General features: G+C 69.1%; 99 protein-coding genes, 1 tRNA gene, 2 other RNA genes and 1 pseudogene (2 of these 103 running past the window's edge). 52 read left to right on the top strand and 51 right to left on the bottom strand.

Going from position 1 to position 112,015, the window contains the following annotated elements; translation table 11 throughout:
- A protein-coding gene (locus tag DDE10_RS04750; protein ID WP_114951509.1) for a YciC family protein crosses the window boundary here: on the top strand, window positions 1–186 show its 3' portion. Its footprint begins 573 nt before the window's first position; 186 of the gene's 759 nt are visible here — the last part of the coding sequence; its start codon lies off the left edge, out of view; the stop codon is at window positions 184–186.
- Between the two features lie 140 nt (window positions 187–326).
- Window positions 327–3,422 carry a TonB-dependent receptor plug domain-containing protein gene (locus DDE10_RS04745; protein WP_284734441.1) on the top strand — a complete coding sequence of 1,032 codons (3,096 nt, stop codon included), beginning with the start codon at window positions 327–329 and terminating at the stop codon, window positions 3,420–3,422.
- 95 nt (window positions 3,423–3,517) lie between these two features.
- Here DDE10_RS04745 and DDE10_RS04740 read toward each other — a convergent pair whose 3' ends face one another.
- The 4 genes from DDE10_RS04740 to DDE10_RS04725 all read right to left on the bottom strand — a co-directional run bounded on the left by DDE10_RS04740 (window position 3,518) and on the right by DDE10_RS04725 (window position 9,125).
- On the bottom strand, window positions 3,518–5,758 hold the full coding sequence (locus DDE10_RS04740; protein ID WP_114951507.1) for a hypothetical protein: 2,241 nt from the start codon (window positions 5,756–5,758) through the stop codon (window positions 3,518–3,520).
- Between the two features lie 187 nt (window positions 5,759–5,945).
- Window positions 5,946–7,403, bottom strand: a complete 1,458-nt coding sequence (locus tag DDE10_RS04735; protein WP_114951506.1) for a Gfo/Idh/MocA family protein — start codon at window positions 7,401–7,403, stop codon at window positions 5,946–5,948.
- Window positions 7,404–7,524: 121 nt separating this feature from the next.
- Complete coding sequence (lra1, locus tag DDE10_RS04730) at window positions 7,525–8,289, bottom strand: L-rhamnose 1-dehydrogenase Lra1 (protein ID WP_114951505.1); 765 nt, start codon at window positions 8,287–8,289, stop codon at window positions 7,525–7,527.
- Entirely contained in the window at window positions 8,286–9,125 is an 840-nt protein-coding gene (locus tag DDE10_RS04725; RefSeq protein ID WP_114951504.1) for an IclR family transcriptional regulator, read from the bottom strand. The genes lra1 and DDE10_RS04725 overlap by 4 nt, the downstream gene beginning before the upstream one ends.
- 381 nt (window positions 9,126–9,506) lie before the next feature.
- Here DDE10_RS04725 and rhmD point away from each other — a divergent pair, with 381 nt between their 5' ends.
- The 6 genes from rhmD to DDE10_RS04690 all read left to right on the top strand — a co-directional run bounded on the left by rhmD (window position 9,507) and on the right by DDE10_RS04690 (window position 17,264).
- Window positions 9,507–10,691, top strand: a complete 1,185-nt coding sequence (gene rhmD, locus DDE10_RS04720; protein WP_114951744.1) for an L-rhamnonate dehydratase — start codon at window positions 9,507–9,509, stop codon at window positions 10,689–10,691.
- Window positions 10,692–10,705: 14 nt separating this feature from the next.
- Window positions 10,706–11,557, top strand: a complete 852-nt coding sequence (locus DDE10_RS04715; RefSeq protein ID WP_114951503.1) for a fumarylacetoacetate hydrolase family protein — start codon at window positions 10,706–10,708, stop codon at window positions 11,555–11,557.
- Window positions 11,554–12,303 carry an SDR family NAD(P)-dependent oxidoreductase gene (locus DDE10_RS04710; RefSeq protein ID WP_114951502.1) on the top strand — a complete coding sequence of 250 codons (750 nt, stop codon included), beginning with the start codon at window positions 11,554–11,556 and terminating at the stop codon, window positions 12,301–12,303. Before DDE10_RS04715 ends, DDE10_RS04710 begins: the two co-directional genes overlap by 4 nt.
- Window positions 12,304–12,439: 136 nt before the next feature.
- Window positions 12,440–13,387 (top strand): amidohydrolase family protein, encoded by a 948-nt coding sequence (locus DDE10_RS04705; RefSeq protein ID WP_114951501.1) that lies wholly within the window; start codon window positions 12,440–12,442, stop codon window positions 13,385–13,387.
- A gap of 436 nt (window positions 13,388–13,823) precedes the next feature.
- Window positions 13,824–14,927 carry an L-rhamnose/proton symporter RhaT gene (rhaT, locus tag DDE10_RS04700; RefSeq protein ID WP_114951500.1) on the top strand — a complete coding sequence of 368 codons (1,104 nt, stop codon included), beginning with the start codon at window positions 13,824–13,826 and terminating at the stop codon, window positions 14,925–14,927.
- A 492-nt stretch (window positions 14,928–15,419) separates the two neighbouring features.
- The gene (locus tag DDE10_RS04690; protein WP_114951498.1) at window positions 15,420–17,264 is read left to right on the top strand and encodes a glycoside hydrolase family 43 protein; all 1,845 of its coding nucleotides are present in this window, start codon (window positions 15,420–15,422) and stop codon (window positions 17,262–17,264) included.
- Window positions 17,265–18,039: 775 nt separating this feature from the next.
- Here DDE10_RS04690 and DDE10_RS04685 read toward each other — a convergent pair.
- The 6 genes and pseudogenes from DDE10_RS04685 to DDE10_RS23715 form a co-directional block, all read right to left on the bottom strand.
- Window positions 18,040–19,056: a rod shape-determining protein gene (locus tag DDE10_RS04685; RefSeq protein WP_114951497.1), complete on the bottom strand. Its 1,017-nt coding sequence runs from the start codon at window positions 19,054–19,056 to the stop codon at window positions 18,040–18,042.
- 208 nt (window positions 19,057–19,264) lie between these two features.
- Entirely contained in the window at window positions 19,265–20,662 is a 1,398-nt protein-coding gene (locus DDE10_RS04680; protein ID WP_114951496.1) for an amidohydrolase family protein, read from the bottom strand.
- A 600-nt stretch (window positions 20,663–21,262) separates the two neighbouring features.
- On the bottom strand, window positions 21,263–22,438 hold the full coding sequence (gene mcrC / locus DDE10_RS04675) for a 5-methylcytosine-specific restriction endonuclease system specificity protein McrC (protein ID WP_284734440.1): 1,176 nt from the start codon (window positions 22,436–22,438) through the stop codon (window positions 21,263–21,265).
- Window positions 22,435–22,692 (bottom strand): hypothetical protein, encoded by a 258-nt coding sequence (locus tag DDE10_RS24125; RefSeq protein ID WP_490156900.1) that lies wholly within the window; start codon window positions 22,690–22,692, stop codon window positions 22,435–22,437. Before DDE10_RS24125 ends, mcrC begins: the two co-directional genes overlap by 4 nt.
- A 90-nt stretch (window positions 22,693–22,782) precedes the next feature.
- Window positions 22,783–23,211: pseudogene (locus DDE10_RS24120) on the bottom strand (McrB family protein); the annotation flags it as partial.
- 12 nt (window positions 23,212–23,223) lie between these two features.
- Window positions 23,224–24,645: a hypothetical protein gene (locus tag DDE10_RS23715; protein WP_284734439.1), complete on the bottom strand. Its 1,422-nt coding sequence runs from the start codon at window positions 24,643–24,645 to the stop codon at window positions 23,224–23,226.
- Between the two features lie 356 nt (window positions 24,646–25,001).
- Between DDE10_RS23715 and DDE10_RS23335 the strand changes: the two genes are divergently transcribed.
- Both DDE10_RS23335 and DDE10_RS04665 read left to right on the top strand, forming a co-directional pair.
- Window positions 25,002–25,529 (top strand): hypothetical protein, encoded by a 528-nt coding sequence (locus DDE10_RS23335; RefSeq protein WP_162806288.1) that lies wholly within the window; start codon window positions 25,002–25,004, stop codon window positions 25,527–25,529.
- Between the two features lie 41 nt (window positions 25,530–25,570).
- Entirely contained in the window at window positions 25,571–25,819 is a 249-nt protein-coding gene (locus DDE10_RS04665; protein WP_284734438.1) for an SOS response-associated peptidase family protein, read from the top strand.
- Window positions 25,820–25,857: 38 nt separating this feature from the next.
- Here the strand turns inward: DDE10_RS04665 and DDE10_RS04660 are convergent, their stop codons facing one another.
- Entirely contained in the window at window positions 25,858–26,733 is an 876-nt protein-coding gene (locus tag DDE10_RS04660) for a DUF4253 domain-containing protein (protein WP_114951494.1), read from the bottom strand.
- Window positions 26,734–26,928: 195 nt separating this feature from the next.
- Here DDE10_RS04660 and DDE10_RS04655 point away from each other — a divergent pair, with 195 nt between their 5' ends.
- Window positions 26,929–27,135, top strand: coding sequence for a cold-shock protein (locus tag DDE10_RS04655; protein ID WP_114951493.1), 207 nt, complete (start codon window positions 26,929–26,931; stop codon window positions 27,133–27,135).
- Between the two features lie 331 nt (window positions 27,136–27,466).
- Here DDE10_RS04655 and DDE10_RS04650 read toward each other — a convergent pair whose 3' ends face one another.
- On the bottom strand, window positions 27,467–28,021 hold the full coding sequence (locus tag DDE10_RS04650; RefSeq protein WP_114951492.1) for a hypothetical protein: 555 nt from the start codon (window positions 28,019–28,021) through the stop codon (window positions 27,467–27,469).
- A gap of 998 nt (window positions 28,022–29,019) precedes the next feature.
- Between DDE10_RS04650 and DDE10_RS04645 the strand changes: the two genes are divergently transcribed.
- A complete protein-coding gene (locus tag DDE10_RS04645) occupies window positions 29,020–30,264 on the top strand; it encodes a sensor histidine kinase (protein WP_114951491.1) in 1,245 nt (414 codons plus the stop codon).
- Between the two features lie 202 nt (window positions 30,265–30,466).
- Window positions 30,467–30,673: a cold-shock protein gene (locus DDE10_RS04640; RefSeq protein ID WP_114951490.1), complete on the top strand. Its 207-nt coding sequence runs from the start codon at window positions 30,467–30,469 to the stop codon at window positions 30,671–30,673.
- Between the two features lie 278 nt (window positions 30,674–30,951).
- On the opposite strand, the gene DDE10_RS04635 is transcribed toward DDE10_RS04640, so the two are convergent.
- From DDE10_RS04635 to infA, 3 genes are read right to left on the bottom strand one after another with little or no spacing between them, the layout of a single operon-like run.
- On the bottom strand, window positions 30,952–31,179 hold the full coding sequence (locus tag DDE10_RS04635; protein WP_114951489.1) for a hypothetical protein: 228 nt from the start codon (window positions 31,177–31,179) through the stop codon (window positions 30,952–30,954).
- Window positions 31,176–31,385: a hypothetical protein gene (locus DDE10_RS04630; protein WP_114951488.1), complete on the bottom strand. Its 210-nt coding sequence runs from the start codon at window positions 31,383–31,385 to the stop codon at window positions 31,176–31,178. The genes DDE10_RS04635 and DDE10_RS04630 overlap by 4 nt, the downstream gene beginning before the upstream one ends.
- A gap of 54 nt (window positions 31,386–31,439) precedes the next feature.
- On the bottom strand, window positions 31,440–31,685 hold the full coding sequence (infA, locus tag DDE10_RS04625; RefSeq protein WP_284734437.1) for a translation initiation factor IF-1: 246 nt from the start codon (window positions 31,683–31,685) through the stop codon (window positions 31,440–31,442).
- Window positions 31,686–32,032: 347 nt separating this feature from the next.
- Here infA and DDE10_RS04620 point away from each other — a divergent pair, with 347 nt between their 5' ends.
- Together DDE10_RS04620 and DDE10_RS04615 are read left to right on the top strand one after the other, a co-directional pair.
- The gene (locus tag DDE10_RS04620; protein ID WP_114951486.1) at window positions 32,033–32,302 is read left to right on the top strand and encodes a hypothetical protein; all 270 of its coding nucleotides are present in this window, start codon (window positions 32,033–32,035) and stop codon (window positions 32,300–32,302) included.
- Window positions 32,299–32,565 (top strand): hypothetical protein, encoded by a 267-nt coding sequence (locus DDE10_RS04615; protein WP_114951485.1) that lies wholly within the window; start codon window positions 32,299–32,301, stop codon window positions 32,563–32,565. The genes DDE10_RS04620 and DDE10_RS04615 overlap by 4 nt, the downstream gene beginning before the upstream one ends.
- A gap of 153 nt (window positions 32,566–32,718) precedes the next feature.
- Here the strand turns inward: DDE10_RS04615 and DDE10_RS04610 are convergent, their stop codons facing one another.
- From DDE10_RS04610 to DDE10_RS23330, 4 genes are all read right to left on the bottom strand, one after another.
- Window positions 32,719–33,474 carry a Crp/Fnr family transcriptional regulator gene (locus DDE10_RS04610; RefSeq protein ID WP_114951484.1) on the bottom strand — a complete coding sequence of 252 codons (756 nt, stop codon included), beginning with the start codon at window positions 33,472–33,474 and terminating at the stop codon, window positions 32,719–32,721.
- A gap of 120 nt (window positions 33,475–33,594) precedes the next feature.
- A complete protein-coding gene (locus DDE10_RS04605) occupies window positions 33,595–34,314 on the bottom strand; it encodes a Crp/Fnr family transcriptional regulator (RefSeq protein ID WP_114951483.1) in 720 nt (239 codons plus the stop codon).
- Window positions 34,311–34,589, bottom strand: coding sequence for a DUF6894 family protein (locus tag DDE10_RS04600; RefSeq protein WP_114951482.1), 279 nt, complete (start codon window positions 34,587–34,589; stop codon window positions 34,311–34,313). The genes DDE10_RS04605 and DDE10_RS04600 overlap by 4 nt, the downstream gene beginning before the upstream one ends.
- 83 nt (window positions 34,590–34,672) lie before the next feature.
- Complete coding sequence (locus DDE10_RS23330; RefSeq protein WP_162806287.1) at window positions 34,673–34,840, bottom strand: hypothetical protein; 168 nt, start codon at window positions 34,838–34,840, stop codon at window positions 34,673–34,675.
- 176 nt (window positions 34,841–35,016) lie between these two features.
- Here DDE10_RS23330 and DDE10_RS04595 point away from each other — a divergent pair, with 176 nt between their 5' ends.
- Window positions 35,017–35,433 (top strand): GFA family protein, encoded by a 417-nt coding sequence (locus DDE10_RS04595; protein WP_114951481.1) that lies wholly within the window; start codon window positions 35,017–35,019, stop codon window positions 35,431–35,433.
- Between the two features lie 62 nt (window positions 35,434–35,495).
- On the opposite strand, the gene DDE10_RS04590 is transcribed toward DDE10_RS04595, so the two are convergent.
- Window positions 35,496–35,571 (bottom strand) — tRNA-Lys (locus DDE10_RS04590).
- 132 nt (window positions 35,572–35,703) lie between these two features.
- On the opposite strand from DDE10_RS04590, the gene DDE10_RS04585 reads away from it, so the two are divergent.
- Window positions 35,704–36,441, top strand: coding sequence for an energy transducer TonB (locus DDE10_RS04585; protein WP_114951480.1), 738 nt, complete (start codon window positions 35,704–35,706; stop codon window positions 36,439–36,441).
- 21 nt (window positions 36,442–36,462) lie between these two features.
- On the opposite strand, the gene DDE10_RS04580 is transcribed toward DDE10_RS04585, so the two are convergent.
- The 6 genes from DDE10_RS04580 to DDE10_RS04555 all read right to left on the bottom strand — a co-directional run bounded on the left by DDE10_RS04580 (window position 36,463) and on the right by DDE10_RS04555 (window position 44,507).
- Complete coding sequence (locus DDE10_RS04580) at window positions 36,463–38,130, bottom strand: MFS transporter (protein ID WP_114951742.1); 1,668 nt, start codon at window positions 38,128–38,130, stop codon at window positions 36,463–36,465.
- A gap of 102 nt (window positions 38,131–38,232) precedes the next feature.
- Window positions 38,233–39,351, bottom strand: coding sequence for a rod shape-determining protein RodA (gene rodA, locus DDE10_RS04575; protein WP_114951479.1), 1,119 nt, complete (start codon window positions 39,349–39,351; stop codon window positions 38,233–38,235).
- 196 nt (window positions 39,352–39,547) lie between these two features.
- Window positions 39,548–41,494, bottom strand: coding sequence for a penicillin-binding protein 2 (gene mrdA, locus DDE10_RS04570; protein ID WP_114951478.1), 1,947 nt, complete (start codon window positions 41,492–41,494; stop codon window positions 39,548–39,550).
- A 73-nt stretch (window positions 41,495–41,567) separates the two neighbouring features.
- Window positions 41,568–42,101 carry a rod shape-determining protein MreD gene (locus DDE10_RS04565; RefSeq protein ID WP_284734436.1) on the bottom strand — a complete coding sequence of 178 codons (534 nt, stop codon included), beginning with the start codon at window positions 42,099–42,101 and terminating at the stop codon, window positions 41,568–41,570.
- A gap of 151 nt (window positions 42,102–42,252) precedes the next feature.
- On the bottom strand, window positions 42,253–43,329 hold the full coding sequence (mreC, locus tag DDE10_RS04560; protein ID WP_114951476.1) for a rod shape-determining protein MreC: 1,077 nt from the start codon (window positions 43,327–43,329) through the stop codon (window positions 42,253–42,255).
- A 134-nt stretch (window positions 43,330–43,463) separates the two neighbouring features.
- Entirely contained in the window at window positions 43,464–44,507 is a 1,044-nt protein-coding gene (locus DDE10_RS04555) for a rod shape-determining protein (protein ID WP_114951475.1), read from the bottom strand.
- Between the two features lie 152 nt (window positions 44,508–44,659).
- Here DDE10_RS04555 and mutL point away from each other — a divergent pair, with 152 nt between their 5' ends.
- Together mutL and DDE10_RS04545 are read left to right on the top strand one after the other, a co-directional pair.
- On the top strand, window positions 44,660–46,459 hold the full coding sequence (mutL, locus tag DDE10_RS04550; protein WP_114951474.1) for a DNA mismatch repair endonuclease MutL: 1,800 nt from the start codon (window positions 44,660–44,662) through the stop codon (window positions 46,457–46,459).
- Between the two features lie 286 nt (window positions 46,460–46,745).
- The gene (locus DDE10_RS04545) at window positions 46,746–48,815 is read left to right on the top strand and encodes an amidohydrolase family protein (protein ID WP_284734435.1); all 2,070 of its coding nucleotides are present in this window, start codon (window positions 46,746–46,748) and stop codon (window positions 48,813–48,815) included.
- A gap of 236 nt (window positions 48,816–49,051) precedes the next feature.
- Here DDE10_RS04545 and DDE10_RS04540 read toward each other — a convergent pair whose 3' ends face one another.
- Window positions 49,052–49,309 (bottom strand): hypothetical protein, encoded by a 258-nt coding sequence (locus DDE10_RS04540; protein ID WP_114951473.1) that lies wholly within the window; start codon window positions 49,307–49,309, stop codon window positions 49,052–49,054.
- A 300-nt stretch (window positions 49,310–49,609) separates the two neighbouring features.
- Window positions 49,610–49,955, bottom strand: a transfer-messenger RNA (tmRNA) gene (gene ssrA, locus DDE10_RS04535).
- A 161-nt stretch (window positions 49,956–50,116) separates the two neighbouring features.
- On the opposite strand from ssrA, the gene DDE10_RS04530 reads away from it, so the two are divergent.
- Complete coding sequence (locus DDE10_RS04530) at window positions 50,117–50,440, top strand: hypothetical protein (RefSeq protein WP_114951472.1); 324 nt, start codon at window positions 50,117–50,119, stop codon at window positions 50,438–50,440.
- Between the two features lie 160 nt (window positions 50,441–50,600).
- Here DDE10_RS04530 and DDE10_RS04525 read toward each other — a convergent pair whose 3' ends face one another.
- A complete protein-coding gene (locus tag DDE10_RS04525; RefSeq protein ID WP_114951471.1) occupies window positions 50,601–52,295 on the bottom strand; it encodes a ShlB/FhaC/HecB family hemolysin secretion/activation protein in 1,695 nt (564 codons plus the stop codon).
- 165 nt (window positions 52,296–52,460) lie between these two features.
- On the opposite strand from DDE10_RS04525, the gene DDE10_RS04520 reads away from it, so the two are divergent.
- The 3 genes from DDE10_RS04520 (at window position 52,461) to DDE10_RS04510 (ending at window position 57,254) form a co-directional block, all read left to right on the top strand.
- Complete coding sequence (locus DDE10_RS04520; protein WP_162806285.1) at window positions 52,461–54,554, top strand: FecR domain-containing protein; 2,094 nt, start codon at window positions 52,461–52,463, stop codon at window positions 54,552–54,554.
- Window positions 54,555–54,600: 46 nt separating this feature from the next.
- Complete coding sequence (locus DDE10_RS04515) at window positions 54,601–56,910, top strand: EAL domain-containing protein (RefSeq protein ID WP_114951469.1); 2,310 nt, start codon at window positions 54,601–54,603, stop codon at window positions 56,908–56,910.
- Between the two features lie 74 nt (window positions 56,911–56,984).
- Window positions 56,985–57,254, top strand: a complete 270-nt coding sequence (locus DDE10_RS04510) for a type II toxin-antitoxin system HicB family antitoxin (protein WP_162806283.1) — start codon at window positions 56,985–56,987, stop codon at window positions 57,252–57,254.
- Between the two features lie 37 nt (window positions 57,255–57,291).
- Here the strand turns inward: DDE10_RS04510 and ilvC are convergent, their stop codons facing one another.
- Window positions 57,292–58,377: a ketol-acid reductoisomerase gene (gene ilvC, locus DDE10_RS04505; RefSeq protein WP_114951467.1), complete on the bottom strand. Its 1,086-nt coding sequence runs from the start codon at window positions 58,375–58,377 to the stop codon at window positions 57,292–57,294.
- Between the two features lie 9 nt (window positions 58,378–58,386).
- Entirely contained in the window at window positions 58,387–59,355 is a 969-nt protein-coding gene (miaA, locus tag DDE10_RS04500; RefSeq protein ID WP_114951466.1) for a tRNA (adenosine(37)-N6)-dimethylallyltransferase MiaA, read from the bottom strand.
- Between miaA and serB the strand changes: the two genes are divergently transcribed.
- Window positions 59,348–60,226, top strand: a complete 879-nt coding sequence (gene serB / locus DDE10_RS04495) for a phosphoserine phosphatase SerB (RefSeq protein WP_114951465.1) — start codon at window positions 59,348–59,350, stop codon at window positions 60,224–60,226. The two genes, miaA and serB, sit on opposite strands and share 8 nt — an antisense overlap.
- Before the next feature lie 24 nt (window positions 60,227–60,250).
- Here the strand turns inward: serB and DDE10_RS04490 are convergent, their stop codons facing one another.
- Window positions 60,251–60,571, bottom strand: a complete 321-nt coding sequence (locus DDE10_RS04490) for a hypothetical protein (protein WP_284734434.1) — start codon at window positions 60,569–60,571, stop codon at window positions 60,251–60,253.
- Between the two features lie 162 nt (window positions 60,572–60,733).
- Window positions 60,734–61,729, bottom strand: coding sequence for an SPOR domain-containing protein (locus DDE10_RS04485; protein ID WP_162806281.1), 996 nt, complete (start codon window positions 61,727–61,729; stop codon window positions 60,734–60,736).
- A 216-nt stretch (window positions 61,730–61,945) separates the two neighbouring features.
- On the opposite strand from DDE10_RS04485, the gene DDE10_RS04480 reads away from it, so the two are divergent.
- Genes DDE10_RS04480 through DDE10_RS04470 form a run of 3 tightly spaced genes read left to right on the top strand, consistent with a single transcriptional unit; the run spans window position 61,946 to window position 64,755 of the window.
- Window positions 61,946–62,668, top strand: a complete 723-nt coding sequence (locus tag DDE10_RS04480) for a ParA family protein (protein WP_114951463.1) — start codon at window positions 61,946–61,948, stop codon at window positions 62,666–62,668.
- A 13-nt stretch (window positions 62,669–62,681) separates the two neighbouring features.
- Complete coding sequence (locus DDE10_RS04475) at window positions 62,682–63,371, top strand: hypothetical protein (protein ID WP_114951462.1); 690 nt, start codon at window positions 62,682–62,684, stop codon at window positions 63,369–63,371.
- A gap of 13 nt (window positions 63,372–63,384) precedes the next feature.
- Window positions 63,385–64,755, top strand: a complete 1,371-nt coding sequence (locus tag DDE10_RS04470) for an SPOR domain-containing protein (RefSeq protein ID WP_162806279.1) — start codon at window positions 63,385–63,387, stop codon at window positions 64,753–64,755.
- 126 nt (window positions 64,756–64,881) lie between these two features.
- Here DDE10_RS04470 and DDE10_RS04465 read toward each other — a convergent pair whose 3' ends face one another.
- From DDE10_RS04465 to DDE10_RS04435, 7 genes are all read right to left on the bottom strand, one after another.
- On the bottom strand, window positions 64,882–65,826 hold the full coding sequence (locus tag DDE10_RS04465) for an aspartate carbamoyltransferase catalytic subunit (RefSeq protein ID WP_114951460.1): 945 nt from the start codon (window positions 65,824–65,826) through the stop codon (window positions 64,882–64,884).
- A 72-nt stretch (window positions 65,827–65,898) separates the two neighbouring features.
- On the bottom strand, window positions 65,899–66,849 hold the full coding sequence (locus DDE10_RS04460; protein ID WP_114951459.1) for a homocysteine S-methyltransferase family protein: 951 nt from the start codon (window positions 66,847–66,849) through the stop codon (window positions 65,899–65,901).
- Between the two features lie 255 nt (window positions 66,850–67,104).
- On the bottom strand, window positions 67,105–67,401 hold the full coding sequence (locus tag DDE10_RS04455; protein ID WP_114951458.1) for a hypothetical protein: 297 nt from the start codon (window positions 67,399–67,401) through the stop codon (window positions 67,105–67,107).
- A gap of 123 nt (window positions 67,402–67,524) precedes the next feature.
- Window positions 67,525–72,975 carry a peroxidase family protein gene (locus DDE10_RS04450; protein ID WP_114951457.1) on the bottom strand — a complete coding sequence of 1,817 codons (5,451 nt, stop codon included), beginning with the start codon at window positions 72,973–72,975 and terminating at the stop codon, window positions 67,525–67,527.
- Between the two features lie 402 nt (window positions 72,976–73,377).
- Window positions 73,378–74,067 carry a LuxR C-terminal-related transcriptional regulator gene (locus tag DDE10_RS04445; protein ID WP_162806277.1) on the bottom strand — a complete coding sequence of 230 codons (690 nt, stop codon included), beginning with the start codon at window positions 74,065–74,067 and terminating at the stop codon, window positions 73,378–73,380.
- Window positions 74,068–74,253: 186 nt separating this feature from the next.
- The gene (gene ruvX, locus DDE10_RS04440; RefSeq protein ID WP_114951455.1) at window positions 74,254–74,718 is read right to left on the bottom strand and encodes a Holliday junction resolvase RuvX; all 465 of its coding nucleotides are present in this window, start codon (window positions 74,716–74,718) and stop codon (window positions 74,254–74,256) included.
- Between the two features lie 115 nt (window positions 74,719–74,833).
- The gene (locus DDE10_RS04435; protein ID WP_284734433.1) at window positions 74,834–75,982 is read right to left on the bottom strand and encodes a DUF3089 domain-containing protein; all 1,149 of its coding nucleotides are present in this window, start codon (window positions 75,980–75,982) and stop codon (window positions 74,834–74,836) included.
- A gap of 147 nt (window positions 75,983–76,129) precedes the next feature.
- On the opposite strand from DDE10_RS04435, the gene gatC reads away from it, so the two are divergent.
- Genes gatC through gatB form a run of 3 tightly spaced genes read left to right on the top strand, consistent with a single transcriptional unit; the run spans window position 76,130 to window position 79,407 of the window.
- A complete protein-coding gene (gatC, locus tag DDE10_RS04430) occupies window positions 76,130–76,417 on the top strand; it encodes an Asp-tRNA(Asn)/Glu-tRNA(Gln) amidotransferase subunit GatC (RefSeq protein ID WP_114951454.1) in 288 nt (95 codons plus the stop codon).
- On the top strand, window positions 76,414–77,895 hold the full coding sequence (gatA, locus tag DDE10_RS04425) for an Asp-tRNA(Asn)/Glu-tRNA(Gln) amidotransferase subunit GatA (RefSeq protein ID WP_114951453.1): 1,482 nt from the start codon (window positions 76,414–76,416) through the stop codon (window positions 77,893–77,895). The genes gatC and gatA overlap by 4 nt, the downstream gene beginning before the upstream one ends.
- 33 nt (window positions 77,896–77,928) lie before the next feature.
- Window positions 77,929–79,407 (top strand): Asp-tRNA(Asn)/Glu-tRNA(Gln) amidotransferase subunit GatB, encoded by a 1,479-nt coding sequence (gene gatB, locus DDE10_RS04420; RefSeq protein ID WP_114951452.1) that lies wholly within the window; start codon window positions 77,929–77,931, stop codon window positions 79,405–79,407.
- Window positions 79,408–79,413: 6 nt separating this feature from the next.
- Here gatB and DDE10_RS04415 read toward each other — a convergent pair whose 3' ends face one another.
- On the bottom strand, window positions 79,414–79,854 hold the full coding sequence (locus tag DDE10_RS04415) for a DUF1772 domain-containing protein (protein WP_114951451.1): 441 nt from the start codon (window positions 79,852–79,854) through the stop codon (window positions 79,414–79,416).
- A gap of 153 nt (window positions 79,855–80,007) precedes the next feature.
- Here DDE10_RS04415 and DDE10_RS04410 point away from each other — a divergent pair, with 153 nt between their 5' ends.
- From DDE10_RS04410 to DDE10_RS04400, 3 genes are all read left to right on the top strand, one after another.
- Window positions 80,008–81,072 (top strand): SGNH/GDSL hydrolase family protein, encoded by a 1,065-nt coding sequence (locus tag DDE10_RS04410; protein ID WP_284734432.1) that lies wholly within the window; start codon window positions 80,008–80,010, stop codon window positions 81,070–81,072.
- A 161-nt stretch (window positions 81,073–81,233) separates the two neighbouring features.
- Entirely contained in the window at window positions 81,234–85,532 is a 4,299-nt protein-coding gene (locus DDE10_RS04405) for a DUF8508 domain-containing protein (RefSeq protein ID WP_114951450.1), read from the top strand.
- A gap of 101 nt (window positions 85,533–85,633) precedes the next feature.
- Entirely contained in the window at window positions 85,634–86,035 is a 402-nt protein-coding gene (locus tag DDE10_RS04400) for a VOC family protein (protein WP_114951449.1), read from the top strand.
- 109 nt (window positions 86,036–86,144) lie between these two features.
- On the opposite strand, the gene DDE10_RS04395 is transcribed toward DDE10_RS04400, so the two are convergent.
- On the bottom strand, window positions 86,145–86,450 hold the full coding sequence (locus DDE10_RS04395) for a hypothetical protein (protein WP_114951448.1): 306 nt from the start codon (window positions 86,448–86,450) through the stop codon (window positions 86,145–86,147).
- A gap of 154 nt (window positions 86,451–86,604) precedes the next feature.
- On the opposite strand from DDE10_RS04395, the gene DDE10_RS04390 reads away from it, so the two are divergent.
- A complete protein-coding gene (locus DDE10_RS04390; RefSeq protein WP_114951447.1) occupies window positions 86,605–87,093 on the top strand; it encodes a pyridoxamine 5'-phosphate oxidase family protein in 489 nt (162 codons plus the stop codon).
- 15 nt (window positions 87,094–87,108) lie between these two features.
- On the opposite strand, the gene DDE10_RS04385 is transcribed toward DDE10_RS04390, so the two are convergent.
- Complete coding sequence (locus tag DDE10_RS04385; RefSeq protein WP_114951446.1) at window positions 87,109–88,188, bottom strand: PA0069 family radical SAM protein; 1,080 nt, start codon at window positions 88,186–88,188, stop codon at window positions 87,109–87,111.
- A gap of 159 nt (window positions 88,189–88,347) precedes the next feature.
- Here DDE10_RS04385 and DDE10_RS04380 point away from each other — a divergent pair, with 159 nt between their 5' ends.
- Window positions 88,348–88,671, top strand: a complete 324-nt coding sequence (locus DDE10_RS04380; protein WP_114951445.1) for a hypothetical protein — start codon at window positions 88,348–88,350, stop codon at window positions 88,669–88,671.
- A 94-nt stretch (window positions 88,672–88,765) separates the two neighbouring features.
- On the opposite strand, the gene DDE10_RS04375 is transcribed toward DDE10_RS04380, so the two are convergent.
- Together DDE10_RS04375 and DDE10_RS04370 are read right to left on the bottom strand one after the other, a co-directional pair.
- Window positions 88,766–90,538, bottom strand: a complete 1,773-nt coding sequence (locus tag DDE10_RS04375) for a lytic transglycosylase domain-containing protein (RefSeq protein WP_284734431.1) — start codon at window positions 90,536–90,538, stop codon at window positions 88,766–88,768.
- Entirely contained in the window at window positions 90,535–91,254 is a 720-nt protein-coding gene (locus DDE10_RS04370; RefSeq protein ID WP_114951444.1) for a uracil-DNA glycosylase family protein, read from the bottom strand. Before DDE10_RS04370 ends, DDE10_RS04375 begins: the two co-directional genes overlap by 4 nt.
- Before the next feature lie 118 nt (window positions 91,255–91,372).
- On the opposite strand from DDE10_RS04370, the gene DDE10_RS04365 reads away from it, so the two are divergent.
- The 8 genes from DDE10_RS04365 (at window position 91,373) to DDE10_RS04330 (ending at window position 100,699) form a co-directional block, all read left to right on the top strand.
- On the top strand, window positions 91,373–93,019 hold the full coding sequence (locus DDE10_RS04365; protein WP_114951443.1) for an electron transfer flavoprotein-ubiquinone oxidoreductase: 1,647 nt from the start codon (window positions 91,373–91,375) through the stop codon (window positions 93,017–93,019).
- 55 nt (window positions 93,020–93,074) lie between these two features.
- Window positions 93,075–94,715, top strand: a complete 1,641-nt coding sequence (locus DDE10_RS04360) for a tetratricopeptide repeat protein (protein ID WP_114951442.1) — start codon at window positions 93,075–93,077, stop codon at window positions 94,713–94,715.
- Between the two features lie 139 nt (window positions 94,716–94,854).
- Complete coding sequence (locus DDE10_RS04355) at window positions 94,855–95,670, top strand: 4-(cytidine 5'-diphospho)-2-C-methyl-D-erythritol kinase (protein ID WP_114951441.1); 816 nt, start codon at window positions 94,855–94,857, stop codon at window positions 95,668–95,670.
- A 255-nt stretch (window positions 95,671–95,925) separates the two neighbouring features.
- Window positions 95,926–96,654 (top strand): enoyl-CoA hydratase/isomerase family protein, encoded by a 729-nt coding sequence (locus DDE10_RS04350; protein ID WP_114951440.1) that lies wholly within the window; start codon window positions 95,926–95,928, stop codon window positions 96,652–96,654.
- A complete protein-coding gene (locus tag DDE10_RS04345) occupies window positions 96,654–97,154 on the top strand; it encodes a hypothetical protein (protein ID WP_114951439.1) in 501 nt (166 codons plus the stop codon). Before DDE10_RS04350 ends, DDE10_RS04345 begins: the two co-directional genes overlap by 1 nt.
- Complete coding sequence (locus DDE10_RS04340; RefSeq protein WP_114951438.1) at window positions 97,151–98,539, top strand: NAD(P)H-hydrate dehydratase; 1,389 nt, start codon at window positions 97,151–97,153, stop codon at window positions 98,537–98,539. Before DDE10_RS04345 ends, DDE10_RS04340 begins: the two co-directional genes overlap by 4 nt.
- A gap of 139 nt (window positions 98,540–98,678) precedes the next feature.
- Entirely contained in the window at window positions 98,679–99,875 is a 1,197-nt protein-coding gene (locus DDE10_RS04335) for a class I SAM-dependent RNA methyltransferase (RefSeq protein WP_114951736.1), read from the top strand.
- 2 nt (window positions 99,876–99,877) lie between these two features.
- Window positions 99,878–100,699 carry a trypsin-like peptidase domain-containing protein gene (locus DDE10_RS04330; RefSeq protein WP_284734430.1) on the top strand — a complete coding sequence of 274 codons (822 nt, stop codon included), beginning with the start codon at window positions 99,878–99,880 and terminating at the stop codon, window positions 100,697–100,699.
- A 68-nt stretch (window positions 100,700–100,767) separates the two neighbouring features.
- Here the strand turns inward: DDE10_RS04330 and DDE10_RS04325 are convergent, their stop codons facing one another.
- The 4 genes from DDE10_RS04325 to DDE10_RS04310 form a co-directional block, all read right to left on the bottom strand.
- Window positions 100,768–101,373, bottom strand: a complete 606-nt coding sequence (locus DDE10_RS04325; protein WP_114951437.1) for a L,D-transpeptidase family protein — start codon at window positions 101,371–101,373, stop codon at window positions 100,768–100,770.
- A 364-nt stretch (window positions 101,374–101,737) separates the two neighbouring features.
- Entirely contained in the window at window positions 101,738–102,181 is a 444-nt protein-coding gene (locus DDE10_RS04320; protein WP_114951436.1) for an MAPEG family protein, read from the bottom strand.
- Between the two features lie 221 nt (window positions 102,182–102,402).
- Window positions 102,403–103,455 (bottom strand): 1,9-bis(guanidino)-5-aza-nonane synthase, encoded by a 1,053-nt coding sequence (locus DDE10_RS04315; RefSeq protein WP_114951435.1) that lies wholly within the window; start codon window positions 103,453–103,455, stop codon window positions 102,403–102,405.
- A 111-nt stretch (window positions 103,456–103,566) separates the two neighbouring features.
- Complete coding sequence (locus DDE10_RS04310; protein ID WP_284734429.1) at window positions 103,567–104,790, bottom strand: type III PLP-dependent enzyme; 1,224 nt, start codon at window positions 104,788–104,790, stop codon at window positions 103,567–103,569.
- 139 nt (window positions 104,791–104,929) lie between these two features.
- On the opposite strand from DDE10_RS04310, the gene DDE10_RS04305 reads away from it, so the two are divergent.
- The gene (locus tag DDE10_RS04305; RefSeq protein ID WP_114951433.1) at window positions 104,930–105,892 is read left to right on the top strand and encodes a threonine ammonia-lyase; all 963 of its coding nucleotides are present in this window, start codon (window positions 104,930–104,932) and stop codon (window positions 105,890–105,892) included.
- On the opposite strand, the gene DDE10_RS04300 is transcribed toward DDE10_RS04305, so the two are convergent.
- Window positions 105,856–106,104, bottom strand: a complete 249-nt coding sequence (locus DDE10_RS04300; RefSeq protein ID WP_114951432.1) for a hypothetical protein — start codon at window positions 106,102–106,104, stop codon at window positions 105,856–105,858. The genes DDE10_RS04305 and DDE10_RS04300 overlap by 37 nt on opposite strands.
- 65 nt (window positions 106,105–106,169) lie before the next feature.
- On the opposite strand from DDE10_RS04300, the gene DDE10_RS23710 reads away from it, so the two are divergent.
- The gene (locus tag DDE10_RS23710; RefSeq protein ID WP_284734428.1) at window positions 106,170–106,337 is read left to right on the top strand and encodes a hypothetical protein; all 168 of its coding nucleotides are present in this window, start codon (window positions 106,170–106,172) and stop codon (window positions 106,335–106,337) included.
- A 5-nt stretch (window positions 106,338–106,342) separates the two neighbouring features.
- Window positions 106,343–107,116: a dimethylarginine dimethylaminohydrolase family protein gene (locus DDE10_RS04295; protein WP_284734427.1), complete on the top strand. Its 774-nt coding sequence runs from the start codon at window positions 106,343–106,345 to the stop codon at window positions 107,114–107,116.
- Between the two features lie 37 nt (window positions 107,117–107,153).
- On the opposite strand, the gene DDE10_RS04290 is transcribed toward DDE10_RS04295, so the two are convergent.
- Complete coding sequence (locus DDE10_RS04290) at window positions 107,154–107,810, bottom strand: alpha/beta hydrolase (RefSeq protein WP_114951430.1); 657 nt, start codon at window positions 107,808–107,810, stop codon at window positions 107,154–107,156.
- A gap of 104 nt (window positions 107,811–107,914) precedes the next feature.
- On the opposite strand from DDE10_RS04290, the gene DDE10_RS04285 reads away from it, so the two are divergent.
- From DDE10_RS04285 to DDE10_RS04260, 6 genes are all read left to right on the top strand, one after another.
- A complete protein-coding gene (locus tag DDE10_RS04285) occupies window positions 107,915–109,003 on the top strand; it encodes a cysteine desulfurase family protein (RefSeq protein WP_114951429.1) in 1,089 nt (362 codons plus the stop codon).
- Complete coding sequence (locus tag DDE10_RS04280) at window positions 109,000–110,133, top strand: cysteine desulfurase family protein (RefSeq protein WP_114951428.1); 1,134 nt, start codon at window positions 109,000–109,002, stop codon at window positions 110,131–110,133. The genes DDE10_RS04285 and DDE10_RS04280 overlap by 4 nt, the downstream gene beginning before the upstream one ends.
- Complete coding sequence (locus DDE10_RS04275; RefSeq protein WP_114951427.1) at window positions 110,130–110,465, top strand: 2Fe-2S iron-sulfur cluster-binding protein; 336 nt, start codon at window positions 110,130–110,132, stop codon at window positions 110,463–110,465. Before DDE10_RS04280 ends, DDE10_RS04275 begins: the two co-directional genes overlap by 4 nt.
- Entirely contained in the window at window positions 110,466–111,365 is a 900-nt protein-coding gene (gene bla / locus DDE10_RS04270; RefSeq protein ID WP_114951426.1) for a class A beta-lactamase, read from the top strand.
- Between the two features lie 37 nt (window positions 111,366–111,402).
- An RNA gene (gene ffs / locus DDE10_RS04265) (signal recognition particle sRNA small type) lies at window positions 111,403–111,500 on the top strand.
- Between the two features lie 173 nt (window positions 111,501–111,673).
- Window positions 111,674–112,015: the 5' portion of a DNA polymerase III subunit gamma/tau gene (locus DDE10_RS04260; protein ID WP_114951425.1), read on the top strand. Its footprint extends 1,251 nt past the window's final position; only the first 342 of its 1,593 coding nucleotides appear in the window; it begins with the start codon at window positions 111,674–111,676; the stop codon falls past the right edge of the window.

Here is a 112,015-nt window from a genome sequence, read left to right as displayed (position 1 = left end):
CTGCTCGGCCGAATCCTCCTTCTCGTCCTTCCATCCTCGCCCGTGGCCGCCACCGCCGCCACGGAAGCCGTGACCGCCGCGGTCGCCTCGATGGTCGGCGCACCGCTCGTCGCCGCGGCGTTCGTCGAGCTCAGGACGGCGAAGGAAGGCCGACGCTCCGACCGACTCCAGCGGGTCTTCGAGTAAGCCTTCGCACCACCCGACACGGTTGCCCCGCCGGCTTCGGTTCGTCGCCGAACCGATTTCCCATTGACGCAATTCCTCTCATTCTATAATACTACGTACCACATTGTGGGATAACCACAAGAGAGGAGGGGGGTCGGATAATGGGTAAGCCTGCTCGAGACGAATTTCGTGCGCAGCTCATGGCGGGGACGCGCCTCGCCGTCGCCTCCGGCTTGGCGCTGGGCTGGGGAAGCGTGGCCTGGGCTCAAGTCGAGCCTGCAGCGAGCGCGGCGGTGGCCGAAGAGGAGACCAACATCCTCGTCACCGGTTCGCGCATTGCCCGCGAGGGCTTTGACGCGTCGACGCCGGTGGCGGTGCTCGATTCCGAGGACATCACCCTCTCGGGCACGGTCAATGTCGAGAACCTGCTCAGCGAGTCCCCGCAATTCGTCGCTTCGACCAATGGCGGGGCCAGCGCCAACACCGTCCCGGGCGGCACCGCCGACGTGAACCTGCGCGGCTTCGGGCCCAACCGCAATCTCGTCCTGGTCAATGGCCGCCGCTTCGCCATTTACGGGCCGGAGCAGGTCACCGATCTCAACACCATTCCCGCGGCGCTGATCGAGCGGACCGAAATCGTCACCGGCGGCTCGTCGGCCGTCTACGGCTCGGACGCGATCACCGGCGTCGTCAACTTCATCATGCGCAGCGACTTCGAAGGTGTGGAGGGCCGCGCCCAGCTCAATATCGACAGCTCGACCTGGACTCCGGTCTACAGCTTCGACGTGACCGTCGGCGGCAATTTCGCCGACGGCCGCGGCAACACCGTCGTCTCCGCCAACTATCTGAAGCGCGGCGGCATCACCCGCGGCGAGCGCGGCGAATGGGCGTTCGATTCCTTTGCCGACGGCTGCATCGTTCCCGGCAGCGGCGGCCGTTCGCGCACCGGCACCCCGTTCCCGGTCCCCGGCGGCCAGACCTGCACCGGCGCCGGCGGCGAGCTGGGATTCATCAACAGCGGCAGCGGCGACATTCCCAACGGCCGCTTCTCGGGCATCCCGGTCCCCGGCTCGGCCCAGTCCAATCCGGCGCTCGACGCGGCTTATGCCGCGGCCGGCCTCGGCGGGTTCGGTGCGTTCGGCTTCACCTTCGACGATGCCGGCACCACCGCGCGGCCGGCGATTGATCCCGACGACCGCTTCAATCTCGGCCCCGACAATTATCTGATCGTCCCGCAGGAAAGGTGGATGATCAACAGCTTCAGCCATTATGATTTCACCGACTGGCTGACCGGCTATCTCGAGCTCCATTATAGCAACAACGTCGTCAGCGCCCGGCTCGCGCCGAGCAATGTCGGCGTCAACACGCTGTTCGACGTCGACAATCCCTATCTCGACCCGGCGCTGCAGGAGGTGCTTCGCCAGCTCGACCTGCGCGAGACCGCGGTCACCACGGTCAGCGCCGGCTCCGCCACCTACACCAACGCGCCGGCCGACGGCCGTGCCGTCCTCACCGCCGGTCGCCGCTATTCGGAGGTCGGGCCGCGCGAGGCGGACGCCCGCCGCAACGTCTATCGCGGCGCGATCGGATTCCGCGGCGACATCGGCGACGCCTCCGCCGGCTTCCTCACCGACCTCTCCTACGACATCTATTACAGCTATGCCCGGACCGAGGAGACGACGCTCCTGCGCAACGCCATCTCGCGCAGCCGGCTGCAGGCCTCGCTCCTGCGTCAGGGTGGCGCGGCGCCGGTCTGCAACATCTTCGGCCAGAATATCGACGAGAGCTGCGCCTCGGCGATCGGAATCAGCGCGACCAACTCGACCCAGGCCGAGCTCCAGGTCGCCGCCGCCAACCTCGCCGGCAATCTGTTCAGTCTCCCCGCCGGTCCCGTCGGCTTCTCCTTCGGCGTCGAATGGCGTCGGTCGGAGGCGCGCTACACGCCGGATTCCTTCCTGTCCTCGGGCGACGTCGCCGGCTTCAATCCCGGCCTGCCGACCTCCGGCAGCGTCACCGCCAAGGAGATTTACGGCGAGGTGCGGGTGCCGCTGCTGCGCGACACTGCCTTCTTCCACAGCCTCACCCTCAACGGCGCCTTCCGCTATTCCGACTACAGCCTGGACGGCGTCGGCGGAGTCTGGACCTATCTCGGCGGCGCCGAATGGCAGCCGACGCCCGACTTCACCCTGCGCGGCCAGTATCAGCGGGCGATCCGCGCGCCCAACGTCGCCGAGCTCTATGGCGGCTCGAGGCGCAGCGTCGAGCCGGCCACCGATCCCTGCTCGAGCCGTCAGCCGGCGGCGCAGCAGACGGAGGCGGTACGCCAGATCTGCATCGCCAACGGGGTCCCGGCCGGCCTGGTCTTCACTGCCGGCGTCCAGCCCAACAACATCATCCCGGCCGATTTCGGCGGCAATCCCGACGTCGGCGAGGAGACGTCGGACACCTGGACCGTGGGCGTGGTCTTCCAGCCCCGCTTTCTGCCGCGCCTCAGGATGAGCATCGACTATTTCGACATCACCCTCGAAGGCGCCATCTCGCAGCTGGGCGGCGGCCTCAACAACACGCTCAACCTCTGTTTCAACGTCATCCAGGACAATGCGAGCGAGTTCTGCCAGGCGATCAACCGCGATCCGATCACCGGCGCGATCAACGATCCCTTCGTCGCCCAGATCCGGAACGCCAATACCGGCTCGCTGAAGACGAGCGGCGTCGACGTCGCGCTTCGCTACCGCTTCGACCTCGGCTTCGGCCTCCTCGGCGAGACCAGCACGCTCGATTTGTCGACCGACTGGACCTGGACCGACGAGTTCACGATCACGCCGGTCGCGGCGCTGCCGCAGATCAAGAATTTCTGCATCGGCTCGTTCGGCACGACCTGCGGCGAGCCGATCCCGGAATGGCGCGGCGTCACCCGGCTCACCTGGAACACGGGCGCCTTGTCGTTGAGCGTGCGCCATCGCTTCATCGACAGCGTCACCAACGATCGTTTCCTGCTGCCCCGCCGGGCCGACGCGGCCAATGCGCCGAGCCTCGACTCGCTGGTCTATCCGGTGCTGCCGGCGCAGCATTATCTCGACCTCTCCTTCAGCTTCGACCTGATCGAGGACCGTCTCAACCTGTTCGGCGGCGCCAACAACCTGCTCGACAACGATCCGCCGATCGTCGGCAGCCCGCAGATCCGGTCCAATACCTATCCGGCCACCTACGACGTGCTCGGCACCGAGTTCTTCATCGGCGCCATCGTCCGGTTCTAGGCGGATGCCATAGCCTCTCCCCTGAGGCATTCCTGCGGGGAGGCGTCGCCAGGCGCCTCCCCGTTTTTCCTCCCGCTCCCGGAAGGAAAGGCGCTTCAAGGCAGCGGCCGGATGCCCTCGACCCGCACCCGCCAGCCTTCGCGCGGGAATCCGGGCGCCTCGCCCTGCGAGCCGTCCCAGCCCGCCGCCATCATGCCGACCGCGAGCAGGAGCGATCCGTTGGACGGGAAATAGGTTTCCGCGGCGCGCCTATAGCCGGGCCCGTCGGGTCCGGCCGGCCGCGTGCCCGGTGCGAACAGGTCGGCGGCATGGGCCTCGAGATGTATTCGCGGCGTCATTCCGCTCGTTCCCCAGCGATTGTTGGGCAGGTCGCGGAAGAGCCAATCGACCGCGCCCTCCGGCTCGCCGAGCCGCGCCGCGGTCATCGCGACGATGGGGAAGTCCCAGCCCCAGGTCTGCCTGAGGTCCCAATGCGCCTCCGTCGCGCGCAAGGTTCGGCGCATCGTCTCGGAATCGATGCGTCCGCCGGCGATCCAGCCATAGGCCATCAGGAAGGAGGGATGGTCGCGGTTGAGGCAAGGCGGCTCGATCGCATTCTGGCTGCACGCCGGCGAAGCGGCGGCGCGCCAGAAATCCGGCGCGCTCTCGACCGGCAGGTAGAGGCCGTCCCGCTGCGCCGGCGGCGCCAGCGCGGCGATCGCCGCGTCCCAGTCGGCGCGGCGCGGCTGGCCCAGCCGCTCGCGCCAGGCCTGGGCGGTCGCCAGCCCCCAGCGGAAATATTCCGTCTCGAAAGCGGGATTGACCGTGGTCAGCGGCGGGTGGTTCTCCTGGACCGGGATGATCGGCGGCCCGAGCACCAGCCGGACGCCGTCGCGTCGGGGCCAGCTCGCCAGCAACGCCGCGGTCGCCTCGACCAGTTCCGCGTAGCGCTCGAGCGTCGCCCGGTCGCGCCGCGTCCGCCAGACCAGTTCCGCCATGTAGATCGGGTGGGGCTGCTGCCACATGATGAAGGGGTTGATCGTGCTCGGGCTGTTGCGCCCTTCCGGCCCCGACATCTTGGTCCACCACGCGCCCTCGACGCCGTGGCGCTGCGCTACGGCGCGCGCCCGATCGAGCGTCTCCAGATACCAAGCGAGGCTGCGCTCGAGCCGCTCGGGCCGCCCCCAGGCGGCGAAATGGGCGGCGTGCAGCGGATGGACCTCGAGGTGGAACTTGCCGTTCCAGCTGTTCGAGAACAGACCCTCCTCCTGCGGCGGAAGGCTCCCCGACCCGTTCACCGCCGAGAGATATTGCGACAGCACGACCCGCCGCTCGAGCTCGGCGGCGCGGGCATCGGTGCTGCCGGAAAAGTCGATCGCGCCGCCGCTCGTCCAGTAGGACCGCCAATGGTCCGCCGCCGCCGCCGCCGCCGGCTCGAACGCGACCGCCGGGGCAGGCGCCGCGCCGTTCCGCTCGAATCCGATCATCAGGACGAGCGTGTCTCCCCCGGCCGGGCGTATCCGGAAGGCGTGCGCACCGGCCGCCGCGATCGTCGCGCCGGGCGCCGCGATCGTCGAATGGAAGCTCGTAGCGTCCAGTTGCCGCCGCAGCCGTATTCGTCCGGGCTCGCCGGCGACGATCTCGGTTCGATGGGCCTCGTCCACGCTCCAGTCCGACGGATCCGGATTGAGCGTCCGCGACACGCCGGGATAGACGATGTCGACGCCGATCCGCCCCGCCGCCACGAGCGGCGATCGGATCCGCACCAGGATCAGGTCCTGCTGGGGATGGACCCGCGTCTCCACCGTGACCGGCACGCCGTCGAAGCGGAAGGCGCTGTGCAGCGTGCCTGTCCACAGGTCGAGCCGCTGGCGGGTATGGGTGAGCTGCTCGACCCGCGCCGGCCGGCCGGCGCGGTCGGTCATCGCAAGCCCGATGCGCGCCAGCGAGAAACGGTGCGGATTCTCGCGCAGCCAGGCGAGGGCCGGCCGCGCCTCGATCTCCGACCAGTCGCGGATCCACGGATAAGGCTGCTCGCCGCGGCCGGGCACCGGCACCATCGCCAGCCCATCCGCTTCCGTGAAGCCGCCGGGATTGGGAAAGCTGTGCCACGCCCACTGCGCCATGGTGAGCAGGGGCGCGAGCGGGGAATAGGCCTCCGGGAAGGTCTGCAGGCCGGTCATGTCGGCGGTGAAGCCGATCTCGCCATTGCCGACCATCAGCGGCGCATGCGCATCGATCGCGGTGAGGACCGGGCTGTGCCGGGAGACGAGGGCGTGGCGGTCGATCGGCTGCGCGAAAGCGGGGGCGGGGAGGAGGGCTGCGCCGAGGAGCAACGTCGTGAGCAACGAACGCATGCGTCCATCGATGAGCCTCGGCCGCCTCACCCTCGCCACTGCAAAGCCCTCGCCTTGATGGGGAGGGTTGGGTGGGGTGGCGGTTCCGCCCGCGCGGCGCCCTTCATTGGCGCCACCCCACCCCCTACCCCTCCCCATCGAGGGGAGGGGTAGGGGTGGGAAGACGGACAAGGAGAGGCGCGGAAGTTCAAACCTGGTCCGTCCGCAGCGGCATCGGGATCCGGTCCTGCCGCGTCGGCATCGCCGGATAATCGGGCCGCTCGAGCCCGGTCACCAGATCGGCGATCCGCACCGGCTGGCCGGTCCGGAAGCACTGGTTCGCCGCCACCCCGACCAGGATCGAGGCGGCGCCGGCGCGCTCGTCGGCGGCGCGCAGCAGCGGATCGGCCGGCGCATCGGGATCGAACAGGTCGGCGAGCATCACCGCGTCGCCGCCGCCATGGGCGCCCTCGCCCATGCGGGGTTCGATCTCGCGCGCCGCACCGCGCAGCGGGATGATGCGGGTGTGGACGATCTCCCGGTCCTGCTCGCGGCTCGCCCCGGCGACCAGGGCCGGCTCGACCGCGCCATGCTCGAGCCGCCCCTTGGTGCCGTTGAACGCGATTCGATAGCCCTCCCAGGCGTTGAAGGCATTGAGGCTGTAGGAAAGGGTGGCACCGCCTTGATAGCCGACGACGACGTTCATCGTGTCCTCGATGTCGATCGACTCGCGCCACACGCACTGGTCGCGATGATAGCCGTCATAGCGCTCGTTCTCGAGATAGAGCGCGCGCAGCGCCGCATCCTCCTCGAGGTCGAAGAAGAAGCTGCACGCCGCTTTCTCCGGACAGGTGCGGCAGCGCTGGTGCGGACCCGACAGGCCCATCCGCCGCGCCATCGCAGGAATATAATATTCCTTTTTACCCGTGGCGATGACGCTTTCCGGCACGTCCGACAGCCACCAGTTGACGAGGTCGAAATGATGGGTCGCCTTGTGCACCATGAGGCCGCCGGAGATGCTCTTGTCGCTATGCCAGCGGCGGAAATAGTCGGCGCCGTGGACGGTGTTGAGCAGCCACTGGAAATCGACCGACAGCACGTCGCCGATCTCGCCCGCCATCAGCAATTCCTTCACCTGGGTGCGGAACGGCGAGTAGCGATAGTTGAATGTGACCCTGATGTGCCGGCCGGAGCGCCGCACCGCGTCGAGGATGCGCTGCGCCTTGCCCGCCTCGGTCGTCATCGGCTTCTCGGTGATGACGTCGAGCCCGGCGTCGAGCGCGCGCACGACATAATCGTCATGCACATTGTCGGGCGGGCAGACGATGAGTGCGTCCGGACGCCGATCGCGCAGCATCGTGTCGAACTCGGCGGCGAGATAGGGCCGGGGGGAGGGTGCCCCCGCCTCGGCCGCGCGCCTTTGCGCCAGCGCCAGGCGCCCGGGATTGGTGTCGCAGATCGCGACCAGCTCCGCCTCACCCCGGTGCGGACCCCAGATTGCGGTCTCGAACATGCGCGAGCGGCTACCGCAGCCGACCAGCGCGTATCGCCTGCGCCGCGTGGCGCGGGCCTGCGCCGCCACCCGCGGCGCCGCCAGTGCCGCTGCGCCGGCGCCCAGCCCCGTCATCACCGCGCGCCGCCCGAATGTCGGTGAATCGCCGTCCATCAGCTTCCTCCCTCGCCCGATCTTCGCCGGTGGAGACAAGCCTAGCAACAATACCGATATGTGCAACTGTCAATCAGGATGTGGAACCTTCTCGTGCCTCCCGTTCCCGGGAGAGCGCACTTCATTGCAAGTTCACGAACGCCCCGCCGTCGACGAGAAGGGCCGCGCCGGTCACGTAGCGTGCCAGATCCGAGGCGAGGAAGACGATCGGCCCCGCCACGTCCTCGGGCTCTCCCAGCCGCCCCAGCGGCACCCGGCCGGCCATGACCGCGCGCTTCGCCGGATCGGCGAGATCGTCGCGGTTGATGTCGGTCTCGATCGTGCCGGGCAGCACCGAATTGCACCTTATGCCATGGCGGCCGAGGGCGATCGCGGCCGACTGCATCAGCGAATGAACCCCCGCTTTGGTCGGCGTGTAGTGGGTCTGATATTCGCCGCCGACCAAGGCGGAGATGGACGAGACGGCAACGATCGCGCCGCCTTGCCCCTGCTCGACCATCTGCCGCGCCGCCGCCTGCACCATGAAATAGGCGCCGTGGAGATTGACCCGCATCGTCCGCTCCAGCGTCTCGGCGGGCATGTCGAGGAAGGCGTGGAAAGGGCAGATGCCGGCATTGCTGACGAAAACGTCGATCCGGCCGAGCCCCTCGACCGCCGCGCCGATGAAGGCCCGGGCCGTTCGCGCCTCGGCGACGTCGCCCTCGAGGACGGCCGCGCGCCGGCCGAGCGCCTCGATCTCGGCGACGCAGCTTTCCGCCCGCTCGGAATCGCCGAGATGGAGGAGGGCGACGTCGGCCCCGTGCCGGGCAGCGGCGATCGCCGTCGCCCGGCCGATCCCGGTCGAGCCGCCGGTGATCGCCAGGATCTTGCCCTCCAGCAGCCTCACGATCGGCGGGTCCGGGCGCGCGGCGTCGGCGCCGTCTCGGACCAGCCGAGGTCGCGGCCGATCGCCTCGGCGGTCTCGCGCACGTCGCCGGTGAGCGCCTGCATGCGATCGTCGGCCATATATTGGGCGGCGCTGGAGACGCTGATCGCCGCGACGATCCGCCCGGAGGCATCGCGCACCGGCGCGGCGACGCAGCGGATCAAATCCTCATTCTCCTCGAGGTCGAAGCTGCGCTCCGCCTCGACATAGCCCTTCATCCGCTCGAGCCAGGCCGCATAATCCGCCTTGGGCGATCCGCTCGCCTGGTCGCGCTCGAACAATTGGCGCCAGCGCGCCTCGGCCTCGTCGAGCAGCAGCGCCTTGCCGAGCCCGGTCGAGGTCAAGGGCTGGCGCTCGCCGACCCGGCTGCTGATCTCGACCCGGCGCCGCCCGGGGATCTTGTCGAGATAGAGCGCGAGGTCGCCTTCGATCACGCCGAGATGGACCGTGTCCTCGGTCTGCGCCGCCAGCGCCTCGAGGTGCGGCCGCGCCACCTGGACGACGTCGGTGCGCTGCTGGGCGAGGAAGCCCAGAGCGAGCAGCTTCGGCCCGAACTGATAGCCGATCCGCGGCATGAAGGTGACGTAGCGCCGCTCGATCAGCGCATTGGCGAGCCGGTGGGTGGTCGACCGGTTGAGCCCGAGCTTGGCGGCGAGATCGGCCAGGGTGATCGGCCCGTCCATCACCGCATCGATGATGTCGAGCCCGCGCATCAGCGTCTGGCTCCCGGCGGGACCTTTCGCTTCCGCTTTTTCCGCGACGCTCGCCATATCCGTATTTGACCTGGTTTGTTTCATCTCGTAATACTCATGTCCATAATATGGAATTCAGCGGCCGGCAATCGCCGCTCGGAGGGGGAGCATGAATCGCTGCGCACCGGCGTATCAAATAGCGGTACGCCCCGGCTATGGCGGATTGCGGGGCGTTCCTGTCCGCGGGCGTCGTGCCGGTGCCGGCCGCCACAATGGGTTCACGCAAAGACGCAAAGACGCAAAGAGCCTCGCGTCATCCCAGCATAAGCCGGGATCTCATTTGCCTTCTGGAGAAGAAAAGGGAGATCCTGGCTTCCGCCAGGATGACGGATGGAGGGCCGCGGCACCCCTTCGCGCCTTCGCGGCTTCGCGTGGGATAACTTCCGGATTTCCCGCCTCCGCCGCCACTCCCGGACACGCGCCCTTATGACCCTGCCGAAGATCACTCACGTCCGCGCTTACACCGTCCGCGGCGGCGGGGCGGACTATCACGACCAGTCCGGCGACCACTGGATCGACGATCATATCGCGACGCCGATGAGCGACTGGCCCGAATATCGCCGCTCGCGCCGCAGCTTCGGAATCGACGTGCTCGGCACCCTCATCGTCGAGCTGGAGGCGGAGGACGGCACGATCGGCTTCGCCGTCACCACCGGCGGCGAGCCCGCCGCTTTTGTCGTCGAGAAGCATTTCGCCCGCTTCATCGAGGGCCGCTCGCCCGACGACCGCGAGGAGATGTGGGAGCAGATGTACCGCGCCTCGCTCTTCTACGGGCGCAAGGGGCTGGTCGTGAACGCGCTTTCCGGGGTGGATCTTGCGCTGTGGGACCTGGCCGGGCGCCTCCGCGGCGAACCGGTCCACCACATGCTCGGCGGCGCGGTACGCGACGAGATCGCCTTCTACGCCACCGGCTCCCGGCCGGACCTGGCGAAGGCGATGGGCTTCGTCGGCGGCAAGATCCCGCTCCATCACGGGCCGGCGGAAGGGGAGGAGGGCCTGGCGAGCAACCTCGCCGATCTGGCCGCGATGCGCGATCGGGTCGGCCCCGATTTCCCGCTCATGCTCGATTGCTGGATGGCGCTCGATCTGGACTATGCCGTCCGTCTCGCGACCGGGGCGCACGCGCTCGGCCTGCACTGGATCGAGGAGGCGCTGCCCCCCGACGACTATTGGGGCTATGCCGAGCTGAAGCGGCGCGTTCCCGAAGGCCTGCTCGTCACCACCGGCGAGCATGAGGCGACCCGCTGGGGGTTCAGGATGCTGGTCGAGATGGATTGCTGCGACATTGTCCAGCCCGACGTCGGCTGGTGCGGCGGCCTCAGCGAACTGGTCCGCATCGCCGACCATGCCGAGGGCCATGGCAAGGCGGTCGTTCCGCACGGCTCCTCCGTCTATTCCTATCATTTCATCGTCACCCGGCAGGCGAGCCCCTTCGCCGAATATCTGATGATGGCGCCGGCCGCCGATCGGGTGGTGCCGATGTTCGCGCCGCAGCTGCTCGGCGAGCCGGTGCCTGAACAGGGGCGCCTGCGCCTCTCCGCGCTCGACCGGCCCGGCTTCGGCGTCGAGCTGAACCGCGACCTTCCCCTCCATCGACCCTATTCGCACTGAGGAACAGCCCAGGCATGAAGCTGCTTCGTTACGGACCCAGAGGCCAGGAGAAGCCCGGTTTGCTCGACCGGGATGGGCGGATCCGCGACCTGTCCGGCAATATCCCCGACGTCACCGTCGACCGTATCGGGATGGTTCGCGGCCTCGATCCGCAGCGCCTGCCGATCGTCGAGGGCGAGCCGCGCCTCGGCGTCCCCGTCGCGGGGATCGGCAAGTTCCTCGCCATCGGCCTCAATTATGCCGACCACGCCCGCGAGGCCGGCCTGGCGCCGCCGCCCGAGCCGATCTTCTTCACCAAGGCGATCTCCTGCCTCAATGGCCCGAACGATCCGGTGATGCTGCCCAGGGGCGCGACGAAGATGGACTGGGAGGTCGAGCTCGGCCTCGTTATCGGCCGGCGCTGCCGCCACGTCGACGAAGCCGATGCGCTGGATCACGTCGCCGGTTTCGTCCTCGCCAACGACGTCTCCGAGCGCCATTTCCAGAAGGCGCTCGGCGGCCAGTGGGACAAGGGCAAGGGCTGCGACACGTTCGGCCCCGTCGGCCCCTGGCTGGTCACCCCCGACGAGGTGCCGGACTGCCAGGCGCTGGACCTCTGGCTCGACGTCAATGGCAAGCGGATGCAGGCCGGCAGCACCGCGACGATGATCTTCCCGGTCGCGCACTGCCTTTCCTATGTCAGCCGCTTCGTCACGCTCGAGCCGGGCGACCTCCTCATCACCGGCACGCCGCCGGGCGTCGGCGAGGGCAGGAAGCCCGATCCCGTCTTCCTCGAGGCGGGCGACGAGATGCGGCTCGGCATCGCCGGCCTCGGCGAGCAGCGCCAGACGGTGATCCCCTTCGCCCTCGAGGTCGCCGCCGGATGAGCGTCTTTGCCGGCCGTTTCGCCGGGCGCGCCGCGATCGTCACCGGCGGCGCCTCCGGGCTGGGGCGCGAGGTCGCCCGCCGGATCGTCGCCGAGGGCGGCCGCGTCGCCTTGTGGGACATCGATCCCGAAGGACTGGCCGAGGCGGTGGCCGAGGTCGGCGCCGACCACCAGGCCTGCTTCGACGTCGCCGATGGCGAGGCGGTCGCGCGCGCCGCGGCCGAGAGCCGCGCGGCGCTCGGCCGGGTCGACATCCTCGTCACCTCGGCCGGGATCACCGGCGCCACCAGCCCCGTCGAGGCCTTCCCGATCGACAGCTGGCGGCGGGTGGTCGACGTCAACCTCCATGGCGTCTTCCATTGCTGCCGCGCCATCGTGCCGCTGATGCGCGACGGCGGCTATGGCCGCATCGTCAACGTCGCCTCGGTCGCCGGCAAGGAGGGCAATCCCAACGCCTCGGCTTACTCGGCGTCCAAGGCGGCGGTGATCGCCTTCACCAAGTCCCTCGGCAAGGAGCTCGCCACCAGCGGCATCCTCGCCAATTCAGTGACGCCGGCGACCTTCGAAAGCCCGATCCTCGCCCAGATGCCGAAGAGCCAGGTCGACTATATGCTCTCGCGCATCCCGATGGGCCGCCTCGGCGAGGCCCGCGAGACCGCCGCGATGATCTGCTTCATGGCGTCGGAGGAATGCAGCTTCACCACCGCCGCCACCTTCGACACCTCGGGAGGAAGGACGACCTACTGAATGGCTCCCTCTCCCCTTCAGGGGAGAGGGTCGGGGAGAGGGGAAGGTCAGAGACGGGTGTTCGGCGCCGGGCGTGAATCGCCGGCCTTATCACCCCCTCTCCCTGGCCCTCTCCCCTGAAGGGGAGAGGGAAAAGATGCCCGAATATCCGTTCGTCGACGCCCACATGCATCTGTGGGACCTCGGCCGCCTTTCCTATCCCTGGTTGGCCCCGCCCTTCGCCGACGGCGGCCCCAACGGCAATGTCGCGGCCATCGCCGCCACCTACACGCTTGGCGACTATCTCGACGAGGCGAAGGCGTGGAACGTCGCCGGCTTGGTCCATGTCGAGGCCGGCGCCGCGCCGGACCAGGCGCTCGCCGAGACCGACTGGATCGGCGAGGTCGCCGCCGCTTCGCCGGTGCCGATCGTCGCCGTCGCCCACGTGCCGCTCGACGCCCCCGACGTGGAGGCGCGGCTCGCCGCCCAGGCGGCGCGGCCCCACGTCCGCGGCATCCGCCACATCGTCTGCTGGCACGCCGATCCCGACCGCACCTATACGCCCCGCGACGTCACCGGCGACGCGGCCTGGCAGGCGGGATTCGGCCTGCTCGCCCGCTTCGGCCTCTCCTTCGATCTCCAGGCCTATCCGGGCCAGTTCCCCGGCCTCGCCCGGCTGATCGCCCGCCATCCCGACACCCGGGTGATCGTCGACCATGCCGGCATGGGCGTCGAGGGCGAAGCCGACTGGCGCGCCGGCCTGGCCGCGCTCGCCGCTTTGCCCAACGTCGCGCTCAAACTCTCCGGCCTCGGCTTCGCCTTCCGCCCCTGGGACGGCGCCGCCGCCCGCGACCGCGCCCGCGCCGCCATCGACCTCCTCGGCCCCGACCGCTGCCTCTTCGCCAGCGACTTCCCCACCGACCGCCTCTTCGCCCCCTATGACGAGACGATGGCGGCGCTCGCCGATGCGTCGGAAGACCTCACGGACGATGAGCAGCGCGCTTTGTGGGGCGGCAATGCCGCCCGGATCTACCGGCTCGACTTGTCCGCTCGGTCTCGAATCCCCCCTCCCGGGAGGCAAGAGGGCAGGGAGCTCGGCGCATGACGGCCATCGCCGCCGCCCGCCACCCGCGCCCTCTCTTGCCCACGAGACGCCGCGCCCTTCTTCGCGCGGGAGGCGCGTGCCGCCAACGCCCGATCGATTTCACGCAAAACCGCAAAGACGCAAAGAATTCCCGCGCCACCTCCACGTCATCCCAGCGAAAGCTGGGATCTCATTTCCTTCTGGAAGAAAAGGGAGATCCCGGCCGTCGCCGGGATGACGGAAAGCAGATTTCCAGGGCGCCCTTTGCGCCTTTGCGTCTTCGCGTGGACCACGAACGGCCTCTCCGCCCGCGCCGCCGCCACCAGCAAAAGGTCGACCCGAGAAGCCGCGCCCTCCTTCGCGTCTTCGCGGCTTCGCGTGCAATCCAGCCCCACGCCGCCGCCCGCGCGGCCGCATCCGGAAACGCCCCTCGCCCCGACAGCCAGAGGACCCGCTCATGACCCCCAATCCCCTGCTCGGACTCCTCTTCCACTGGCTCGGCGGCCTCGCCTCGGCGAGCTTCTACGTGCCGTTCCGCTGGGTGCGGCATTGGTCCTGGGAGATTTACTGGCTGACCGCCGGCCTCTTCTCCTGGCTGTTCGTGCCCTGGATCGTCGCCGCCTTGCGCACCGAGGACCTTCTCGGCGTCCTCGCCGCCGCGGACGCGCCGGCCCTCGTCTGGCCGGTGGTCTTCGGCATGCTGTGGGGCTTTGGCGGGCTCACCTACGGGCTCACCATGCGCTATCTCGGCCTGTCGCTCGGCATGGCGGTGGTGCTGGGATTGTGCACCGTCTTCGGCACCCTGATCCCGCCGCTCTTCCAGGGCGACTTCGCCGACAAGTTGCTGGCGACGACGAGCGGCAACATCGTCCTTGCCGGCATCCTCGTCACCCTGGCCGGCATCGTCGTCGTCGCCTTGGCGGGATCGGCCAAGGATTCCGCCCTCAGCCCCGACCAGAAGGCCGAGGCGGTCGCCGAGTTCGATTTCCGCAAGGGCATCTGGGTCGCCATCTTCTCCGGCATCATGTCCTCCTGCTTCGCCTTCGGCCTCGCCGCCGGCGAGCCGGTCGGGGCGCTGTCGGCGGCGGCCGGGACGGGGCCGCTCTGGGCCGGCCTGCCGGTCCTGTGCCTGGTCATGTTCGGCGGCCTCGTCACCAATTCGGTCTGGTGCGCGATCCTGATCGGGCGCAATCGCAGCTTCGGCCAGTGGCTCGGCCGCGCCGCGCCGCTCGGTCCGCCCGCCGCCGCCCTCTCCGCCGCGCCGGCCGCGCCGGCCCGCCCGCCGCTCGGGCTCAACTTCCTGCTCTGCGCGATCGCCGGCAGCGCCTGGTATTTCCAGTTCTTCTTCTACACGATGGGGGAGAGCCAGATGGGCCGCTACGGCTTCTCCTCCTGGACGCTGCACATGGCCTCGATCATCATCTTCGGCACCTTGTGGGGCTTCGCCTTCCGCGAATGGAAGGACGCGGCGCCGCGGGTGAAGGCGACGGTCTGGTCGGGCGTCGGCCTCCTCGTCCTGGCCACCATCGTCATCGGCTACGGCAACAGCCTCGCCACCTGAAGCGAAGACCCTCCCCCTGGAGGGGAGGGAAGGGTGGGGGTGCTCGGCGTTCGAGATTCATCCGCCGGCCCCGAACACCCTCACCCCGACCCTCTCCCTCGAGGGAGAGGGAGAAGAAGGATCGGAAGATGCGCGAACACCTCACCACCGTCGCCCCTGCGAAGCCTGTCCTGAGCGACGCCGCAGGCGGCGTCGAAGGGCCTGTCCTGAGCGACGCCGCAGGCGGCGTCGAAGGGCCTGTCCTGAGCGACACCGCAGGCGGCGTCGAAGGGGCACGGGCCCAAGCCGACTCCCCACCCCGCCGGCGCCTGCGGCTACTGCTCCGCCTTAACCGCCCCTGGCGACGTAGCGCCCTGACAAGACCCCCTCTCCCTTGAGGGAGAGGGTTGGGGTGAGGGTGCTCGGCGGCCCGGGATTTTCCGCCAACGCCCGACACCCCCACCCCAACCCTCCCCCTCCAGGGGGAGGGGCAAGAAGCGAAGGATCCGGAAGATGCGCGAACACCTCACCACCGTCGCCCCTGCGAAGCCTGCCCTGAGCGACGCCGCAGGCGGCGTCGAAGGGCCTGTCCTGAGCGACACCGCAGGCGGCGTCGAAGGGGCACGGGCCCAAGCCGACTCCCCACCCCGCCGGCGCCTGCGGCCACCCGCTCCGCCGCACCGCCGCCTGGCGCCCGCGCTCGCCGCCTCGCTCCTGCTCGCCTTGTCCGCCTGCGCCGCCACCAGCGCCACCGCTCCCGCCACCTATACCAACCCGATCATCCACGCCGATTATTCCGACCCCGACGTCATCCGCGTCGGCGAGGACTATTTCATGATCGCCTCGAGCTTCCATTTCTCGCCCGGGATCCCGGTCCTCAGGTCCCGCGATCTCGTCCACTGGACGATCATCGGCCACGTTCTCCCGCGCCTCCCGTTCGCGCCCGAATATGACATGGTGCCGCCCTTCACCCTGACCGACGCCACCCAGCGCCCGGTCGGCCCGGGCCTGCGCTACGCCGCCGGCGTGTGGGCGCCGGCCATTCGCCACCACAATGGCCGTTTCCACGTCTATTGGGCGACGCCGACCGAGGGCATCTTCATGTCCAGCGCCGAGCGCGCGGAGGGGCCGTGGACCGCGCCCGTCACCCTCGTCGCCGAGGCCGGGCTCGAGGATCCCGCGCCTTTCTGGGACGAGGACGGCAGCGCCTGGCTGATCCACTCGCGCGTCGGCGCCGGCCCGCTCATCCTGCGCCGGATGAGCCCCGACGGCACGCGCGTGCTCGACGAGGGCAGGGTGGTCGCCGAGGATCCGGTCAACCTGCCGATCCTCGAAGGCCCCAAGCTCCACAGGAGGGACGGCTATTACTACATCTTCGCCCCGATCGGCGGCGTCGAGACCGGCCCGCAGGCGGTCGGCCGCGCCCGCGACATCCAGGGCCCCTACGAATGGCGGGTGGTGCTCGAGCAGGGCAGTACCCCGGTCCAGGCGCCGCACCAGGGCGGCTATGTCGAGACTCCGTCGGGCCAGGGCTGGTTCGTCCATTTCAACTCGACCGGCGCCTTCGGCCGGATCACCTATCTCCAGCCGGTGCGCTGGCAGGACGGCTGGCCGGTCATGGGCGATCCGATCCCCGGCCGCGTCTCCGGCCAGCCGGTCATGACCCACCCGATGCCCGACACCGGATACCCGCCCGATCCCTCGGCCAGGATCCAGGACAGCGACGAGTTCGACGCCGCGACGCTCGGCCACCAATGGGAATGGAACCACAATCCGGTCGCCGCCGGCTGGAGCCTGACCGAGCGCCCCGGCTGGCTGCGCCTGCGCGCGCTCCCGGCCGAGCATCTCGTCACCGCCCGCAACACGCTGACCCAGATCCTCCAGGGCCCGCGCATGCGCGCCACCGCCCGCATCGACGCGAGCCGGATGGCCGACGGTCAGCGCGCCGGCATCACGATGCTGCAGACCCGCCCCTCCTGGCTCGGCCTCGTCCGCGAACAGGGCGCCACCCGCATCGCCTTCGCCGTCGAAGGCGCGGAGACGTTGGGCCCGGTCATTCCGGCCGGCGCGATCCGGCTCGACTCCGCCCGCTTGGGCGCCGCCGCCTCCCGCCGCCCCGCCATGGTCGACCTGCGCGTCGAGGTGACTCCCGACCAGCAGGCCCATTTCAGCTACAGCCTCGACGGCGGCCGCAATTTCACCGGCATGGGCGGCCCCGTCGCCTTGCGCTTCTCCTGGTGGAAAGGCGCCAGGCCGGCCCTGTTCACCTTCCACAAGTCGGCCGACTACGCCGCCCCGCCGAGCGGCTGGATCGACGTCGACTGGTGGCGCGTCGAAACCGCCGACGAGCTCCCCTGATCCCTCCACAGCCCTTGGCGAGGAGGGGACCCTGCGAAGCGTATTTCAGGGACCCCGAATACGAGGCGGCGACGAGCCCAGCCGGCCCCAGTCACCTTTCCCTTGAGGGAGAGGCACCAGTCACCTTCTCCCTGGAGGGAGAGGGCAGGGTGAGGGTGTTCGGTGCTGGAGGTTTGTCATGGCCTCGGAGCGCCACGGGCTGTGGCCCCGCCGTGACCTGATCTCGTTCGTCCTGAGCGAAGCCGAAGGGCGAAGTGGAGAGGCGCTGACCGAGCCAAAGCCCGGCCCACGCTCATTCGTCCGACCCACTCCTGGGAGACTAAGGGCGAACTCGAGTCGCGCGGTCCGAGTCCAGGCCAAACCCAGAACGCGTTCGTCCCGAGCGTAGTCGAGGGGCGCTGGCACAGCGGGCGCGCAGGGCGCCCGGCATGAACATCTCAGTTGCGCCCCTCGCGTTAGCCTGTCCTGAGCCTGTCCTGAGCGAAGCCAAAGGGTGAACTGAGGGGTTAAGTGAATGGGCGCAGACTGAGTTAAAGCCAAACCCGTAACTCGATCGTCCCGAGCGTAGTCGAGGGGCGCTGGCACAGCGGGCGCGCAGGGCGCCCGGCATGAATGCCTCAGGTGCGCCCCTCGACTTCGCCTGTTCTGAGCGACGCCGCAGGCGGCGTGAAGGGCTCGGGACGAACGGTCTATGGAGCGTCGCTCAGGGCAAGTGGGCTCCCGCCGTCGGGACAAATGGGCTCCCGCCGAACGCCCCCCGCCTCGGGCCCGAACCCTAGACCCGCTCCCCCATCCGCATCCGCAGCCCTTCGGCCACGGCGCCGCGCGCATTGTCCGCGACCCGGGTCGGCACGCCGGTCCCTTCCTCGATCCGCCGCGCCAGCAGGGCGGTCTCGGCCGCCCCGCCGGTCAGCAGCAGCCCTTCCTCGAGCACGTCCTGCGACAGCTCGGGCGGCGTGCGGCCGAGCACCTCGCGGACCATCTCGGTGATCGCGGCGAGATCGCGTTCCCACACATGGGCGAGCTCGGCCACCGGCAGCTCGATCGTCCGCGGCAGCCCGCGCGCGCTCTCCAGCCCGCTGACCGAGACCTGCGCCTCGATCTCGTCCGCCGCCAGCCGTCGCGACACGTCGAGCTTCAGCCGCTCGGCCGAGGCGAAGCCGATCCGGAAATGGTGGCGGATGCGCAGGTGATCGATGAGCGCGCGGGTGAGCCCCGCGCCGCCGCCGCGCACGCTCCCCGAGGCGCAGGCGCCGCCCAGCGACACCACCACCGCCTCGACCACGCCGGCGCCGCAATCGACCACCATCGCCCCGCGCGGCGCCTCCAGCTCGATCCCGGCCCCCGCCGCCGCCAGCAGCGGCTCGGGCACGATCTCGGGATGGCTGATGCCGGCATCCATCGCCGCCGCGGCGAGCGACCTCTTCTCGGCCGGGGTCGCGTCGGCCGGCGCCCCGATCAGCGCCCGCGTCCGCCCGAACCGCCGCCGCGGCCGCACCTCCCGCGTCGCATAGCGCAGCAGCTCGCGCGCCGCGTCCATGTCGCTGATCACGCCCTCGCGCAGCGGCGCCACGATCTTCAGCGGCTTCGCCACCCGCCCGACATAGCGCTCCGCCTCGGCCCCGGCGGCGACGAAGGCCGGCACCGCATCGAAGCCGCGAAAGCAGGTGAGCGAGGGCTCGTCGAACGCGACGTCCCCGCTGGCCATCAGCACGGTCGTCCGCGCCGTCCCGAAATCGATGGCGATGTCGGCACGCGCATGGCGGCCGGTCGAGGAGGCATGGAAGAACATGCGCCGGGCTGTAGCAGCCAATTGTGGCGGAAGCGAAGCGGGTGAGCCGGAGGGAAGGGCGGACGGCCGCTTCTTCCCCCTCTCCCCCCGGGAGAGGGCCGGGGTGAGGGCGACGCCTCCTCTCCCCCCGGGAGAGGGCCGGGGTGAGGGCGAGCGACCGTGCCACGCGAGGAATCAGTCGCCCTTCGCCCCCCTCCGCCCAGTCCCCTCACTCCGCCCCGGAATAAACCTCCGCCACCCCCTCGCGCAGCGCCGCCAGCGCTGCCGCATCGTGCCAACGCCCTGCCGCCATCACCCCGATCGGCCGCCGCAGCACCGCCAGATCCTCGAGCGGATTGCCCTCGACGAGCAGAAGGTCGGCCCGCGCCCCCTCCGCGATGATCCCGAACGTCCCGCTCCCCGGCATCGCCCGCGCGACAAACCGCCCCGGCCCGCTTGTCGCCGTGGCCAGCGCCTGGTGGCGGCTGAGCCCCGCCGCCTCGAGCGCGGCGAGGTTGCGGTGCAGCGCGTCGCCCGCCACCAAGCCCGGGATGGTCGGCGCGTCGGTCCCGGCGATGAGGAGCGCGTCCGCTCCGGCCAGCGCTCGCGCGAAGCGGCCGAGAAAGGCCGCCCGCTCCGCCAGGCTGCCGGTCCGCCGCTGATAGCCGCTCCGCCGCCAGTCGATCCTGTCGGCGGGCGACAGGAAGCGCGCCTCCGGCATGTCCAGATAGGCCTGCACCTGCTCCGGGCGGCCCCATTGGCCGGCGATCGCCTGGTAGGTGGCGAGATCAGCGGTTACGGCGACGCCGCTCGCCCTAATGGAGGCGACGGCGCGGACGATCTCGCTTTCGTCCGGCGCCGCCTGGCCATCGTCGCCTTCCGGCATCCGGAAGAATGCGTAGAGGAACTCCTCCAGATGGGCGACCATCGCCTGGCCGGCCGCGATCTGCCGCTCCAGCGCGACCGCCTCGACGCTGTGGCCGACGATGGGCAGCCCCGCCGCGCGCCCTTCCTCCGCCAAGGCGGCGAACGCCTCGCTCGACAGGCCGTTATAGACCTTGATGAAGTCGTAGCCGTTCGCCTTGGCAAGGCGCACCGCCCATCGCGCCGCCTCCGCCGAAGGCACGACGAGGTGGCCGAAGCGCGGCGATCCGTCGACGGCCAAAGCGGCGAGCAGCCGCGGCCCAGGCACCTCGCCGCGCGCCACCGCCGCCCGCGTTCGCCCGACCATCGCATTGGGCGCCTCGCCCATGTCGAGCGCGGTCGTGATCCCGCTCGCCAGCAGCATCGCCAGCGTCTCCCGGTCGCGGACATGGACGTGCATGTCCGCCAGCCCCGGCAGCAAATAGCCCCCGCCGCCGTCGATCACCCGCGCCCCCGCCGGCGCCGCCAGCGCCGGCGCGATCGCCGTGATCCGCCCGTCCCGGACGAGCACGCTCTGACCGCGAAGGACGGTCTCGCGTCCCATGGGGACGATGTTGACGTTGACGAAGAGGGTCGCCGACGGTGCTGCCGGACCGGCCGCAGGCTGCGCGGCCGCGGGCGCCGCGATCCAGGCGAGGAGGAAAATCGCCGCGAGCTGAAGGCTGGCCGGGAGGTGGCGGTGGATGAGTTGGGAGATGTTCATGGGCTGCCGCATAGCATCGGCCGGCGCTAGGATATCGACGATTGAGAATGTGGAGCGACCGCAGCAGCGATCCCGAACCCTTGATCGGGGAGCTGGCCGATGGTTGCGAAGGGTCATCTCAGCCATCGAGTCAAGCCTTGCGTTCGACGAGGCGGGTCTGTGATCGGTCAGGGACACCGATCCGCATCCGGTTCCGCTGAATTGGAGCTTATCTCGGCCGTGCTGAGATCCTTCGAGCGAATGGCGGATGATCGTCGAGAGCCGCCCACCTCACGTATTCGGCAATTCAAATACGATTTCTGTTCCGAAGGTCACCCCCCGTCGCTTGGCAGGAGGCCCTGATGATCCGATGCTTCTCTCGGTTCGCGATGTTCGTGCCCACGTACCAGCCGGGAACAAGCTCCACGACAGTGTGAATGAGATCGGGTCGGTCTGGATAGACCTCGCTTACCGCACTCGCGATATGATTCCGTGTACGTCCCTTTGCAGCCGTAGCTATCTGCGCGATCCTGTCTGGGTGTTCCGCGATTAGTGCACGAAGGAGTTTCAGGAACGCGGCGGTCGCGTCCTTCGCATTCACATCTCGCCCCCTGAATGACGCTAGCGGGTTGAGGGCCATCCCGGCAATGTTGCGCCCGCTTGGGCGGCGACGGACGATGTCATCCCGTCGTTTTGAAGAATGATAGCCAGGATAGCTTCTCGTAAGTCCTCGGCGGGTGCTGACAGATCGACGGTTACAAAGCGGAAACGGTGACCTTGGATGGTCACGGCCTCATCCACGTGGCGCTCAATCGAAGGGTGTAGGAGTATCCCTTCCGCCGTGTCGGCAAGAGCATCTCCTTGGCCGGCTTGTGATCTGAGATATGCATAGAGCTGGTAAATGTGGGCGCTCTTCAGTGCTTCTCCGCCGTGAGGTCGAGCGGTCAGGATCCCCGTGAACTTTGTATCGAGCACCACACGGCGTTTGTTTCTGTGCTGCAGAACGATATCGGCTGCCATACCAGGAAGAAGCGCGGAGATGCCTCGGCTAGGCAGTTCCGCCTGCCAATGAAGAGCCTTCTGCGGCGATATCCGCCAGCCGTCACGACCGTGGAGCTCATGCTTGTAGAGCCCTGCAACAGCCCTTTCGAAAATTCGGCGCAGAAGCCGCTCGTCACGGTCAAGGCGGCTCGCCCTGTCCTCACCGGCGCCTTCCCCAGGAAGCACAAGGTCCAACGCAAGCTCCGCTACCTTGACCATCAGCCGGTCGTCATCCTCATGCCGAGCGATCTGGTCCCGCGACATTTCGGCGCGCGAGGGGCGGCCCGCGGAGACCCCTGACTGGCGAAGGACGCTGGCGAGCCCGGCGCACTCGTGGGCAAGCGCGCGGTTTCCCAGACGCGCGTGCATCGCTTCCAGTGCCGCTCGAACCATCCGGTTGCGGGGTGTGTCGTGACTATGGTCTTCAAAGCGACAGGCGACGCTGCCGCGCTGAAGCAACAGACCCGTTTCAGTGCGCAGCCAGTCGATACGCCCACGAACGCGCGTAAGCACCGCTTCCCGAGGGATATAGGCCCGCGACAGGCTCCGGCGGAGGCGCCTCTCGACTACCTCTACCAGCAGCTTCGCCAGAACGTCCGCGATCTCCGCATCGTCCTCGGCTTTCACGTCGGCTTTGTCCAAAAAGCGGGCAAGGTCGGAAGCGTAGACCAGCAGCAACCAAAGGTTGCGGACCGGGATTCCGGCCTCGCTTCTCCAAGCCGCTCCATCGCCGATGCGGCGGGCTGCGGCCGTCACCCCCTGGTTCCGAGATGCAACTTGGCAATCTGAACTTCAGCCTCCTCCGGTCTATCGTACCAGTATTCCCGGATTAGCGGCGCGATCTCCGTTCGCACGACCTCGCTGTGCCAGCTTGTCCAAGCCGCTTCGTCCGTTCCGGGGGCAGCGAGTGGCGTGACGAAGCTATGACCGACGCAGTACTCCGGGCCAAGCGACCGATCGGCAGCGATTGCATCGTTCACGGTCGCGAGGCCTCTCGCAATTCCGTTCACCAGATCCGGCGGGCAGCCGCGATCCAGGATCCACCGGCGCCAGACGTCGTTCAAGAGCGGCCTCAACGATAGAAAGGCAAAGCGGCGGCGCAGCGCGAGGTCGACGAGGGCCAGTGATCGGTCAGCCAGGTTCATCGTCCCGATGATGTGGAGGTTTTCTGGAATGTAGATGCGTTCCCCGACGCTTCGCGGATATGCCAAGCGCAGCGCCTCGTCCGGGCAGCGCTTGCCATCCTCAATCAGAGTGAGCATCTCGCCCAACACCTGTGCCGGATTTCCGCGATTGATCTCCTCGATCACGAGGACGTACGGCCGGTCAGTGTCAGCGCGAGCCGCCGCCACGATTTCGAGGAACACGCCGTCTGCCAAGCGCAACCCTCCCGCACCGTCGGGCCGCCACCCTCGGACGAAATCTTCGTAAGAAAGTGAGGGTTGGAACTGCACTGCGACCAGCCGCTCAGTGTCTCGCGCGCCCATGAGTGCAAAGCCAAGCCGCTTCGCGAGCCAGGTTTTTCCCGTGCCCGGTGGACCCTAAAGAATGAGGTTCTTCTTGCGGCGCAAAAGGTCCAGTGCCGCATCTATGAAGCCGGCATCAAGAAAACAGCCGTCTGCCATGATCTCCGCGACCCCATAGTCGAGCGGCGCCGGGATTTCTGATTCGGGTTGAGGCAGAATGGCATCGCTGCTCGCAAGGTCTTCTTCGATGGGCCCGATGCGCCACAACTCTTCGAAATTCTGTGGGAGAGCGGCCGCGTAGTCCTCTCCGTCATCCGTGAGCCGCAGGCGACCATTGGCGCCTTGATCGAGCTGCACAAGCCCCGTCAGTTTCGCCCACGCGTAGATGTAGGAGCCAGGCTGTGTCGAGGTCCAGGTCGGGACTAAGTCCTTGAGGCGCTGGCTTACGTCGATCGGGCGGAGCTCGCCAGGCTGGCGCTGCACCATGAGTAGGAGGTGCCCCATGCCGAACACCCGGCCGATTAGAGGACCGCGAAGCACGTGCGCCGGGTGTTCAGCCGTGAGCATCTCGATGCCTCGTTCCGTCGGACGATAGGTGTTTCCCTCCAGCCGAAGCAGGCCAAGCCCTCCCATCGCCTGGGAGATGATGTTTCCCGCCGAGCTGGCGTTCAGCTGTGTCGCCTCCGAGAGGATTACGGCCACGAGATCTTCTCGACTGATGCCCTGCTCGGCTTCGCGCAACATCGCCACAAGCAGGTCGATATTGCCGCTCACGGATGCCAGGCTCCGCCGCTGTGCGCTTGCGGGGAGTAGCGAGAACGGAGGCACCGCGTTCGCTTCCCTGCTCGCAAGGGCGATCTGAACCGCGCCTTCGTCAGGGCGATCGAGCACCTCCTGCCAAAGGAACCAAGAGAACATCGACTGTTCAACTTTGGATTCGATGGTGGGGGCCTCGCCGAGGACGTCGCAGAGCCGCTGACGGATGGCGGGATTCTGCGCGACGAAATCGCCTGGCTGGCGCGCCGCGCCTAGCAGACGCTGCACGCCCAGAGTGCGGCCGGAATCCATGAGACAGGTCATGTCGTCGGGAAACATGGCGGCAAGCAGCCGCACCAGGCGCGCCTTCGGCCGACGAGGCGTGTAGCGGGGGTGTACCACCGCCAGCACATCGTCATAAAGCTTCTGAAGCGCTGCGCCCCGCTGTGCAGGGTCGGCACCGCCCAGCGAGTTCCTCGCCTCGAAGAGCCTTCTCGCCAGTTGTTGGTCGGAGTATGCCTCGACCACAGTAACCGACTGGCCGGGGCCGACGCTGGAAACGGAGGAACTGTCCCAAAGGCGTTCCTGAAAGGACGGCTCCAGCCACCGCGAATCGTCCGCCGCCGCAACGGCGCGGACCTGCTCGATATAGTTGCGGCGCCACTCGGCCCACTCCCCGGCGAGCAGGGCGCGGAATGGGCCGGAATGGAGCTCGAGCAGCTCGGCGGTGGATTTTAGCATCAGCTATTCCTTGGAGAGTGAACAGTGCGCATGGGCAGCGCTTGGAGCGTTTCAGCTTGGCCGACGCGGATGTCCAGCCTTCAAGGCTTGGAGGACATCCTGGCGCGGGGCGTCTTGCCATCGCATTTTCCCCGCAGAACTGTAAGACGTGAGGCCGCTCGTGACGGGCGATCTTCATAACGAATGTGACATAGTGACCAACGAAATTGCACTCGCGCCTGACGCGTGGTTTGCCCACACACTCAACTCCCGCCAGCTCGGATTCAGGCTGGAAGAAGGTTCGGTCCACACCTCGCAGACCATTCTTGCGTCCAACGCTTCGGCCTGATCGCTGCAGTAGGGGTTGAGGCCGAAGCGTGGAGCCGGGCAACCCTGAAAAAAAGATCGTCGAGGAGAACATCCTCGGCAAGCGACCGCAATCAGCTCGCTTGGGTAGTGTGCTGGACATGGCCGCAATTTATGCGCTGGATACGCTGCCGCCGATTACCCGGGCGGCGCTTGCCTTCTGGAATTCGGCGGAGAACCCGTCGCTTCTGCTTGGAGCCTTGGCGGTGGCGCGGGATCCGATCCTTCGGGCCTCCGCGGCCGTCATCCTTGCCGCAAAGCCAGGCGAAGCGATCTCCTTCCGCGAGATGGCAAAATGTTTGGAGAGCCTGTATCCCCGCCGCTTCAGCGCCAGTACGCTGCGTGCAGTGGGGGAAAGGGTGCGTTTCTTCCTGGGGGCAGATGGGACACCTCTCCGAAGGCCGCCCGCGTCGGCGAATGACAGCGCAGGCGGACGCCGCCACCGCCGCTTTCGCCGTGTTCCTCGCCCTCTGCAGCGGTTACGCGGGCGCGGCGGCCCTCACATCCAACTGGATGCGCATGCTCGACGTCAGTCATGAACAGGCACTCAGCCTGCTGCGCCGTGCAGAGGCACAGGGCGATGTTCGCGTTCGGGTCGCCGGCCACGTGCTCGCCCTGCGCCTTCGCCGGCATCTGGCGGGTGAGCGAGGGCCTGCGCCGTTTCGCCTTTTTGACCTGCGAACCCAATCCCCTGGTCGCGCCGCTCCACCCCAAGGCGATGCCGGTCATCCTCGCGCCCGAGGATTATGATCGGTGGCTGGACGGTGAGGCGGCGGACGCCTGCTCGCTCGCGCAGCCCTTTCCGTCGCAGCTGATGCGGGTGGGGTAGGGACTGGGGACTGGGGACTGGGTGCTGGGGACGGGCCCTCAATCCCACCACAGATACCAATATTCGCTCGCCATCAGCCCGGCGGCGAGGCGGGCGAGGGTGCCGACGCCCTGGTCGACGATATCGGGGCAGAAACGGTAGAGCTCGCGCGCCAGCGCCATCGCCGCCTCGCGCGTCTCCGGCCGGCGCGCTGCGCGCAGGTTCATGGTGTCGCCGTTGATGCCGACCAATTCGGCGCCGTAGCGCTCGTGCCAGGAACGCAGCGCCGCGGCATGATATTCGGGGGGCGGGCAGGCATTCCACCCGCCCCAGCGCAGATAGGCCGGCACCTCCCAGCTCGACCGCGTCGGCAGCACCAGGATGTGGACCAGCTCGTAAAGGCGTCCGGTCGACAGGTCGGTGTGGACGGTGGGGCCGAGCACGGTGACCTCTCCCAGCTCGGCGTCGCTCGGCCACTCGCCGTCGGGCGCGGTCAGATCCTCCGGCGGATAGCCGCCTTCCCAGCCGAGATAATGCTCCGGCGCGCGCAGCCGCTCGGCGGCGGCGAGGATCTCCGCCGGCGATCGCGGCGTGCGTGTCCGCGCCCGCGCCGGCTCCGGGACCGGCGCCGAATCGCCAGGCCCGAACGGCGCGGCGATCCGCTCCAGCGCCGCATCGTCGCCGATCATCACCGGCCAGCCGTCGCCGGCCGCGGCGATCCGCTGATGCTCGCCCCAGGCATCGCCGCCGGGGACGGTCACCAGGCGCCCGGGCAAGGCGGCGATCCGCCGTGCATGTGCCGCTTCGGCCTCCGCGCGCGGCGCGGCCGGGGGCGGGCCGGGATCGGCCTGAATCGCCGCGGCCCATGTCCGGTGAGACAGCGCCGCATATCCCCCGGCGGCCAGGCCGCCCAGCAGGGTCCGCCGTGTCAGCATATGTTTCCCCCTCGCTCGTGCCGCCGGGCGCCCATTCCCGCCCTCGCCTTGCTTATCCACCCCATCGCGCCCATATCAGCCCGGCTACGGTCGCACAAAGACGGTCTTCGGCGCTTTGCGGCTCCTTCTTCCCTCTCTCGCTCCCCAGGCATAAGGCGCGCCATTTCCGGCGGGTCCAGCAGAAGGAAGACGGACATGCCCACCGGCACAGTCAAATTTTTCAATACCCAGAAGGGTTTCGGTTTCATTCAGCCCGAAGAGGGCGGCAATGACGCCTTCGTCCATATCAGCGCGGTCGAGAAGGCCGGCATGAACAGCCTCGTCCAGGACCAGCGCCTGACCTACGAGCTGCAGACGGACCAGCGCGGCAAGACCAGCGCGGTCAACATCCAGCAGGCCTGACCGCGCCAGCGGGTCGGCTCCCGCGGAACGGATCGCTCGCGATCCCTCCGCCGGGACAGTGGAAAGGCGGCCGGGCAACCGGCCGCCTTTTCCGTTGGTGGACCAGGCGCCGTAGATCCTCCCCTTCGAGGGGAGGGGGATCAAGCGTTGATCAGGTCGCTGCTTCCCCCGGAAGCAGCTGCGCAGCGCGGGGCGCTGCGCAGCTGATCAAGGTGGAGGGGTGTCAGCGTTACCGCCATCCACGGTCACGTCGCCTGACACCGGCGCTGACACCCCACCACCGCCCTTCGGGCGGTTCCCCTCCCCTCGAAGGGGAGGATTGGAAGCGCCGCTACCGCGTCCCGTCGCTCGCCCCGCGCGCCCGCATCCGCTCCGCCGCCCACGCCTCGGCCGCCTCGCCGCAGCGCCAGCTGAACAGGCTGTCGCCGGCCGCGTCGCGGACCGCGCGGCACGGCGCGCGCACCTCGCCGCGGGCGGGGTCGCGATAGACGATCTGGCCGCGCATATTGTCCTCGTCCACCCGCGCCAGCTCGACCTGGTCGACCTCGCCGATCGCCTCGAACCGCTCGCGGATCATCGCCTCCATCTCGGCGATCGTGCCCGCGTCGATCGTCTGCACGCAGCCATAATCGTAGCCGCCCTGGCCGTCGCGCCGCGCGGTGCAGTTCAGCCGCCGCTCGCGGCCGAGATTGTCGCGCATCACCGCATGGCCCACCATCGAATTGGCGCCGGCCGGCTCCAGCTCCACCGCCTCGACCACGCCCTGCGCCGCCAGCTGCTCGCGCACGAGAGTCTCGATCGCCTCCGCCTCGCTCGGCCCGCCGCCGCAGCCGGCCACCGCGGCGATCGCCGCCGCCGCCGCGGCGAATCCCAAAGCAAGCCTCATCCCCGTCTCCCGCTCCGCAATTGGGTTGTCGCCCGATCGTTCCGCCCGCGCAACCCTCGAAGCCCGACGCCGCCGCATAGCCCCTCTCCCCCCGAGGGAGAGGGGTTGGGGTGAGGGAACGAAGTGCATAAAGACCCGCCCCGTCAAAGCCCCTCTCCCCTTGCGGGAGAGGGGTTGGGGTGAGGGAACGAAGTGCAAGAAGTCCCTCCGCCGCCCGCGCACGCCACTCCCGCCGCTCCCTCACCCTGCGGCTTCGCCGCTTCCCTCTCCCGCAAGGGGAGAGGGGGGAAGTGCAGCCGATGTTCTTGACTTGTTCCACGCTCTCTGCTACACGCTTTCTTCCCGGGCCCCCACCGCTGCAGCGGAGCGCGCGGACGCGAATTCTCAGGCTTTGACATCGTCGAAACCCCATGCGGCCCTTCGCCAGCGCCTTGCGCGCCCAGGCGGGAAGCGCCGCGAAGCGATCGCTGCCCCCGCGCCGGCGCGAGGGCGCGAACGGAAGATGTGTAGCGAACGCGCCCGGCGCAGGCGGCGCAGCCCTTCCGGAAGGGCTGCCCCTCCGGCGCCGGGCCCGCCGCGCATCCGCGGCACGATCGGCGCCTTGCCCTATGCCACCGCCCGCGCCTCCCGCGCCTCCCGAGCCGCCGTCGCGCCTGCCGAAGCCGGTCCGCGGCGCCTCGAAGGGCGGGATGAGGCCTATCGAAGGGGCGCGTCGGAACCCGATGGCACCCGTCACCTTCGTCACCTTTCCCCGTCCCGCCTTCCCCCGTCCCACCCAGGCGGGCACTCCGAGCGAGCGAAACGCGCCTTTGAAATTGACGAAATTGACGACCCCCAGGGAAACCGTAAAATTGGACGGCGCCGCCCGCCGTACCGCCTATGATGGGGGGGCGGGCTTCGCGCCGCGCGGCCGGGCCAGGCGCCCGTCACGCTGATGCAATCTGTCGGGATGCCTGGCTCTCGAGTGCAGGATCGCCGCATCTTCCCGGGAGTGGTCAATGCCGGATGAGCGTCGGGCGAGGTTGCTCGAGCTCCTTGCCCGAGTAGGGGAGGAGCTGCTGTCGCCGATGGACCCCCAGATCATGGCGGGCCGCATCTTCGACATCCTGCGTGACGAGCTCGATCTCGACGCCTTCTTCAACTACGAGGCGGCGGGCGTGGGGCGGCTGCGCCTCGTCGCCCATCACGGCATCAGCCCGGAGCAGGCCGAGGAGGCAGCCGATCTCGCCTTCGGCCAGGCGGTCTGCGGCATGGTCGCCGAAGAGCGCAAGCCGATCTACCGCATCGGCATACAGGCCTCGGACGAGCCTTGCCTCTCCTTCGTCAAGGCGGTCGGCCTCGAATGCTATGCCTGCACGCCGCTGGTGGTGAATGACGAGCTGCTCGGCACGCTGGGCTTCGGCCGGCGCTCCGCGCCCTGCTTCGCGGAGGACGAACTCTCCTTCCTCCGCACCGCCTGCCACTACGTCGCCCTCGCCAAGCATCGCGCCCGCGAGCGGGTGCGCGAGCTCGAGGACATGCGCCGGCAGCGCGATCTCCTGCGCGAGAAGGCGGCGCTTCGCGCGCGCCTGTCGGAGATGAACCAGCTCGACGGCATGACGGCGATCGTCGCCACGCTGGCGCACGAGCTCAATCAGCCGCTCACCGCCGCCGCCAACTTCCTCTCCGCGACGCCGCTGCTGATCCCGCGCGATACCGCCAAGGCGGTCGAGGCGTGCGAGGCGGCCCGCCGGCAGGTGCTGCGCGCCGGCGGGATCGTCCGGCGGATCAGCGACCAGATCAAGGGCCGCAACGATCACCATGCGGTCGCCGTCGCCGCGATGTTCGAGGAGGCGCTGGCGATCGCCGAAGCCGCCGGCATCTCGGCCGGGATCGCGGTCGAGACCCGGGTCGATCCCGGTGCCGAGCAGGTCAAGGGCGACCGCATCCAGATCGTCCAGGTGCTCGGCAATTTCATCCGCAACGCCTGCCAGGCGATGGAGCGGGTGGCCCAGCCGCGGCTGATCCTGTCCGCCCGGCGTCACGGCATCGATCGCGTCCGCATCGCCGTTTCCGATTTCGGGGAGGGGCTGGACGCGGAGACGATCGGCGATCTGTTCGATCCTATCCGGATCAGCGATTCCGGCCTCGGCCTCGGCCTCGTCATCTGCCGCGCGATCGTCGATGCCCATGGCGGCGACATCTGGGCTGAGGCACGCGCCGAGGGCGGCGCCGACTTCTGCTTCACCCTGCCGTCCGCCTGACACGGCCTGCCTCGCTGCCGGGCCCATCGGCACCCCTTCCGTCGACGCCGCCCTTGCATCCGGCCGCCAAAAGGCCCACATTGGGACCTGCTACGGTCGCAAATAGACGGTCTTCGGCGCTTTGCGGCTCCTTCTTCCTTCTCTCGACTCCGGCACCGGCATTCCGCCAATCCCGGCGGCGCCACAGAAAAGGAAGACGCATATGCCCATCGGCACCGTCAAATTCTTCAACGCCCAGAAGGGCTATGGTTTCATCGCGCCTGAAGGCGGCGGCAACGACGCCTTCGTGCACATCAGCGCCGTCGAGCGCGCCGGCATGAGCACGCTCAACCAGGACCAGCGCGTGTCCTACGAGCTCGAGACCGACCGCCGCGGCAAGACCAGCGCGGTCAACCTCGAGCAGGCGTAAGCCCGCTCCGACAGGCGCAAGGCCGCAAGGCCTTTCGCCCCGTCGACAAGAAAAAGGCGGCCGGGCAACCGGCCGCCTTTTTCGTTGCGGTGGGGATCGGGAGGCTCGGATGGCTGCCCCTCGCGGCGTAGTCGTCCTCGGACTGGGACTTCCCAACCCGGACTACCGTTCGCCCTGAGCCTGTCGAAGGGCCTCCCTGCACTTCTGCGGCAAGGAGGATACAAGGGCTTCGACAAGCTCAGCCCGAACGGGGTGACGCAGCCCGAGGCTGCCCGCCCCTATTTGTTCGCGAACTCGCCCGCGACGGCGCCATATTTTTCCTTGGCGTAGTTGCGCGCGGCGGTGGCGGTCTCGAATCGCTCGTCGACCATCGTCGCGGTCACCACCGGGAAATTCTGGCTGTTGAAGCGCGTCTCGCGCACGGTCAGGCGGTAGCTGCCCGCCTCGTCCTTCGCGATCAGGAAGGGGCGCGTCTTGGCGCGGTCGCGGTCCGGCGCGCCGCTCAACCGACCACTCCCTCGACGATCGAGGCGAGCTCGAAGCGGCTCAGCGTCCCGGGGGCGGCAAGGCCCAGGACGGGGATTGCGAGGATCGGGACGATCTCGGCCACCTTTGCGGCGACGGGACGCGGGGAAGGATGGGTGCGGCTCGCGGCGCCGTCCGGCGCCTGGCGCCTCGGCGGCCATTTCTGCCGTCTGTGATGGTCTCTCATGTCAGTGTCTTTCTTCATTCGCAAGTCTCGAAGGCGCGGCCGGGCCGCGCCTTCTCATCGCCGCCTGAACTGGCGGCGCGCGCCGGGCGAGGCGCTCGCGATCTTCTCGCGATAGACGATCCGGCCCTTGGTGAGATCGTAGGGGGTCATCTCGACATGGACCCGGTCGCCGACGATCGATCGGATGCGGTAGCGCCGCATCCTTCCCGCCGTATAGGCGATGATCCGATGGTCGTTATCGAGCATGACGCCGAAGCGTCCGTCTGGCAGGATCTCGTCGATCCGGCCTTCAAGGGTCATCAATTCCTCTTTCATCCGCGCTCCTCGTCAACGGCAATGCCCGCACGGCGGCCTCGCGGCGCGGGGCCAAGCAGCTTGGAAGGGAGAGGGCGGCACGACAGGCCGCCGGTCCGTTGCAGGCAACGTCAGCCCCACCGATATGGGCGCGAAAGGCCGCGGATGCAATGCGGACGGCCAGAAACCGGCCCGATCGCCGCGTCCGTCCGCGCGGGCAGGGCCGCTCGTGGCCGTCAATTGGTCATCCGGGCGCGCCCGTGCTAGGAAGGGCGCATCACCCTTCCGCCCCGCAAGCACGGATGTGACTGGGAGAGACTTCGCGCTCCCGCTTGCCCGCAAGGTGAAGCTTCATGACCGATCAGGATCTCAACACGGCCGCCACGGCGGCGGGGGTGCCGGCGCGCCCCGGCGCCACCGAGCCGCGGCGCAAGCGCCCCGAGGACACGCCGCAGGGCTGCCGGGCGCTCGCCGCCGCCGATCTCGACCGGGCGGGTGCCGCCGATGCCGGCCATGCGACCGATCGCTTCCGCCACAGCGCCGCCACCTGGACCGCGCGCGCCGACATGCTCGACCGGCTCGAGGCGAAGTTCCGCGCGCGCACCCACGGGTCGGCCGAATGACGGACCGCTTCCCCGTCATCGCCTGCCTTCTCGCCGCTTCGCTCGCCGCCGCCGGCTGCGCCCGCTCCGAATCCTCGGACGACGCGACCGCCTCGGTGATCGACACCCAGAACGCGCTCGACCGCGAGGAGGAGGCCGACACCGCCCGCCGCGCCGCCTCGCTGGAAGCGGCCGGTGCCCGCGGCCGCGCCCAGGCCAAGCAGTCCCTCGATGCCGAGGCGGAGCGCCTGGCGCGCTCCGAGGCGGAGCGCCTGGCGCGCTAGCGCGACGCGCAGTCTGGCTTTATCGTCCGGCAACGCGAAAATCGCGGCAATCCAGCGGCCTGGAGCGGCCGTTCCGATGCTGTCGGAGCACAGCCTGCCAGAGCGATGTCTCGTCGGGTGGGGACCATCCGACGACTCGGAAATCGCGACATATCAGGCGTCGACGAGCTCCCGCTCGCCGCGCATCACCTGCAGGAAGGCGGGGTCGAACTCGGCGATCCTGGCCAGGCGGTCCCAATCGTGGAGCTCGACCGTGCGGCCGGCGAAGCGAACCAGCGCGTCCCCGCGCATCGCCTGCAGCGTCCGGTTCACGTGGACGGCGGTGAGGCCCATCGCGTCGGCGAGCTGGTTCTGGGTGATGTCGAAGGCGAAGGCGGCGCGGCGGCCGAGGCCGGCCTGCTCCATCCGCACCCCCATCTCGCACAGCAGGTGCGCGATCCGCGACTGCGCACTCTTGCGGCCGAGATTGACGACCCATTTCGCGAGGATCGAGGCGTCGGCGATGGTGTCCCTCCAGAAAGCGAGCGCCAGCCCGGGATGCTCGCTCGCCACCCGCTTCAGCTCGGCGTGCGGGACGTGAAGCACGGTCGTCGTGGTGAGCGCCTCGATGCCCCAGCTCGCCACCGGCGCGACCACCGACTGGAGATCGCAGATGTCGCCCGGAATGTGCAGGGCGGTCAGCTGCCGGCGGCCGTCCGCCAGCTGGTCGAACCGGGCCGCGAGCCCGTCCACGACCAGGCAGCAACTATTCACCTGGTCGCCGAGCAGGACGATGTCGCGATGCGCCCGGACCTGCGCGACCTGGCTCTTCAGGCCGAGCACGGCCTGCCGCTCCGCCTGCGCGAGCTCCGATCGTCTCAGCAACCGGCCGAGGAAGAGGGATAGCGGCTTCTGGTTCGAATGGGTCATGGCGCTCCACGCCTTTTTCGGCGGGAGCTCGGATCATCTCTCAGCCACAGGAGCGCCGATGCCTGTCCTGTGATGATCGTAGTATAACCCAGATCAGCAGGAGAGCCAAATGCGGCCGCGTCAGCGCGGCCGCCGTTCCAGGTAGAGATAGTCCGGGGTGAACTCGGCGCGCTTCTGCAGGCCCTCCCAATCCTCGATGTCGACCATCCCGTCGCGGATCGCGACCAGGCCCCCCTCGCGCAGCTCCTTGAGCATGCGGTTGACGTGGACCGAGGTCAGGCCGAGGCACTCGGCGAGGTCGGTCTGGGTGAGGCCGAGCCGATAGCTGAAGCCGTCGGTCAGGCCGACCAGCCCGAGCCGGACGTAGAGCTCGCACAGGAGATGGGCGATCCGGGCCGCGGCGGTGCGTCGGCCCAGCGACAATTCCCACTCGCGGTGGATGGCGGCGTCCAGATTGGTGCCGAACCAGTAGAGGCGGGTGAGGTGAGGATGGTCGTCGGTGATGCGGCGCAGATCGTCATGCGCCACCACCGCGATCGTGCATCGGGTCAGCGCCAGCACGTCGTGGTCGAGGCGCTTCAGGGTGAAGCTGTGCAGGTCGAGGAAGTCGCCGGCGACGTGGAGCTCGGTGATCTGGCGCTCGCCGTTGCGGAGGTCCTTGTAGCGGCAGGCGATGCCGTCGAGCAGCATCGTGCTCTCGCTCAGCACCTCGCCGGCCCTGATGAGCCGCGTGTCGGCGCGAACGTGACGAAGCTCGCGGACGATCGACCGGATCGCCTGCTCCTCCTCGGGCGTCACTTCGTCGCGCGCCCGCAGCTTCATCAGGTGGCGTTCGATCATGCCGCGATCCCGGGTTTCGATCCGTCGGCGGGCGGGCCGGTATGCACCGTGACGGCCTCGGCGAAGGGGATGGTGAGGAGGAGCGCGCCCGCCGGATCGCGCACCTCGATGCGTCCGCGCAGGTCGATCTCGCCGGCCCGGGCTTCCTCGCTGAGCATCGATCGCACCCCGTCGATAGCGCGGGCGCGCGCCGCCTCGAGGTCAGGAAGCTCGCTGCCCTCTTCGTCCTCGACGTAGCCGAAGCGGTTTCGGACGTGGAAGAAATAATGGGGCATGGCGGGCTCAACTCACGCCAGGCGGCCTTGTTCAATATCGCCTTCCGGGCGAACCTCGAAGCCGCCGCGGCGCGCAATCGCCGCTAGGAACGGATCGGCTTGTCGAGCGGATCGGTGAGCGCCCATTTGCCGTCGCCCGGCTTGTTCATCGGCCGTCCGCAGCCCTCGCACAGCCCGACCAGGCCGAGCGGCCGGCGGGCGATCGAGCTCAGGGAAGGGCGGTGGAAGCCGAACAGGCAGGGAAGCGACATCAGCGGATACCTCGCCGGAATATCTACAGCGGAACAGAGGTTTGCGACAGACGCCGCGCGCCTTCGCCGGCGATTTTGCGGGCCGGTGTGGCCCGCGGGTGACGCCGACTGGCGGATTGTCAGGCCAATCCGGCGGCGCTAGCCGGGGCCTGAACGACCGGCCGGAGCCCGACCCGATGCACAATGGATCCTGCCTGTGCGGCGCCATCACCTTCGAGGTCGCGGGCGACCTGCCCGGTCCGGACGGCTGCCACTGCACCGCCTGCCGCAAGAGCTCGGGCCATTACTTCGTGTCGGCCGACGTGCCACGATCGGCGCTGACGATCCGCGGCGAGGACAAGCTCACCTGGTACCGGTCCTCGGCCAAGGCGCGCCGTGGCTTCTGTAGTGTCTGCGGCGCCTCGCTCTTCTGGGATCCGATCGGCCGCGACTGGACCGGCATCGCCATGGGCGCCTTCGACGGACCGACCGGCACCCGCCTCGCCGTCCATGTCCACACTGCCGAGAAAGGCGATTATTACGACATTGCCGACGAGGTGCCTCGGTTCGAACGCCTCCCCCCGCACCCCCACGCGCCTGCCGAGGCCGGCTGACGCGTGGCCTCCTGGCGAAGGCCGAAGACTTGTTCGTGCGGATAGGCTGCCGGGGGAGGCGGTGGTGGACGCACTAGGGCTCGAACCTAGGACCCGCTGATTAAGAGTCAGCTGCTCTACCAACTGAGCTATGCGTCCATTGCCGTGCGGCAAGCGCGAGGGCGGGGCCGCTCGCGAGAGGCGCATTTAGGGAGGGTCGCGGCGGAATGCAACACCTGCGCGGCATCCCGATGACGTCGCGTTGCGTTTGGGCTGCGGAGCCTTGTTGCCATGCCTGTCGCGAGCCAGATCCGCCTGAACCGGAAGCGCGTGCATTCCGCGCTCGCGGTGGCGCTGTTGCATGGACTGATCGCATGGCTGCTGGTCACGGGCCTTCGCTTCGAGCCGCCGACGCGGTCCGGTTCCGATCTCAAGCTGTTCGACGTCGCCGAACCTCCGCCTCCGGCCGAGTTGCCCTCGATCCCGGCCGAGGCGCCGAGCGAGGCCGAATCGGGCGCTGCGGCGCCGCCGGCGCTGGAGGCGGAGCCGATTCCGGTGGCGGCGCCCGAGCCCGTCGTGCCCGTGCCGCGACCGCACTTGCCTGCGGCCCCCGTTGCGGGTGAGGGAGCGGCGCCTTCGGCGGGCGGCGCGCCGGCCGAAGGCCCGGGCACGGGCGCCGGCGGCGCGGGCATCGGCACCGGCGCGGGGGCCGGCGGCACCGGTGGCGGGGCCGGCGGATTGTCCGCGCGCGCGCGCCATGTCGGCGGGCGGATCCGCAACCGGGATTATCCCCGAAGCGCGGTGCGGGCGCGCGCCCAGGGGGAGGTGTTCGCGCGGCTCCGGATCGATGCCGACGGGCGCGTCACCGATTGCCGGATCGCACGCTCCAGCGGCCACGAGGCGCTGGATGCGGCGACGTGCCGTTTGATCCTCGAGCGTTTCCGCTTCGAGCCCGCGCGCGACGGCCGCGGCGACCCGGTCCCGGATGTGGGTGGCTGGCTGCAGCGCTGGTGGCTCGAGGGCGACTGAGGCGCTGTTCGCGCCGTGCCTTCAGCTGTCGATGTCGCGCGTCCTCGTCTCGGGCAGGAACAGGGCGCCAATGACGACGGTCGCGCCGGCGATGATCACCGGATACCACAGGCCGTCATAGATGTTGCCTGTCGCCGCGACGATGGCGAAGGCGGTGGTCGGCAGAAAGCCGCCGAACCAGCCATTGCCGATATGATAAGGCAGCGACATCGAGGTGTAGCGGATCCGCGCCGGGAACAATTCGACCAGCAGCGCCGCGATCGGGCCGTAGACCATCGTCACGTAGAGGACGAGGATGACGAGGATCAGCACGACCATCGGCCGGTCGATCGCGTCCGGATCGGCCGCCGCCGGATAGCCGGCGGCGGTGAGCGCGGCCTGGCCGGCCGCCTGGAATTCGGCGATCGCCGCCTGCCGCGCTTCGGGCGCCAGGGCGGCCGGGGCGGGAGCGGCCAGGGTCGCGGCGCCGATCCGGACGGCGGCGGTCGTGCCGGCCGGCGCCGCCTCGTTGGCGTAAGAGAGCCCGGCGCGGGCGAGCCAGGACTTGGCGATGTCGCAGCTCGTCCGGTCGAAGCGGTTGCGGCCGATCGGGTCGAATTGGAGCGAGCATTCGGCCGGGTCGGCGATCACGGTGATCGCGGCGCGCGCCTGCGCCTCGGTCAGCGCCGGATTGGCGGCGCTGGCCAGCGCCTGGAAGAGCGGGAAATAGGTCAGGGCGGCGAGGGCGCAGCCGGCGAGGATGATCGGCTTTCGCCCGATCTTGTCCGACAGCCAGCCGAACAGGATGAAGGCGGGCGTCCCGATCGCGAGCGCGATCGCGATGAGGATGTTGGCGGTGGCGCCGTCCACCTTCATCATCCGCTCGAGGAAGAAGAGGGCGTAGAACTGGCCCGCATACCAGACCACCGCCTGGCCGGCGACGGCGCCCATGAGGGCGATCAGCACCCATCGGAGGTTCGACCAGCGGCCGAACGCCTCGGTGAGCGGCGCCTTGGAGGTGGTCCCTTCCGCCTTCATCCGCTTGAAGACCGGGCTTTCCTCGAGCTGGAGGCGGATCCACAGCGAGACGGCGAGCAGCCCCAGGGAGATCAGGAAGGGCAGGCGCCAGCCCCAGGCGGCAAAGGCCTCCTCGCCGATCAGGGTGCGGATGCCGATGACGACGAGCAGCGCCGCGAACAGGCCCAAGGTCGCCGTCGTCTGGATGAAGCTGGTATAGAGGCCGCGGCGATGGTTGGGCGCATGCTCGGCGACGTAGGTCGCGGCGCCGCCATATTCGCCGCCGAGCGCGAGCCCCTGGAGCAGGCGCAGCAGCACCAGCATCACCGGCGCGGCGACTCCGATCGAGGCGTAGCTCGGCAGCAGGCCGACGGCGAAGGTCGACAGGCCCATCAGCCCCATCGTCACCAGGAAGGTGTTCTTGCGGCCGACGAGATCGCCGATCCGGCCGAACAGGATCGCACCGAACGGCCGCACCGCGAAGCCGGCGGCGAAGGCGGCGAGGGCGAAGATGAAGCCGGTCGTCTCGTTGACGCCGGAGAAGAACTGGGCGGAGATGATCGAGGCGAGCAGGCCGTAGAGGTAGAAGTCGTACCATTCGAACACGGTGCCGAGCGAGGAGGCGGTGATCACCAGCTTCTCGCTCTGGCCCGCCCGGTGATGCTTCGGCAGCGTCTCCGCCCGATCGGTCATCCGCTCCATCCCCTCCTGTTCTCTATGGGTGTGAGCGTTACCACAGGGACGGGAGAGGGGAAGGTGGTTTGTCGGGAGGGTGCGCCGGGACCCTGTTCCGGCTCAGTCGCCATTCCCTCGGCGCGGATCGAGTCGGTTCTGGCGGTCGATCGACATCAGCACGCCCAGGCAGATCATCACCGTCATCATCGCCGAACCGCCATAGGAGACGAGCGGCAGCGGGATGCCGACGACCGGCGCCAGGCCCATCACCATCATCATGTTGATGGCGACGTAGAAGAAGATGGTCATGGTGAGGCCGGCGGCGGTCAGCTTCTCGAACTTGCCGCGCGAATCGAGGGCGACGCCGAGGCCCCATTTCAGGATCATCGCGAAGCAGAAGATGATGAACAGGCCGCCGAGCATGCCCCATTCCTCGGCCATGGTGGCGAAGATGAAGTCGGTATGGGGCTCGGGAAGGAAGGCGAAATGGCTCTGGGTGCCCTGGAGGAAGCCGTTGCCGGTGAGGCCGCCCGATCCGATTGCGATCTTGGACTGGGTGATGTGATAGCCGGTGCCGAGCGGATCGGCCTCGGGATCGAGGAAGATGGCGATCCGGTGGCGTTGATATTCGTGGAGCACGAAATTGTAGGCGATCGGGATGGTCACGGCGACCGCGGCGCCGGCGCCGACGAAATAGCGCATCGGCAAGCCGGCCAGGAACATGATGGTGGCGCCGCCGGTGGTGACGGCGATGGCGGTGCCGAGGTCGGGCTGGAGCATGACCAGAGCGGCGGGAAAGCCGATCAGCACCAGAGCCGGCCAGACCGCCGTCCAGCGGGTGAGCTCGCGCGCCGGCAGCATGTCGTAGAAGCGGGCGACGGCGATCACCACGGCCGGCTTCATCAGCTCCGAGGGCTGGATCCGGATCGGGCCGAGGTCGAGCCAGCGCTGGGCGCCGCCGCCCATCGCGCCCATCGCCTCGACCAGCATCAGGAGGACGAGCACGCCGCCATAAGCGAGGAACGCCCACTCCTTGTAGAATTGCGACCGGAAGAAGCTCATCACGATCGCCATGCCGAGGAAGACGACGAAGCGTATCCCCTGCGGCAGCGCCCAGGTCAGAGCTCCGGCCGCCGAGGAATAGAGGATGAGCAGCCCGAACCCGGTTAGCGCGGTGACGACGATGAGCAGCTTCCACGGCAGCACCGCGAAAGGCGAGGGGATGTGAAGGCGCCGCATGGTCAGAATCCCCGACGCGTGCGGGCAAACCTTCTCCCCTTGTGGGAGAAGGATACGAAGTCTTGGCGACGAAGGAGCCTAGGCGAAGTTGGATAAGGGGTAAGCGGAGCAAGGCTCCGCGCGCCGCCGGTGGCGGCGCACCCCTCACCCCAGCCCTCTCCCTCAAGGGGAGAGGGGGCAGAGGGGCCCATCTCCATCATGCCCCCTCCGCCTCGCCGCCGCCCGGCGCGCTGCCCCGCGCGGCCCAGGCTTCGGCGCGGCGCTGCATGCGCTCGGCGATATTGCCGCCCCATTGCTGCTCGAGCGGGAGCAAGGCGGCCATCGCCTTGTCCTTGTCGAACAGATAGGTGAGCACGTCCTTGACCACCGGCGCCGCGGCGCGGGAGCCGCCCATGCCATGCTCGATGACGCAGGCGCCGGCGTAGAGCGGCCGGTCGTAGGGGGCGAAAAAGACGAACAGGCCGTGGTCGCGGTAGCGCCATTCGCCGCCCTGGCCGCGGCTGGAGCTGGCGCCGAGATTGCGGACCTGGGCGGTGCCGGTCTTGCCGCACATCTCGATGTCCGGGAAGGGCAGCCGCGAGCGGCCGGCGGTGCCGGCGCCGTTGACCACCTCCCACATGCCGTGGCGCACCGTCTGGAACTGATCGGGCGAATAGGGAAGGGGCCCGGGATCCGGGCCTTCGCCGGCGATCAGGCGCGGCCGGACCCTCTTTCCCGCGGCGATGCAGGCCGCATAGGTGGCGAGCTGCAGCGGATTGAGGATGACATAGCCCTGGCCGATCGAGGCGTTGAGCGTGTCGGACTCGGTCCAGTCGCGGCGATAGAAGGCCTTCGGGTTGCGGTCGTAGCGCCTTTGCTTCCAGGCGCTGTCGGGCACGGTGCCGTAGCTCTGGCTGACCACCGGCAGCTCGAAGCGCTCGCCGAGGCCGAGCTCGCGCCAGACCGGGGCGATCCGGTCGAAGCCGACGCGGCGGCCCATCGCGTAGAAATAGGTGTTGCAGCTGCGCGCGATGGCGGTGTGCATGGTCATCGGGCCGTGCCGCCCGAGGCACTGGAAGAAGCGGTTGCCGAGCTGATAGCCGCCCGGGCAATTGACCCTCTCCTCGGGATCGATGCCGGCCGCGAGCAGAGCGAGCGAGTTGGCGGGCTTGATCGTGGAGCCGGGCGGATAGAGCGCGTTCAGCGCCTTGTTGAGCAGGGGCTTGCGCTCGTCCTCGGCAAACATCGCCCATTCGCTGCGGCCGATCCCGTCGGTGAAGGCGTTCGGATCGTAAGCCGGCATCGAGGCGAGGCAGAGGATGTTGCCGGTAGCGCACTCGATGACGACGCAGCTGCCCGATTCGTCGCCGAGGCGGCGGGCGGCGAAACTCTGCAGGCCGGCGTCGATCGTGGTGTGGAGCGGCGGACCGCTGCGATCGGGAAGGGTGCGAAGCTCGCGCACGAGCCGCCCGCGGGCGGTGACCTCGACCCGGGCGGCGCCGGGCACCCCGCGCAGCCGCTGCTCCATCACCTGCTCGAGCCCCTCCTTGCCGATCTTGAAGCCGGGCGCGATCAGCAGCGGATTGCGGTCCTCCTCCTCATATTCGTCGCGATTGGGCGTGCCGACATAGCCGATCAGGTGGCCGACCGCGGCCCCTTCCGGATAGTAACGCGAGAAGGCGCGCAGCGGCGACACCCCGGGAAGCTCGGGCAGCCGCAGCGACACCGCCGCGAACTTCTCGAAGGAGAGATGCTCGGCGACCGGCACCGGCTGGAAGCCCGCCGCCGCCTCGAGGCCCTGGCGGATGCGCTGGACGTCCTCGGGGGAGAGACCGAGCAGGCGGGTCAGCTCGGCGATCACCCGGTCGGGATCCTCGAGCCGGTCGGGGATGAGGTCGACCCTAAAGTCGCTGCGATTGACCGCCATCGGGTGGCCATGGCGGTCGACGATCCAGCCGCGCCGCGGCGGGATCAGCCGCATCTGGACCCGGTTCTCCTCGGCCGCCTCGCGGTAGCGCTGATTCTCGGCGATGGCGATATAGCCCATCCGCCCGGCGAGCAGCGCGCCGACGCCACCCCAGCCGGCGCCGACCATGACCGATCGCCGCGAAAACATCGCCGCCTGCGCGGATTCGTTGACCGGAGCGATCTTCGGCCACTTCATGGTAGGCAAGCCCTTGGCATCGCGATCAAAATGGGAACGATCGCCGGTAGCGCAATGCGTCGGTCGGTGCGCTTCATCGCATCAGCCGCCAGCGGTCGAGCGTGAGCACGATCCGTGCCGCGATCGGATAGGCGAGGATCGTCAGCACGATCTGCGGCCAGAGGATGGAGAAGGCGACGTCGGCACCCATCAGCAGGCCGATATACCAGCCGCCGAGCGTGTGGACGAGGATGAGGCCGCTCGCGACGAGCCAGTCCATCATATAGTCCCGAAAGCCCAGCCGGGTGTCGATGAGATCGAGGACGAGGAAGGCAGCGGTCCACAGCAGCATCGACTGGCCGATCGGCTGGCCGCCGACGAGGTCGGCGACGAGGCCGAGGCCCAGCGCCATGCGCGGCGTCCAGATTTCCGGCCGCAGCAGCCGCCAGGTCAGAATGACGAGGAAGCCGAAATCCGGGAGCAAGGGCGTCGCGGCGACGATCGGCAGCAGCGCCAGCAGGATGGCGGCGAGTGTCGACAGCAGAGGCACGTAGCGCCGCCTCAGGTCGAAGACGGCGACCTCGGCCTCGGATCCGGCGATCCGGTTCATCTCCGGAATCCCCCGCATCCCACTCCGTTCGGGCTGAGCTCGTCGAAGCCCATCCCTTCTTCTTGGTCTGCGGCCAGCTCGCTGCGGGCGGTCCGCGGTCCGCCTCGGACAAAGAAGCAAGAGCGCTTCGACAGGCTCAGCCCGAACGGTGTTGGGAGGCGCGGCCCGTTCATTGCGGTGTTCCGGCCTGGGTCGGACGCTGCGGCTGCACCTGCCCCGGGGCCGGCACCGGCGCGGCGGCGGGCGGACGGGCGAAGGTGCCGGGCTGCGGGTCCTGGAGGGCGGGCTGGTAGTCGGGATTGCGCTGGAGCGGCTGCGGCGTCGCGGCGGACGGGGGCAAAGGCGGCCCCACGACCGGCGGCGCCACCACGCTGCGCGGCGCGTCCTCGAGCTCGCCGGTCGCGGCGGGCTGATAGGCGGGCTGGACGATCGCGAGCTCGGCCTGGGCCGGATCGGCGACCGGGCGGGCGATGGCGGTGTCGCCCTCGATGCGGACGACCTCGGCCGCGGGCACGTTGGACGGGAAGATTCCGCCGACGCCCGAGGTCACCAATATGTCGCCGCGCCGGAAGGGATTTTCGCCGACCTCGAGCGTGCGCAGCTCGATCGTGCCGTCGCCGCGGCCGACCGCGAGGGCGGGGACGTTGTTGCGGAGCGAGCGGACCGGGACGCTGCTCGCGCCGTCGCTGACCAGCAGGATGCGCGAGGCCCAGCGGCCGGTCTCGAGCACCCGCCCGATGAGGCCGTCGGCGCTGCGCACCGGCTGGCCGATCCGGACGCCGTCGGCGCTTCCCGCGGACAAGGTCGCCAGCCGGCGCGGACTGTCGTAGCTCGAGCCGACGACGCGGGCGATCGCGATCTCGTCCTGAGCCTCACGGGCGAGGCCGAGCAGCGCGCGCAGCCGGGCATTCTCCGCGACCGCGATCCGCGACTGCATGAGCTCGCGCCGCGTCGCCTCGAGCTCGGAGCGCAATTCGGCATTCTGCGAGCCGGCGCGGAAATAGTCGCCGATCGCCGAGCCGATGCCGCCGAAGAAGCCGGTGACGCTGCGTCCGCCGGCGCTCACCGGCGCGGTCGCATCGAGCGCCGCGCCCTTGATCGCCGCGAAGCCGCGCGGGTCGACGATGGCGATGGCGAGCAGCAGCACCGCCACCACCATGCCGGCGATGGCGACGACATAGCCGATGAACAGGCCGAACTGCGCCTTGCGCGAGAAGCCGGTGCGGCGATGGGGAGGCGGCGGCATGGGTTAGGACAGGCCGAGAGCGCGGGTATAAGCAGCCTTCCCCCCTCGCGTGACGCGCGGGAAGGGAAGGTGCTTGCTCCGGTCGCCAGAAACGAACGCGGCGACGTCGCCCAATCTTCGTCCCCTCGTCGGCCTCAGGCCGTCTGCAGCACGCCGCGGAAGACTTCCTCCTCCATCGCGCGGCCGGTGCCGAGCGCGACGCAGGTGAGCGGATCGTCGGCGACGGTGACGGGAAGGCCGGTCTCGTCGCGGAGCACCTCGTCGAGGCCCTTCAACAGGGCGCCGCCGCCGGTGAGGACGATACCCTGGTCGACGATATCGGCGGCGAGCTCCGGCGCGGTATTCTCGAGCGCGATGCGGACCCCCTCGACGATCGTGCCGACCGGCTCGGACAGCGCCTCGGCGATCTGGCGCTGGTTGATCGTGATCTCCTTGGGCACGCCGTTGACGAGGTCGCGGCCCTTGATGTGGACGGTCTCGCCGTCGGCGCCGCCGGGCGGCGGCTTGGCGATGCCGACCTGCTTCTTGATCCGCTCGGCGGTGGCCTCGCCGATCAGCAGATTGTGGTTGCGGCGGACATAAGAGGAGATCGCCTCGTCCATCTTGTCGCCGCCGACCCTGACCGACGTGGTGTAGGCGAGGCCGCGCAGAGACAGAACGGCGACCTCGGTGGTGCCGCCGCCGATGTCGACGACCATCGACCCGATCGGCTCGGTGACCGGCATGTCGGCGCCGATCGCCGCGGCCATCGGCTCCTCGATGAGATAGACCTGGCGGGCGCCGGCATTGGAGGCGGCGTCGCGGATGGCGCGGCGCTCGACCGAGGTCGAGCCCGACGGCACGCAGATGACGATCTCAGGCCAGCGCGGGAAGCGGCGACGTCCGTGGACCTTCTGGATGAAATGCTTGATCATCTGCTCGGCGACGTCGATGTCGGCGATGACGCCGTCGCGCAGCGGCCGGATCGCCTCGATCTGGTCGGGGGTCTTGCCCATCATCAGCTTGGCGTCGTCGCCGACGGCCTTGACGCGCTTGACGCCGTTGATCGTCTCGATCGCGACGACCGAGGGCTCGTTCAGCACGACGCCGCGGCCGCGGACATAGACGACCGTATTGGCGGTGCCGAGATCGATGGCCATGTCATGCGAGGGGAAACGGAAGAGGTCACGGAATGACATATCGGCTTGGGCTCTCATGCCTGGAGGGAGCGAAGGGCAGGGTTAATGACCCGATTACCCTAATATTCTCCTAGTGGAAGACACCGTAAACGGTCCATAGCAAGTGTGGCGCGCGGCGGCGTGCCGACGCCGCTTCGTATAGAGCTTCATCGATGTCAATAAGACGCCTCCCCGAACGCCTGGTCAACCGCATCGCCGCCGGTGAAGTGGTGGAAAGACCGGCCAGCGCGTTGAAGGAGCTCGTCGAGAATGCGATCGACGCAGGAGCGGCACGGATCGTCGTATCCTTGGCGGGCGGCGGCATCGGCCGGATCGAGGTCGCCGACGACGGCTGCGGCATGGGCCGCGACGACCTCGCGCTGGCGCTGGAGCGTCACGCCACCTCCAAGCTTCCCGACGAGGCAATCGAGCGGGTCGCCACGCTCGGCTTCCGCGGCGAGGCCTTGCCCTCGATCGCCAGCGTGGCGCGCCTTAACTTGGAGAGCCGGGTGCGCGGAGCCGACGGATGGGCGCGGATCGTCGACAATGGCGCGCTCGTCTCGGAAGGGCCGGCGGCGCTGCCGCCGGGGACGCGGGTCACCGTCGAGCAATTATTCGGGCGGGTACCGGCGCGGCGCAAGTTCCTCCGCTCGGAACGCTCGGAATATGCCGCCTGCCTCGACGTCGTGAAGCGGCTCGCCATGGCGCGGCCCGATATCGGCTTCAGCCTCGATCATGACGGCCGGCGCGTCCTTGCCGTCCCGCCGGGCGAGGATCGCCCGGCACGGGTGGCGGCGCTGACCAGCCGCGAGCTCGCCGACAACAGCCTCGCCCTCGACTATGTCCGCGGCAATGCCCGCCTGGGCGGCGTCGCCGGCCTGCCGACCTTCAACCGCGGCGTCGCCGACCATCAATATCTGTTCGTCAACGGCCGGCCGGTGAAGGACCGGCTGCTGATCGGCGCCGTCCGCGCCGCCTATCAGGACCTGCTCGCGCGCGACCGCCACCCGGTGCTCGCTTTGTTCATCGACCTTCCCGGCGACGAGGTCGACGTCAACGTCCATCCGGCCAAGACGGAGGTCCGGTTCCGAGACCCCGCCGGCATACGCGGCCTCATCGTCGGCGGCCTGCGCCACGCGCTCGACGCCGCCGGCCACCGCAGCGCCCAGCGCCCGAGGGCCGCGGCTTTGGGCAATTGGGTGAGCGAGGCGGTTTCGGAGACGAGCCTGGAGCATCAATTCTCGCTCCGGCCGCAGGTCCGGGCGTCCGCGTCGCCCTGGCCGACCTATGTCCCGCCGACGGGTGCAGGCCAGACGGTCAGGGAAGACCCTCTCGCTTACGCCCCCGCGGGACGGGCCGAGGCCGCGATCGCGCCGCCGCCCAAAGCGCGGGCTTTCCCGCTCGGCGTCGCCCGCGGCCAGGTCGCCGCCACCTATATCGTCGCCGAGGCCGAGGACGGCCTCGTGCTCGTCGACCAGCATGCCGCGCACGAGCGGCTGGTGCTCGAGCGGATGCGCCGGGCGATGGCCAATGGCGGGGTCGCCCGCCAGGCGCTTTTGCTCCCCGAGGTGGTCGAGCTCGACGAGCCCGCCTGCGATCGGATTGAGGCGCGCGCCGCGGAGCTGGCCGAGATGGGCCTCGAGGTCGAAAGGTTCGGCCCGCGCGCGGTGCTCGTCCGCGCGACGCCGGCCTTGCTCGGCGCCGGCGACGTCAAGGGGCTGGTCACCGACCTCGGCGACGAGCTCGCCGCCTTCGACGAGGCGCTCAGCCTCAAGGAAAGGATCGACCATGTCGCGGCGACCATGGCCTGCCACGGATCGGTGCGCGCGGGGCGGATCCTGTCGGTCGCCGAGATGAACGCCTTGCTCCGCGAGATGGAGGTCACCCCCCATAGCGGCCAGTGCAATCACGGCCGCCCGACCTGGGTGAAGCTCGCCCATGGCGACATCGAGAAACTGTTCGGAAGGAAGTAGAGGGACGGGTTTCCCGGCGCGAGGTGATCCGTGCCCGGATGAGAGACGTTCGGCTTCCCAAACGGACCGCCCGATTCTTGCGGAGCGGGAAGCGGACATTCGACCGGTGCGGGAAATATCTTCTTCCCGTGCGATGAACAGAGAGGGAGGCCAGGTGCTTCGCCGTCAGGCGCGGTCTCGCGCGAGCGCGCCTCGCGATTTCGGCGAAGCGTTCGACACCCGAGGCGTGCAATTGCCATTGCCGCTCGGTGATGTCACCGCTGGTCGATCCTTGAGGAGAATCGACGTGCGCCGGATCCTGATCGCCAGCTTGCTTGCCGTCGCCGCGCCGATGGCCATCTTCGCGCACGACGTACCCACCTCGGCCGAAACCTCTACGCCGGTTCCCACGGAACAGCTCCTCCAGCCCCCGGCCGGCGCGGCCCATTACGTGGTTGTCTCCGAAGCCGGCAAGCACGGCGACCAATGGCGCTGGGAATTGCCCGACGGCCGCACCGCCTATCGCTGGTCGCAGGAGCTGCGCGGCTGGATCACCGAAATGGACCAGGTGACCAATTTCGCCCCCGACGGAACGATCCAGGCGCTCGAAGTGCGCGGGGTCACCATGTCGGGAGACGCCGCCGAAGTCTATCGGGTGGAAAACGGCCGGGCGAGCTGGAGGACGGCGAACGACAGCGGCGAGGCTCCGGCCGGCGGCTGGTACATACCGGCGGGCGGGGTCGGGATCGCCAACGCGCCGCTGGTCGAGGCGCTCGCCAGGGCAGGCGAGACCGGCATCGATTTCCTGCCGGGCGGCAGGGGACGGATGACCTTTGGACCGACCTTGACCATTCAGGGCTCACGCGGACCGAAGACCGTCCAACTCGCCTTCGTTCGGGGGATGACCCCATCGCCGGTCCCCGTCTGGCTCGACGAGAACAGAACCTATTTCGCCGAGGTCAGCTACATCTCGACAATGCCGGAGGGCTATGAAGGTGCGCTGAGGCAGATGCGCGATGCCCAGGAGGCCGCGACGGCCGCAGAAGTGAGGTTGGTGGCCGAGCGTTTCCTGACCCCGGGCGCGCGGGCGCCGGTGCTGTTCGACAATGTCCAGCTGTTCGATGCCGACCGGGGCGTGTTCCTGGCCGATCGCGCGGTGCTGGCCCAGGACGGGCGGATCGCAGCCATCGGCGCGGCGGGCTCGATCCAAGCACCGGCGGGCGCCCGGGTGATCGACGGCCGCGGCAAGACGCTGGTTCCCGGAATCTGGGACAGCCACATGCATATCGGCAGCGACTGGGACGTGCTGGCGAACATGGCCACCGGAATGACCAGCTTCCGAAGCCCGGGCACGACGTTCGACCGCGCCGTGGACGCGACGCGGCGAAGGGCGGCCGGAGAGCTGCTGATGGGCGAGCCCTTCATCTCGGTGATCGTCGACAGGAGGGACCCGCTGGCGGCCCAGGGCGCCGAGGTCGTGACCAGCGTCGACGAGGCAATGGCCGTCGTTCGCCGGATCAGGGAAGCGGGCCTGTGGGGCGTCAAATTCTACACGAGCATGGACCCGAGCTGGATCGCACCGGCGGCGGCGGAAGCGCACCGGCTCGGCCTCCACGTTCACGGCCATGTCCCCGCAGGGATGAAGCCGAGCGAGGCGGTCGCCGCCGGCTATGACGAGCTCACCCACCTCAACTTCGTCGTCATGGAATCGATGCCGGCGGACGTCATCGACCGGGCCAATACCCGGCAGCGGATGGAGGGACCGGCGCGCCTCTTCAGGGATGTCGATCTCGACGGTCCGTTGATGAGCGGATTCATCGCCGACCTTGCCCGCCGCGGGACGATCGTCGATCCGACCATCGTCATCTTCGAATCTATGCTGACCCAGGACGGCGGCAGGCCGCATCCGGCCTATGCCCCCTATATGGGCATCATCTCGCCGGTGCTGGAACGCTCCGTGTTCACCAGCGGGGGCTATCCGCTCGTCGAGGGCTATACGCGCGACGACTACCGGCAGAGCTATGCGAAGATGGTCGAGCTGGTCGGGCGACTGCATCGTGCCGGCGTGCCGATCGTTGCGGGCACGGACGGTTTCGGACTCGAGCTGATCCGCGAACTGGAAATCTATGAGCAGGCGGGCTTCACGCCGGCCGAGGCCCTGCAAAGTGCCACCATCCTCCCTGCTCGAATCGTCGGGGCGGATGGCCGCACCGGTTCGATCGCCATCGGCAAGGAGGCCGACATGGTGCTGGTCGACGGCGACCCATCCCGCGAGCTCGGCGCGCTTCGCCGGGTCGTCACCGTCGTCAGCGACGGCTATGTGATGGACGGTGACGCGCTTCGGCAAGCCGCCGGCTTCAGCGGCCGGCCAAGGTGACCGAGCGGCCTTTGGTCACCCTCGCGCCTCGGCCAGGGAGGAAGCGGTGACCGAGGCGGCCACGGGGATCTGCGAGTAGGACGACTGGCCCGCAGCGAGCTCGGAGCTGCGTTGCACGGCCCGATCGGAGATCGCGCCGATTTCGTCGGCCTTTTCAGGACCGACGGCAAGCCGCTGCGGGTGGAGCGGCTCCGGGATTGATCCGCGGCCCCCGGCAGGTGGCGTCATGACGCCGCTCAGCGCTGGGTATTCGCTTCGGCCTCGGTCTCGGCGCCGTTGGCATCCGCGGGAATCGAGTTCAGGAGGGCGCTGGCCTCGTTCTCGAGCCGCGCCTCGATGGCGCTGACCTCGTTCTCTACCTGCGCCTCGTAGGCGCGGGCCTTGTTCTCGATCTCGGCCTTCTGGCGCTCGAAGCGGTTGGCGACCGGTTCCTCCTCGCGGCCGCAGGCGGTGAGGAGGAAGGCGAAAGCGAGCAGGGGGAGGGTGAGTCTCATGGCTGTCGATTTACAGCCGGGCCGAGGGGATCTGGCAAGGGGGGTGGCCGCTCACCTTTCGTTATTCCAGCGAAAGCTGGAATCTCTTTTTCTTTACAGCGGTATATGGTGTGAGGTTCGTACAGGGAGTGAGATCCCATGATCGGCCGGGCGCAGGTGCGAAGGTGCCCCGCACCTTCGCAGTCGTGTCCGGGGGACACGACGTGCCTGCGCGCAGCCGATCATTACGCTGGGATGACGTGGGAGGGACAGGAAAGGGTGGAGTGGGGAGCTTCTGTTGCCCGGTGCTCCCCGTACCGCTGGAATCCCATTCTGTTGCCCGGTTGGGCCCGGACCGCGCTTTTGTCATTGTAACTTAGTCCGTGAGGACCTCGTTACGCTGCAATTGCGAGCGCCTCGTTGTCGTTGGCACTTGTGGTTGTGAGCCTTTAACGGGTTACTCAGCCCGGGCAAAAGCAACGCTTTTCAACACACGTCGATCCTGGTTCGGCCCCGTCAGAACCGGCCCTTTGCAGGACCGCTTGTGGTGGAGCCGCCGGGTACTGCCCCCGGGTCCGCTGCGTCTATTGTACGTTACACTTTATCGCCATAGCCGGCCGAAGCCGGCACTTCCCTATATAGGCGGGATCCCACCGATGTGAAGGCCGAGCGGGGCTGGTCAGGCCGCAAGTCCGTCTCCGACAGAGCGAGCCCCTCCCAGCGGCGGGCGAGAGGCGGCGAGGCGTCGAGATCTCCGAAGGGACCCCGAGGCCCGGAAGGCCGGGCAGGGCGCTTGCGTCCCCTTTATGTTCGCGCCAGGGACTGGCGATGGGATTCGGACCGGAGCAGCTGCGCGGCAAGGCCTTGCTCGCGCTCGAAGAGGCCGTGCAGGAATGCCGCTACCGGCGGCCGCGGCGGGGCTTCGCGCTGCGCTTCGCCTTGGCCTATCTGTGGACGACGAGCGGCGCCGACCGCCGGCCGTTCGAGCATTTCTGGCGGGTGCTCGGCGACGAGAAGAGGCCGTGGAGCTTCGGCGCGGCCGATGGCGCCCTGCTCGCCATCTACCAGGCGCTCGGTCTGCGCCGCGACGAGGCGATCTCGATGGCGATGTGGCAGCGGCGGGCGGAAGAGGAAGAAAGGGGTGGCGCCTGACCTGCCCGCCGGAAAAGCATTGAGTTTGAACACTGTCTTTAAGACTTAGTCTGAAGTCTTGGCCGTCAATCGGCAGTTGCGTACGGCCGCGTGATCGCGCGCCAAAGCAAGTGCGCGATTTGTTGAGACTGGATCTGAAGTTCGCGAAGCCGCGGCTCGATCAGAAGCGCGCGCCGAGGATGAAGGTGAAGCGCGGTCCCGGGCGGCGGCCATTGAAGCCGTCGGCAAGCGGCACGCCGATCTCGGCAGCACCCTCGATGCCGTGGCGGGCCCAGAAGCGAACGCCGCCGCCCGCCGAGACAAGCGAGCCGTCGCCGAAGCCGCCGCGCTGGTTCACCACGCGGCCGGCATCTCCGTAGACGTAGAGCTGGGCGCGGCGGAGCGGCGAGGGCAGGTTGCGCAGGTCGAAGCGGAGCTCGCCGACCGCGGCCGCGCCGCGATCGCCTGCCCGCTCGCGGTAATCGTAGCCGCGAAGGAAGGGATTGCCGCCGAGGCCCATCTCCTCGCTGCTGAGCAGCGGCCGCGAGGCGATCTGGCCTTCGCCGCGGAGCAGCAGGCTGAAGCGGCCGCCCAGGCTGCGATAATATTCGGTCCAGAAGGCGAATTTGGTGAAGGTGCCGCCGGCATTGAAGCGGGAGGCGAGGGGATCGCCGCGGTCGGTCGCGCCGAGCAGGTCGAGGCCCTGGACCAGGGTCAGGCGGACGCGGGCCTGGCCGCCGGCCGCGGCAGCGGTCCCGTAGAGGCTGAAGCTGGCCGCGGCGACGCGATCGTTGCGCAGGCGCAGGTCGCGGCGGCTGAGTTCGCTGTCGCGCATCGAGAAATCGATCGTGCCCCACAGGCTGGCCTCGCGGCTGCGGATCAGCGGATGGCTGGCGCTGACGGCGAGCTCGTAGCTGATCCCATCGAGGTCCAGGCTCTTGAGCGCCGCGCCGGCCTCGGTATGCCCGACATAGCCGCGCACCGCGAGCTCGGTCCCGGCAGTGCCGACCGGCAAGGCATAGCGGGCGTGGGCCAGCTGGAACTCGCCTGGCTGGAGCGGCGTCACGACGCCGCCGAAGCTGAGACGATCGCCGCCGGCCAGCAGCCGGTTCACGTCGGCGCTCAGCCGCAGCCGGACCGGCCCGACCGTGTCCGACCCCCAATTGTCGATCCAGGCTTGAGCGGAGACCCGGTCGAAGCCGGTGTCGAGGATGAGGATGTTGCGGGCGCCGCGCCGGGCCAGCCGGGCCTGGCCGACCGCGACTCCGGCGAGATCGCCGGCAATCCGGAGACGGCGCTCGAGCTCGGCGGTTCGCACCGGCCGGCCGTCGGCGAGCGGCGCCAGCCGCCGCTCGACCATGGCCGCGGCCGGGCCGCTCACCTCGATCGCATCGATGCGGCCCTCGTCGAGCTGCACGCGCAGGATGCCGTTGAGGACGTCCTGCGGTGGTACCGCCGCCGTAGCGAGGCCGTAGCCGGCGCGGCGCGCCACGTCCGCCACGTCGCGGGCGAGGGCGCGCAGCGCCTCGCCATCCAGCTCCCGGCCGAGATAAGGCTCGATCGCCGCCGCGAAATCGGTCGGCGACAGCATCTCCGCGCCGACGATCCGGATCGCGCCAGCGATGAAACCGCCGGACGAGCTCGGGCCGCTTGCCGGCCCAGGTACGCCGATCACGGAACGGTCCGGCGACGGCTGCGCCCCGGACCGCTGGTCGGCACTCTGCCGCATCTCCTCGCCGATCACGGCCGGGTCGGCCCGGTCGACCGGAGTCTGCAGCTCGGCCGCGCCCGCCGCCGTCCACGGCGCCAGCAGCGCACCCAGGACGAGGATCGCCCTGTGAAGTCGCGTAGATACCGAAAAGCCGACGGCGGTCATTGCACCGGCCTAGTCGGCAACGCGTAAATTTTCCCTTTAGACCAAGGCGATTACGGCACCGCAACGAACAGGTTTAGCCGGCGGTTAACCTCCCCTGTTCATCGCTGTTCAAAAGGTTGGACCTAGGCGGGAACGATGCGGAAATCCCATTTCGGGGGGAGTATCATGAAGAAGCTCGTGCTCGGCCTGACGCCGCTTCTGCTGGCTTGGGGCGGACCAGCCTTCGGACAATCGGCGCAATGGCGGATCAGCGAGGTCAGCGGCCAGGTGCGTATCGTCGAGAATGGCCGCGCGCGGCCCGCGACGCGCGACGCCTTGCTGTCGTCCGGTTCGACGATTGCCACCGCGGCCGGAAGCCGGGCTGTCGTCGTGCGCGGCCGCGAGTTCGTCATCGTATCGCCGAGCAGCCAGCTGCGTCTTCCGGGCGCGGAGGAGGCGCGCGGCGGCGTCATCCAGTGGCTCGCCGACTGGGGCACCGCCTTGTTCCGCATCGAGCGGCAGGAGACGCCCCACTTCGGCGTGCAGACCCCCTATCTCGCGGCCGTCGTCAAGGGCACCACTTTCACGATCAATGTCGGTCCGGCCGGTGCCTCGGTCCAGGTGACCGAGGGCGCCGTCGAGGTGTCGACCCCGGATGGCGGCGCCGCCGAGATGATCCGCCCGGGCATGATCGCCTCGGTCGGCGCGGGCGATCTCTACCAGCTCAACATCGAGGGCGAAGTCAGCCGGACGATCCGTTCGCCCGAGGCTCCGCCGGAAGGAACGGCCTCGGTGCCGGCGCCCTATCAGGGGCCGCGCGACGAAGCGCCGTCGGTGGCCGCGCCGGTGGCCGAGGCGCCGGTATCGCTCGCAGAGGCGACCGGCGGCCTCGTCGAAGGCGGCGCGGATTTCGCCCTCGCCATGGCCGACGTCGCGGATGCGGTGCGTCCGGGCAATTCCATCGTGCCGCCCGCGGATTCGGGCAATGGCCCCGCCAATCCCACCGTCCCGGATGACGGTATGCCTCCCGCGGATCCGGGCAACGGCAACGGCAACCCGCCGGCCGATCCGGGCGATCCGCCAGTCGATCCGGGCAACGGCAACCCGCCCGTCGATCCGGGAAGCGGCGCCGGTAACCCGCCGGTCGATCCGGGCAGCGGCACCGGTAACCCGCCGGTCGATCCGGGCAGCGGCACCGGCAACCCGCCGGTCGATCCGGGCAGCGGCACCGGCAATCCGCCGGCCGATCCGGGCAACGGCAACGGCAATGGCGGGTCCGGCAATGACGGGGGCGGGCCCGGAAACGGCAATGGCGGCTCCGGCAACGGCGGCGGCAACGGCAACGGCAACGGCAATGGCGGCTCCGGCAGTGACGGGGATGGGCCCGGAAACGGCAACGGCAACGGCAACGGCAATAGCGGCGGTGGCAACGGCAACGGCGGCGGCAACGGCGATGGCGGGGCAGGCAATGGGAACGGCAATGGCGGCTCCGGCAATAGCGGCGGCGGCAACGGCAACGCCAACGGGAACGGCAACGGCGGCGGCGGCGGCAACGACGATGACGGGCCAGGCAACGGCAACGGCAACGGCGGCTCCGGCAATGGCAACGGCAATAGCGGCGGCGGCGGCAACGACGATGGCGGACCTGGAAACGGCAACGGCAACGGCAACGGCAGCGGCGGCGGCGGCGACGGCGACGATGATGTCGGGCCTGGCAACGGCAACGGCGGCTCCGGGAACGACGATGGCGCCCCGGGGAACGGCAATGGCGGCTCCGGCAACGGCAACGGGAATGGCAATGGCGGCGGTGACGAGGCCCCGCCTGCCGACCCCGGCGACGACGGCAATAATGGCCACGGCAACGATCCCGGCGGCGCCGATCCCGGCAACCCGGGCAATGGGAACGGCAACGGCAACGGCAACGGCAACGGCAACGGCGATGGCGACACTGATGTCCCGCCGGTCGACCCCGCCGACGACGGCAATAATGGCCACGGCAACGATCCGGGCGGCGCCGATCCCGGCAACCCGGGCAACGGCAATGGCAACGGCAGCGGCAACGGCAGCGGCAACGGCAACGGGAATGGCAATGGCAATGGCCGCTCCGGCGCCGGCGAGGTCGAGGCGGAGGGGATGGCCGGCGGCGCCGACATCGGCGCCTGCGTCGCCGGTATCTGCGTCGGCGTGGACCTGCCGATCGAGCGGGGCGAGACCGGCGTCGGCCTCGGACTCGGTCTCGGCGGCGGTCCTGGCGGACGGGACCCTGGCGTCGATCGCTGAGGATCCGATGAAACGTCCGCACGCCGCACCGCTTCGCTGAACCGGCATGCTCGGCCACATCCTCAATCGCCGACATGGGCTCGCCGCGACCTTATCCTTGCTGGTGGGCCTGGCGGTGCTCGCCGCCGGCGGCGGGAAAGGGCTCGACCAGCAATTGCGGGCGTATCGCGACGGGCTGCGCTCGCATCCGGCGAGCGGCGAGATCCATATCGTCGAGATCGACCGTCGCAGCCTCGAGGCTGTCGGCGTCTGGCCGTGGCCACGGCGCCACCACGCCGCCATCACCGACCAGCTCGTCGAGGCGGGAGCGCGCAGCATCGGCTTCGACGTCGATTTTTCGGCGCGATCGAGCCCGGCCGACGATGCCGCCTTCGGTGCCGCCCTGCGCCGGGCCGGAGGCAGCGTCATCCTGGCGACCCTGACCCAGCGAGCCGCCTCCGGAAGCTCGGACCTCGTCGACAATGTCCCCATCACTGCATTCTCGCAAAACGCTTTTCTGGCTACGGTGAACGTTCTTCCCGATCGCGACGGGACGATCAGGCGGATGCCGCTCGGGCTCGAGGCTGCGGGGATGCCGCGGCCGTCGCTGGCGAGCATGGTCGCCGAACGCCAGGCCGAGGCAGGCCACGCCTTCGCCATCGACTATGCGATCGATCCGTCCACCATCCCCCGGCACAGCGCGATCGATCTCATCCGCGGACGGATTCCGATCTCGACCCTGCAGGGGAAGCGTTTCCTGATCGGCGGCACCGCGCTGGAGATGGGCGATCGCTATCCGACCGACCGTCATGGCGTACTGCCCGGCGTGGTCATCCAGGCCCTGGCGGCCGAGACCCTGCTCGGCGAAGCGATACCGGCGCGGGCGAGCGGGCTGTGGCCGCTGCTGCTTGCGCTGCCGCTCATCCTCCTCGTGCTGCGACCCCGGCGGCGCAAGGGCGCGAGCTTTGCCTTCGCCGGTGGCTGCCTGGTCGTCCTCACCTTGCCGCTGGCTGGTGAGCAATGGTTCGCTCTGTCCGCGCCGCTGGCGCCGGCGCTTGCCGCGCTCGCCGTGGGCGCGGCCTTCGCCTTTGCCCTCGGGCTCGCCGACCGGTTCCGGGCCCGCGCGCTCACAGATCCGGAAAGCGGCCTTCCCAACCGCGCCGCCCTCGTCGCCGTCGCCGTCGCCGGCGGGGTCGAGGCGCCGCTCGTCGTCGTGGCGCATATCGAGCGCTTCGCGGCGCTCGCCGCCGGTCTGGGACCGACGGCGACCAACAACCTCATCCACCGCGTCGCCGACCGTCTCGCCTTCGGCCGCTCGATCGCCATCCATCGCATCGACGACAACGGCCTCGCCTGGATCGAGCCGGCGGGCGACGACGAGGCGCTCGGGCAGCGGCTCGAGGGCCTGATCGCGCTGATGCGATCGCCGATCGACTGCGGCCGCCTGGTCGACGTCACCTTGAACTTCGGCGTCGCCGGGCCGGCCGAAGGGGGAGGCAAGCAGCAGGTCGCCAATGCCGCGCTCGCGGCGGCGCGGGCCGCTCGCCAGGGCAAGGGCTGGGAGCGCTTCGTTGCGGATGCAAGCGACGAGACCAACTGGCACCTGTCGCTGCTGGGCGAGCTCGATGCGGCGATGGCGGCGGGACAGGTCTGGAACGCCTATCAGCCCAAGCTCGACATCGCCACCAACCGGATCGTCGGCGTCGAGGCGCTGGTGCGCTGGGCGCACAGCGAACGCGGGGCGATCGGGCCGGGCGAATTCATTCCGCTCGTCGAGGAGCATGGCCGGGCCCGCGACCTCACCCTGCACGTCTTCGATCGGGCACTCGCCGATGCCGTCCGGTGGCGCGCGCAGGGCCACGACCTCACCGTCGCCGTCAACGTGTCGGCGACGCTGCTGCAGGATCTCGAATTTGTCGAGCTGCTGCGTGACCGGTTGCGGGCCGCGCCCCTGCCGCCGGAGCGCATCACGATCGAGGTCACCGAATCGGCGGCGATGAAGGAGCCGGTACGGGCGATCGCCGCCCTCGAGAGCTGGCGCGCCCTCGGCCTCAACATCTCGGTCGACGATTACGGCACCGGTCAGTCCTCGCTCGGCTACCTCCAGAAGCTGCCGGCGACCGAGCTCAAGATCGACATGAGCTTCGTGCGGACGCTGGCCGCCGATCCGCGCAACGCGATCATGGTCCGCTCGACGGTCGCGCTGGCGCACGAGCTGGGCATGAAGGTGGTCGCCGAAGGCGTCGAGGACGGCGAATGCCTGGGCCTGCTCGCCGAGATGGGCTGCGACACCGCGCAGGGCTGGCATATCGGTCGCCCGGTCGCGGCCGTCGACCTCGAGCGGCTGCTGGCGGATCGGCGCCGGCAGGCCGCCTGACCCGGCACGGCCCCGGCCGTTGCGCGTGCGTTTTCTTTGGAACGTCTCGGCGCAACGCGGCTTGAGAGCGTTCAGTGGCCGAGAGAATGAAGATCCGCACCTATCCGGCGCACCTCACCGCCTACGAGCGCGGCGTCCTGCTTCGCTTTCCGGACGTGCCGGAGGCGGTCGCCTGCGGCTGCAGCGAACAGGAGGTGCTCGACAGCGCCCGGCCGGTGCTCGAGGCGGTGCTCGACGGCTATGTGTCGCAAGGACGCGCGCTGCCAGAGCCTTCGCAGATCGAGGGCGCGCCGGTGGTGGCGACCGACCGCTTCGATCCGGAGAAATGGCGTCCGATCTTCTGAGGCGACGATGCCTCTTCAAGGGCCGCGCTGGCCGGTGTCAGCGCCGGCGTCGGTCGGCGTCGTCAGGCGCGTGAGCGGACGCCGCCACCCCTCCGCCCGGCTCCGCCTCCTTCTCCTCTCCTGGCAGGGGAGTATGGGGCGGCACGGCACCCGCGAGCGCCCTCAGCCTCTTGCCCACCGCCTCGATCGGATGGGCACGGGCGCGGCGGCGGGAGGCCTCGAGCCGCGGATATCCGGAATCGGCATCCTTGATCAGCGCCTGGACCAGCCGGCCTTCGCGTACGTCCGCGAGGATCCGCCGCATCTCGGTCCGAGTCTGAGGCGTGACGATGCGGCTGCCGCCGGTGAGCGCGCCGAACTCCGCGGTGTTGGAGATCGCCTCGCGCATGCCGGCAATACCGCGCTCATAGATGAGATCGGCTATCAACTTCACTTCGGTAAGGCATTCGAAATAGGCTACTTCCTCTGAGAAACCGGCCTCGACAAGTGTCTCGAAGCCGGCTTCGATCAGCTCGGGGATCGCGCCCCATATCACCGCCGCCTCGTTGAACAGGTCGGCCTCGCATTCCTCGGCGAAGCTGGTCGGAAGGATTCCCGCCCGGCCGCTGCCGATCGCGGCGGCGTAGGACAAAGCGAGCGCTTGGGCGGTTCCGGTCGCGTCCTGATCGACGGCGAACAGGGCGACGAGGCCGGCGCCTTGCTCATATTCGCGGCGAAGCGCGGTGCCCGGGCCCTTCGGCGCCACCAGCACGACGTCGACGTCGGGGCGCGGCACGATCAGCCCAAATCGGATGTTGAGACCATGCGCGAAGACCAGGGCGCCGCCGCGGCGCAGATGGGGCGCGACCGCTTCGGCGTAGATCGCCGCCTGTGCCTCGTCGGGGGCGAGCATCACCGCCACGTCGGCGCCGGCGGCGGCCTCGGCCGGCGTCATGACGTCAAAGCCATCGCCGGCGGCGCGCGAGAGGCTCGGCGAATCGGGGGCGAGGGCAACGGTCACGGCGACATCGCTGTCGCGCAGGTTGAGCGCCTGGGCGCGTCCCTGATTGCCGTAGCCGATCACCGCGACGCGGCGGCCGCGGATCAGGGCGAGGTCCGCATCGGCATCGGAATAGACGCGCATGGCGGCGGGTTACGGGAATCGCGGGGCGGCGGCAATCGTCCCGACCCGCGAGGCCAGCGAGTCGAGTGCCCGGTCGAGCCCAAGCGCGTCCAGGGGATCGGTGAAGCGCGGCCAGTCGGACGGAGGCTGGTGGCGGAACCAGGTATATTGCCTCTTGGCGTAGCGGCGGGTGGCGGTCCGGCCGGCCTCCACAGTCGCCTGCCGATCGGTCTCGCCGCGAAGAAAAGCCGCGATTTCCGGCACGCCGATCGCGCGCAGGACCGGGGAGTTTTCCGAAATATCTCGCATCAGGAGCGAGCAAACCTCTTCAAGCCCCTGTTCTGACATCATTCCTTCGAAGCGCTCGTCGCAGCGGGCATGGAGCCAGTCGCGTGGCGGGAGCAGGATCAGGGGCGCCAGCGCGACCCGATCGCCGATTCCGCCGGTGTGGGCCTGCTGCCAGTCGGCGAGTGGCCGCCCGGTCGATCGGACTACCTCGAGCGCCCGGGCCGTACGAGCCGAATCGGCAGGACGAATGCGCGCCGCCGCCGCCGGGTCCTCGCACGCCAAGGCGGCATGAGCCTCGGCCACCGGCAGCGCGCGGACCTGCGCCCGCACGGCCGGATCGATGTCGGGCACGGGGGCGATGCCGTCGAGCAGCGTGCGCAGATAGAGGCCCGTGCCGCCGGCCAGGATCGGAAGCCGTCCCTCGCCGTGGACCTCGGCGATCGCCGTGCGCGCATCGGCGGCCCAGGCGGCGGCAGAACAGGGCGCGGCGCCGTCCCGATAGCCGTAGAGCCGGTGCGGCGCCCGCGACTCGTCCTCGGCCGTCGGTCGGGCGGTGACGATCCTGAGGTCGCGATAGACCTGGGCGCTGTCGGCATTGACGACGACGCCGTTCCGCGTCTCCGCCAGGCGCAGCGCGAGCGCCGACTTGCCGCTCGCGGTCGGGCCTGCAATGAGCGCCAGCGGCGGCTTGCTGGAGGAAGTCTTGTTCATTGCCACCCTGATAGCAGCCGATCGGCTGACGCACGGCGATATTTCCGCGGCCGAGGACGCGCTGCGCGGCGCCGGCGTCGAGCCGATCGGCCGCGACTGGATCGAGCCGGGCAGCGCCTGCGACATAGGTTTCGCGGACGAGGCGGAGGCGGCGCGGACGGCGCTGGAGGGCGCGGTCGCCGGTGCCGACGTGGTCGTCCAGCCTCGCCAGGGCAGGGCCCGGCGGCTGCTCGCCGCCGACATGGATTCGACGATGATCACCGTCGAGTGCATCGACGAGCTGGCCGACTATGCCGGGGTCAAGGCCGAGGTGGCGGCGGTGACCGAGCAGGCGATGCGCGGCGAGCTCGATTTCGAGGGCGCGCTCGACGCCCGGGTGGCGCTGCTGGAGGGGCTCGACGAGGCCGCGATCGACCGATGCCGGGAGGAACGGGTCGCGCTGATGCCCGGCGCACGCGTCCTGGTGCAGACGATGCGTGCCCACGGCGCCTATTGCCTTCTCGTTTCCGGCGGCTTCACCCGTTTCGCCGAGCCGGTCGCCGAGGCGATCGGGTTCGATCGCGTCGCCGCCAACGTGCTGGTCATCGAGGACGGACGGCTGACCGGCCGGGTACGCAAGCCGATCGTCGGCGCCCAGGGCAAGCGCGAGGCACTGCTCGACAGCGCCCGCGCGCTCGGCCTCGGTCCGGCCGAAACGCTCGCCGTCGGCGACGGCGCCAACGACATCCCGATGCTGTGCGCGGCAGGGCTGGGCATCGCATATCGAGCCAAGCCGGCGGTCGCCGCGGCGGCGAGCGCCCGGATCGAGGCCAACGACCTGACGGCCCTGCTTTATCTGCAAGGCTATAAGCGGAGCACGTGGGTGAACTGAGCGGACCTCGCCTCCGCTCGGCGCTCAATCCGTCGGGCGGCTCATGTCGGCGGCGATGGCGGCGAGGGCGAAAGCGACCGAATGCTCGTTGCACAGGAAGTCGACCGCGATCCCGTCGGGGACCAGCGACCGGACCTGGGCGGAGATCCGGCCGGCCTCGGGATGGCGTAGCTCGACGGTCGAGCCGATCGGCGGGCGAAGCGGCGTCTCGAGCCGGGCGCCGACGGCGGACACCTCGGTCAGCGCCGCCGGGGCCGGGCGGTCCGCGACGAGCACGCAAAGGCGCCTGCGGCGCCAGCGCGTCGCCATGACATTGCGGCCTTCGAAGCTGCGTAGCGCGCCCATCCGAACCCCCGATCGAGGCTGCCGGAATAAGCGACCCGCGACCAAGGCGGGGTTAAGGCACGCGGCTAATGAAAGGTTGCCAGAGTGGCCGGCGCTCCAGACTATTGGATTGCCGCGATTTTCGACGTCAGACGATAAGGTCGACTGCAAATCGCTCGAGGATTAGGGCGCGACCGGGAAGCAGGCCTGGCCGCGAAGCGCCGAGCAGGCGCGGCCGGCGGCGGCGCGATCGGCGAGCGGTCCGGCCTGCAGCCGGACCAGATTGCCGGCGCGCACGTAGAAAGGCTGGAGACCGCCGAGGCGGCCGGAAAACTGGCTCCAGGCGCGGCGGGCATTGGCGTCGCTGCTGAATGCGCCGAGCTGGATCCGCCAGCGGCCGGACGGGGCCGCACGCGGCGGCTCCGGGACCGTCGGTCGCGCCTCGGCCTGTCGCACCGGGGTCGTGGCAGGGGCGCGGGCCGCCGACGGCTCCTGGCGCTGGGCAGGCGGCGGGGACGGCGCGGCGGCGGTGCGCGTGTCCGCCGGGCGGTTGGCGACCGACGGAGCCGGAGTGGGCAGGGGCTCGGCGGCGGCGACCCGGCTGCGCTCGCTCCGCGCCGGTCCGGTCCCGACCATGCGCGCCGCAAGCTCGGTGCCGCGCGCCCGATCATCCTCGCTCAAATGCTCCTGCATCTGCTCGAGCTGGCTGCTCGCATAGGGCAGGCCCTGCCCCGCCGCCAGAGTGAGGAAGGCATGAGCTCGCGGCCAGTCGCGCTCAATGACGTCGCCGTTGAACAAGGCGGTGCCGTAGACATATTGCGCGCGCGCATCGCCGGCGAGCGCGGCGCGCTCGACATAGGGCATGGCCTCGCGCCGACGGCCGTTCTGGAAGAGGATGAGGCCGTACATCGCCTGCGCCTCGACGTGGCCGGCGCGGGCGGCGCGCTCATACCATTGCTCGGCGAGGTTCATGTTGCGCGGCACGCCGCGGCCGAGCCGATAGGCGTGGCCGAGATTGAACTGGGCATCGGCATCGCCGCGGTCGGCGAGGGGACGCCAGTTGCGGACCGCCTCGTCATAGCGCTCGGCCTGCCAGGCGCGCACGCCCGCCTCGACATCCTGCGCCGCCGCGGGGGCACCGACGGCCAGCGCGGTTGCCGCCGCGCCCAGCGCCAGCATGCGCCGCATCCTCATCATCTCGACTTTTCTCCCACCGGTAAGCTCCGTCCGCCTGCATAGGCGTGATGGCTTAATGCGGTGTTAGCATAGAAATCAGAAGGTTCGACAGGTTTGGCGGCCCCGGCCGTGCCGACGATCCCCTGCCGCAGCGTTAACCGGATTTTAGCCCGAAACGGCGAAACCCGGAGTTCGAGCGAGAGAGCCGAGGGAAAATTCATGCGCGTTCTGGCACTATCCTCTCAGAAGGGCGGATCGGGAAAAACGACCCTGTCCGGCCATCTTGCCGTGCAGGCGCAGCGGGCGGGCTATGGCCCGGTCTGTCTCATCGACATCGATCCGCAGGGGTCGCTCGCCGACTGGTGGAACGAGCGGGCGGACGAGATGCCGGCCTTCGCCCAGACCACGGTGGCGCGGCTCGGCGCCGACCTCGAGGTGCTGCGCCAGCAGGGCTTCCGGCTGGCGGTGATCGACACGCCGCCCGCCATCACCATGGCGATCCAGAGCGTCATCCAGGTCGCCGAGCTGGTCGTCATCCCGACCCGTCCGAGCCCGCACGACCTGCGCGCCGTCGGCGCCACGGTCGACCTGTGCGACCGTGCCGGCAAGCCGCTCATCTTCGTCGTCAATGCGGCGACGCCCAAGGCCAAGATCACTTACGAGGCCGCGGTCGCGCTTTCGCAGCACGGCACCGTCGCTCCGGTCACCCTCCACCACCGCACCGATTTCGCCGCCTCGATGATCGACGGCCGCACCGTGATGGAGGTCGATCCCAACGGCCGCTCGGCCAAGGAGGTCGAGGAGCTCTGGGCCTATATCTCCGACCGGCTCGAGAAGAATTTCCGCCGCACGATCTTCTCCGCCCCCGGCGGACAGGTCCCGCACCATTCGATGGCCCCGCGCCCGGTCGCCGGCTTCGGCCGCCGGGTGATCGGCCAGTAAGGGAGCGCGGCCGATGAACGAAGCAAGACCTTATGCCTCGCTTTCCTCGGGGCTGCTGGCGCGCAAGGGTGCGGCCAAGCCGGCGATGCGCCCGCAAAGCTATGGCGGGTTCGAGGATCTCGGCTGGAACGACATGGGCTATGGCCAAGGCGACGCGCCGGCGGCCGAGGCGCCCGAGCATGTGCCGAGCTCGATCGCGGCGTTGACGCCGCCGCCCTTGGGCGGCCGCCCGGATTATGCCGAATTCGGCGAGGAGGCCGAGGAGATCGAGGCGTTCGCGCCCGAGGCCGAAGTCGAGACCCAGACCCAGGCCGAGATCGCAGACGCGGCCGAGCCGGCGCCGACCGTGGCTGCCGCCCCGATCGAGCAGGCGGCGCCCTCCGTCGTCGTCCAGCAGCGCGCGATCCTCGAGCGCTTCGACGGCGCCGAGGAGGAGGCCGAGACGCCCGAACCGGCCGTGCCCGCCAAGGCCAAGAAGGCCGCGGTGGTCAACCTGCCCAAGCGCAAGGCCGCGCCGCGCGGTCGCAAGGCCGCCTTCACCCTGCGCCTCGACGCCGACCGCCATCTTCGGCTGCGGCTCGCCTGCGCGGTGACCGGCCGCTCGGCCCAGCAGATCGTGACGGACGCGCTCGACCAGGCGCTGGCCGCCATCCCGGAAATCGATGCGCTTGCGGCCCGTGCCGCCGGCGCGAAGCGGAATTGACGGAGTCAAAGGCATGAACAGGACGGCCTTCAAGATCGCCGCCTCGAGCATCATCGTCAGCATGACGATGGTCGCCTGCACCGCCCAATCGGTGGCGATGCGGCGCCTGGGCTCGACGGCCCAGACCGAATCGCGGACCCGCACCGAGGCCGCGCAGCTCCACGAGCAGGCGCGCCAGGCGATGTCGCAGGGGCAGGTCGGCGAGGCGGTCGAGGCGATGGAGAATGCCGTCATCCTGTCGCCGCGCGACGCGGGCTACCGCCTGCTGCTCGCCGATCTCTACATGAAGAGCGGCCGCTTCGAGGCCGCCCGGGCCACCTTCGCCGACGTCGCCGAGCTCGACCCGGCCAACAGCCGCGCCACCCTCAGCCTCGCGTTGATGGAGATCGCGCTCGGCCGGCCGCAGGCCGCGCTCGGCCAGCTCGACCTGCTCGAAGGCCGCGCCTCGGTCACCGACCTCGCTTTGGCTTATGCGCTCGCCGGAATGCCGCAGCGTGCGATCGAGATGCTGGAGCCGGCGGCGCGCTCGTTCGACGCCACCCCGCGCCTTCGCCAGAATCTCGCTCTGTCCTATGCCCTCGCCGGCGACTGGGCCCGCGCCCGTGCCGTGGCGGCGCAGGATCTCTCCCCGGCCGATGTCGGGCCGCGCCTGCAGCAATGGGCGGCGCTGGCCAGCCCGGGCACCGACCGGAACCAGGTGGCGAGCCTGCTCGGGGTCACCCCCGTCGCCGATCCGGGTCAGCCGATCCGGCTCGCCCTCAATCCGGTCGTGCCGGCCGAAGCCTATGCCGAGGCCGAGTTCCCGGCCGAGGCCGCCGCGGCGAGTACCGATTCGAGCTGGGGTCTCGCCGAGGCCGAGCCGGCCGCGCCGCTGCCGGTGGCGGAGGAAGCCGCTTCTTATTATCTGCCCGCTTCGGCGCCGGCGGTGCCCGCCAGCGAGGATGAGGCCCGCTACGCCGCGGCCGCGCAGACGCTGACCCGGCCGGAGCCGGCCGTGGTCCGTACCGCCTCGGCGCCGCTGCCGGCGCCGGTCTTCCGCCGGCAGGCGCCGTTGCCGGCCGGGCCCGAGGTCGCCCGCGGCGACAGCCCGTTCGTCGTCCAGATCGGCGCCTTCAGCAACGAGGGAAATGCCGAGCGGGCATGGCAGCAGGCGCAGCAGCGCTTCGCCCTCGACAGCCATGTGCCGCTGACGACGACCATCTCGATCGCCGGACGGACTCTGCACCGTGTGTCGGTGTCGGGCTTCGCCAGCCGCGCCGACGCCGCCCGCCTGTGCGGAGCGATCCGCGCCCAGGGCGGCGCCTGCTTCGTGCGCACCAATGCCGGCGACGCCTCGGTCCGCTGGGCCGCCCGCTACGCCGAGCCCCGCAACCGCGAGGCCTGAGCGCGTCTTTCTTCTTTCCGGAGGGCGGCTGGCGGCCAAGCGCCGGCCGCCAATCCTTCCCACATGCCGCGATTTTCGAGGCGTCAGACGACTTCGTCTGGCTCCACATCGCTCTAGAAGGCGCTCTTACGCCCCCCGCCTTTCCCGCGTCAGCAGGTCGAGGCAGGCCATCCGCACCGCGACGCCGAGCTCGACCTGCTGCAGGATGAGCGATCGCTCGGGATCGTCGGCGACGTCGCCGTCGATCTCGACGCCGCGGTTCATCGGGCCGGGGTGCATGACCACGGCGTGAGGCGCCGCGCGATCGAGGCGCGCGCGACTGAGGCCGAAGCGGGCATGATAGTCGCCGAGCGATTCCGACAGCGCGTCGGGCATGCGCTCGCGCTGGATGCGCAGCATCATCACCACGTTGACGCCATCCACGCCGTCGTCGAGATCGGTGAAGGCGGCGATCCCCGGCGGCACCACGTCGGGCAGCAGCGAGGGCGGGGCGACGATCCGGAGCTCGGCGCCGAGCAGGGGCAGCGAGCGCAGGTTCGAATTGGCGACCCGACTGTGGCGGATGTCGCCGCAGATCGCGACCTTGAGCCCCTCGATCCGGCCGAAGCGGCGGCGGATGGCGAGGGCGTCGAGCAGCGCCTGGGTCGGATGCTCGCCGCGGCCGTCGCCGGCATTGATTACCGGGCAATCCATCACCGCGGCGACATCGGCGGCGGCGCCGACCGCCTCGTGGCGGATGACGAGGATGTCGGGGCGCATCGCATTGAGGGTCAGCGCGGTGTCGGCCAGGCTTTCGCCCTTGCGCACGCTCGACGCGGCGGGATGGAAGTTGGAGACCTGCGCGCCCAGGCGCTTGCCGGCGATCTCGAAGGAGAAGAGCGTCCGGGTCGAGGTCTCGAAGAAGGCGTTGATCTGGGTGAGGCCCGCCAGCCGCTGGTCGGCCTTGCGCGCGCCGCGGTTGAACGCCGCCCATGGCTCGGCCGCATCGAGGATGAGATTGAGATCGTCGGCGGACAGGCCGTCTATCCCGAGCAGGTGACGGTGCGGAAAGGGCGCTTGATCGGAGGCCATCAAAGCGGCGCTCTAGTCGGGGCGGGCACCCCGCTCAAGTCCCGGCCGAAGAAGCGCCTGCGCTACGGAGGATCAGGCCGCGCAGGCGATCGGAGCGCCGAGGCAGGCGGCGGCGATCGCCTCGATATGGCGCTGGTCGGTGCCGCAGCAGCCGCCGAGGACGTTGAGCTTCGGAAGCTGCGCGCGCAGGCGCCGATACGCCTCGGCCAGGCCGACCGGGTCGCCGTCGTCCAGTTCCGTCATGACGTCGAGCTCGGCATGGCTGCAGCGCGAGGCGTTGGCGCGGATGCCGCCGATCCGTGCGGTCCAGCCGCCGCCTTTGGCGAGAGCGGCCGCGAAATGGTCGGGATGCGCGCAATTGATCATGTAATAGGCCGGATAGCCCGACGTGGCGTGATCGACGGCGCGGATCGCCTCGCCGAGGCCGTCACCGGTCGGGAGGCGGCCGTCCGTCTCGACGGTGAAGGAGAGGACGAACCGCAGGCCCACTTTTTCGGCGGCGCGCGCGATTCCGATCGCCTCGCTCACATTGGTGATCGTCATGGCGGTGAGCAGGTCCGGCCCGGCCGCCGCCAGTGCCGCCGCCTGGCGCAGATGATAGGCCTCCGCCTCGGACGCGCTCATGATCCGGCCAGGATCGTAGCCGTCGCCGCGCGGGCCGATGCAGCCGCTCACCACGACCGGCGTCGCCGGCGTCGCATAGTCGTCGCGAAGCGCATTCAGCATCTCGACCGATCGCGCGTTCAGCCGGTCGAGCTCGGCCGGAGCGAGGCCGAGTTGCGGCGCCCAGTCGAGGCTGGCGCGCCAGCTCGCGCTCTCGAGGACGAAGCCGGTACCCGCGCGGCGGGCGAAATCGAGATAGGAGCGGAAATAGGCGCCGAGCACCGCCCGGCCCTCGTCCGAGGCGAGCAGGGTGATGGCGGCGAATCCCGGCAGGTCGACGCCGTGCCGGTAGATGAGATCGGTCTCGAGCCCGCCGTCGGTCAGGAACAGGCGGTGGAGCTGGGGGAGGGGGTGGGTCATGGCGGGTTCCTGGGCTTCGACTTGATCCGATCATCGCGAGTAAAGTCGCGCCGATCCAGCCCACTCGCGGTCGGTTCGATCGTTCGAGGTCCAAGTGTCGAGGCGAATAGGGAAAAATGGGTGATCCGGCACCGCGGTGAAGGCGGGCAGCGCAGCGACTGACGGCGGAAGTCTACCGACGGTCGGCCAACTCACATTTCTGCCTGGGCACTGCATTCCCCCCGAAACTCTGCTTCTCTGGCGGCCGAGCCGGCATCAATCCTGTCGAGGCACAATGCGTGCAAGCTCTGCAAGAGGCATCCAGTGGCTGGGCCACGGGACGAAATCGCAGCTCGAGTTCATGAATACGCCGCCGTCAAGCGGATCATTTTCATCCCTCACCAGGACGGCGACGGCAAAATGGCCGCCCGCCACGACCAGCACCTCGCCGATCGGCAGGCACGCTTCGGTCGAGATCCACAATAAGGAAGGATCGATCGCCGCCCGACCAGACTGAGCTTCCGCCCCTTCCGGAAGGCTGCGCTGACTGTCGACAGGTTCGAAGGGCGCCATTGCTCGTATCTCCGCGAACACAGAAAGCGGCCAGGCAAATACTCGGATCATGGTTCGTACGGATGACCGGCGACCGGCCGGCGAAGCCACGCCCGAGGGAGGCGGGCTTCGCCGGCTCATTGCTCAGCCATAAGCGATGAAGTCGGCATTGGTGAGCACCGTGCCGTCCGCCACCGACCCGAAGAGCACGGGGGCCGCCGCGCCGGTGCCGTCGCGGTCATAGTACATGTTGCCGGTGCTCTGATCGTAAAGGATGCGATCATTGGCGTCGCCCGCCGACGTGCCCAGCCGGAAAGCCGCGGCACTGATGGCAGCGACGCTGGTGCCGGGCAGGGCGGTGAAGATGTTCCGGGAGAGGTAGACGCTCTCCGTCGCCACGTTGAAGTCGAGGATCTGGTCGACGTTGGAGGCACCCAGGGTGCTGTTGAAGTAGAAGCGGTCGGTACCGCCTCCACCGACGAGCACGTCGCTTCCGGTCCCTCCGTACAGCCAGTCAGCACCGCCGCGCCCTTCCAGCCGGTCATTGCCGCCGCCGCCGACGAGAATATTAGCGGCGCTGTTGCCATAGAGTCTGTTGTTGATGTTGTTTCCGGTGCCGTTGATGGCGACGGCTCCGGTCAACCAGAGAAGCTCGACCTGTGAGGTCAGGGCGTAGGTGACGCTGCTCTCGACCGTGTCGGACCCGCCGCCGACCTGCTCCACCACGACGTCCCCCGTATCGTCCACGATGTATGTGTCGTTCTGCGATCCTCCCGTCATCGTGTCGGCGCCCGAACCGCCGTCCAGGATGTCGTGACCGGTATTGCCGCCGAAGAGCGTGTCTGCGCCGGCGCCGCCTTCGAGCACATCATGGCTGGCCCCGCCATCGAGGATGTCGTTGCCGCCATTGCCGATGAGGTGATCCTGCCCGCTGGCGCCGTTGAGCTGGTTGATGCCTTCATTGCCGATGATCGTCTGGGCAAGCTGATTGCCGGTCAGGTTGATGGCGGTCGTTGCCAGCGCGTTGTTCGTCTCCATCATCTCGACGTAGGCGGCGCTGTTCAGGATATAGCTCGCGCTGGCGATGACGCGGTCGTTTCCGGCCCCGCTCACCTCGATGATAATCGGAGCGGCGCTATTGACGCGGTAGGTGTCGTTGCCAAGGCCGCCGTCCATCTCGTCCGACCCGCCATCCGAGCTCAGATCGTCGTCACCGTTGGATCCCAGGATGAGATCGTCTGTATCGAGTCCGTTGATCGTGATCGTGACCGTTGCCGTGCCACCGTTCAGCAGGGTGTAGCTGAAGGTGTCGAATGCCGGGGTGTTGGTCGCCCCAGTAGACGGCAGAGGCGTCGGGTCGAAGGAGCCGTCGGTCTCATAGTCGAAGGTGCCGTCGGCATTGACCGTCAGGAGCGCGCCGGAGTCGAGCTCGATCGTCGAGCCGACGGCAAGGGCAGACCCGTTCACCGCCGCGATGGCGAGGGCCGGCCCGCCGAGATCCTCGTCCAAGCCGGAGCCATTGTCACCGAAGAGATAGCCGGAGAGCGTGTCGTTCTCGTCGATGACGAAGGCGTCGTTATTGGCGATGGCACCGGTCGGGGGGATGAGGTCGATCGTCTCGTCGGCGAACTCGATCAGCTCCATGTTGAACAGGGTGTCCGTGCCATCCGTCTGCGTGCCGCGGGCATGAATCACGGTGACCGAGCCGTCATCATTGTAGAGGACGTCGTAATTCTCGAGGAGATCGGAGAAGACCGCCGTGTCGACATCCCCTGCCTGGCCGCCGTCGAGGAGCTCGCGAACGATGACGAGCTGGCCCGGATTGTAGGTCCCTGCGAACATCTCGGTAACGAGATCGTGAAGGCTGTCGGCCGTGTCGATCTCCGCGCCGGTGCCGTCCGCATTCTCGCGGACACTGATCCGGACATTGAGCCACCGATCGCCGTCGATGACGTCGTTGCCGCCCAGGCCACTGATCACGTCGCTGCCGCCGCCGCCGAGGATGATGTCACCCTCGAGGAAGGGGGCGTCGCCGACGCTCACCAGATCCCCGAGGCCGGCGATGCGCGCAATGCCTTCGGCCGTGAGGGCGCTTCCCTGGAAGCCGGTGGTGCCGCCCTGCGCCAGGGGAAGCCGGTCGGCGGCCACATCGTTGGTTCCGCGCAATATATCGTCGAACTGGGAGCCGGAAAGCCCTTCGGTGCTCTCGAACTCGTCGAGCGAGGCGTTTTCGGGAAGGGTCGGGGCTTCGTCGAAGATGATCGGGATGGAGAGGTCGGCATTCACCCCGAAAGGATTGTCCTTGTAGGTGATCCAATCGAAGCCGGACATGCCGACCACCTTGCCGCGTCCGGCGCTGCCGACCATGATGTCGTCGCCGCCCTCGCCGATATATTCGTCGAAGCCGCCGTCGCCGAGGAAGACGTCATGCCCGTCGACCTTGTCCTGCGCGAAGACCTCGTCGAAATTGTCGCCCGGGGCGCCGTCGAAGGTGCCGGTCTCGATCCAGTCATTGCCCTCGTTGCCGAGGATGCGTTCGGCGGTCTTGTTGCCGAGGATGAAATCGTCGCCTTCGCCGGCGAAGATCTCCGTGCCGGCGTCGCTTCCGGTGACGATGAAGTCCTTTCCGGCACCGCCCATGACGAGATCCAGCCCGGGACCGGCATGCACGACGTCGTTGCCGTCGCCGGCCTTGATATTGTCGTCACCGCCGGAGTCGCGGATGATGTCGTCGCCCGCACCGCCGTTGATGATGTCGTTGCCGAAATTGCCTTCGAGCCGGTCGTTGCCGCCGTCGCCGTAGAGCGTGTCGTCGCCGATTCCGGCGGTCAGCGTATCATTGCCTTCCGTGCCGCCGAGGACGACATGGTCGCCGCCGGTATAGCGAAGATAGTTTGCGTCGGGCCCGGCCGTGGACGGATTGTCGCGGATGACGAGCGGCGTCAGGATGGTGCCGCCCACCGGGTCGTCGCGGCCATCCACGCCCAAGCCGGTATATTGCTGGTCCTGGTCCACCTCGAGGATGAAGCCGGGAGTCGAGAAGACGTCCGAGGGCAGGTGCGTGGCGTTGGTGTTGCGCATGATCATGGCGGCGAAGGAGTTGTTCTCCATCTCGCCGAACAGGTGCAGGCCGTCGAGCCGCTGCAGGTAGTAGAAGCGGTCGCCGCTCTGCAGCTGCTCCATCTGCATCTCGAACACGAAATTGAAGGTCGAGCCGAGCATTCCGCCGAACGGCATGGTCTGCTCGGCGAGGCCGCCGATCCACAGGTCGACATCGTCGAGGCCCGTGATGGTAACCCCGTTCGGGCCACTCTCCCACGCTCCGGTGCTGTTGAGGAAGTCCAGCCTATCGGCTGGAACGATCATGCCGTCGAACGAAGTGCCGGTGATGATCGTCATCGCCGCGTCACGCTTTCCGTCGACCGTCGTCTCGGCCACGATCAGCGGGTGCAGGCCGTAGGCGGCGACGAAGTTGATGATCGCGGCCTCGTTCTTGAGATTGCCGGCGAAGTCGGTCCAGCTCTCATAGGGCTTGAGCTCGGCCGCGTTGTTCGTCGCTTCGTAGAATTCGCGCCTGGCGGCATTGAGCGACGGAACGCCGGTGTCGCGGCCGCGGGCGAGATTGATCGTCGCGAGATCAAGCGGGAGTCCAAGCAAATTGTTGCGCAACGCATCCGTGACGAACTCGTCGATCTCCTGGCCCACCTGGCGGGTCATGCCGCGGACGATCGAGCCGGCCACCCCTGCCGCCGTGCCGCTGGTTGCGAACTCGATCGGATTGAGAAAGCCTTCGATGAGCGAGATGTGGTCAGGATTGAAGTTGGGGTCGAACCGATCGATCGACTCCGTGAGCATCGAGTGGCCGAAGCGATAGATGACATGCGCGAATTCGGCCACGATCGCGGGATTGATCGTGTAGTCGAACCCATCGGGCACGAGGAAGGCGTCGATCTGCGGTTGGACCTTGCGCGCGAATTCCTCGAAGACGAGGTGCTGATACTCCATCTCGGTTCCGAATTTCGCGGCCTGGAAGAGGCGCTCGCCGTTCCAATCGAGCGCGTCGATCTCAGCCTGGTTGGCCGGCAGCGCATCGATCTCGACGTCCAGCCATTCGTTGATGAACGCAAGATCGCCGCTGGCGAGCACTTGGTCCTTGGTGTGCTGCAGCAGACGATTATGCTCGGCATGGAAGACGTGATGGACGGCGGTCAGGCCGATATTCTCGTTGCCCCGCCCGTCGCCGGTGATGAAGTGCGCGTCGAGCAGCTCGTTGTCATATTCGGTGTCCCCGTTCCCTGGATTGCCGAGCCCGATCTCGAGGTCTCCATCGGCAATCTTCCCGATCGGCACCGCCTCATGGGCGATATCGTCGAGAAAGGCGTGGCCGGTCAGGACGGCCTGCACGCCCCCTTCTGCGGGCGTGATGTTGAGCGGGGAACCTGGCGTTCCCGATGCGAGGCTTTGCGGCGGTCCGGCCAGTACGACCTGCGGGAATCCGCTCACCGGATCGGGAATGAAGTTGCCGTAGGGATCGGTGGCCAGCAGGGGCAGGTTTCCGACATGATAGTCGGTCAGCTCGATGCCGAGGACGTTCGCCGCCTGCGCCTTGACCTCGCCCCAGGTGGGGAGGCCGCCATTGGCGCCGTCGAGCAGCTTTCCGGTCGCCTGCGGGACGCCGCCGACCAGCTCATATTCGCGCAGGAAGACCTGGTGCGACGCATGCGACGTATAGGTCTGGTTCTGATCGACGAAAGGCGTGGTCAGATTGATCGGCCCGACATCGTCGTCCGTGCCCATCACTCCGTCGACGCCTGGACTCACGGTCGCCCGGGTCAGCACCATGAAGTTGGTGGGGCTGGCGGGATCGTAGAGCGGGTCGTCCGGCTGGAGCGGAATGAACACCGTGCCGCTCTGCCCCTTGGCGACCAGATCGAGACCGTGATCGAAGAACTGGCCGAAGAGGGTGAACCACGAATTGAAGGATGCCGACAGCCCTTCGTCCGGCGCCGTGTTCGGCAGCACGATCGTCGCGCCCGACATCTCGATGCCGTTAGCCGCGAGCAGCCCGTCGAGGACCGCCTGCGCGGCCGGCAGGCCGGGATCGCCGTCAGGGAGTGCGGTCACGATGTCGAAGGCTGCCGTGATGTCGGCGAGGGCGGTCTGCGCCTCCGCGCCTTCGATTCCAGCCCGGGAAAGGGCCTCGAGTATGGCTGCCGGGTTGTTGAGCGTCTGGTCGACGATCAGATTCGATATGATCCGCAGGCTCGAGTCGACGACGACCGAGTTCGGATTATTGGACGGCGCGTAGGACGTGGGCATCGGCGGTGCTCCGCCGGGCCCATCCGGATCGAAGACCTCGCCATTGCGATAGTTCGGGTCGAGCAGGTGCGGGAATGGCTGGTCCGCGGCGCCCCAATGTTCGCGGCCGGGGAGGATGTTGTTGTACGTTCCGTCGACGGTTCTCAAACCCCAGGCGATATTCGGGGCAGGGATGAGACCACCTGGTCCGAAGAGAGGCTGACCCGCGGCATGGGCTTCCGCAATCTTGATCTGATCAAGAATGAAAACGAGGTCGGACTTGATATAGGTAACCATGATACAGCCTCCGCTCAAGCATCTGAACCGCCCCTTCGACAGAAGGGTGCACGCTTCCTCACGAGGAATCAGTCCTCGCGTTCGATCTGCTTTGGTTACGCATTTCCCCCCAAGAGCCGGGCCTGCCTGTGCAGGCGGAGCAATGGGCGCTGTACGAAGCGGTACATACCCGACTCACTTACTTTACAGCGTGTTGACTATCCGGGGATTCGGACAAGGGAGTCGAGTCAGGAAGAAAGGCTATGGATCGGGCGCCAATTGTATAACCCTGTGGAAAACCCTGTATGCCAGAAGGTATAGACCAGGGGGGCGGGAATTCTGCCTTGCCGTGAGTGCCGATAGAGGATGACCGGCTCTGCGGCTGGGCTGGCGCAGGCCCGGGCGGATCAACCGCCCCGGCAATCAGGGCAGCTCGTCGGTGGACCGACGGCGGGGATCGAGCAGGCCGGGCAATGACGGCTGGCCGGGATCCCTCGCGCTTTCCAGCCGACGAAGCGCGAGCACGGCGCTCGTCCGGTTGTGAACGCCGAGAATGCGGAATGACGTGTTGACGTGCGCTTTGACCGTGCCGACGGAAATCCCGAGTATCCGCGCGATCTCCTTATTGGCTTTTCCCTCTGCCATGAGGATCAGCACTTCGCGCTGTCGGTGCGTGAGGTCGAAAGCGGGGATCACTCCGTCGACAAGCGGCGGAACGCCGGCTTCCGCTATGTCGCAGATCATCGACGGCACATAGATCTGCCCGGCCAGTATGGCGGTGAACGCAGCCACCATATCATCGCGCCCGAACGCCTTGGGGATATAGCCATGGGTCCCCGCGGTCAGGCATTCCAGAACGGATTCACGGGACGGTTCGCCCGCCATCATCACGAGCTTGGTCTTGGGGTGACGCGAACGGATGTACCGGATCCCGCTTGTGCCGTTCATTCCCGGCAGCTCGAGGGCCGCGGCGATCACACCGATTTCGTCGTTGCGCGCTAGGGCGGCAACGATGCCGTCGAAGCTGGAGGCTTCGAATGCAGCGGAAGCGTGAAGGTCCTGAATCAGCAGACTGGACAGTCCCGCTCGATTCAACGGCAGATGATCGGCCACTAAAGCTACCGCCCCTTCGTCCACAAACGTCCCCTTTATTTTCGAGAGCCGTAGACGCAACAGGGCAGTTTACTGCAGTCACAGGCAGTCGTCCAGCGGCTTGCGTGCGGGCCATCTTTGCGGGTCGTCTCCGTCACCGCACGCATCTGCGGGGCAGTTCCTTAGCCGGACTTTACCGGTCCGCGGTCATGCCGCCATGGCGAGGGCATCGATCGCGCCCTGGAGGATGTAGGCGGCCGCCACTTTGTCGACGAGCTCGGCGCGGCGGGCGCGGCTGGCGTCGGCGTCGATCAAGGTGCGGGTGACGGCCTGGGTCGACCAGCGCTCGTCCCAGAGCAGGATCGGCAGGCCCAGAGGCGCGAGGTTGCGGGCGAAAGCGCGGACCGATTGGGTGCGCGGCGAATCGCTGCCGTCGAGGTTGAGCGGCAGGCCGAGGATCAGCCCGCGCACCTGCTGGGTCTCGGCGAGCCGGCGCAGCGCCTCCATGTCCCTGCCGAACTTGGTGCGTCGGATGAGTTCGGCCGGCGTGGCGATCGTCCATTGCGCGTCGCACAGGGCGGTGCCGATCGTCTTCGTACCGACGTCGAGGCCGAGCAGTCGGCCGCCCAGGGGAAGCGCCTCGCGATAGACGGCGGGGACGGTGGTGATCATCGTCGCCGGTCGCCTGGGTGGAGGGGGTGATCGGATCGGCGGGTTGGGACCGGGGCCTCGATCACGTCATCCCGGCTCTCGCCGGGATCACGCAAGGTGGGATGGCAGGTCCCCCTCAATCCTCGCCCCCTTCGCCGAGGAAGGCGCGAACCCGGCGCTCGGCGTCGGCGCGGATATTGGCCCAGAAGAGCGAATAATCGTAGACATGGTAGTTATTGCCGGGGAGGACGTAGGATCCCATCGCCGGCACGGCGTCGTTGTCGCCGATCAGCAGGAATCCGCGCAGGTCGCAGCGTGCGGCGACGGCGCTGCGGCGGAAGCTGGCATTGCTGAAGTCGTCATTGGGGATGAGCGTGCCCAGATTGGCCCCGGCCGGCGCTTCCCCTCCGGCGGTGCCGGTGAGCGGATTGACGCAGACCATCGCCGATCCGGCGCGCGGCACGCCGCCCGGACCGCGCGAGGCGTCGTAGACGTCGGTGACGAGCTTGGGGTCGGCCGGCTCGGCGAAGCTCTGCCAGGAGAGCAGGCAGCGGGCCTGGTCGGAGCTCTGGCAGGGCGGCAGCGGCAGCACCGGGACGTCGGCGGTCTCCGAGACCGGCCAGCCGACCACATAGGCGGCGGCGATGCGCGGCGCCTCCGGCGCATCCTTGATCCTCTGCTCGAGCAGGCGAAGCAGATGGAGGCTGCCCTGGCTGTGGCCGGCGAGGATGATCGGCCGGTCCGCCGGCGCCTCCCTGAGGAACTGCTCGTAGGCGGCAAGCACGTCGCGATAAGCGAAATCGAGCGCGCGGCGGGCATTGTCCTCGTCGCTGAGGAAGGCGCCGAAGGCGGCCTGGCGGTATTTCGGAGCCCAGACCGCACCGGCCCCGTTGAACGCGCTCGCCTGGCTGCGGACGAACAAGCGCGCCCGCGACTGCGACTCCTCGTCATCGAGCGCGGCATTCCAGGCCGAGGTCTCGAGGAAGCTGGTCGGATGAATGAAGAAGACCGATGCGGCGGGACGGGGCGAGGCGGCGAAGCCCTGCGGCGTCCACAAGGCGGGATTGTCGCGCAGGCCGGGCCGGGCGATCCACAGATCGGCATCGGCATAGGTGGCGCCTTCGGGCATCGCCACCTCGCGGAACTCGGCCTTGGGCACCATGGCCCAGCGCATCAGATCCTCCTCGAAGATCCGGTAGGCGATGGCGCCGGCGATGAAGAGGACGGTGAGGCCGGCGACGATCCAGAGGAAGCGGACGGCCGGATGGGATTTCTTGCGTACCACCGCGGCTGTGAAGCCGAAGCCGGCCCGGCATGCAAGGGCAAGAGCCTTTTCTCGTTCGAGACGGCGGCGCGCTTGATGCGGTGCGGCGGCTTTGCTAGCCGCCGGGGCATCCTCCCGTTCGGGAAATCCCGCTCATCAGGAAGCTGAATGTCCGTCGACAGCGCCACCGTCCGCCATATCGCGAAGCTCGCCCGCATCGCCGTCAGCGATTCCGAGGTCGAGGCGCTCGCGCCCGAGCTCTCCAACATCCTGGGCTGGGTCGAGCAATTGCAGGAGGTCGACGTCGAGGGCGTCGAGCCGATGACGGCGGTCATCCCCAACAAGCTGCGCCTGCGCGAGGACGAGGTCACCGACGGCGGCATCCGCGATGCCGTGCTGGAGAATGCGCCGGTGGCCGAGCACGGCTTCTTCGCGGTCCCGAAGGTGATCGAATGAGCCAGTTGACCGACCTCGGCATAGCCGCGCTCCGCGACGGGGTTCGCGACGGCAGCTTCTCCGCGCGCGAGGTGGCCGAGGCCCACGTCGCCGCCGTCGAGAAAGCGCGCGCGCTCAACGCCTTCATCGTCGAGACCCCGGAGCATGCGCTCGCCGCCGCCGACGCCGCCGATGCGGCGCGGGCGAAGCGCGAGCTCAAGCCGCTGTCCGGCGTGCCGCTCGGCATCAAGGACCTGTTCGCGACCAAGGGCGTCCAGACCACCGCCGCCAGCCGCATCCTGGAAGGCTTCAAGCCCGTCTACGAATCGACGGTCAGCGCCAACCTGTTCGCCGCCGGCGCCGGCATGCTGGGCAAATTGAACATGGACGAGTTCGCGATGGGTTCGTCGAACGAGACCAGCGGCTATGGCGCGGTGATCTCGCCATGGCGGCGCAAGGACGGCGGCAATGCCGCGCTGGCGCCGGGTGGAAGCTCGGGCGGCTCGGCCGCCGCGGTCGCGGCGCGGATCGCGCCGGGGGTCACCGGCACCGACACCGGCGGCTCGATCCGCCAGCCGGCGGCGTTCGTCGGCATCTCCGGCATCAAGCCGACCTATGGCCGCTGCTCGCGCTGGGGCATCGTCGCCTTCGCCTCGAGCCTCGACCAGGCCGGACCGATGGCGCGCGACGTCCGCGACTGCGCGATTATGCTCGAGGCGATGGCCGGCTTCGACGGCAAAGATTCGACCTCGCTCGACCTGCCGGTTCCGGCCTGGGAGCAGGGGCTGAACGCGGACCTCAAGGGCAAGCGCGTCGGCATCCCCAAGGAATATCGGATCGACGGGGTTCCGGAAGATGTGGGCCGCGTCTGGGACGAGGGCATCGCCTGGCTCCGCGACGCCGGCGCAGAGATCGTGCCGGTGTCGCTGCCGCACACCCGCTATGCGCTGCCGACCTATTACATCATCGCCCCGGCCGAGGCTTCATCCAACCTCGCCCGCTATGACGGCGTGCGATACGGGCTGCGGCAGCAGCCCGAGCAGGGCGGCCTCAACGACATGTACGAGGCGACGCGCGCCGCCGGCTTCGGCGCCGAGGTGAAGCGCCGGATCATGATCGGCACCTATGTGCTGAGCGCCGGCTTCTACGACGCCTATTTCAACCGCGCGCAGAAGGTGCGGGCGCTGATCGCCCGCGATTTCGAGAAGGCCTGGGACGAGGTCGACCTGCTGCTGACGCCGACCGCGCCGAGCGCCGCCTTCGCCTTGGGCGAGAAGTCGAACGATCCGATCGCCATGTATTTGAACGACGTGTTCGCGGTGCCGGCGAGCTTGGCGGGCCTGCCCGCCATGTCGGTGCCGGCGGGGCTGGACAAGCAGGGGCTGCCGCTCGGCCTCCAGATTATCGGCAAGGCGCTGGACGAGCAGTCGGTGCTCGATGCCGGCCTGGCGATCGAGCAGCGGGCCGGCTTCACCCATCGGCCGGAGGCCTGGTGGTGAGGGCGATGCCAAAGCTACAGACGGAATTTGTTCATGGCCGATAGCTCCTACCGCATTCGTGGCGCCACCGGGGACTGGGAGGTCGTGATCGGCCTCGAGGTCCACGCCCAGGTGACGTCGAACGCCAAGCTCTTCTCCGGCGCCTCGACCGAGTTCGGCGCCGAGCCGAACAGCCAGGTCAGCCTGGTCGACGCGGCGATGCCGGGCATGCTGCCGGTGCCGAACAGGGAGTGCATCCGCCAGGCGGTGCGTACCGGCATGGCGCTGGAGGCGCAGATCAACCCCTGGTCGCGCTTCGACCGGAAGAACTATTTCTACGCCGACCTGCCGCAGGGCTATCAGATCAGCCAGCTCTACCACCCGATCGTCGGCGAGGGGGAGATCGAGATCCTGCTCGACGAGAAGGACGAGGGATCCGCCAAGAAGGTGGGCATCGAGCGAATCCATCTCGAGCAGGATGCCGGCAAGCTGATGCACGACCAGCATCCGAGCTTCTCCTATGTCGACCTCAACCGATCGGGCGTGGCGCTGATGGAGATCGTCTCCAAGCCCGACATGCGCAGCCCCGAGGAAGCGGGCGCCTATGTCCGCAAGCTGCGCTCGATCCTTCGCTATGTCGGCAGCTGCGACGGCAACATGGAGCAGGGATCGATGCGGGCCGACGTCAATGTCAGCGTCCGCAAGCCCGGCGATCCGTTCGGCACCCGCACCGAGACCAAGAACGTCAATTCGGTTCGCTTCATCATGGCGGCGATCGACTATGAGGCGAACCGCCAGGTCGACCTCATCGAGGCGGGCGGCACGGTCGTCCAGGAGACTCGCCTGTTCGATCCGGACAAGGCGGAGACGCGCAGCCTGAGGTCGAAGGAGGAAGCGCACGATTATCGCTACTTCCCCGATCCCGACCTGCTGCCGGTCGAGCTCGGCGAGGATTTCCTCACCGAGTGCCGCGCCTCGCTGCCCGAGCTGCCGGACGCCAAGCGCCGCCGCTACGAGGAAGTCCTCGGCCTGCCGCCCTACAACGCCTCGGTGCTGACCGCCGAGGTCGAGACCGCACGCTGGTTCGAGGCTCTGCTCGACATACTCGGCGACGCCCATGCCGTCCGCGCGTCCAACTGGGTGATCTCGGACCTGTTCGGCGCCCTCAACCGGCTCGGGCGCGACCTCGACGACAGCCCGGTGTCGCCCAAGCAGGCGGCCGAATTGCTGACGCTCGTCGCCGACGGCACGCTTTCCGGCACCCTCGCCAAGCAGGTGTTCGAGATCATGCTCGAGACCGGCGAGGATCCCGGCGCGATCGTCGAGGCGCGTGGGCTCAGGCAGACGTCGGACACCGGCGCGATCGAGAAGGTGATCGCCGACATCCTCGCCGCCAACCAGGACAAGGTCGCCGAATATCGCTCGGGGAAGGACAAATTGTTCGGCTTCTTCGTCGGCCAGACGATGAAGGCGATGCAGGGCAAGGCCAATCCGCAGGTCGTGAACGAGCTGCTGAAGAAGGCGCTGGGCTGAAGGGGCCTAACGCTTCACCGCGGCCATTGCGGTCGCGACGAAGGCGAGGAACAGCACGACCGCGTTGATCGCGTGTGCAAACTCCCACGCGGTCCGGAGCGCCTCCCAGTCTGCAGGAATGACGGTCCAATTGCTCGTGACGCGATTGGTCGGGAAGATCCGAAGGAAGAAGTGGACGAGCGTGGCAGCGATGAACCATGCCGACACCATCGCCCATCGTGACGCGAAGCGATCGGACCTGCGCAGCCGAAGCGACAGCAGAAAATTGGCGGCAAGAGCGAGCATGATGGGGATTCCGAAGTACGCCCAGCCGCGATAGATGCCCTGGACCGTGAAATAGTCGTCGGAGGCAAGGCCGATCTTGCCGGGCAGCTCGAACAGATGCGCGCCGCTGGGGATCAGGGCGAGGGCCGTCATGACCAAGGCGAAGATACGTAGGGCTCTCATAAGACAAGAGCTGAACGCGTCGGAGCGCATGCGGCGGCCCCCTCTGCGGCGCGTGGTGCGTCTTTCGTGATGCTTCGTTTTCGCATTGAGAGGGCTGCGCTAGACTGAGGGACGGGTCGGCGCCACTCGGCCCAACGCGGGGGACAGATATCCATGAACTCGGCGGTCTCGCTGCTCCTTCTGATGACGCCACCCGGCGAGGCCGCGCCGGCCGATCCGCTTCCGGTTCATGTCGGGGGGCGGGTTGTCGGCGACGCCGAAGGCGCGATGCGCTTCGGCTGGCCCGGTACCTATTTCGAGAGCCGCTTCCGCGGGCCCGAGGTCACCGTCGTCGTCGAGAGCGGCACCGAGCATCTGCGTCTGTCGGTCGACGGCCGGGAGCGGGCGGTGCTGGTCCGTCCGGGCGAGGCGCGGCTGACATTGAGCGGGCTCGGGCCGGGCGAGCATGTGGTGAGGCTCGACAAACTGACCGAGAGCCAGACCGGCGGGGGGCGCTTCATCGGCTTCTTCGCCGGGGAGGGAACCGAGCCGCTGCCGCCGCCGGCGCGTGCCCGGCAGATCGAGTATATCGGCGATTCCTACAGCGTCGGCTACGGCAACACCTCGCCGGGCCGCGAATGCACGGCCGAGCAGGTGCACGACCTCACCGACACCACCCGCGCCTTCGGGCCTTTGCTCGCCGCCCGGCTCGGCGCCGACTATCGGGTCAACGCCTATTCGGGCTTCGGCATCGTCCGAAATTATTCCGGCGGCGTGCCGGAGCTCAGCCTGCCGGCTTTGTATTCGCGGCTGATCCCGGGCGAGGCGACACCGGTCGAGGCGGCGGATCCGGACTGGCGGCCGCAGCTCATCGTCGTCAATCTCGGCACCAACGATTTCTCGACGCCGCTGGGCCTGGGCGAGCGCTGGGCAGACCAGGCGGCGCTCAGGGCCGATTATCGGGCGCGCTACGTCGAGTTCGGACGCAGGTTGATGACGCGCCAGCCGCAGGCGCGCCTGATTCTGATGGGGTCGGACGATTTCCTCGGCGAGGTGGAGCAGGTCGCGCGGGCGCTGGATCCGACCGCGTCGGGGCGTGTGACGACGCTCAGGTTCGGCGATCTGGAGCGGACGGGCTGCGACTGGCATCCGAGCCTCGCCGACCACCGCGCGCTGGCCGACCTGCTCGAGAGGGCCATCGCGGAAACCGGCGCGCCCGCGAATGGGCGCGGCCGGTAAGAGGTCCGTCACCGCGCGGGTGGACGGCGCGCAACTAACTGATCTCGATAGCTCTTCTGATTGTCATATCGGCTTCGTAGGGTTGCCCCGTGCCGACGCGACTCGGCAAACCGATCAGGGCAGCGGCACCCGCCGCCTGCCGTTTCAGGGGAGACTTCAACATGGCCGCAGCGTGGATCAACGAATTCCATTACGACAATGCCGGCACCGACAGCGGCGAATATATCGAGATCGCCGCCGCCGCCGGCACCGACCTCAGCGGCTGGACGATCGTCCTCTACAATGGCGCCAACGGGCTCAGCTACAACAGCCGCAGCCTTTCCGGCATCGTGCCCAACCAGCAGAATGGTTTCGGAACGCTGAGCTTCGGCTATCCCACCGACGGGATCCAGAACGGCGCGCCCGACGCGATCGCCTTGATCGACCCGCTCGGGAACGTCGTCGAGTTCCTGAGCTATGAGGGCAGCTTCACCGCCCAGAACGGCCCGGCCGCTGGGCTTACCAGCACCGATATCGGCGTTTCCGAGCCTGGCAATACCAGCGGTACCGCCGTCGGCCGCACCGGCACCGGCGACGAAGCCTCCGATTTCACCTGGAGCCTGATCGGAAACGACACGCCGGGCGGCGTCAATGCAGGCCAGAACTTCGGCGGCACCCCCGTGGACAGGGCCGGGACCTTCTCGATCGGCGACGCGAGCGTCGCCGAGGGGAATAGCGGCACGACCACCATCACCTTCACCGTCAGCCGGGGGGCGGACAGCAATGTTGCTGCGAGCGTGAACTGGACGATCGGGCTGCCGGGTGCACCCGCCGGGGCGGACGCCTCCGACTTCGCCGCGCCGACGCTCTCCGGAACACTCGTCTTCGGAGCAGACGAGATCAGCCGGACGATCACGCTCCAGGTCAATGGCGACACGTCCGACGAGGGCGACGAGACCTTCACCGTCACCCTGTCGGGCCCGACCAACGGCGCGGCGCTCGGCGACGGCGAAGCGACCGGCACCATCGTCGACGATGATGGTTCGGCGGGTCCCGGCAGCGCCTTCATCAACGAGATCCACTATGACGATGCCGGAACCGATGCCGGCGAGGCGATCGAGATCGCGGCGCCGGCGGGCACCAACCTCGCCGGCTGGACGCTCGTCCTCTACAGCGTCAGCGGCAGCGCGACCGAGGGTACCGTCTACAACACGCTCGGGCTCTCCGGGATCGTGCCCGATCAGGACGATGGCTATGGCACGCTGAGCTTCGCCTATCCGGTCAACGGTATCCAGAACGGCCCGCAGGACGGCCTCGCGCTCGTCAATCCCCAGGGGCAGGTCGTCCAGTTCCTGTCCTACGAGGGGAGCTTCATCGCCGCCAACGGACCGGCTGCCGGTATGACGAGCACCGACATCGGCGTCTTCGAGGGCAGTTCCACTCCCGAAGGCTTCTCGCTTCAACTGACCGGTTCCGGCGCGAGCGCGGTGGATTTCACCTGGGTCGACGCGCGCGAGGACAGCTTCGGTTCCGTCAACGAGGGCCAGGACTTCATCGCCCTCAATGCCACCGGCCAAGTGCGGATCGGCGATGCCAGCGTTGTCGAGGGGGACAGCGGGGAGACCTTGCTGGTCTTTACAGTCACCCGCGCCGGCGGCCTCGGCGAGGCGGCAGGAGTCGACTGGCTGCTGAGCCTCGGCGGCAGCGCGAACTCCGCGGATCTCGGCGCCGCCCAGCCGCTTTCCGGGGAGGTCGATTTCGCCCCGGGCGTGTCGAGCGTGCAGGTGGCGATCCGCGTCTCCGGCGATGTCATTGGCGAAGGCAATGAGACGCTGGAGTTGGTTCTTGCCAATCCTACCGGCAACATCACCATCGTCGATGGGTCGGCCACCGGCACGATCGTCAATGACGATCCGCTGACCCTCGCCGTCTACCAGATACAGGGCGAGGGGCATCGCTCCGGATATGAGGGGCAGCCGGTGACGACCAGCGGCGTGGTCACCGCGGTGGCCGCGAACGGCTTCTATCTCCAGGATCCCAATGGCGACGGCAATGTACGCACGTCCGACGCCTTGTTCGTCTTCACCGGCGCCGCACCCGGCGTGGCCGTGGGCGATGCGCTCGAGGTGAGCGGCACCGTCGCCGAATTCCTTCCCGGGGGCGATGCCACCAACCTGACAATAACCGAGCTCATCTCCTCCAACATCGTCGTTCAGTCGAGCGGCAATGCCGTTCCGGATGCGGTGGTGATCGGCGCGGGTGGCCGCCTGCCGCCGACCTCGGCGATCGACGATGACGGCCTATCCAGCTACGATCCCGAAACCGACGGCATCGACTTCTACGAGTCCCTCGAGGGGATGCTCGCCACCATCGAGGCACCGCGGGTGGTGGTGCGGACGAACGAATTCGGCGAGACCTATGTCGTCGCCTCGGGAGGCGAGGGAGCGAGCGGCGTCAACGGCCGTGGCGGGATCACCCTCTCGGACGGCGACTATAATCCCGAGAAGATCCAGATCGATGCCACGCCGGGTCTGTTCGCCGGCTATGATCCGCAGCACAGCCAGGGAGACCTGCTCGGCGATGTCACCGGCATCTTCTCCTACGGCTTCGGCAGTTACGAACTGCTGGTCACGCAGGCCGTGACGGTCACCGACGACGTGACCCTCGATCGCGAAACCACCGAGCTCCAGGGCGACAGCGACCATCTCACCGTCGCCAGCTTCAACGTCGAGAATCTCAGTCCGGACAGTGGCGCGGCCAAGTTCAACCTGCTCGCCGAGGACATCGTCTACAGCCTGGCGGCGCCGGACATTGTCGCACTGCAGGAAGTGCAGGACGGCAACGGCCTCAATGGCAGCGACCCGCTCTCCGGCGCGGCTACCGCCCAGCTGCTCATCGACGCCATCGCCGCGGCCGGCGGTCCCAATTACGTCTATGTCGAGGTCGCGCCGTCGAGCCAGGGTTCGACCGGCGGCGCGTCGGGCGGCAACATCCGCAACGGCTATCTCTATAATGCCGACCGGGTCGGTTATGTCGATGGCAGCGCCCGGCTGATCGAGGATCCGGCGTTCAACGGGAGCCGCAGGCCCCTGGTCGCCGACTTCACCTTCAACGGCGAGACGGTGAAGCTTATCAACGTCCACTTCACTTCGCGGATCGGCAGCGATCCTCTTTGGGGATCGAGCCAGCCGCCTGCGGATGCAGGTGACGCCTCCCGCACCCAGCAGGCGGAGGCGGTCCGAGCCTATGTGAATGGCGAGCTCGCCACCGATCCGTCGCTGAAGCTTGGCGTGTTCGGCGATTTCAACGGCTTCTGGTTCGAGGAATCGGTCACCGCACTCGAGGCGGGCGGCGTGATGACGGACCTTCACCGCCTGCTCGACGCGGCGGAGCGCTACACCTACCTGTTCGACGGCAACCTTCAGGCGATCGACCATGGCGTGGTCACCGGCGGCCTGCTCGCCGGCGCCCAGTTCGACGTCGTCCATATCAATGCCGAGCAGGCGGAGGGGGCCGGCCGATCGAGCGACCATGACCCCATCGTCGCCCGCTTCCGCATCGAAGCGCCGAACGAGGCGCCGACCGCGGTCGACGACGGCGTCGCCGTTGCCGAGGACGCGGCGACCGCCAATCTCTGGGCTCAGCTGCTCGCCAACGATTTCGATCCCGATGCCGGCGACAGCCTCACCATCGCCGCCGTCGATACCGGCGCCACGCTCGGCAGCTTGGTTTTCGACCCGGAAGCCGAGACCCTGGTCTATGTCGCCGACGACGACAGCTTCGACGATCTCGCGCCCGGCGCGACCTATGTCGACAGCTTCACCTACACCGTCACCGACGAGGACGGCCTCACCAGCAGCGCGACCGTCTCGGTCACCGTCACCGGTGTCGCCGACGGGATCGTCCTGTCCGGCGGAAACCGCGACGACGAGCTTCAGGGCACGGCCGGCGAGGACGAGCTGTCGGGCGGCAATGGCGCCGACCGGCTATTCGGCCTGGGCGGGCATGATCGGCTCGAGGGCGGCAATCACGACGACCAGCTGTTCGGCGGCGCCGGCCACGACCGGCTGGAGGGAGGCAATCATTACGACCACCTCCATGGCGGCGACGGCGATGATGTGCTCAGCGGCGGCAACCATAACGATCTGCTGAACGGCGGGGCCGGCGACGACCTTCTCATCGGCGGCAACCACAATGACGTCTTCGCCTTCACCGACCTCGGCGGCCATGACGTCATCGCCGATTTCCGGCGCGGCCAGGACAAGATCGATCTCAGCGGCCTCGATGCGGTGGAGGGCGGCGGCCACGACGCGTTCGCCTGGATAGGCTCGGGCGCGTTCAGCGGCACCGCCGGGGAGCTTCGCGCCTATAGCGACGGCGGCAGCCATCTCCTCGCCGGCGACGTCGACGGCGACGGGATCGCTGACTTCACGATCCAGAGCAACGTCGCCCTCCAGCAGGCGGATTTCATCTTCGCCTGAACGATCGCGCCATGCGCCGGAACGGGTCCGGCGCATGGTGCGACAGCCTGCCGGATCGGAATCTCCGCTCCGATCTGCTATGATCCGGCGCGGAGGCCGGCATGTCCGCTTTGCTCAACCACACCATCGTCTGGTGCCGCGACCGCGACACCTCCGCTGCCTTCACCGCAGACATGCTCGGTCTTCCGCCGCCGCGCCGGTTCCTGCACTTCCGGGTCGTCGAGCTCGGCAACGGCGTCTCGCTCGACTTCATGGAAAAGGAGGGCGAGGTGGCGAGGCAGCATTATGCCTTTCTCGTCGAGGAGTCCGAATTCGATGCCGTGATGATGCGCCTGAACGAGCGCGGCCTGACCTTCTGGGCCGATCCGGCGCGGTCGCGGCCGGGCGAGATCAACCGGCACTGGGGCGGCCGCGGCGTCTATTTCGAGGATCCGGACGGCCATCTGCTCGAGGCGATCACCCGCCCTTATGGCAGCGAGGAGGCGCTCCGCGCCGAAGGGTGAAGGAAGCTTCGTCCCGGGCTCTGGAACGGGTGAAGGGGGGACGCCGCCCCGCGGCGTGGTGCGAGGCGCCTGCGGGTCCAGGTTAGTCCTGGGGCTGCTCGCGCTCCGCCTAGCGCGAATAATCGACCGCCTCCTCGAAGGCGCGATCGATCATCTCCTCTTGCTCCTCGTCGACCCGGCGCTGCCCTTCGTCCACGCTCGGATCGGACGCGGAGTCGAGGATCAGCAGGCCGTCGGTGGCCAGAGCGAGCGAGAGCGGCTCCTCCCTGATTTCGCGCGTGATCGTCCAGCCGCCGTCGGCGCGGGCGACGATCGAGGGCGTCTCTGCGGCGGCGGCCCCGCTGTCCTGCGGCGCCGCCGCGGCCGCGCAGGGAAGAGCGAGGAGCGGAACGAGAAGAACCAGGGGGCGGCGCATCGGATCATCTCCAGGCTGGTCCCGGCCTCTTCCGCCGCGAAGCGCCGCGGCGCAACCGCGATTTGCGGCCTGTCCTGCACCGGGACGGACAGAAGGCCGGAACCTGCGGCCGCCGCGGCCCGTTCGATCGCAAACGCCAAATTCAGGAGGTCCCGTGACCAAGGAAGCCGAGCTCGAAGCCAAGTTCTGGAAATCGCTGAAGTCCGACATGACGGTGATGCTCGGCCTCGCCGAAGGGGCGGAATCGCGTGCGCAGCCGATGACCGCCCAGATCGAGGGCGATGCCGGCGGCCCGATCTGGTTCTTCACCGCCAAGGACGTCGATCTCGTCCGCCAGCTCGGCACCGGCGGTCCGGCGCTGCTCCACTTCGCCGCCAAGGGGCACGATCTTTTCGCCTCGATCGAGGGCCGGCTGGTCCCGGATAATGACCGCGCCACGATCGACCGGTTGTGGAACCCCTTCGTCGCCGCCTGGTACGAGGAAGGCAAGGACGATCCGAAGCTGCAATTGCTGCGCTTCGACCCCGGCAGCGCCCAGATCTGGCTCAACGAGAACAGCCTGTTCGCCGGCGTGAAGATGCTTCTCGGGAGCGATCCCAAGAAGGACTATAAGGACAAGGTCGCGGAGGTGGAGCTGGGCTAGCAGCAGGCCAACGGGTCAGAGCAGCCGCAGCTGGGGTCCCTGGGGCGGCTCGAACAGGTCGGTGCGCAGGCGCATCCGCTCCTTGTCGGCGAGGCCGTGCTTGCGCGCCGCCCGGTCGAATCGGGTCCGGAGCAGCTCCGCCCAGGGGCCGAAGCCCTGCATCCTCGTGAACCAGTTCGGATCATTGTCCTTGCCGCCACGCATCTCGCGGATGATGCCCATCACCTTGGAGGCGCGGTCGGGGAAATGCTCGTCGAGCCAGGCGCGGAACAAGGGCGCGACCTCGTAGGGCAGCCGCACCGGCAGATAGAAGGCGCCGCTCGCGCCAGCCTCCGCGGCCGCCTCGACGATCGCCTCCAGCTCGTGGTCGGTGACCGCCGGGACGACCGGCGCGATCGCGACCATCGTCGGAATGCCGGCTTCCGAAAGCCGCTTGACCGCCGCCAGCCGCTTGCGCGCCGCCGGCGCCCGCGGCTCGAGAGTGCGCGAGATTTCCGGCGTCAGCGAGGTGATCGACAAAGCGACGCCGATCAGCCGCTGCCGCGCCATCTTCTCGAGCAGGTCGATGTCGAGCAGCACCCGGTCGGACTTGGTGGTGATCGTCACCGGATGGCGGGTCTCGGCGAGAAGCTCGAGCACCGATCGGGTGATCCGCCATTTCGCCTCGATCGGCTGATAGGGGTCGGTGTTGGTGCCCATCGCGATCGGCCGCGGCACGTAGCCGGGCTTGGCGAGCTCGACCCGGAGCATTTTCGCTGCATCGGGCTTGGCGAAAAGCCGGCTCTCGAAATCCAGGCCGGGCGACAGATCGTGGAAGGCGTGCGTGGGCCGGGCAAAGCAATAGATGCAGCCATGCTCGCAGCCGCGATAGGCGTTGATCGAGCGGTCGAAGCCGATGTCGGGCGATCGGTTGTAGGCGATGATCGTCTTCGGATGCTCGACCGTGACGGTGGTACGCAAAGGCGGTGGCCCACCATCCTGCGTCTCGCGCTCGTCCAGCCAGTCGCGATCGGCCTCGCGCTGCTTCAGGTTGAAACGGTCCGGCGTCCGATTCTCGGGCGCGCCGCGGCCGGGGCGGGCATCGGGGCGGGGCATGGAGGAAGTATAAGCAGTCCTCGAGAACAAATAAAGAACGAATCTCTCTCGGGTGAGGGAAAGGCGCAGGCGCTGCCGCCACGAAGGTCGCCTACCTTCGCGGCCGACTTCTGATTTAGGCACATTGCGGGCATTCGTGCGGCGTGAGATGATCCAGCAATGGACCTGCTGCTTTGGGCTTTCGTGCTGCTGATCCTGACGGCAGTCAACTACGGGGCAAGCCGGACGCTTTCGCTCGCAGCGGGTGCGCTGGCGCTGCTGATCACCAGCCTCCCTGCCATCGCCCTCGTGGGGTTTGCCGGCTTTCAGCTCGCCTACGCAGTCGTAAATGCGGATGAAGTAAATCGTCGGTTCCAGGAAGGCGATCTCACGTACTTCGGAGCCGATCAGGCCTTCATGATAAGCCTCGTTTTCGCCGGTGTGTGGGCTTTCTCGGGATATACCGGGTTTCGCCTGGGTCGTCGGCACCGGAGCAGACCGTAGCATCGGCTTTCCATCTGATGCGGCCGCGTCCGCCAGGTGGCACCCAACCGCTCCAGCCCGTCCCTGGGCGCAGGGGGGGGACGGTCGCGCGCGTTCAGTCTCTCCCCATCGCGGTCTGGCTGCGCCTCGACTCGATGCGGACGGCGGTTGGGCCGGACATGCCTGGGAAACGCGGCCACATTCCCTGGGCGAGGGCTCGGCGGCTGGGCGAATCCGAGGCGGGGCGCTCCTCATAGACCCAGTAGTTGCGCAGGATGATCGGCACGTAGCCGCGCGTCTCCCAATAGGGGATCGACTCGATGAAGAGCAGCGGGTCGCTCTGGTCGAAGCGGGTGTTCCACTCCGAGATCGGCCGCGGGCCGGCATTGTAGGCGGCGATCACCCGCGGCAGCAGGCCGCCGGTGCCGGGCTGGTCGCGCAGCCATTCGAGATAGGTCTGGCCATATTCGATGTTGACCGAGGGGTCGTTGAGCCGGGTCGGATCGGCGGCGACGCCGCGGGCGCGGGCCATCTGCTGGGCGGTGCCGGGCAGGACCTGCATCAGGCCGCGGGCGCCGGCCGGGCTGACCGCCTCGGGCCGGAAGTTCGATTCCTGGAGGGCGTGGGCGAAGGCGAGCGCCGGATCGACCCGCCAGCGGCCGGACTGGGGCCGCCAGCTCGGCGACGGATAGCGGTCGTGGGCGTCGGTGCGGGTGCCGCGCGGGCCGTTATGGGCCAGCCACATCTGCGCGCTGGTCAGGTTGAGCCGCGAGGCGAGGTGGAGCAGCGCCTCGTGCTGGCGCGGATCGCCGATGCGGGCCTGGTGACGCAGCAGCTCGCCGGCAAGCCCATCCTTGCCGATCTCGGCGAGTGCCAAAGCGGTGCGGACGTTGGCAAGGCCGGAAAGTGCGCGCCAGTCCTCGGCGGAAAAGGCGTCGAGATCGGCGGGGCTCTGGCGGATGCCGAGCCGGCTCTGGGCGAGCAGGCCGTAGAAGGTCTCGCCCATCCGGGCGGCGGCCTGAAGCTGGCCCTGGACGCGCTGCGGGTGGCCGCCGGCGGTGTCGGCGCGCGCCGCCCAATAATGGCCGGCGGCGGAGAGTTCCTGGTCGGAAGAACGGGCGGCGACAGTGCGGAAATGCTCGGCGGCACCGCCGAAATCCTCCATCCGCCAGGCGGCGAGGCCGGCCACCCAATGGGAATGGATCGCCCATTCGGTGATGCCGCGGGCGCCCTGCTCGGCGATGCGGCGCGCATCGCGATCATTGCCGTTGAGGAAGAAGACCCAGGCGATGCGCTGCTGGAAGGCGGTGCGGGCCTCGTCGCTCAGCTCGGCGCTGCGGGCGTTGAACAGGGTCTCCGCCTCGTAGGGCTGGTCGGCGACGAGCAAGGGCTGGATGAGCGGCTCGATCGCATCGCCGACGGGGTCGCCGCGGACGGGACGGGGACGCGCGCGGCGCGGCTGGCCCGCAAGCCCGGAAAGGCGCTGCGCCTGCGGCAAGTCGGGAAGCTCGGTGGCGCCGCGCAGGCGGGCCAGGCGGGCGAGATCGCCGGCCTGGGGAAGCTCGGGGGCGCGGGCGAGCAGGCGGAGCAAAGGATCCATCTCGACCCGCGGCGAGCCGGGCATGGTGTAGAGGCGCGCGCGGGCGAGCGGATGGAGCGGCCCCTCGCGCATGCCGTCGAGTCGGCCGGCGGCCGCCGCCCAGTTCTGCGCCTCGAGATCGGCGAAGACGGCGCGATACTGCTCGCGCTCGGACGCGCTCAGCACTTCGGGCAAGGCGACCTGGCGCTCGCGGGTCACGCGGGCATCGCCGTCGCCGCCCGCCGCGAGCGCCGGCGCGGCCGAGAAGGCAAGCGCGACCGCCAGCAGGGTCCGGTGCAGCCTCTTCATGGGTTCAGTTCCTCCCTCAGCATCTGCAGGTCTTCCCAGGCGAGCTTCTTGAGCGCGGGAACGGCCAGCAACTTTGCCGGTCTTATGGTTGACAAAGTCCTAACGGGACCGGTCTTCGTGTTGATTTCCTGCCACTTTCCGCGCGTCGCACTGATCGGGCGGCCGAGCAGCGCCTTGGCGCAGGCGTCGCCGAACAGGAGCAGGGCCCGGGGCGCGACGAGACCGACATGGTGGCGGGCGATCTCCGCCAGCGCCGTCGCGCCGGCGGCATCGAGCATGCCCGTCGCGGTGCGGATCGGCGACAGCGGCGCCAGATAGAGCAAGTCGCGGCTGCGGCCGATCGCCGCCAGCATGCGGTCGAACAAGGCGCCAGGCTCGCCGGCGAGCAGGTGGCCGGCGGCGATATCCTCGGGCGCCGGCATGTCGACCAGAACCATGAGGCCGGCGGCGGGATCGCCGGACGCGGCGATGCGCGGCGCCGACGGCGTCGCATAGGGAAGCGATTCGGCGTCGGCGAGCCAGGCCGTGAACGCCTCGAGCGTCTCCGGCATCGGCGCCGCCGCCGGCGCGGACGGCTCGCGGACGACGGCCGGCGTCGAGGTCGCGACCGCGCCGGTCTCCGGCGCGAGCCAATTGCGCGGCGTCTCGGCGACGAGTGTGTCGACTCCCGCCTCCTCCCACCATCGCAGCGCGCTCGCGGCCCGATTCAGTTCCACGATCTGCCCCGCAAAAGCCCCATATCGCCCTCTTGAGTCAGGGTCTGGCGGGCTGGTCAATCGCTGGCGCGCTGGTTATCTGCCAGACGTTATTGCTTTGCGACGACAGGAGTCCTGAATGGCTGATCGCGAGTCCATGCCCTATGACGTGGTGATCGTCGGCGCCGGCCCCGCCGGCCTCGCCGCCGCCATCCGTCTGAAGCAGCTCGCGAACGACGCGGGGCGCGAGCTCAGCGTCTGCGTTCTCGAAAAGGGCTCCGAGGTCGGTGCCCACATCCTGTCCGGCGCCGTCATCGATCCGCGCGCGCTCGACGAGCTGCTGCCGGACTGGCGTGACCTCGACAGTCCGCTGACCGTGCCGGTCACGAAGAACGAGCATTGGGTGCTCACCGCCGGCGGCAGATACGGATTCCCGCATCTGCTGATGCCGCCCTTCATGAGCAACAAGGGCACCTACACGGCGAGCCTCGGCAATCTCTGCCGCTGGCTGGCCGGCCAGGCCGAGGCGCTGGGCGTCGAGATCTTCCCCGGCTTCGCCGCGGCGGAGGTGCTGTTCAACGAGGACGGGTCGGTCAAGGGCGTCGCCACCGGCGACATGGGCGTGGCCCGCGACGGGACCCATCGGCCCGATTACCAGCCGGGCATGGAGCTGCACGGCCGCTACACCTTCTTCGCGGAAGGCGCGCGCGGCCACCTGACCAAGGAATTGAAGCGGATCTTCGCGCTCGATGCCGAGAGCCAGCCCCAGGTCTACGGCATCGGCCTCAAGGAATTGTGGGACATCGACCCGGCGAAGCACGAGCCCGGCCGCGTGATCCACACCCAGGGCTGGCCGCTCGACGACGCCTGGGGCGGCGGCTTCCTCTACCATCAGGACAACAACCAGGTCGCTCTGGGCTTCGTGGTGGCGCTCAACTACCGCAATCCGTGGCTGTCGCCGTTCGAGGAATTCCAGCGCTGGAAGCAGCATCCGGCGATCCGCCAGTTCCTCGAGGGCGGCCGCCGGGTCAGCTACGGCGCCCGGGCGATCAACGAGGGCGGCTACCAGGCGATCCCGAAGCTCGTTTTCCCCGGCGGGGCGCTGATCGGCTGCTCGGCGGGGTTCGTGAACGTGCCCCGGATCAAGGGCAGCCATACGGCCATGAAGTCGGGAATGCTCGCCGCCGAGGCCGCTTTCGCCGCGATCGCCGCCGACCGCACCGCCGACACGCTCGACGCCTATGAGAGCGGCCTGCACGACAGCTGGGTCGCGAGCGAGCTCAAGATGGTGCGCAACGTCGAGCCGCTCGTCGCCAAATGGGGCGGCATGTTCGGCACGCTGCTCGCCGGCGCCGACATGTGGATGCGCCAGATCGGAATCGGCCTGCCGTTCACGATGCGGCACCATGCGGACAACGAGACGCTGTGGCGCAAGGACATGGTGCCGAAGATCGACTATCCGAAGCCGGATGGGGTGATCAGCTTCGACCGGCTGTCGTCGGTGTTCGTCTCGAACACCAACCACGAGGAGGACCAGCCGGTTCATCTGACGCTCAAGAATCCGGACATACCGGTGGACGTCAATCTGGAGCTCTATGCCGGCCCCGAGCAGCGTTACTGCCCCGCCGGGGTCTATGAGTTCGTCGAGGAGGGCGGCCGCACGCGGTTGCAGATCAACGCGCAGAATTGCGTCCACTGCAAGACCTGCGACATCAAGGACCCGACCCAGAACATCAACTGGGTCGTACCCGAAGGGGGAGGAGGACCGAACTATCCCAATATGTGACCGCCCGTCCGCGCGGCGCCGCCCTCGATCGAGGCCGGCGCTCCTGTCCTTCGCCTTGCTTGCCTCGGTCGCGGCCGCCGGCCCTGCCGAGGCCCGGGTCGAGCCGGGCAGCCCGCTCACCGCCTATGTTCGCGCCCGCGCGGCGGCCGCGGATGGCGCCTACGACCAGGCGAGCGCCGGCTATGCCGCCGCCCTCGCCGGGGCACCGGACAATGGGGTGATCGCCTCCGAGGCGATGAGCTATGCGGTTGGCGCCGGCGACTGGCCGCTGGCGCTTCGCGCCGCGGCTGCACTGGAACGCGGCCAGGCGCTGCTCCCGGATGCCCGCTTCCTGCTGGTCGCCGATGCCTTCCGGGCCCGCAACTGGCGGGCCGCGCGCGAGCAGATCGACGCGGTCGAGCGCGAGCGCGTGTTCGGCTTCACCGTGCCGGTGCTTCGCGCGTGGCTCGCTCTGGGCAGCGGCCGCGGCGACGCCCTGGCCGAGCTCGACCGGCCCGTGTCGGGTCCCGGCGCCGCCGCCGCCACCGCCTATATCGCCGAGCACAGGATCCTCCTCCTGGCCGCAATGGGCCGCGGCGAGCAGCTGCGGGCGGTGGCCGGCACGATCGACGAAGCCGGGCCGCGGGCGGAGCGGCTGCGCCTCGCCGCCGCCGGCGGGCTCGCCGCCCGGCGCGACCGCGACGACGCCCTGTTCCTGCTCCAGGGAGACGATCCGGCGCTCGCCGCCGGCCGGACCCTGATCGAGCGGCGGCGGCCGTTGCCGGGCGCGGTCGACAGCGCCGCCGACGGCGTCGCCGAGCTCATGGTCCGGCTGTCCCTCGACATGTTCGCCCAGGACCTGGCGCCGGTCGCCGGCAGCTTCGCCCGCCTGGCCACCTGGCTGGCACCCGACAACAGCCAGGCCTGGATGCTCTCGGCCGAGCTGCTCGCCCGCCAGGGCCGCCACGACAAGGCGGTCGCCCTCCTCGGCAACGTCGCCCCCGAGGACCCGTATGCCGAGGGGGCGCGCGACCAGAAGGTACGGCTGCTCGTCCTCGGCGGCGACGGGGCGCGCGCCCTTGGGGAGGCGCAGGCGGCGGCGCGGGCCGAGCCGAGCTCGGTCGCCGACCTGCTGCGCCTCGGCGAGGTGCTCATGGACCAGGACCAGCCGGCCGAGGCGGCGGAAGCCTTCACGCGCGCGATCGCCGCCCATGGCGGCGACGAGGAGGATGGGATCGCCGTCTGGGCGCTGTGGCTGTCCAAGGGCGGCGCCCATGACCAGGCCGGCGACTGGCCGGCCGCGCGCGCGGCGTTGGAGGAAGCCCACCGGCTGGCGCCGGACCAGCCGCTGGTGCTGAACTATCTGGGCTACGCCCAGCTCGTCCATCGCGAGAATATGGACGAGGCGGAGCGGCTGGTGCGGGAGGCGCATCGGCTGGCGCCCGACAATGCCGCGATCACCGACTCGCTGGGGTGGGCGCTTTTCCTGAAGGGCCAGCTCGGCGAGGCGATCCCGCTGCTCGAGCGTGCCGCCGAGGGCGAGCCCGCCGACGTCGAGATCAACGAGCATCTCGGCGATGCCTATTACACGGCCGGCCGCCGCATCGAGGCCCGCTTCGCCTGGCGGGCGGCGCGGGTCTATGCCGAAGGGGAGGATGCCGAGCGGCTCGACGCCAAGATCGCCCAGGGCCTCACGCCGAGGCTGGCGGCGCGTTAGTCTTTTCCCCCTCTCCCTTGAGGGAGAGGGTCGGGGTGAGGGTGTTCCGCTTTCGGGATGTTCCTCCGATGCCGTAGCCCCCACCCTGACCCTCCCCCTCCAGGGGGAGGGGATTACCGCTGAGGCCAATCGCCAACCGATGCACGAAACCGCCTTCGCCAAAATCAATCTCGCCCTTCACGTCCGGGAGCGGATGGCGGACGGCTATCATCGGATCGAGACGGTGTTCGCCTTCCTCGAGGAAGGAGACCGGCTAGAGGTCGCACAGGGGGAGGGGCTGACGCTCGCCGTGACCGGCCCGTTCGCGGCGGACCTGGCCGATGAAAGCGACAATCTCGTGCTGCGGGCGGCACACGCGCTCCGGGGGCGCTTCGGCGTCCGCCGCGGCGCCCGGCTCGTCCTCGACAAGAGGCTGCCGGTCGCCTCGGGCATCGGCGGCGGATCGGCGGACGCGGCGGCGGCGATGCGGCTGCTGGCGCGCTGGTGGTCGCTGGAGGCGGACGAGGCAGCCTTGCTCACCCTCGCGGCGTCGCTCGGCGCGGACGTTCCCGCCTGCCTGCTCAGCCGGCCGATGCGAGGCGACGGGCGCGGCGACCGGCTCGAGCCGCTCGCGGCCGGCGACCTCGCCGGCACGCCGGTGCTGCTCGTCAATCCGCGGCGGGCGCTGTCGACCGCAGCCGTGTTCCGCGCCTGGGACGGCAGGGACCGTGGCTCGCTCGAAGACTGGCGGCGGGGGCGGAACGACCTCGAGGCACCGGCGGCGCGGCTGGTGCCGGAGATCGAGGCAGTGCTCGCAGCGCTCGCCGACGACGCCGTGCTGGCGCGCATGTCCGGTTCGGGGGCGACCTGCTTCGCGCTCTATGCCGACCGGGCGACGCGCGACGCGGCGGCGGCGCGGCTCGCCGCCGGCCATCCCGACTGGTGGGTCCTGGCGAGCCGGCTGCGTCCCGGCTGACCCGCTTTTCCCGTTCCGGCACAGGCCGGCGGCACCATTAACCATCGTCAGCCGCGGGTTTCCGTTCTGGCATGCCTCTTGCTGCCGGGTGCCCGACGGGTCGAGGCGTGCAGGTAGGCGCGCCGACATCCGCCTGCGGCCCCCGGCTCCACCGGACGGGCGCCGCGGACAAAATTGTGGCCGGGCCGCGGCGTATCAGCGGCCCGGCCTTTTTGTTGCAGACAAAATGCGGTCGGCGCGGCAGGGACATAGGCCATGTTCGCCCTGACGCTCGACAACGGCATCGCCCGGCTCAGCCTGGAGCGGCCGGAGGCCCGCAACGCCATCCCTGCCGCCGGCTGGGCCGAACTGGCCGGCCGCATCGCCGATGCGGCCCACGCCCGGCCGCGCCTCCTCGTCCTATCCGGCGCCGGCCATGCCTTCTGCGCCGGAGCCGATCTCGGCGATTTCGCCGCGATGCAGGCCGACGAGGCCTCCCGCACCCGCTTCCGCCAGTCGATCAGGAGCGCGCTCGACGGACTCCGGTCGCTCGACTTTCCGACCGTCGCCTGGATCGACGGTGCCTGCTACGGCGCCGGCGTGGCACTCGCCATTGCCTGCGACCTGCGTGTCGCCGGCCGGGCCGCCCGCTTCGCGGTGACTCCGGCCAAGGTCGGCCTGTCCTATCCGCAGGAGGACGTCCATCGGCTGGTCGAGCTCGTCGGACCGGGGCAGGCGGCGCGCCTGCTGTTCACCGCCGGGGCGATCGACGGCGCCGAAGCGGCAGCGATCGGGCTGGTCGAGATCTTCGATCCCGAGGAGGGGATTGACGGGGTCGCCGCCGCCATCCTCGCCAATGCCGACGAGAGCCTGGCGGCGCTCAAGCGCGGCATCCGCCTGGCCGCGGACGGCGTTCGCAGCGACGCCGACCAGGATCGCCGCTTCGACGACCTCGTCGGCGGCGAAGAGCTCGCCCGCCGCCTCGACGCGCTCAGGCGGCGGTGATGGTCACGAAGGCGGCCGCGCTTATTCTTCCCCTCCCTGGAAACAGCGACGGGCCAGGGGGGGATGGGGTCTCGCAGGCAGAGCGTCTCCGGAAGCGCACCCACCCCCAGCCCCTCCCTGCGTGCAGGGAAGGGAGACTCGTCCTCCTCGCCTGCGTCGCCGGGCTCGCCGCCTGCTCCCCCGCCTCCACCGCCAACGACGCGGCCCCCGCCGCGACGCTCGATCCGCATGACGGGCTGATCGAGTGCCGGATCGGCAACGCCCGTGCCTTCGAGCGCTTCTGCACGGTCGAGCCGGGGACGAGCGAGTCCGGGCGGACGCTGACCTTGCGCAAGCCCGACGGCGGCTTCCGGCGGCTGCTCGTCACCGGCGACGGGCGCGGCGTCGTCGCCGCCGACGGCGCCGAGCCGGCGCGGGTGACTATCCTCGACCGCGACCGGATCGAGGTGACGATCGGCGATGACAGCTTCCGGCTGCCGGCACGGGTGCAGGCGCCGTGAACGGCCGCCCGATCCTGACCGCGGAGGAGATGCGCGCCGCAGAGGCGGCTGCAATCGCGGCAGGGACGCCGGTGGAGGCGCTGATGGAGCGTGCGGGGATCGCGGCCGCGGAGGCGATCTGGCGCCATGCCGGGCCGCTGCCGGCGCTTGTCCTGTGCGGGCCCGGCAATAATGGCGGCGACGGCTATGTCGTCGCCCGGGAGCTGCGCGAGCGCGGCATCGAGGTGCGCGTTGCCGCCTTGGCCGATCCCAGGAGCGAGGCGGCACGGGCGGCACGGGAGAGCTGGGGCGGCCCGGTCGTCGGAATCGACGAGGCGGCGCCGGTGCCGCTGCTGGTGGACGCCCTGTTCGGCACCGGTCTCGGCCGAGGGCTCGATGCCTCTCTGGCAGGGCGGCTGCGCGATCTCGCCGCTGCGGCGCGGCTCGCCATCGCCATCGATCTTCCGAGCGGGGCGGCGACCGATGACGGGCGGCTGCTGTCGCCGGTCCCCGATTGCGGGCTCACTATCACCTTCCAGACGCTGAAGCCCTCGCACCTTCTCCAGCCGGCGGCGCGACACATGGGGCGGATCGTCGTGGCCGATATCGGCATCGCGGCGCAGAGCCGGCTGCACGAGATCGGACGGCCTCGGCTGCGCGCGCCCGGCCCCGACGACCACAAATATCGGCGCGGCTATGTCGCCGTCCTGGCCGGCGAGATGCCGGGCGCGAGCGCGCTGACTGCGGCGGCCGCGGCGCGAGCGGGGGCAGGCTATGTGCGGCTGTTCGCGGACCTTCCGGTCGCCGGCGTCCCGAGCGCCGTCGTGCAGGCACCCGGCACCGAATTGTCTGAGGACCCGCGCATCGGCGCACTGGCGATCGGGCCGGGTCTGGGGGGCGGATCTGCCGCGCGGGCGCGGCTCGACACGGCGGTGGCGGCAAGCTCGCCGCTCGTCCTCGATGCCGATGCGCTCAATCTGCTCGCCGGCGAGAGCGGGCGCGATCGCCTTCGATCGCTGCGCGATGCCGCGATCCTGACGCCCCATGCCGGCGAATTCGCGCGACTGTTCGGCGACGGTGAAGGCAGCAAGCTCGAGCGGACACGTGAGGCGGCGGCGCGCGCCGGCGCGGTGGTCGTGTTCAAGGGAGCCGATACCGTCGCCGCCGGACCGGACGGCCGGGCGGCGATCGCGACCGGCGCGTCGCACTGGCTGGCGAGCGCCGGCACCGGCGACGTCCTCACGGGTTTGATCGCAGCGATGCGCGCGGGCGGGATGGAGGCGTTCGCGGCGGCCTGCGCGGGCGTCTGGCTGCATGGCCGGGCTGCCGCGCTGGCCGGGCCGGGGCTGATCGCGGACGATCTGGTGGCGAGGCTGCCGGAGGCGATGCGCGAGTGCGTGGATTGAGGCGCCGAGCGCGATATCCCTCCCCCCTTGTGGGGGAGGTTAGGAGGGGGGTGCCGGCCCCTGGGGCCGGCGCGCGGCTTCACCGCGCACCCCCACCCCAGCCCTCCCCACAAGGGGGAAGGGGGTTGGCATGGCGTTGATGGCTGAGGCCGAACCCATCGTTCGCCTCGCGGCGCGCGGGGACGGCGTCACCGCGAGCGGTCGTTTCTTCCCGATGACCGCGCCGGGCGATCTCGTCTCTGCCGAAGGCGCGGTCACGCCGGGACCGCACCGTGCAGTGCCGCCCTGTCGCCACTTCCCCGAATGCGGCGGCTGCCAACTCCAGCATGTCGACGACGAGACCTATGCCGGCTTCGTCGCCGAGCGCATCGTCACCGCGCTGCAGGCGCAGGGGCTGGCGGCGCCCGACATGCGCCCGGCGCACCTGTCGCCGCCGAACACCCGCCGCCGCGCCTCCCTCCGGGCCGAGCGGCGCGGCGGGCAGGTGCTGCTCGGCTTCAATGCGGAGGCAAGCCATCGCATCGTCGACATGCGCGAATGCCATATACTGCGGCCCGAGCTGTTCGCGCTGGTGGCGCCGCTGCGCGGCCTGTTGGCCTGCCTGCTGCCGAAGCGGGGACAGGGGGAGGTGCGGCTGACGCTGGCGGATCAGGGCGTGGACATCCTCCTCCACGGCATCGCGGTGGAGGGGCTGGACGCCGCCGAAGCGGTCACGGATTTCGCCCGCGCGCACGGTGTCGCCCGGCTGGCCCTCGACGACGGCTATGGCGCGCAGACACTATGGGAGCCGGAACCGGCGACGGTGACGCTCGGCGGGATCCCGGTGCCGCTGCCCCACGGCGCCTTCCTCCAGGCGACGCGCGAAGGCGAGGCAGCCCTGGTCGCGGCGGTCAGGGAAGCGGTCGGCGAGGCACGGATCGTCGCCGACCTGTTCGCCGGCCTCGGCACCTTCGCCCTTGCGCTGGAGGGGCGGGTGCTTGCCGCCGAGGCCGCGCGCGACGCGGCGCTCGCGCTCAAGGCGGCGGCGGGACGGGCCCAGCGGACCGTCTTCGTCGACCATCGCGACCTCTACCGCCGGCCGCTCGACGGAAAGGAGCTGGCGCGCTTCGAGGCGGTGGTCCTCGATCCGCCGCGCGCCGGCGCGCGCGAGCAGGTCGCCCAGCTCGCCGAATCGGCCGTGCCGGCGATCGCCTATGTCTCCTGCAACCCGGCGACCTTCGCCCGCGATGCAGCCATGCTCGTCTCAGGGGGTTTCCGGATGGACTGGGTGCGGCCGGTGGGCCAGTTCCGTTGGTCCACCCATGTCGAGCTCGCCGCCCGCTTTCGGAGGGAATGACGATGACGATGCAGGTCCGACCCCTGGTGATGGCGCTGATGCTGATCGTCGCGGGATTCCTCGGCGGCGCCGCCTTCCGGTGGTTCGACGCTCGGGACGGGACGAGCCTGCCCGACGCCGGCACGCCGGTCAGCGCCGTTCCGCTCGACCGTCTCAGCCTTTCGCCTTTGGTCCAGCGCGTCTCGCCCGGCGTGGTCAACATCGCGGTGCTGCAGCCCTCGCCGCTCGAGCAGAATCCGCTGCTCCGCGATCCCTGGTTCCAGGATTTCATGGGCGTTCCGGCGCAGGCGCTCGCGCCGCGCATCTCGGCCGGGTCCGGATTCGTCGTCGACGCCGCTCGCGGGCTCGTGCTCACCAATCATCATGTCATCGACAATGCGCGGGCGATCGAGGTCACGGTCGGCGAGCGGCGGATGGCGGCGGAGCTGATCGGTACCCATCCGCCCAGCGACATCGCGGTGCTGCGGATCCCGCCGCGCGGGCTTACCCAGCTTCCGCTCGGCGACTCGAACCAGCTCGCGGTCGGCGACTATGTCGTCGCGATCGGCAACCCGTTCGAGATCGGCCAAACGGTCACCTCCGGCATCGTCAGCGCGCTCGGCCGCGGCCGGCGCGGCGGCGGCCCGAGCTACGTCCAGACCGACGCCGCGATCAATCCCGGCAATAGCGGCGGCCCTCTGCTCAACATGCGCGGCGAGGTGATCGGCATCAACACCGCGATCCTGAGTCCCGGCCAGGGCAATGTCGGAATCGGCCTCGCCGTTCCGTCCAACCAGGCGCGGCAGGTGATGGAGGCGATCGTCCGGCAGTCCGGGCTGCGTTGAATCTTGATCGTTCGACCGAACCGGACGCAGACTTGGATCTTGGTCCGGCTATATGCTGAGCGGCCTGCTCAATCGACGCCTTCCAGCTCGGGATCGGGCCCGCCCATGCCGAAATAGCCGCCGCCGCTGCGGGCCAGAGCGAGCGCCATCTCCGGCGCTTCCGGCGCGGCATCGATGACATGGACCGATCCGCCTACCTCCGTCGCCGCGAACAGCCGCCGGGCGAAGGCCTGCGGAAAGCGGATGCAGCCATGCGAATCCGGATGCCCCGGAATGGCTCCGCCATGAAGGGCGATGCCGTCCCAGGTCAGCCGCTGCATGAAGGGCATGGGAGCATTGTCGTAGAGATTGGAATAATGCTCTCGACGTTTCTGAAGGATGTTGAAGCTGCCGGTGGGCGTGTCGTAGCCTGGCCGGCCGGTCGAGACGGTCGACACCCCGATCAGGGTGCCGCCGCGATAGACATAAGCGAGCTGCATCGGCACGCTGACGACGATCTCGATCTCGCCCTCGGTCTCCCGCTCGGGAGTCCAGACATATTGGCCCGGCTCGAGCGCCTCGGCGCTGATCGCCGCCGGCGCTTCGCCGGCGCTGGCGGGGGCGCAAAGGGTGAAGAGGGCCGCCGCCGAAGCCGCGGCCATGAGTTTGCGGGTGAACCGACGCATACCGAACATACCTCATCTGCTGCGCGCCACGATCGCCGGTCCGAAGGGGACGGTGTCGTGGACGCTGACCTGCATTAAGAACGCTCGGTCGCGGCCTCGGTGCCAAGGCCCGCCGGAGAAAAGGACTCGGATCGCCGCAACAGCGCCGGCGGCATCGGCGCAGCGGGAGCCCGACCGGACTCCCGCCGGTCCCTGTCCCGCATGGCCAAGCGGGGAGGTCCGCCCGGGAGCGCGGGCCGAACGTTCGCGGGCCCGCTCGTTTGCGCCTTGCGTGTCGGAGCGGAAGCGATCCGCCCGTCATGCCGTTCGCGAATGGTGGCCGAGCCTGCTTAAGAATAGATGTGCAGGGGCCTCCGCAGGAATGCGGAGGGGCTCAGCCGTCGGCGCCGAGCAGCCGCAGGCCGGCAAGCAGGGTCAGCCCGACCAGGCAGAGCGAGCCGGCGAGAAAGGCAAGGAAGCGCCAGAGCACGACGTTGACCGTGGCCTGGATCAGGCTGTGGAGGATTCGGAAGGCGACGTACGCCCAGGCGAGGACCAGTTCGGGACGGCCGTCGCCGCCGCCGATCAGGGCGAGGGCGAGGCAGATCGCGTAGAAGAGCGTCGGCTGCTCCATCAGATGATTGTAATTGTGCGACTTCCACTGGACGTGGTCCTCGACGATGCCGTCGAGCTGATGGCCACGCCCGCCGACCATGCCCTTGAGGAAGATGCGCTTGCGCGTCATCGCCGGGAAGCGGGTGATGAACATCCAGAACATGATGACGAGCGTCCAGGCGACGAGCGCGACGACGGGCGCGACGATCTGGGTGCTGGGCATGTTGCAATTCTCCCCCTGGGCTCGGCGCAGGGTGGGTCAAACCGGGGGAGGGATCAAGCCGGGGATGGGGGAGGCATTTTTCCTCCCCGGCCTTTGCCGGGGAGGGAGACCGCACGTAGTGCGGTGGAGGGGCTCTCCATTGTTGAAGAACCCCTCCACCGCGTTTCACGCGATCCCCTCCCCGCGAAGTCGCAGGGAGGAAGGGGCAGTAGCCGTCCTCGTCAGTCGAACATCTTGCCGAAGGCGCGCTTGGCGCGGTTCTTCCAGTGGCCGCGATGATAGGCGTCGGAGGCCAGCAGCGGCAGCACGCTGGTCGCCTCGGCGAACACCATCTGCTCGAGGGCGGTCGAGACCTTGCCCCAGCTCGCCGCCTCCTGGAGGGTCGAGGAGGAGCAGGCGCCGTCGCGGACGTCCGCGACGGTGATCTGCACCGCATATTTGTGAACCTCGACATCCTCGTGGCCAAGGATCTCGGCGCAAACCACGGTGTCCTGGGTGAAGTTCTTCGGCACGCCGCCGCCGATCATCAGCAGGCCGGTGGTGCCCGCCTTGATCTTGAGGTCGGTCAGCTCGCGGAAATCGGCGATCGAGTCCATCGTCAGATAGGCCTTGCCTTCCTTCATGCGGTCGACCTGGTGCTTGACCAGGCCGAAGCCGGCCGAGCTGTCGGTGAAGGCCGGGCAGAAGATCGGCACGTCATGCTCGTAAGCGAGCTTGACCAGGCTGTTCTCCTTCTTGCCGTTGGTCATCAGCCACTTGCCCATCTCGCGGATGAAGGCGCGCGAGGAATAGGGGCGGGGATCCAGGCTGTCGGCAATCGCGCCGATCGTGTGATCGGTCTCCTGGAGCTTCTCCTCGTCGATATAGGTGTCGTAGATCCGGTCGATATAGAGCGAGCGCAGGGTGTCGTCGTCGGGGATCTCGAGCGCCTGGTAATGCTTGTGGCCGAGCGCCTCGAAGAAATCCATGTCGACGATGGTGGCGCCGGTGGCGACGATCGCGTCCACCATGTTGTGCTTCACCAGGTCGGCATAAAGGTCCATGCAGCCGCCTGCGGACGTCGAACCCGCTATCACGAGGATGACCGAGCAATCCTGGTCAGCCAGCATCTGGTTGTAGATGTCGGTGGCGCGGCCGAGGTCGCGCGAGGTGAAGCTCATCTTCTTCATCGCGTCGACGATCGGACGGGCGTCGAAGCTCTTGATGTCGATATGCTCGACGGTCGTCGAGAGCAGCTCCGACTTGCGGGTGTCGTTGACGGGCAGGTCGTTCATTCCAGTCTCCATTTGCCCATGCGCAGGCGCCAGGGCCAAGGTGCCATCAATAGCGAGAGCGGGGGTGGGAGCCTCGCCCCCACCCCGATTCACACGGTTATAGGTGCCGTCCTACAGCGTGACGACGTTCGAAGCCGCCGGCCGTTCCTGTTCCACGGCGTACAGCGTCTCCATCGGCTCGTCGTCGACGACGACCCGAAGGTCGGAGCCGAAGCCGTTGAAGCCGGTGCGCATCGCGCAGCCATAGGCGCCGAGCATGCCGATCTCGATGAAGTCGCCGGCGCCCACGTCGCCGGGAAGCATGAACGGCCCGGCCATGTGGTCGAGATCGTCGCAGGTCGGCCCGTAGAAGCTGAACGGCATCGGCCGCACGTCCGATCCGCCTTCGCGCACCAGCTTCACCGGGAAGCGCCAGCCGATATGGGCGGCATCGAACAGCGCGCCATAGGCACCGTCGTTGATGTAGAGCTGATCGCCGCGCCTCTTCTCGACGCGGACGAGCACGCTCGCATATTCCGCGCACAAAGCCCGGCCGGGCTCGCACCACAATTCCGCCGAATAGGAGATAGGCAGGCTTTCATAGGCCTTGTGGATGACGTCGAAATAGGCCTCGAGCGGGGGCGGCTCCATTCCCGGATAGACAGACGGAAAGCCGCCGCCGACATCGACGATGTCGACCGTGACCGCCGCCTCGACGATCGCCGCGCGCACGCGCTCCAGCGCCTCGGCATAGGCGGCCGGGGTCATCGCCTGGCTGCCGACATGGAAGCAGATGCCGAGCGCGTCCGCGGCCTGGCGGGCGGCGATCAGCAGCGCGCGCATCTCGCCCGGCTCCGCCCCGAACTTGGAAGCGAGGCTCAGCTTGGCGTGCTCCGAGGAGACCCGGATCCGGACCAGCAGGTTGAGGTCGGTCGCGCCCTTGGTCGCCCAGACGATCTTCTCCAGCTCCTCCATCGTGTCGAGGGAGAAGGTCCGGACGCCATGCTCGAAATAGGCCTCGGCGATCGCTTCCTCGGCCTTGACCGGGTGCATGAAGCACAAGGTCGCCTGCGGAAGCGTCTTCGCGACCATCCGCACCTCGGCGATCGAGGCGACGTCATAATGGCTCACGCCCGCCTCCCACAGGATCTCGAGGAGATCCGGCGAGGGATTGGCCTTCACCGCATAGAGGGAGCGACCCGGAAACTTCTCGACGAAGAAGCGGGCGGCACGACGGGCGGCGTGCGGACGAAGCAGCGTGACCGGCTGTACCGGCCGACGCTTGGCGATCTCGGCCCCGGTGACGGGGTCGGACGGGGCGGTAGCTAGCCCCAGCGCGCTATGGTGCGTGTGCAACTCAAGGGACCTCCAACGGGTAGTTGACGACGAAGCAGCCTTGCGGTTGGAAGTCCCCATGGGGCTGCGGCGCGCGATATATGGGTGCTGGACCCCCATGTAAAGACCTGCATTTTTCCGCAGATTTCCAGGGGTTTGAATGACAGAGAGAAGACCGACGCCGAGCGGTGTCAGAGCTGCGGCGGATCGCATCGCCTCCGAAGTGACTCGCACGCCCCTGCTGCCGCTCGATCATGAGGGCCGCCGCTACTGGATCAAGGCCGAGTGCCTGCAGCGGGGCGGCAGCTTCAAGCTGCGCGGCGCCGCCAATCGGCTGGCGCAACTGGACGAGACCCAGCGTGCCGGCGGAGTCGTCGCTTTCTCCTCCGGAAACCACGCCCAGGGCGTCGCGATCGCGGCCCGCCGGCTGGGGGTGAAGGCGGCGATCGTGATGCCGACCGACGCGCCGCGGGTGAAGGTCGAGGCGACCCGCGCCGCCGGCGCCGAGATCGTCTTCTACGACCGGGAGACCGAGAGCCGGGAGGCGATCGGGGCCGCCTTGGCCGAGGAGCGGGGCGCGGTTCTCGTCCCGTCGTTCGACGATGTCGACGTGATCGAGGGGCAAGGGAGCGTCGGCGTCGAGATCGAGGCGCAGCTCGGCCGCCGGCCTGAGCGGCTGCTCGTTCCCTGCGGCGGCGGCGGGCTGGCCTCGGGGATCGCGCTGGCGCTGCCCGGGACGCAGGTCCTGATCGTCGAGCCGGAGGGTTGGGACGACATGACCCGATCGCTGGAGGGGGGCGAGATCGTCCCCGTCGCTGAGCCGGCGCCGCCGACGCGCTGCGACGCCCTTCAGACCAAGCGCGTTTCGCCGCTGACCTTCGGCGCCCTGCGCGAGGCAGGCGCGCGCGGGCTCGCCGTCAGCGAGGCGGAGGTCGCCGAAGCGATGCGATTCGCCTTCGCCCGGCTGCGGCTCGTGGCCGAGCCGGGCGGGGCGGTGGCGCTTGCGGCATTATTGTCCGGGAAAGCCGGCCCGGTGCCTGAGGGGACGGTCGTGGTTGTCTCGGGCGGGAATGTCGACCCGGACGTCTATGCCGAGATCCTGAGCGGAGCGTCGAACGGTTGAGCCGGGTGGCCGACCGATTCGACCAGCTCGGTCAGCGCCTCGACCTGGATCGCGGCAAAGCGAAGAGCCGTGGCATATTGGTCGGCGTCGATCCCCGGCTGCGCCAGTGCGGCGGTGTCGAGGAGGCCGTCGAGCAGACCGGACAAAGCGGGGAGGATCGAGCCTTCGATGCTGCCGAGGGCCTGTCCGAGCGGGCATGCGCTATTGTCCATCGCCCCCGGCTAGGCGGCGATGCTTAAGCCTTTGTGAAGAAGCTCCCCCGTGGCATCAGCGCGCGATGACCGGATTCGGCGCCGCCATGCTTGGGGTCCTGATGATCGCCGCCTTTCTGCTGGCGGGCGGCGGGCTTCACCTCATCCTGCATCGAAAGGACAAGCGAAAGGGCGCGCTGATGCTGATCGCCGCGGCGGTGATGATCGGCAACGTGCTGGTGTGGAGCCTGTGAGCCGGGTGTTCGATTTCGATTCGGCGATCGTGCGGACGCCGGGGCGAAGCGTCGCCGACGGGCTCAGCGCCGCGGGATCGAAGCCAGATCCCGATCGCCTGCTCGCCGAGCATCGCGCCTATGTCGCCGCGCTCGAATGCGCGGGGGTCACCCTCGAGACGCTGCCGCCACTGGAGGAATTCCCCGATTCGATCTTCGTCGAGGATCCGGCCTTCGTCCTCCCGGAGGGCGCGATCCTGCTGCGCTCCTGCGCCCCCACCCGCGCCGGCGAGCCGGCGGCGCTGGAGCCGGTGCTGCGGCGCCGGTTCGACCGGCTGCTCGAGCTCGACCGCGGCTTCGCCGACGGCGGCGACATCCTGATCCTTCCGCACGAGATCCTGATCGGACTCTCCGCGCGCACCGATCGCGAAGGCGCCGAACGCTTCGTCGCGCTGATCGGCGAGCTGGGACGAAAAGCGAGGATCGTCGCCCCGCCCGAAGGCGTGCTCCACCTCAAATCGGGCTGTGCCCTGGTCGACGAGGAGGTCGTCGTCGCGATGCCGGCCTTGGCGCGGGCCGACCTTTTCCGCGGGCTGCGGGTGATCGCGGTGGCCGAGGGCGAGAACGAGGCGGCGAACCTCGTCCGCATCAACAAGAAGGTGCTGATGGGAGCCGACTTTCCGCGCACGGCGGAGCGTATCGCCGAACTCGGCCATGACGTCGTGCTGCTTCCCGTGACGGAGATCCGCAAGATCGACGCCGGTCTTTCCTGCATGTCGCTGCGCTGGCAGGCCGGCTGAGCTCCACGCCTCGATCGAGGGACGCGGGGCGGGAACCTCAGCGGATCGGGCAGCTCGGATCGAGGCGGAAGTCGAGATAGTCGTCCACCGCCTTCATCAGCAGATCCATCTCGTTGACGAAGAAGTGGTTCGCGTTCGGGACGGTCTTGTGCTCGATGGTGATGTGGCGCTGGGTGCGCAGCTTGTCGACCAGCTTCTGGGTCGCGATCGGAGTCACCACCTCGTCCGCCTCGCCCTGGATGATGATTCCGGAGGCGGGGCAGGGGGCGAGGAAGGAGAAATCGTACATGTTGGCCGGCGGCGCGATCGAGATGAAGCCGCGCGCCTCGGGCCGCCGCATCAGCAATTGCATGCCGATCCAGGCGCCGAAGCTGAATCCGGCGATCCAGGTCGTCTCCGCCTCGGGATGGATCTGCTGGACCCAGTCGAGCGCCGAGGCGGCGTCGGAAAGCTCGCCGATGCCGTTGTCGAACACGCCCTGGCTTTTGCCGACCCCGCGAAAGTTGAAGCGCAGGGTGGCGAAGCCGCGACGCACGAACGTCTTGTAGAGCGCGAGCACGATGGCATTGTTCATCGTGCCGCCGCCCTGCGGATGCGGATGGAGAATCAAGGCGACCGGAGCGCGCGGGCGGGGGCCCGGGCTGAATCGTCCTTCGAGACGGCCCTCGGGCCCTGGGAAAATGACTTCGGGCATTGCACCTGTGCTTGGATGCCGACAAAGGAACACGCGGGTGAACCCCACGCGGCGGCGCTCTATATAGGGCAGCGCCGCCTTTCTGCAATTTGAAAGGACGCGGGGTGAGCGACCGCATCTATCTCGACCACGCTTCGACCACGCCGGTGCTGCCGGCGGCGGCCGAGGCGATCGCACGCGGCTGCGTGATCTGGGCGAATCCGTCCTCGCCGCATGCCGAAGGACGGGCCGTCCGCGCCGAGATGGAAATGGCGCGGGGGCGGATCGCCGCCGCCCTCGGCTGGAGCGGCACGCTCGTCTTCACCTCCGGCGCGACCGAGGCGATCGACATTGCCCTCCGCCGCGCCAAGGCCGGCCCGCGAATCGTCTCGGCGGTCGAGCATGCCGCGGTGCTGCGCAGCGCCCCCGACGCCCGCCGCGTCGCCGTCACGTCCGACGGCAGGCTGGACCTCGCCGACCTCGAGGCTGCCCTCGACGGCGCCGAGCGGCCGCTGGTCGCGGTGCAGGCGGTGAATAACGAGACCGGCGTGATCCATCCGATCGACCGGATCGCCGAGATCGTCCGCGCCGCCGGTGGCCTGCTTCTCGTCGACTGCGCCCAGAGCGCGGCCAAGCGGCCTTTGCCCGAAGCGGATTTCATCATCGTCGCCGCCCACAAGCTGGGCGGCCCGCCGGGCGCCGGCGCCTTGCTGGTGCGCGATCCCGCCACGCTGGAGGCGGTCGGGGGCCAGGAAAGCGGCCAACGGCCGGGGACGCCGTCGGTGCCGCTGATCCTGGGCTTCGCCGCGGCGGTCGAGGCCGATCACGGCTGGTACGAGGAAGCGAAAAGGCTGCGCGCGCGGCTGGATGCGGCGATCGAGGCCGGCGGCGGGGAGGTGATCGCGCGCGACGCGCCGCGGATCGCGACGATCTCGGCCTATCGCCTGCCCGGCGTGCCGGCGGCGGCGCAGATGATGCAGCTTGACCTTGCCGGCATCGCCGTCTCGGCGGGCAGCGCCTGCTCCTCCGGCAGTCTCAAGACCAGCCACGTGCTGCTGGCGATGGGCATGGACGAGGCGGCTGCGCGCGAGGTCATCCGGGTGAGCTTCGGCCCGCCGACCACCGAGGCCCATGTCGAGGCGCTCATCGCCGAGTGGAACAAGCTCGCCGAGCGGCGCCGCGCGCCTCGGCTTCGCCCGGCTCAGGTGGCGTGAGCGGGCCCCTCTATCTCGACTATCAGGCGACGACGCCGGTCGCGCCAGAAGTCGCGGCGGCGATGCAGCCGTGGATCGACGATAAGTTCGGCAATCCCCACAGCCCGCACCGGCTGGGGCGCGAGGCCGCGGCCGCGATCGAGGTAGCACGGGAGCGGGTGGCGGAGGCGTTCGGCGCCGCCGCCGGGGCGGGAAGATTGTATTTCACCTCGGGAGCCACCGAGGCGGCGAACTGGGCCCTGAAAAGCGGGGCGGCGCGGCTGCCCGAGGGGAGGCGCCGCATCCTCACCCTCGCCACCGAACATGCCTGCGTCCTCGACACGGTGAGGTGGCTGGGCACGCAAGGGTACGAGATCGACATCCTGCCGGTGGGTGCGGATGGCCTGGTCGAGCTCGACCTCGTCGCCGATCGGATCGACGGCCGCACCGGGCTGGTCGCGGCGATGCTCGTCAACAACGAGATCGGCGTGGTCCAGCCGGTCGCCGAGATCGGCCGCCTGGCGCGCGAGCGCGGCGCGCTCTTCTTCTGCGACGCGGTCCAGGGTCTCGGCCGGGTCGCGCTGCCGCTGGAGGCGTGCGACCTGGTCGCCGTCTCCGCCCACAAGGTCCATGGCCCCAAGGGCGTCGGCGCGCTCTGGATCCGCGAAGGCGTGGCGATCGACCCGCTTCTCCATGGCGGCGGCCAGGAGGGTGGGGTGCGCTCCGGAACCCTGTCGCCCGCGCTCTGCGTCGGCTTCGGCGAGGCGGCACGGCTGCTCGGTCAGCGAAGCGGGGCCGACCGGGACCATGTCGAGGGGCTTTGGCGAATGGCGAGGGGGCTGATGAAGGACTGGATCCCGAACGGATCGGAGACGGCGCGCTATCGAGGCAATCTCAACATCCGCCGCGACGGCGTCGATGCCGCGCGACTCATCTCGGAGGTGCGACAGGTGGCCTTCTCCGCAGGCTCTGCCTGCGCGAGCGGCTCGGGGCGGCCCAGCCACGTGCTGGCGGCGCTCGGCCTGGGCGAGCGCCAGGCGCGGTCGAGCATCAGGCTCGGCTTCGGCCGCTATACCGGGGAAGCCGAGCTCGAGGCGGCGCTCGGCCTCATCGTCGAGGCGGCCGACCGCCAGCTGAGGCACGCGGCATGACCCTGGTTCGCTTCGTCTCCGCCGACGGCCGGGATGTGCAGGAAGTCGACGCGCCGGCCGGCGAGCGCCTGCTCGACGTCGCCCAGAATGCCGGCCAGCCGCTCGAAGGCACATGCGAGGGCCAGATGGCCTGCTCGACCTGCCACGTCATCGTCGAGGCGGAGGATTTCGCCAGGCTGCCGCCGGCGAGCGAGGAGGAAGAGGACATGCTCGACCTCGCCGCCCACGTCACCCGCTACTCGCGACTCTCCTGCCAGATCTGGCTGACCGAGGCGCTCGAGACGCTGACGGTGAAGATACCGAGCGGCTTCCACAACATGCAGGGGCGGTGAATGATCGATCGGCGTACCTTTCTGGTCGCCTCCGTTAGTTTCAGCTTCGGCTGCTCCGGACCATCGGACGAAGGATTTGCGGACCTGGGCGCCGATCCGCTCCTGGCCGCGGAGCGGGAACTGGCCGCGGTGCGGACCGGGCTCGGCGCGAGCGCCCGCTTCGGCTTCGCGGCGGTGGATACGGCCAGCGGCCGATCCGTCGTCCATGATGCCGACTCGCGCTACGCGATGTGCTCGACGTTCAAATGGACGCTGGCGGCGGCGATCCTCGCCGAAGCCGAGGCGGGCCGGCTCCAGCTCGACGCCCTCATTCCCTTTGGAGAAGCGGACCTGCTTGGGCATGCGCCGGTGGTACGCGAGAATATCGGCGCCGGCGCACTTCCGGTCGAGCGGCTCTGCGCGGCCATTGTCGAGGTGAGCGACAACAGTGCCGCCAATCTGCTGCTGAGGCGGATCGGAGGTCCGCAGGCGCTCACCGCCTTCATCCGGGCCAATGGTGACGACGTTACGCGGCTCGACCGTTACGAGGGGGCGCTGAACAGCAACCTTCCGAACGACCCGCGCGACACGACGACGCCGGCGGCGATGGTGCGGCTGATGGAGCGCCTGCTGGTGGGAGACGCTCTGACGCCGGCGTCCCGCACACGGCTGCTCGGATGGATGGAGCGGTCGACGACCGGACTGGATCGATTGCGGGCGGGCCTGCCCTCGGACTGGCGCGTCGGCGACAAGACCGGGACCGGCGCCAATGGCGCGCACAACGACGTCGCCGTCGCCTGGCCGCCAGCGCGTCCGCCCCTTCTCGTCGCAAGCTTCATCAGCGCTGCGCAAGCGAGCGGCGATGCCTGCAATGCCGCCCATGCCGCAGCCGGTCGCCTCGCCGCCTCGATCCTCGTCTGAATGCTTGCAACGACCGGGGGACGCCTCCATATGCCCCGCGGGAGTCGGGCGGACGGCGCTCTCGCCAACCCGGTCAGGTCCGGAAGGAAGCAGCCGTAACGAGTTCAAGCTCCGGGTCGTTCCGGCTCCCACCCGCCTTCGCTTCTGGCTTCGCGGGCGAGCCCGCCGGTCGGCTCGCCATTCCAGGGCGCGGCGGAATTCCTCTCTTTTCACGAGCTTCCGTGAGGAAGTGAGATCCCGGCTTTCGCCGGGATGACGGAGGGTGTGCGGGTGGCGCCCGGCCGACGGCTGCTCTACTCTCCCGCGCGATGTCCGAATCCCCCCAGCCTTACCGCGTTCTCGCCCGCAAGTACCGGCCGCAGAGCTTCGACCAGCTGATCGGCCAGGAGGCGATGGTGCGCACCCTCGCCAATGCCATCCGTCGCGACCGGCTCGCCCATGCCTTCCTGCTCACCGGGGTCCGCGGCGTCGGCAAGACCTCGACAGCTCGGCTGATCGCCAAGGCGCTCAACTGTATCGGACCGGACGGGCAGGGCGGCCCGACCATCGATCCGTGCGGCGTTTGCGAGCCGTGCCGGGCGATCGCCGAGGGGCGGCATATCGATGTCGTCGAGATGGACGCCGCCTCCCATACCGGCGTCGACGACGTG

It is taken from the genome of Sphingosinicella terrae, from assembly GCF_003347635.1.
Taxonomy (GTDB): Bacteria; Pseudomonadota; Alphaproteobacteria; order Sphingomonadales; family Sphingomonadaceae; genus Allosphingosinicella; species Allosphingosinicella terrae.
The sequence above is the reverse complement of the archived record's forward strand: the minus strand, read 5'-3'. Positions and strand labels throughout refer to the sequence as shown.

What these genes read in the sequence shown, in the direction of transcription:
- DDE10_RS04385 (WP_114951446.1), bottom strand. Translation starts at nt 88,188, where the DNA reads ATGCCCCGCCCCGATGCCCGCCCCGGCCGCGGCGCGCCCGAGAATCGG.
- DDE10_RS04355 (WP_114951441.1), top strand. Translation starts at nt 94,855, where the DNA reads ATGCACGAAACCGCCTTCGCCAAAATCAATCTCGCCCTTCACGTCCGG.
- rodA (WP_114951479.1), bottom strand. Translation starts at nt 39,351, where the DNA reads ATGCGGCGCCTTCACATCCCCTCGCCTTTCGCGGTGCTGCCGTGGAAG.
- DDE10_RS04330 (WP_284734430.1), top strand. Translation starts at nt 99,878, where the DNA reads ATGACGATGCAGGTCCGACCCCTGGTGATGGCGCTGATGCTGATCGTC.
- mreC (WP_114951476.1), bottom strand. Translation starts at nt 43,329, where the DNA reads ATGCCGCCGCCTCCCCATCGCCGCACCGGCTTCTCGCGCAAGGCGCAG.
- DDE10_RS04725 (WP_114951504.1), bottom strand. Translation starts at nt 9,125, where the DNA reads ATGAAACAAACCAGGTCAAATACGGATATGGCGAGCGTCGCGGAAAAA.
- DDE10_RS04630 (WP_114951488.1), bottom strand. Translation starts at nt 31,385, where the DNA reads ATGAGAGACCATCACAGACGGCAGAAATGGCCGCCGAGGCGCCAGGCG.
- DDE10_RS04475 (WP_114951462.1), top strand. Translation starts at nt 62,682, where the DNA reads ATGAACGAAGCAAGACCTTATGCCTCGCTTTCCTCGGGGCTGCTGGCG.
- DDE10_RS04325 (WP_114951437.1), bottom strand. Translation starts at nt 101,373, where the DNA reads ATGTTCGGTATGCGTCGGTTCACCCGCAAACTCATGGCCGCGGCTTCG.
- DDE10_RS04540 (WP_114951473.1), bottom strand. Translation starts at nt 49,309, where the DNA reads ATGAGACTCACCCTCCCCCTGCTCGCTTTCGCCTTCCTCCTCACCGCC.
- DDE10_RS04515 (WP_114951469.1), top strand. Translation starts at nt 54,601, where the DNA reads ATGCTCGGCCACATCCTCAATCGCCGACATGGGCTCGCCGCGACCTTA.
- DDE10_RS04650 (WP_114951492.1), bottom strand. Translation starts at nt 28,021, where the DNA reads ATGAGGCTTGCTTTGGGATTCGCCGCGGCGGCGGCGGCGATCGCCGCG.
- DDE10_RS04485 (WP_162806281.1), bottom strand. Translation starts at nt 61,729, where the DNA reads ATGCTGGCGCTGGGCGCGGCGGCAACCGCGCTGGCCGTCGGTGCCCCC.
- DDE10_RS04600 (WP_114951482.1), bottom strand. Translation starts at nt 34,589, where the DNA reads ATGCCCCATTATTTCTTCCACGTCCGAAACCGCTTCGGCTACGTCGAG.
- DDE10_RS04300 (WP_114951432.1), bottom strand. Translation starts at nt 106,104, where the DNA reads ATGGACAATAGCGCATGCCCGCTCGGACAGGCCCTCGGCAGCATCGAA.
- DDE10_RS04460 (WP_114951459.1), bottom strand. Translation starts at nt 66,849, where the DNA reads ATGACCCACCCCCTCCCCCAGCTCCACCGCCTGTTCCTGACCGACGGC.
- ruvX (WP_114951455.1), bottom strand. Translation starts at nt 74,718, where the DNA reads ATGATCACCACCGTCCCCGCCGTCTATCGCGAGGCGCTTCCCCTGGGC.
- DDE10_RS04705 (WP_114951501.1), top strand. Translation starts at nt 12,440, where the DNA reads ATGCCCGAATATCCGTTCGTCGACGCCCACATGCATCTGTGGGACCTC.
- DDE10_RS04395 (WP_114951448.1), bottom strand. Translation starts at nt 86,450, where the DNA reads ATGCGCCGCCCCCTGGTTCTTCTCGTTCCGCTCCTCGCTCTTCCCTGC.
- rhmD (WP_114951744.1), top strand. Translation starts at nt 9,507, where the DNA reads ATGACCCTGCCGAAGATCACTCACGTCCGCGCTTACACCGTCCGCGGC.
- DDE10_RS04275 (WP_114951427.1), top strand. Translation starts at nt 110,130, where the DNA reads ATGACCCTGGTTCGCTTCGTCTCCGCCGACGGCCGGGATGTGCAGGAA.
- DDE10_RS04450 (WP_114951457.1), bottom strand. Translation starts at nt 72,975, where the DNA reads ATGGTTACCTATATCAAGTCCGACCTCGTTTTCATTCTTGATCAGATC.
- DDE10_RS04320 (WP_114951436.1), bottom strand. Translation starts at nt 102,181, where the DNA reads ATGCCCAGCACCCAGATCGTCGCGCCCGTCGTCGCGCTCGTCGCCTGG.
- bla (WP_114951426.1), top strand. Translation starts at nt 110,466, where the DNA reads ATGATCGATCGGCGTACCTTTCTGGTCGCCTCCGTTAGTTTCAGCTTC.
- DDE10_RS04415 (WP_114951451.1), bottom strand. Translation starts at nt 79,854, where the DNA reads ATGAGAGCCCTACGTATCTTCGCCTTGGTCATGACGGCCCTCGCCCTG.
- DDE10_RS04610 (WP_114951484.1), bottom strand. Translation starts at nt 33,474, where the DNA reads ATGACCCATTCGAACCAGAAGCCGCTATCCCTCTTCCTCGGCCGGTTG.
- DDE10_RS04660 (WP_114951494.1), bottom strand. Translation starts at nt 26,733, where the DNA reads ATGCTGACACGGCGGACCCTGCTGGGCGGCCTGGCCGCCGGGGGATAT.
- DDE10_RS04585 (WP_114951480.1), top strand. Translation starts at nt 35,704, where the DNA reads ATGCCTGTCGCGAGCCAGATCCGCCTGAACCGGAAGCGCGTGCATTCC.
- DDE10_RS04605 (WP_114951483.1), bottom strand. Translation starts at nt 34,314, where the DNA reads ATGATCGAACGCCACCTGATGAAGCTGCGGGCGCGCGACGAAGTGACG.
- DDE10_RS23710 (WP_284734428.1), top strand. Translation starts at nt 106,170, where the DNA reads ATGACCGGATTCGGCGCCGCCATGCTTGGGGTCCTGATGATCGCCGCC.
- gatB (WP_114951452.1), top strand. Translation starts at nt 77,929, where the DNA reads ATGGCCGATAGCTCCTACCGCATTCGTGGCGCCACCGGGGACTGGGAG.
- DDE10_RS04410 (WP_284734432.1), top strand. Translation starts at nt 80,008, where the DNA reads ATGAACTCGGCGGTCTCGCTGCTCCTTCTGATGACGCCACCCGGCGAG.
- DDE10_RS04595 (WP_114951481.1), top strand. Translation starts at nt 35,017, where the DNA reads ATGCACAATGGATCCTGCCTGTGCGGCGCCATCACCTTCGAGGTCGCG.
- DDE10_RS04365 (WP_114951443.1), top strand. Translation starts at nt 91,373, where the DNA reads ATGGCTGATCGCGAGTCCATGCCCTATGACGTGGTGATCGTCGGCGCC.
- DDE10_RS04490 (WP_284734434.1), bottom strand. Translation starts at nt 60,571, where the DNA reads ATGGGCGCGCTACGCAGCTTCGAAGGCCGCAATGTCATGGCGACGCGC.
- mutL (WP_114951474.1), top strand. Translation starts at nt 44,660, where the DNA reads ATGTCAATAAGACGCCTCCCCGAACGCCTGGTCAACCGCATCGCCGCC.
- DDE10_RS04665 (WP_284734438.1), top strand. Translation starts at nt 25,571, where the DNA reads ATGTTCGCGTTCGGGTCGCCGGCCACGTGCTCGCCCTGCGCCTTCGCC.
- DDE10_RS04565 (WP_284734436.1), bottom strand. Translation starts at nt 42,101, where the DNA reads ATGCGGGGGATTCCGGAGATGAACCGGATCGCCGGATCCGAGGCCGAG.
- DDE10_RS04345 (WP_114951439.1), top strand. Translation starts at nt 96,654, where the DNA reads ATGGTCACGAAGGCGGCCGCGCTTATTCTTCCCCTCCCTGGAAACAGC.
- DDE10_RS04640 (WP_114951490.1), top strand. Translation starts at nt 30,467, where the DNA reads ATGCCCATCGGCACCGTCAAATTCTTCAACGCCCAGAAGGGCTATGGT.
- DDE10_RS04305 (WP_114951433.1), top strand. Translation starts at nt 104,930, where the DNA reads ATGACAGAGAGAAGACCGACGCCGAGCGGTGTCAGAGCTGCGGCGGAT.
- DDE10_RS04715 (WP_114951503.1), top strand. Translation starts at nt 10,706, where the DNA reads ATGAAGCTGCTTCGTTACGGACCCAGAGGCCAGGAGAAGCCCGGTTTG.
- DDE10_RS04685 (WP_114951497.1), bottom strand. Translation starts at nt 19,056, where the DNA reads ATGTTCTTCCATGCCTCCTCGACCGGCCGCCATGCGCGTGCCGACATC.
- DDE10_RS04655 (WP_114951493.1), top strand. Translation starts at nt 26,929, where the DNA reads ATGCCCACCGGCACAGTCAAATTTTTCAATACCCAGAAGGGTTTCGGT.
- DDE10_RS04620 (WP_114951486.1), top strand. Translation starts at nt 32,033, where the DNA reads ATGACCGATCAGGATCTCAACACGGCCGCCACGGCGGCGGGGGTGCCG.
- DDE10_RS04740 (WP_114951507.1), bottom strand. Translation starts at nt 5,758, where the DNA reads ATGCGTTCGTTGCTCACGACGTTGCTCCTCGGCGCAGCCCTCCTCCCC.
- DDE10_RS04290 (WP_114951430.1), bottom strand. Translation starts at nt 107,810, where the DNA reads ATGCCCGAAGTCATTTTCCCAGGGCCCGAGGGCCGTCTCGAAGGACGA.
- infA (WP_284734437.1), bottom strand. Translation starts at nt 31,685, where the DNA reads ATGACCCTTGAAGGCCGGATCGACGAGATCCTGCCAGACGGACGCTTC.
- DDE10_RS04380 (WP_114951445.1), top strand. Translation starts at nt 88,348, where the DNA reads ATGGACCTGCTGCTTTGGGCTTTCGTGCTGCTGATCCTGACGGCAGTC.
- rhaT (WP_114951500.1), top strand. Translation starts at nt 13,824, where the DNA reads ATGACCCCCAATCCCCTGCTCGGACTCCTCTTCCACTGGCTCGGCGGC.
- DDE10_RS04350 (WP_114951440.1), top strand. Translation starts at nt 95,926, where the DNA reads ATGTTCGCCCTGACGCTCGACAACGGCATCGCCCGGCTCAGCCTGGAG.
- DDE10_RS23330 (WP_162806287.1), bottom strand. Translation starts at nt 34,840, where the DNA reads ATGTCGCTTCCCTGCCTGTTCGGCTTCCACCGCCCTTCCCTGAGCTCG.
- DDE10_RS04680 (WP_114951496.1), bottom strand. Translation starts at nt 20,662, where the DNA reads ATGAACATCTCCCAACTCATCCACCGCCACCTCCCGGCCAGCCTTCAG.
- miaA (WP_114951466.1), bottom strand. Translation starts at nt 59,355, where the DNA reads ATGAACAAGACTTCCTCCAGCAAGCCGCCGCTGGCGCTCATTGCAGGC.
- DDE10_RS04690 (WP_114951498.1), top strand. Translation starts at nt 15,420, where the DNA reads ATGCGCGAACACCTCACCACCGTCGCCCCTGCGAAGCCTGCCCTGAGC.
- DDE10_RS04405 (WP_114951450.1), top strand. Translation starts at nt 81,234, where the DNA reads ATGGCCGCAGCGTGGATCAACGAATTCCATTACGACAATGCCGGCACC.
- DDE10_RS04645 (WP_114951491.1), top strand. Translation starts at nt 29,020, where the DNA reads ATGCCGGATGAGCGTCGGGCGAGGTTGCTCGAGCTCCTTGCCCGAGTA.
- DDE10_RS04335 (WP_114951736.1), top strand. Translation starts at nt 98,679, where the DNA reads ATGGCTGAGGCCGAACCCATCGTTCGCCTCGCGGCGCGCGGGGACGGC.
- DDE10_RS04735 (WP_114951506.1), bottom strand. Translation starts at nt 7,403, where the DNA reads ATGGACGGCGATTCACCGACATTCGGGCGGCGCGCGGTGATGACGGGG.
- DDE10_RS04525 (WP_114951471.1), bottom strand. Translation starts at nt 52,295, where the DNA reads ATGACCGCCGTCGGCTTTTCGGTATCTACGCGACTTCACAGGGCGATC.
- DDE10_RS04520 (WP_162806285.1), top strand. Translation starts at nt 52,461, where the DNA reads ATGAAGAAGCTCGTGCTCGGCCTGACGCCGCTTCTGCTGGCTTGGGGC.
- DDE10_RS04580 (WP_114951742.1), bottom strand. Translation starts at nt 38,130, where the DNA reads ATGACCGATCGGGCGGAGACGCTGCCGAAGCATCACCGGGCGGGCCAG.
- DDE10_RS23715 (WP_284734439.1), bottom strand. Translation starts at nt 24,645, where the DNA reads ATGCTAAAATCCACCGCCGAGCTGCTCGAGCTCCATTCCGGCCCATTC.
- DDE10_RS04455 (WP_114951458.1), bottom strand. Translation starts at nt 67,401, where the DNA reads ATGGCGCCCTTCGAACCTGTCGACAGTCAGCGCAGCCTTCCGGAAGGG.
- DDE10_RS04470 (WP_162806279.1), top strand. Translation starts at nt 63,385, where the DNA reads ATGAACAGGACGGCCTTCAAGATCGCCGCCTCGAGCATCATCGTCAGC.
- DDE10_RS04745 (WP_284734441.1), top strand. Translation starts at nt 327, where the DNA reads ATGGGTAAGCCTGCTCGAGACGAATTTCGTGCGCAGCTCATGGCGGGG.
- DDE10_RS04400 (WP_114951449.1), top strand. Translation starts at nt 85,634, where the DNA reads ATGTCCGCTTTGCTCAACCACACCATCGTCTGGTGCCGCGACCGCGAC.
- DDE10_RS04710 (WP_114951502.1), top strand. Translation starts at nt 11,554, where the DNA reads ATGAGCGTCTTTGCCGGCCGTTTCGCCGGGCGCGCCGCGATCGTCACC.
- DDE10_RS04615 (WP_114951485.1), top strand. Translation starts at nt 32,299, where the DNA reads ATGACGGACCGCTTCCCCGTCATCGCCTGCCTTCTCGCCGCTTCGCTC.
- DDE10_RS04465 (WP_114951460.1), bottom strand. Translation starts at nt 65,826, where the DNA reads ATGGCCTCCGATCAAGCGCCCTTTCCGCACCGTCACCTGCTCGGGATA.
- DDE10_RS04530 (WP_114951472.1), top strand. Translation starts at nt 50,117, where the DNA reads ATGGGATTCGGACCGGAGCAGCTGCGCGGCAAGGCCTTGCTCGCGCTC.
- gatC (WP_114951454.1), top strand. Translation starts at nt 76,130, where the DNA reads ATGTCCGTCGACAGCGCCACCGTCCGCCATATCGCGAAGCTCGCCCGC.
- DDE10_RS04375 (WP_284734431.1), bottom strand. Translation starts at nt 90,538, where the DNA reads ATGAAGAGGCTGCACCGGACCCTGCTGGCGGTCGCGCTTGCCTTCTCG.
- ilvC (WP_114951467.1), bottom strand. Translation starts at nt 58,377, where the DNA reads ATGCGCGTCTATTCCGATGCCGATGCGGACCTCGCCCTGATCCGCGGC.
- gatA (WP_114951453.1), top strand. Translation starts at nt 76,414, where the DNA reads ATGAGCCAGTTGACCGACCTCGGCATAGCCGCGCTCCGCGACGGGGTT.
- DDE10_RS04555 (WP_114951475.1), bottom strand. Translation starts at nt 44,507, where the DNA reads ATGTCATTCCGTGACCTCTTCCGTTTCCCCTCGCATGACATGGCCATC.
- DDE10_RS04480 (WP_114951463.1), top strand. Translation starts at nt 61,946, where the DNA reads ATGCGCGTTCTGGCACTATCCTCTCAGAAGGGCGGATCGGGAAAAACG.
- mrdA (WP_114951478.1), bottom strand. Translation starts at nt 41,494, where the DNA reads ATGAAGTGGCCGAAGATCGCTCCGGTCAACGAATCCGCGCAGGCGGCG.
- DDE10_RS04315 (WP_114951435.1), bottom strand. Translation starts at nt 103,455, where the DNA reads ATGAACGACCTGCCCGTCAACGACACCCGCAAGTCGGAGCTGCTCTCG.